This window comes from Modestobacter versicolor (assembly GCF_041028285.1).
Taxonomy (GTDB): domain Bacteria; phylum Actinomycetota; class Actinomycetes; order Mycobacteriales; family Geodermatophilaceae; genus Modestobacter; species Modestobacter versicolor_A.
On the sequence record NZ_JABGDB010000001.1, the window covers coordinates 168009 to 278762 of the forward strand.

At 75.1% G+C, this 110754-nt stretch carries 128 protein-coding genes (2 of these 128 running past the window's edge); 72 read left to right on the forward strand and 56 right to left on the reverse strand.

Annotated elements, in window-relative coordinates; all coding sequences use genetic code 11:
* Positions 1–154, reverse strand: the 5' portion of a protein-coding gene (locus HL054_RS00855; RefSeq protein WP_369136792.1) for a hypothetical protein. It extends 149 nt beyond the left edge of the window; 154 of the gene's 303 nt are visible here — the first part of the coding sequence; it begins with the start codon at positions 152–154; the stop codon falls past the left edge of the window.
* 102 nt (positions 155–256) lie between these two features.
* Between HL054_RS00855 and HL054_RS00860 the strand changes: the two genes are divergently transcribed.
* Complete coding sequence (locus HL054_RS00860; protein ID WP_369136793.1) at positions 257–382, forward strand: hypothetical protein; 126 nt, start codon at positions 257–259, stop codon at positions 380–382.
* On the opposite strand, the gene HL054_RS00865 is transcribed toward HL054_RS00860, so the two are convergent.
* The 3 genes from HL054_RS00865 to HL054_RS00875 form a co-directional block, all read right to left on the reverse strand.
* The gene (locus HL054_RS00865) at positions 379–1719 is read right to left on the reverse strand and encodes a reverse transcriptase family protein (protein WP_369136794.1); all 1341 of its coding nucleotides are present in this window, start codon (positions 1717–1719) and stop codon (positions 379–381) included. The genes HL054_RS00860 and HL054_RS00865 overlap by 4 nt on opposite strands.
* A gap of 225 nt (positions 1720–1944) precedes the next feature.
* A complete protein-coding gene (locus tag HL054_RS00870) occupies positions 1945–2355 on the reverse strand; it encodes a hypothetical protein (protein WP_369136795.1) in 411 nt (136 codons plus the stop codon).
* A gap of 74 nt (positions 2356–2429) precedes the next feature.
* Complete coding sequence (locus tag HL054_RS00875) at positions 2430–2642, reverse strand: hypothetical protein (RefSeq protein ID WP_369136796.1); 213 nt, start codon at positions 2640–2642, stop codon at positions 2430–2432.
* Between the two features lie 119 nt (positions 2643–2761).
* Between HL054_RS00875 and HL054_RS00880 the strand changes: the two genes are divergently transcribed.
* Positions 2762–3751 carry an LLM class flavin-dependent oxidoreductase gene (locus tag HL054_RS00880; protein ID WP_369136797.1) on the forward strand — a complete coding sequence of 330 codons (990 nt, stop codon included), beginning with the start codon at positions 2762–2764 and terminating at the stop codon, positions 3749–3751.
* Positions 3752–3759: 8 nt separating this feature from the next.
* Here HL054_RS00880 and HL054_RS00885 read toward each other — a convergent pair whose 3' ends face one another.
* Positions 3760–5022 carry a C40 family peptidase gene (locus HL054_RS00885; protein WP_369136798.1) on the reverse strand — a complete coding sequence of 421 codons (1263 nt, stop codon included), beginning with the start codon at positions 5020–5022 and terminating at the stop codon, positions 3760–3762.
* Positions 5023–5148: 126 nt separating this feature from the next.
* Positions 5149–5538, reverse strand: coding sequence for an MmcQ/YjbR family DNA-binding protein (locus HL054_RS00890; RefSeq protein ID WP_369136799.1), 390 nt, complete (start codon positions 5536–5538; stop codon positions 5149–5151).
* A 51-nt stretch (positions 5539–5589) separates the two neighbouring features.
* On the opposite strand from HL054_RS00890, the gene HL054_RS00895 reads away from it, so the two are divergent.
* Both HL054_RS00895 and HL054_RS00900 read left to right on the forward strand, forming a co-directional pair.
* Entirely contained in the window at positions 5590–5787 is a 198-nt protein-coding gene (locus HL054_RS00895) for a hypothetical protein (RefSeq protein ID WP_369136800.1), read from the forward strand.
* A 43-nt stretch (positions 5788–5830) separates the two neighbouring features.
* Positions 5831–6439, forward strand: coding sequence for a GDSL-type esterase/lipase family protein (locus HL054_RS00900; protein WP_369136801.1), 609 nt, complete (start codon positions 5831–5833; stop codon positions 6437–6439).
* Position 6440: 1 nt separating this feature from the next.
* Here the strand turns inward: HL054_RS00900 and HL054_RS00905 are convergent, their stop codons facing one another.
* Positions 6441–6821, reverse strand: a complete 381-nt coding sequence (locus tag HL054_RS00905) for a thiol-disulfide oxidoreductase DCC family protein (protein WP_369136802.1) — start codon at positions 6819–6821, stop codon at positions 6441–6443.
* Positions 6822–6837: 16 nt separating this feature from the next.
* Positions 6838–7599, reverse strand: a complete 762-nt coding sequence (locus tag HL054_RS00910) for an endonuclease/exonuclease/phosphatase family protein (protein ID WP_369136803.1) — start codon at positions 7597–7599, stop codon at positions 6838–6840.
* Between the two features lie 64 nt (positions 7600–7663).
* On the opposite strand from HL054_RS00910, the gene HL054_RS00915 reads away from it, so the two are divergent.
* On the forward strand, positions 7664–8215 hold the full coding sequence (locus HL054_RS00915; RefSeq protein ID WP_369136804.1) for a nucleotidyltransferase: 552 nt from the start codon (positions 7664–7666) through the stop codon (positions 8213–8215).
* Positions 8216–8262: 47 nt separating this feature from the next.
* Here HL054_RS00915 and HL054_RS00920 read toward each other — a convergent pair whose 3' ends face one another.
* The 3 genes from HL054_RS00920 to HL054_RS00930 are packed head-to-tail and all read right to left on the reverse strand — an operon-like array spanning position 8263 to position 11683.
* On the reverse strand, positions 8263–9018 hold the full coding sequence (locus HL054_RS00920; protein WP_369136805.1) for a succinate dehydrogenase/fumarate reductase iron-sulfur subunit: 756 nt from the start codon (positions 9016–9018) through the stop codon (positions 8263–8265).
* On the reverse strand, positions 9015–10961 hold the full coding sequence (locus HL054_RS00925) for a fumarate reductase/succinate dehydrogenase flavoprotein subunit (RefSeq protein ID WP_369136806.1): 1947 nt from the start codon (positions 10959–10961) through the stop codon (positions 9015–9017). The genes HL054_RS00920 and HL054_RS00925 overlap by 4 nt, the downstream gene beginning before the upstream one ends.
* A gap of 11 nt (positions 10962–10972) precedes the next feature.
* A complete protein-coding gene (locus HL054_RS00930; protein WP_369136807.1) occupies positions 10973–11683 on the reverse strand; it encodes a succinate dehydrogenase cytochrome b subunit in 711 nt (236 codons plus the stop codon).
* A 207-nt stretch (positions 11684–11890) separates the two neighbouring features.
* Here HL054_RS00930 and HL054_RS00935 point away from each other — a divergent pair, with 207 nt between their 5' ends.
* The 7 genes from HL054_RS00935 (at position 11891) to HL054_RS00965 (ending at position 18008) form a co-directional block, all read left to right on the forward strand.
* On the forward strand, positions 11891–12502 hold the full coding sequence (locus HL054_RS00935; RefSeq protein ID WP_369136808.1) for a sulfite oxidase-like oxidoreductase: 612 nt from the start codon (positions 11891–11893) through the stop codon (positions 12500–12502).
* Between the two features lie 48 nt (positions 12503–12550).
* Positions 12551–13309 (forward strand): FAD-binding oxidoreductase, encoded by a 759-nt coding sequence (locus HL054_RS00940; protein ID WP_369136809.1) that lies wholly within the window; start codon positions 12551–12553, stop codon positions 13307–13309.
* Between the two features lie 100 nt (positions 13310–13409).
* Positions 13410–13832 (forward strand): hypothetical protein, encoded by a 423-nt coding sequence (locus HL054_RS00945; protein ID WP_369136810.1) that lies wholly within the window; start codon positions 13410–13412, stop codon positions 13830–13832.
* Positions 13802–15373: a multicopper oxidase family protein gene (locus HL054_RS00950; protein ID WP_369136811.1), complete on the forward strand. Its 1572-nt coding sequence runs from the start codon at positions 13802–13804 to the stop codon at positions 15371–15373. Before HL054_RS00945 ends, HL054_RS00950 begins: the two co-directional genes overlap by 31 nt.
* A gap of 74 nt (positions 15374–15447) precedes the next feature.
* Positions 15448–16350 (forward strand): ABC transporter ATP-binding protein, encoded by a 903-nt coding sequence (locus HL054_RS00955; RefSeq protein WP_369136812.1) that lies wholly within the window; start codon positions 15448–15450, stop codon positions 16348–16350.
* Complete coding sequence (locus tag HL054_RS00960) at positions 16347–17093, forward strand: hypothetical protein (RefSeq protein ID WP_369136813.1); 747 nt, start codon at positions 16347–16349, stop codon at positions 17091–17093. Before HL054_RS00955 ends, HL054_RS00960 begins: the two co-directional genes overlap by 4 nt.
* A 93-nt stretch (positions 17094–17186) precedes the next feature.
* Positions 17187–18008, forward strand: coding sequence for a formate/nitrite transporter family protein (locus tag HL054_RS00965; RefSeq protein ID WP_369136814.1), 822 nt, complete (start codon positions 17187–17189; stop codon positions 18006–18008).
* Positions 18009–18090: 82 nt separating this feature from the next.
* On the opposite strand, the gene HL054_RS00970 is transcribed toward HL054_RS00965, so the two are convergent.
* Positions 18091–18831 carry an alpha/beta fold hydrolase gene (locus tag HL054_RS00970; RefSeq protein ID WP_369136815.1) on the reverse strand — a complete coding sequence of 247 codons (741 nt, stop codon included), beginning with the start codon at positions 18829–18831 and terminating at the stop codon, positions 18091–18093.
* A 42-nt stretch (positions 18832–18873) separates the two neighbouring features.
* Here HL054_RS00970 and HL054_RS00975 point away from each other — a divergent pair, with 42 nt between their 5' ends.
* Entirely contained in the window at positions 18874–20004 is a 1131-nt protein-coding gene (locus HL054_RS00975) for a helix-turn-helix transcriptional regulator (RefSeq protein WP_369136816.1), read from the forward strand.
* Here the strand turns inward: HL054_RS00975 and HL054_RS00980 are convergent.
* A complete protein-coding gene (locus HL054_RS00980; protein WP_369136817.1) occupies positions 20001–20546 on the reverse strand; it encodes a DUF1990 family protein in 546 nt (181 codons plus the stop codon). The two genes, HL054_RS00975 and HL054_RS00980, sit on opposite strands and share 4 nt — an antisense overlap.
* A gap of 37 nt (positions 20547–20583) precedes the next feature.
* On the opposite strand from HL054_RS00980, the gene HL054_RS00985 reads away from it, so the two are divergent.
* From HL054_RS00985 to HL054_RS01000, 4 genes are read left to right on the forward strand one after another with little or no spacing between them, the layout of a single operon-like run.
* Complete coding sequence (locus HL054_RS00985; protein ID WP_369136818.1) at positions 20584–21237, forward strand: SDR family oxidoreductase; 654 nt, start codon at positions 20584–20586, stop codon at positions 21235–21237.
* Between the two features lie 12 nt (positions 21238–21249).
* Positions 21250–22107 (forward strand): HipA family kinase, encoded by an 858-nt coding sequence (locus HL054_RS00990; RefSeq protein WP_369136819.1) that lies wholly within the window; start codon positions 21250–21252, stop codon positions 22105–22107.
* Positions 22104–22499, forward strand: a complete 396-nt coding sequence (locus tag HL054_RS00995; protein ID WP_369136820.1) for a DUF3037 domain-containing protein — start codon at positions 22104–22106, stop codon at positions 22497–22499. Before HL054_RS00990 ends, HL054_RS00995 begins: the two co-directional genes overlap by 4 nt.
* Positions 22500–22544: 45 nt before the next feature.
* Positions 22545–23069 carry a GNAT family N-acetyltransferase gene (locus HL054_RS01000; protein WP_369136821.1) on the forward strand — a complete coding sequence of 175 codons (525 nt, stop codon included), beginning with the start codon at positions 22545–22547 and terminating at the stop codon, positions 23067–23069.
* On the opposite strand, the gene HL054_RS01005 is transcribed toward HL054_RS01000, so the two are convergent.
* A complete protein-coding gene (locus HL054_RS01005; protein WP_369136822.1) occupies positions 23070–23555 on the reverse strand; it encodes a VOC family protein in 486 nt (161 codons plus the stop codon).
* Positions 23556–23728: 173 nt separating this feature from the next.
* Here HL054_RS01005 and HL054_RS01010 point away from each other — a divergent pair, with 173 nt between their 5' ends.
* Positions 23729–25975: a PhoX family protein gene (locus HL054_RS01010; protein WP_369136823.1), complete on the forward strand. Its 2247-nt coding sequence runs from the start codon at positions 23729–23731 to the stop codon at positions 25973–25975.
* Positions 25976–26032: 57 nt separating this feature from the next.
* Here HL054_RS01010 and HL054_RS01015 read toward each other — a convergent pair whose 3' ends face one another.
* The 7 genes from HL054_RS01015 to HL054_RS01045 all read right to left on the reverse strand — a co-directional run bounded on the left by HL054_RS01015 (position 26033) and on the right by HL054_RS01045 (position 31627).
* Complete coding sequence (locus tag HL054_RS01015) at positions 26033–27457, reverse strand: FAD-dependent oxidoreductase (protein ID WP_369136824.1); 1425 nt, start codon at positions 27455–27457, stop codon at positions 26033–26035.
* Between the two features lie 32 nt (positions 27458–27489).
* The gene (locus HL054_RS01020) at positions 27490–27873 is read right to left on the reverse strand and encodes a nuclear transport factor 2 family protein (protein WP_369136825.1); all 384 of its coding nucleotides are present in this window, start codon (positions 27871–27873) and stop codon (positions 27490–27492) included.
* A gap of 96 nt (positions 27874–27969) precedes the next feature.
* Entirely contained in the window at positions 27970–28263 is a 294-nt protein-coding gene (locus HL054_RS01025; protein ID WP_369136826.1) for a 4a-hydroxytetrahydrobiopterin dehydratase, read from the reverse strand.
* Between the two features lie 76 nt (positions 28264–28339).
* Entirely contained in the window at positions 28340–29053 is a 714-nt protein-coding gene (locus HL054_RS01030) for a phosphoadenylyl-sulfate reductase (RefSeq protein WP_369136827.1), read from the reverse strand.
* 178 nt (positions 29054–29231) lie between these two features.
* The gene (locus HL054_RS01035) at positions 29232–30911 is read right to left on the reverse strand and encodes a nitrite/sulfite reductase (RefSeq protein WP_369136828.1); all 1680 of its coding nucleotides are present in this window, start codon (positions 30909–30911) and stop codon (positions 29232–29234) included.
* Between the two features lie 97 nt (positions 30912–31008).
* Positions 31009–31113: a putative leader peptide gene (locus tag HL054_RS01040; RefSeq protein ID WP_369136829.1), complete on the reverse strand. Its 105-nt coding sequence runs from the start codon at positions 31111–31113 to the stop codon at positions 31009–31011.
* 31 nt (positions 31114–31144) lie between these two features.
* Positions 31145–31627, reverse strand: coding sequence for an RrF2 family transcriptional regulator (locus tag HL054_RS01045; protein WP_369136830.1), 483 nt, complete (start codon positions 31625–31627; stop codon positions 31145–31147).
* A gap of 27 nt (positions 31628–31654) precedes the next feature.
* Between HL054_RS01045 and HL054_RS01050 the strand changes: the two genes are divergently transcribed.
* Together HL054_RS01050 and HL054_RS01055 are read left to right on the forward strand one after the other, a co-directional pair.
* A complete protein-coding gene (locus HL054_RS01050) occupies positions 31655–32419 on the forward strand; it encodes an NUDIX domain-containing protein (protein ID WP_369136831.1) in 765 nt (254 codons plus the stop codon).
* A gap of 182 nt (positions 32420–32601) precedes the next feature.
* On the forward strand, positions 32602–33501 hold the full coding sequence (locus HL054_RS01055; protein WP_369136832.1) for a DUF559 domain-containing protein: 900 nt from the start codon (positions 32602–32604) through the stop codon (positions 33499–33501).
* 156 nt (positions 33502–33657) lie between these two features.
* Here the strand turns inward: HL054_RS01055 and HL054_RS01060 are convergent, their stop codons facing one another.
* Entirely contained in the window at positions 33658–33828 is a 171-nt protein-coding gene (locus tag HL054_RS01060; RefSeq protein ID WP_369136833.1) for a CsbD family protein, read from the reverse strand.
* A gap of 419 nt (positions 33829–34247) precedes the next feature.
* Here HL054_RS01060 and HL054_RS01065 point away from each other — a divergent pair, with 419 nt between their 5' ends.
* The 7 genes from HL054_RS01065 to HL054_RS01095 all read left to right on the forward strand — a co-directional run bounded on the left by HL054_RS01065 (position 34248) and on the right by HL054_RS01095 (position 41937).
* Positions 34248–35981, forward strand: a complete 1734-nt coding sequence (locus HL054_RS01065; protein ID WP_369136834.1) for an ABC transporter family substrate-binding protein — start codon at positions 34248–34250, stop codon at positions 35979–35981.
* A gap of 250 nt (positions 35982–36231) precedes the next feature.
* Complete coding sequence (locus HL054_RS01070) at positions 36232–37221, forward strand: ABC transporter permease (protein ID WP_369136835.1); 990 nt, start codon at positions 36232–36234, stop codon at positions 37219–37221.
* A 34-nt stretch (positions 37222–37255) separates the two neighbouring features.
* Positions 37256–38224 (forward strand): ABC transporter permease, encoded by a 969-nt coding sequence (locus tag HL054_RS01075; RefSeq protein WP_369136836.1) that lies wholly within the window; start codon positions 37256–37258, stop codon positions 38222–38224.
* An 11-nt stretch (positions 38225–38235) separates the two neighbouring features.
* Positions 38236–39516 carry an ABC transporter ATP-binding protein gene (locus HL054_RS01080; protein WP_369136837.1) on the forward strand — a complete coding sequence of 427 codons (1281 nt, stop codon included), beginning with the start codon at positions 38236–38238 and terminating at the stop codon, positions 39514–39516.
* Positions 39513–40574, forward strand: coding sequence for an ABC transporter ATP-binding protein (locus HL054_RS01085; protein WP_369136838.1), 1062 nt, complete (start codon positions 39513–39515; stop codon positions 40572–40574). The genes HL054_RS01080 and HL054_RS01085 overlap by 4 nt, the downstream gene beginning before the upstream one ends.
* Positions 40575–40618: 44 nt before the next feature.
* Positions 40619–41524, forward strand: coding sequence for an N-acetyl-1-D-myo-inositol-2-amino-2-deoxy-alpha-D-glucopyranoside deacetylase (gene mshB / locus HL054_RS01090; RefSeq protein WP_369136839.1), 906 nt, complete (start codon positions 40619–40621; stop codon positions 41522–41524).
* Positions 41521–41937: a hypothetical protein gene (locus tag HL054_RS01095; RefSeq protein WP_369136840.1), complete on the forward strand. Its 417-nt coding sequence runs from the start codon at positions 41521–41523 to the stop codon at positions 41935–41937. Before mshB ends, HL054_RS01095 begins: the two co-directional genes overlap by 4 nt.
* Here the strand turns inward: HL054_RS01095 and HL054_RS01100 are convergent.
* Positions 41894–42640: a GNAT family N-acetyltransferase gene (locus HL054_RS01100; RefSeq protein ID WP_369136841.1), complete on the reverse strand. Its 747-nt coding sequence runs from the start codon at positions 42638–42640 to the stop codon at positions 41894–41896. The two genes, HL054_RS01095 and HL054_RS01100, sit on opposite strands and share 44 nt — an antisense overlap.
* A 149-nt stretch (positions 42641–42789) precedes the next feature.
* Here HL054_RS01100 and fdxA point away from each other — a divergent pair, with 149 nt between their 5' ends.
* Positions 42790–43116, forward strand: a complete 327-nt coding sequence (gene fdxA / locus HL054_RS01105; RefSeq protein ID WP_091988389.1) for a ferredoxin — start codon at positions 42790–42792, stop codon at positions 43114–43116.
* A gap of 11 nt (positions 43117–43127) precedes the next feature.
* Entirely contained in the window at positions 43128–44213 is a 1086-nt protein-coding gene (gene dapC / locus HL054_RS01110; RefSeq protein ID WP_369137960.1) for a succinyldiaminopimelate transaminase, read from the forward strand.
* Positions 44214–44316: 103 nt separating this feature from the next.
* Here dapC and HL054_RS01115 read toward each other — a convergent pair whose 3' ends face one another.
* A complete protein-coding gene (locus tag HL054_RS01115) occupies positions 44317–45246 on the reverse strand; it encodes an AraC family transcriptional regulator (protein ID WP_369136842.1) in 930 nt (309 codons plus the stop codon).
* A gap of 81 nt (positions 45247–45327) precedes the next feature.
* On the opposite strand from HL054_RS01115, the gene HL054_RS01120 reads away from it, so the two are divergent.
* On the forward strand, positions 45328–46158 hold the full coding sequence (locus tag HL054_RS01120) for an NAD-dependent epimerase/dehydratase family protein (RefSeq protein WP_369136843.1): 831 nt from the start codon (positions 45328–45330) through the stop codon (positions 46156–46158).
* Positions 46155–46598, forward strand: a complete 444-nt coding sequence (locus HL054_RS01125; RefSeq protein WP_369136844.1) for an anthrone oxygenase family protein — start codon at positions 46155–46157, stop codon at positions 46596–46598. The genes HL054_RS01120 and HL054_RS01125 overlap by 4 nt, the downstream gene beginning before the upstream one ends.
* Positions 46599–46602: 4 nt before the next feature.
* On the opposite strand, the gene HL054_RS01130 is transcribed toward HL054_RS01125, so the two are convergent.
* A complete protein-coding gene (locus HL054_RS01130; RefSeq protein ID WP_369136845.1) occupies positions 46603–47490 on the reverse strand; it encodes a hypothetical protein in 888 nt (295 codons plus the stop codon).
* 122 nt (positions 47491–47612) lie between these two features.
* Here HL054_RS01130 and HL054_RS01135 point away from each other — a divergent pair, with 122 nt between their 5' ends.
* Positions 47613–48746, forward strand: coding sequence for an alpha/beta hydrolase (locus HL054_RS01135; RefSeq protein ID WP_369136846.1), 1134 nt, complete (start codon positions 47613–47615; stop codon positions 48744–48746).
* A gap of 242 nt (positions 48747–48988) precedes the next feature.
* On the opposite strand, the gene dapD is transcribed toward HL054_RS01135, so the two are convergent.
* The gene (gene dapD / locus HL054_RS01140; RefSeq protein WP_369136847.1) at positions 48989–49975 is read right to left on the reverse strand and encodes a 2,3,4,5-tetrahydropyridine-2,6-dicarboxylate N-succinyltransferase; all 987 of its coding nucleotides are present in this window, start codon (positions 49973–49975) and stop codon (positions 48989–48991) included.
* Between the two features lie 106 nt (positions 49976–50081).
* Between dapD and dapE the strand changes: the two genes are divergently transcribed.
* The 4 genes from dapE to HL054_RS01160 are packed head-to-tail and all read left to right on the forward strand — an operon-like array spanning position 50082 to position 52924.
* Positions 50082–51203, forward strand: a complete 1122-nt coding sequence (gene dapE / locus HL054_RS01145) for a succinyl-diaminopimelate desuccinylase (protein WP_369136848.1) — start codon at positions 50082–50084, stop codon at positions 51201–51203.
* Positions 51200–52027 (forward strand): TIGR00730 family Rossman fold protein, encoded by an 828-nt coding sequence (locus tag HL054_RS01150; protein WP_369136849.1) that lies wholly within the window; start codon positions 51200–51202, stop codon positions 52025–52027. Before dapE ends, HL054_RS01150 begins: the two co-directional genes overlap by 4 nt.
* Before the next feature lie 2 nt (positions 52028–52029).
* The gene (locus HL054_RS01155) at positions 52030–52458 is read left to right on the forward strand and encodes a DivIVA domain-containing protein (protein ID WP_369136850.1); all 429 of its coding nucleotides are present in this window, start codon (positions 52030–52032) and stop codon (positions 52456–52458) included.
* Positions 52451–52924, forward strand: coding sequence for an SRPBCC family protein (locus tag HL054_RS01160; RefSeq protein WP_369136851.1), 474 nt, complete (start codon positions 52451–52453; stop codon positions 52922–52924). The genes HL054_RS01155 and HL054_RS01160 overlap by 8 nt, the downstream gene beginning before the upstream one ends.
* 18 nt (positions 52925–52942) lie before the next feature.
* Here HL054_RS01160 and HL054_RS01165 read toward each other — a convergent pair whose 3' ends face one another.
* From HL054_RS01165 to HL054_RS01195, 7 genes are all read right to left on the reverse strand, one after another.
* Positions 52943–53680, reverse strand: a complete 738-nt coding sequence (locus HL054_RS01165) for a cytochrome c oxidase assembly protein (protein WP_369136852.1) — start codon at positions 53678–53680, stop codon at positions 52943–52945.
* Positions 53677–54129, reverse strand: coding sequence for a DUF2243 domain-containing protein (locus HL054_RS01170; RefSeq protein ID WP_369136853.1), 453 nt, complete (start codon positions 54127–54129; stop codon positions 53677–53679). The genes HL054_RS01165 and HL054_RS01170 overlap by 4 nt, the downstream gene beginning before the upstream one ends.
* 48 nt (positions 54130–54177) lie before the next feature.
* A complete protein-coding gene (locus HL054_RS01175; protein WP_369136854.1) occupies positions 54178–54666 on the reverse strand; it encodes a hypothetical protein in 489 nt (162 codons plus the stop codon).
* Positions 54663–55913, reverse strand: a complete 1251-nt coding sequence (locus HL054_RS01180; RefSeq protein WP_369136855.1) for a molybdopterin-dependent oxidoreductase — start codon at positions 55911–55913, stop codon at positions 54663–54665. The genes HL054_RS01175 and HL054_RS01180 overlap by 4 nt, the downstream gene beginning before the upstream one ends.
* Positions 55910–56566 (reverse strand): TIGR04282 family arsenosugar biosynthesis glycosyltransferase, encoded by a 657-nt coding sequence (locus tag HL054_RS01185; RefSeq protein ID WP_369136856.1) that lies wholly within the window; start codon positions 56564–56566, stop codon positions 55910–55912. Before HL054_RS01185 ends, HL054_RS01180 begins: the two co-directional genes overlap by 4 nt.
* Positions 56563–57216 (reverse strand): glycosyltransferase family 2 protein, encoded by a 654-nt coding sequence (locus HL054_RS01190; protein ID WP_369136857.1) that lies wholly within the window; start codon positions 57214–57216, stop codon positions 56563–56565. The genes HL054_RS01185 and HL054_RS01190 overlap by 4 nt, the downstream gene beginning before the upstream one ends.
* Positions 57217–57287: 71 nt before the next feature.
* On the reverse strand, positions 57288–58238 hold the full coding sequence (locus HL054_RS01195; protein WP_369136858.1) for a DUF808 domain-containing protein: 951 nt from the start codon (positions 58236–58238) through the stop codon (positions 57288–57290).
* 144 nt (positions 58239–58382) lie between these two features.
* Between HL054_RS01195 and HL054_RS01200 the strand changes: the two genes are divergently transcribed.
* Both HL054_RS01200 and HL054_RS01205 read left to right on the forward strand, forming a co-directional pair.
* On the forward strand, positions 58383–59750 hold the full coding sequence (locus tag HL054_RS01200; RefSeq protein WP_369136859.1) for a hypothetical protein: 1368 nt from the start codon (positions 58383–58385) through the stop codon (positions 59748–59750).
* A 63-nt stretch (positions 59751–59813) separates the two neighbouring features.
* Positions 59814–60722, forward strand: coding sequence for a DMT family transporter (locus HL054_RS01205; protein ID WP_369136860.1), 909 nt, complete (start codon positions 59814–59816; stop codon positions 60720–60722).
* Positions 60723–60801: 79 nt separating this feature from the next.
* Here the strand turns inward: HL054_RS01205 and HL054_RS01210 are convergent, their stop codons facing one another.
* Positions 60802–61860: an NAD-dependent epimerase/dehydratase family protein gene (locus HL054_RS01210; RefSeq protein ID WP_369136861.1), complete on the reverse strand. Its 1059-nt coding sequence runs from the start codon at positions 61858–61860 to the stop codon at positions 60802–60804.
* A gap of 26 nt (positions 61861–61886) precedes the next feature.
* On the opposite strand from HL054_RS01210, the gene HL054_RS01215 reads away from it, so the two are divergent.
* The 5 genes from HL054_RS01215 (at position 61887) to HL054_RS01235 (ending at position 66348) form a co-directional block, all read left to right on the forward strand.
* Positions 61887–62477 carry a DNA-3-methyladenine glycosylase I gene (locus HL054_RS01215; protein WP_369136862.1) on the forward strand — a complete coding sequence of 197 codons (591 nt, stop codon included), beginning with the start codon at positions 61887–61889 and terminating at the stop codon, positions 62475–62477.
* A 115-nt stretch (positions 62478–62592) separates the two neighbouring features.
* The gene (locus HL054_RS01220; RefSeq protein ID WP_081807929.1) at positions 62593–62760 is read left to right on the forward strand and encodes a DUF3117 domain-containing protein; all 168 of its coding nucleotides are present in this window, start codon (positions 62593–62595) and stop codon (positions 62758–62760) included.
* 104 nt (positions 62761–62864) lie between these two features.
* Positions 62865–64382, forward strand: coding sequence for a leucyl aminopeptidase family protein (locus HL054_RS01225; protein ID WP_369136863.1), 1518 nt, complete (start codon positions 62865–62867; stop codon positions 64380–64382).
* 254 nt (positions 64383–64636) lie between these two features.
* Positions 64637–64813, forward strand: coding sequence for an antitoxin (locus HL054_RS01230; RefSeq protein WP_369136864.1), 177 nt, complete (start codon positions 64637–64639; stop codon positions 64811–64813).
* Positions 64814–64887: 74 nt separating this feature from the next.
* Positions 64888–66348 (forward strand): hypothetical protein, encoded by a 1461-nt coding sequence (locus tag HL054_RS01235; protein WP_369136865.1) that lies wholly within the window; start codon positions 64888–64890, stop codon positions 66346–66348.
* 35 nt (positions 66349–66383) lie between these two features.
* On the opposite strand, the gene HL054_RS01240 is transcribed toward HL054_RS01235, so the two are convergent.
* From HL054_RS01240 to HL054_RS01250, 3 genes are read right to left on the reverse strand one after another with little or no spacing between them, the layout of a single operon-like run.
* Positions 66384–68765: an ATP-binding cassette domain-containing protein gene (locus tag HL054_RS01240; RefSeq protein ID WP_369136866.1), complete on the reverse strand. Its 2382-nt coding sequence runs from the start codon at positions 68763–68765 to the stop codon at positions 66384–66386.
* Positions 68766–68805: 40 nt separating this feature from the next.
* Positions 68806–69231, reverse strand: coding sequence for a VOC family protein (locus HL054_RS01245; RefSeq protein ID WP_369136867.1), 426 nt, complete (start codon positions 69229–69231; stop codon positions 68806–68808).
* Between the two features lie 5 nt (positions 69232–69236).
* Positions 69237–69686, reverse strand: coding sequence for a helix-turn-helix transcriptional regulator (locus tag HL054_RS01250; protein WP_369136868.1), 450 nt, complete (start codon positions 69684–69686; stop codon positions 69237–69239).
* A gap of 201 nt (positions 69687–69887) precedes the next feature.
* Here HL054_RS01250 and HL054_RS01255 point away from each other — a divergent pair, with 201 nt between their 5' ends.
* Positions 69888–70826: an ABC transporter ATP-binding protein gene (locus HL054_RS01255; RefSeq protein WP_369136869.1), complete on the forward strand. Its 939-nt coding sequence runs from the start codon at positions 69888–69890 to the stop codon at positions 70824–70826.
* Positions 70823–71692, forward strand: coding sequence for an ABC transporter permease (locus HL054_RS01260; protein ID WP_369136870.1), 870 nt, complete (start codon positions 70823–70825; stop codon positions 71690–71692). Before HL054_RS01255 ends, HL054_RS01260 begins: the two co-directional genes overlap by 4 nt.
* 95 nt (positions 71693–71787) lie before the next feature.
* Here the strand turns inward: HL054_RS01260 and HL054_RS01265 are convergent, their stop codons facing one another.
* On the reverse strand, positions 71788–72288 hold the full coding sequence (locus tag HL054_RS01265; protein ID WP_369136871.1) for a DinB family protein: 501 nt from the start codon (positions 72286–72288) through the stop codon (positions 71788–71790).
* 67 nt (positions 72289–72355) lie between these two features.
* Between HL054_RS01265 and HL054_RS01270 the strand changes: the two genes are divergently transcribed.
* Positions 72356–73117 (forward strand): CPBP family intramembrane glutamic endopeptidase, encoded by a 762-nt coding sequence (locus HL054_RS01270; protein WP_369136872.1) that lies wholly within the window; start codon positions 72356–72358, stop codon positions 73115–73117.
* A 16-nt stretch (positions 73118–73133) separates the two neighbouring features.
* Here the strand turns inward: HL054_RS01270 and HL054_RS01275 are convergent, their stop codons facing one another.
* Positions 73134–74627 carry a phytoene desaturase family protein gene (locus tag HL054_RS01275; protein ID WP_369136873.1) on the reverse strand — a complete coding sequence of 498 codons (1494 nt, stop codon included), beginning with the start codon at positions 74625–74627 and terminating at the stop codon, positions 73134–73136.
* Positions 74628–74747: 120 nt separating this feature from the next.
* Between HL054_RS01275 and HL054_RS01280 the strand changes: the two genes are divergently transcribed.
* The gene (locus tag HL054_RS01280; protein ID WP_369136874.1) at positions 74748–75722 is read left to right on the forward strand and encodes an App1 family protein; all 975 of its coding nucleotides are present in this window, start codon (positions 74748–74750) and stop codon (positions 75720–75722) included.
* On the opposite strand, the gene HL054_RS01285 is transcribed toward HL054_RS01280, so the two are convergent.
* The 4 genes from HL054_RS01285 to HL054_RS01300 form a co-directional block, all read right to left on the reverse strand.
* The gene (locus HL054_RS01285; RefSeq protein ID WP_369136875.1) at positions 75668–76729 is read right to left on the reverse strand and encodes an MsnO8 family LLM class oxidoreductase; all 1062 of its coding nucleotides are present in this window, start codon (positions 76727–76729) and stop codon (positions 75668–75670) included. The two genes, HL054_RS01280 and HL054_RS01285, sit on opposite strands and share 55 nt — an antisense overlap.
* The gene (locus HL054_RS01290; RefSeq protein WP_369136876.1) at positions 76723–78381 is read right to left on the reverse strand and encodes a SpoIIE family protein phosphatase; all 1659 of its coding nucleotides are present in this window, start codon (positions 78379–78381) and stop codon (positions 76723–76725) included. Before HL054_RS01290 ends, HL054_RS01285 begins: the two co-directional genes overlap by 7 nt.
* Positions 78382–78490: 109 nt before the next feature.
* Positions 78491–79603, reverse strand: a complete 1113-nt coding sequence (locus HL054_RS01295; RefSeq protein WP_369136877.1) for a spore photoproduct lyase family protein — start codon at positions 79601–79603, stop codon at positions 78491–78493.
* A gap of 57 nt (positions 79604–79660) precedes the next feature.
* Positions 79661–80095 (reverse strand): MarR family winged helix-turn-helix transcriptional regulator, encoded by a 435-nt coding sequence (locus HL054_RS01300; protein WP_369136878.1) that lies wholly within the window; start codon positions 80093–80095, stop codon positions 79661–79663.
* Positions 80096–80170: 75 nt separating this feature from the next.
* Here HL054_RS01300 and HL054_RS01305 point away from each other — a divergent pair, with 75 nt between their 5' ends.
* The 7 genes from HL054_RS01305 (at position 80171) to HL054_RS01335 (ending at position 84323) form a co-directional block, all read left to right on the forward strand.
* The gene (locus tag HL054_RS01305) at positions 80171–80839 is read left to right on the forward strand and encodes a maleylpyruvate isomerase family mycothiol-dependent enzyme (RefSeq protein ID WP_369136879.1); all 669 of its coding nucleotides are present in this window, start codon (positions 80171–80173) and stop codon (positions 80837–80839) included.
* 50 nt (positions 80840–80889) lie between these two features.
* Complete coding sequence (locus HL054_RS01310) at positions 80890–81309, forward strand: DUF350 domain-containing protein (protein WP_369136880.1); 420 nt, start codon at positions 80890–80892, stop codon at positions 81307–81309.
* A 28-nt stretch (positions 81310–81337) separates the two neighbouring features.
* Positions 81338–81889 carry an NUDIX domain-containing protein gene (locus tag HL054_RS01315; RefSeq protein ID WP_369136881.1) on the forward strand — a complete coding sequence of 184 codons (552 nt, stop codon included), beginning with the start codon at positions 81338–81340 and terminating at the stop codon, positions 81887–81889.
* The gene (locus tag HL054_RS01320) at positions 81886–82182 is read left to right on the forward strand and encodes a hypothetical protein (RefSeq protein WP_369136882.1); all 297 of its coding nucleotides are present in this window, start codon (positions 81886–81888) and stop codon (positions 82180–82182) included. Before HL054_RS01315 ends, HL054_RS01320 begins: the two co-directional genes overlap by 4 nt.
* The gene (locus tag HL054_RS01325; RefSeq protein WP_369136883.1) at positions 82166–82453 is read left to right on the forward strand and encodes an SH3-like domain-containing protein; all 288 of its coding nucleotides are present in this window, start codon (positions 82166–82168) and stop codon (positions 82451–82453) included. Before HL054_RS01320 ends, HL054_RS01325 begins: the two co-directional genes overlap by 17 nt.
* On the forward strand, positions 82450–83040 hold the full coding sequence (locus HL054_RS01330) for a nitrile hydratase subunit alpha (RefSeq protein ID WP_369136884.1): 591 nt from the start codon (positions 82450–82452) through the stop codon (positions 83038–83040). The genes HL054_RS01325 and HL054_RS01330 overlap by 4 nt, the downstream gene beginning before the upstream one ends.
* A gap of 95 nt (positions 83041–83135) precedes the next feature.
* On the forward strand, positions 83136–84323 hold the full coding sequence (locus HL054_RS01335) for a zinc-dependent alcohol dehydrogenase (RefSeq protein ID WP_369136885.1): 1188 nt from the start codon (positions 83136–83138) through the stop codon (positions 84321–84323).
* Positions 84324–84414: 91 nt separating this feature from the next.
* On the opposite strand, the gene glgA is transcribed toward HL054_RS01335, so the two are convergent.
* On the reverse strand, positions 84415–85587 hold the full coding sequence (gene glgA / locus HL054_RS01340) for a glycogen synthase (protein ID WP_369136886.1): 1173 nt from the start codon (positions 85585–85587) through the stop codon (positions 84415–84417).
* 70 nt (positions 85588–85657) lie between these two features.
* On the opposite strand from glgA, the gene glgC reads away from it, so the two are divergent.
* The 3 genes from glgC (at position 85658) to HL054_RS01355 (ending at position 88381) form a co-directional block, all read left to right on the forward strand.
* A complete protein-coding gene (gene glgC, locus HL054_RS01345) occupies positions 85658–86878 on the forward strand; it encodes a glucose-1-phosphate adenylyltransferase (protein WP_369136887.1) in 1221 nt (406 codons plus the stop codon).
* 9 nt (positions 86879–86887) lie between these two features.
* Entirely contained in the window at positions 86888–87442 is a 555-nt protein-coding gene (locus HL054_RS01350; protein WP_369136888.1) for a 2'-5' RNA ligase family protein, read from the forward strand.
* Between the two features lie 213 nt (positions 87443–87655).
* On the forward strand, positions 87656–88381 hold the full coding sequence (locus HL054_RS01355) for a hypothetical protein (protein ID WP_369136889.1): 726 nt from the start codon (positions 87656–87658) through the stop codon (positions 88379–88381).
* 73 nt (positions 88382–88454) lie between these two features.
* Here HL054_RS01355 and HL054_RS01360 read toward each other — a convergent pair whose 3' ends face one another.
* Positions 88455–88889, reverse strand: a complete 435-nt coding sequence (locus HL054_RS01360; RefSeq protein ID WP_369136890.1) for a cupin domain-containing protein — start codon at positions 88887–88889, stop codon at positions 88455–88457.
* Between the two features lie 17 nt (positions 88890–88906).
* Positions 88907–89584: an O-methyltransferase gene (locus HL054_RS01365; RefSeq protein ID WP_369136891.1), complete on the reverse strand. Its 678-nt coding sequence runs from the start codon at positions 89582–89584 to the stop codon at positions 88907–88909.
* Positions 89585–89807: 223 nt separating this feature from the next.
* On the opposite strand from HL054_RS01365, the gene sigE reads away from it, so the two are divergent.
* From sigE to HL054_RS01385, 4 genes are all read left to right on the forward strand, one after another.
* Positions 89808–90410: an RNA polymerase sigma factor SigE gene (gene sigE, locus HL054_RS01370; RefSeq protein ID WP_369136892.1), complete on the forward strand. Its 603-nt coding sequence runs from the start codon at positions 89808–89810 to the stop codon at positions 90408–90410.
* Positions 90407–91006: an anti-sigma factor family protein gene (locus HL054_RS01375; protein WP_369136893.1), complete on the forward strand. Its 600-nt coding sequence runs from the start codon at positions 90407–90409 to the stop codon at positions 91004–91006. Before sigE ends, HL054_RS01375 begins: the two co-directional genes overlap by 4 nt.
* A gap of 263 nt (positions 91007–91269) precedes the next feature.
* Positions 91270–92631, forward strand: a complete 1362-nt coding sequence (locus HL054_RS01380) for a S1C family serine protease (protein WP_369136894.1) — start codon at positions 91270–91272, stop codon at positions 92629–92631.
* Between the two features lie 188 nt (positions 92632–92819).
* Positions 92820–93212: a twin-arginine translocase TatA/TatE family subunit gene (locus tag HL054_RS01385; RefSeq protein WP_369136895.1), complete on the forward strand. Its 393-nt coding sequence runs from the start codon at positions 92820–92822 to the stop codon at positions 93210–93212.
* Between the two features lie 138 nt (positions 93213–93350).
* Here HL054_RS01385 and HL054_RS01390 read toward each other — a convergent pair whose 3' ends face one another.
* Positions 93351–94511, reverse strand: coding sequence for an Mrp/NBP35 family ATP-binding protein (locus HL054_RS01390; protein ID WP_369136896.1), 1161 nt, complete (start codon positions 94509–94511; stop codon positions 93351–93353).
* A 184-nt stretch (positions 94512–94695) separates the two neighbouring features.
* Here HL054_RS01390 and HL054_RS01395 point away from each other — a divergent pair, with 184 nt between their 5' ends.
* The 4 genes from HL054_RS01395 (at position 94696) to HL054_RS01410 (ending at position 97020) form a co-directional block, all read left to right on the forward strand.
* A complete protein-coding gene (locus tag HL054_RS01395) occupies positions 94696–95190 on the forward strand; it encodes a MarR family winged helix-turn-helix transcriptional regulator (RefSeq protein WP_369136897.1) in 495 nt (164 codons plus the stop codon).
* The gene (locus HL054_RS01400) at positions 95187–95906 is read left to right on the forward strand and encodes a dienelactone hydrolase family protein (protein ID WP_369136898.1); all 720 of its coding nucleotides are present in this window, start codon (positions 95187–95189) and stop codon (positions 95904–95906) included. The genes HL054_RS01395 and HL054_RS01400 overlap by 4 nt, the downstream gene beginning before the upstream one ends.
* Positions 95907–96010: 104 nt before the next feature.
* A complete protein-coding gene (locus tag HL054_RS01405) occupies positions 96011–96706 on the forward strand; it encodes an AzlC family ABC transporter permease (RefSeq protein WP_369136899.1) in 696 nt (231 codons plus the stop codon).
* On the forward strand, positions 96703–97020 hold the full coding sequence (locus HL054_RS01410) for an AzlD domain-containing protein (RefSeq protein WP_369136900.1): 318 nt from the start codon (positions 96703–96705) through the stop codon (positions 97018–97020). The genes HL054_RS01405 and HL054_RS01410 overlap by 4 nt, the downstream gene beginning before the upstream one ends.
* Before the next feature lie 57 nt (positions 97021–97077).
* Here the strand turns inward: HL054_RS01410 and HL054_RS01415 are convergent, their stop codons facing one another.
* The 4 genes from HL054_RS01415 to HL054_RS01430 form a co-directional block, all read right to left on the reverse strand.
* On the reverse strand, positions 97078–98652 hold the full coding sequence (locus HL054_RS01415; protein ID WP_369136901.1) for an MDR family MFS transporter: 1575 nt from the start codon (positions 98650–98652) through the stop codon (positions 97078–97080).
* Between the two features lie 10 nt (positions 98653–98662).
* Positions 98663–99283, reverse strand: a complete 621-nt coding sequence (locus HL054_RS01420) for a TetR/AcrR family transcriptional regulator (protein ID WP_369136902.1) — start codon at positions 99281–99283, stop codon at positions 98663–98665.
* 92 nt (positions 99284–99375) lie between these two features.
* Complete coding sequence (locus HL054_RS01425; RefSeq protein WP_369136903.1) at positions 99376–99930, reverse strand: DUF1003 domain-containing protein; 555 nt, start codon at positions 99928–99930, stop codon at positions 99376–99378.
* The gene (locus tag HL054_RS01430; protein WP_369136904.1) at positions 99923–101161 is read right to left on the reverse strand and encodes a magnesium transporter MgtE N-terminal domain-containing protein; all 1239 of its coding nucleotides are present in this window, start codon (positions 101159–101161) and stop codon (positions 99923–99925) included. Before HL054_RS01430 ends, HL054_RS01425 begins: the two co-directional genes overlap by 8 nt.
* Positions 101162–101186: 25 nt before the next feature.
* On the opposite strand from HL054_RS01430, the gene HL054_RS01435 reads away from it, so the two are divergent.
* The 3 genes from HL054_RS01435 to HL054_RS01445 all read left to right on the forward strand — a co-directional run bounded on the left by HL054_RS01435 (position 101187) and on the right by HL054_RS01445 (position 104021).
* On the forward strand, positions 101187–102071 hold the full coding sequence (locus HL054_RS01435; protein ID WP_369136905.1) for a PhzF family phenazine biosynthesis protein: 885 nt from the start codon (positions 101187–101189) through the stop codon (positions 102069–102071).
* Positions 102065–102997 (forward strand): EamA family transporter, encoded by a 933-nt coding sequence (locus tag HL054_RS01440; RefSeq protein ID WP_369136906.1) that lies wholly within the window; start codon positions 102065–102067, stop codon positions 102995–102997. Before HL054_RS01435 ends, HL054_RS01440 begins: the two co-directional genes overlap by 7 nt.
* 70 nt (positions 102998–103067) lie before the next feature.
* The gene (locus tag HL054_RS01445; RefSeq protein ID WP_369136907.1) at positions 103068–104021 is read left to right on the forward strand and encodes an HpcH/HpaI aldolase/citrate lyase family protein; all 954 of its coding nucleotides are present in this window, start codon (positions 103068–103070) and stop codon (positions 104019–104021) included.
* Positions 104022–104024: 3 nt separating this feature from the next.
* Here HL054_RS01445 and HL054_RS01450 read toward each other — a convergent pair whose 3' ends face one another.
* Together HL054_RS01450 and HL054_RS01455 are read right to left on the reverse strand one after the other, a co-directional pair.
* Positions 104025–104423 carry a DUF4190 domain-containing protein gene (locus HL054_RS01450; protein WP_369136908.1) on the reverse strand — a complete coding sequence of 133 codons (399 nt, stop codon included), beginning with the start codon at positions 104421–104423 and terminating at the stop codon, positions 104025–104027.
* A 16-nt stretch (positions 104424–104439) separates the two neighbouring features.
* Positions 104440–105177 (reverse strand): hypothetical protein, encoded by a 738-nt coding sequence (locus tag HL054_RS01455; RefSeq protein WP_369136909.1) that lies wholly within the window; start codon positions 105175–105177, stop codon positions 104440–104442.
* 112 nt (positions 105178–105289) lie between these two features.
* Here HL054_RS01455 and HL054_RS01460 point away from each other — a divergent pair, with 112 nt between their 5' ends.
* Positions 105290–105808, forward strand: coding sequence for a hypothetical protein (locus HL054_RS01460; protein ID WP_369136910.1), 519 nt, complete (start codon positions 105290–105292; stop codon positions 105806–105808).
* Positions 105809–105953: 145 nt separating this feature from the next.
* Positions 105954–106892, forward strand: coding sequence for a quinone oxidoreductase family protein (locus HL054_RS01465; RefSeq protein ID WP_369136911.1), 939 nt, complete (start codon positions 105954–105956; stop codon positions 106890–106892).
* Here the strand turns inward: HL054_RS01465 and HL054_RS01470 are convergent.
* Entirely contained in the window at positions 106889–107569 is a 681-nt protein-coding gene (locus tag HL054_RS01470) for a DNA alkylation repair protein (RefSeq protein ID WP_369136912.1), read from the reverse strand. The two genes, HL054_RS01465 and HL054_RS01470, sit on opposite strands and share 4 nt — an antisense overlap.
* 99 nt (positions 107570–107668) lie before the next feature.
* Between HL054_RS01470 and HL054_RS01475 the strand changes: the two genes are divergently transcribed.
* The gene (locus tag HL054_RS01475) at positions 107669–109204 is read left to right on the forward strand and encodes an acetolactate synthase large subunit (RefSeq protein ID WP_369136913.1); all 1536 of its coding nucleotides are present in this window, start codon (positions 107669–107671) and stop codon (positions 109202–109204) included.
* A gap of 4 nt (positions 109205–109208) precedes the next feature.
* Here HL054_RS01475 and HL054_RS01480 read toward each other — a convergent pair whose 3' ends face one another.
* Positions 109209–109910 (reverse strand): Clp protease N-terminal domain-containing protein, encoded by a 702-nt coding sequence (locus HL054_RS01480; RefSeq protein WP_369136914.1) that lies wholly within the window; start codon positions 109908–109910, stop codon positions 109209–109211.
* Positions 109911–110043: 133 nt separating this feature from the next.
* On the opposite strand from HL054_RS01480, the gene HL054_RS01485 reads away from it, so the two are divergent.
* On the forward strand, positions 110044–110526 hold the full coding sequence (locus tag HL054_RS01485; protein ID WP_369136915.1) for a hypothetical protein: 483 nt from the start codon (positions 110044–110046) through the stop codon (positions 110524–110526).
* 69 nt (positions 110527–110595) lie between these two features.
* On the opposite strand, the gene HL054_RS01490 is transcribed toward HL054_RS01485, so the two are convergent.
* Positions 110596–110754, reverse strand: partial view of a response regulator gene (locus HL054_RS01490; RefSeq protein ID WP_369136916.1) — the end only. 504 nt of this gene lie beyond the right edge of the window; 159 of the gene's 663 nt are visible here — the last part of the coding sequence; its start codon lies off the right edge, out of view — the gene reads right to left on this strand; it ends in the stop codon at positions 110596–110598.

A 110754-nucleotide genomic window follows, 5' to 3' on the forward strand; every position in this document is an offset into this window, starting at 1 on the left:
CCCTCGACGTGCACGCCCAGCACGACGTGCACGACGAGCAGGGCATGCCGCTGGGCATGTTCAGCAAGGAGTTCGGCGCCAGCCTGCTGCGCTCGACGTGGAAGCTGTCCGCACCGGGCATCGAGGCGGTCGGCAAGGAGCGGCGGCTGTTCATCGCCGTCCTGCGCCGGGTCTGGAACCTGATCCCGTACCTCGGCGACATCTGGGCCCCTTCGTCTTCCACTTCGACTTCCTCGACACCGCCACCGGGCAGCCGGTGCTGGTCAGCGAGCGGCAGAAGGCCATCCGCGACCGGTACACCGTCACGGTCCCGGACCCGCGGCTGGACTTCCGGGTCGCGGCGGCCATGGCCGTGGCGCTCGACGCGCTGCAGAGCCGCTAGCCCACCGACCAGTCGATCCGGTCGGCCAGCGCGGCCAGCCGGCGACCGGACGCCGGGTCAAGGGAGGCGGCCCAGGCCACCCGGCCCAGCACGACGTCGCGGAAGGTGGCCGGGTCGTGCCCGCGCAACTGGCTGCGCCACCCGGCCGTCGCGCAGTTGTGCAGCAGGGCGCGCAGTGCGTCCCGCTCGCGCCGCGGCAGCGCGGGGTGGACGTTGACCACCGCGCCGAGCACCGACTGCCGGCGCCCGGCGGTGGTGACCGTCGTCTTGCCCGGGTTGAGCCGGAAGCCCTCGTCGGTGACGACCTCGGCCACCTGCTCGGCGAAGCGGGCGCGGCCGATGGCCGGGGGACCGCTGACGGTGAGGTCGTCGACGTACCGGGTGTAGGTGCCGCCGTACCGCGCCGCCAGCCCGGCCAGCCGCCGGTCCAGCCGGAAGCAGACCAGGTTCGCCAGCATCGGCGAGGTCGGCGCCCCCTGCGGGAGGTGCGGGACGGCGAGCCGCTGCCCCAGCCGCCGGTGCCGCTCGCGGTCCTCGACCGGGGTGGGCACCGGCGCCGCCCGCCACACCTGCGCGGGCACCACCGTCGTCGTCAGCGCGGTGAGCAGGTGGGCGACCGGCTCGGGGAGCCCGGCCGGCCCCAGCAGCACCCCGCGCACCCGCCCGGCCGCGATGCCGGGGAAGAAGGCCTCCAGGTCCATCCGCAGGACGACGGCGGACCCGCAGTGCGGCTCGACGGCGGTGCGCACCGAGCGGCCGGGCACGCAGCCGTGGGCGGCGTCGTGCACCGGGACCCGTTCCAGCACGTGCCGCAGCAGCCGCCGCTGTGCCTCCTTCAGCCGGGGCTTCGGCGCGGCGAGCAACCGGACGCCGTGCGGCCGCGGGACGACGTGCCAGCGGTAGTGCCGCAGCGGCTCGCCGGCGGTGCGCTCCAGGCCGCGGACGTCGGCGAACCAGGCCAGCTCTCCGGGGTCGAGGTCCAGCAGCCGGGCCACCGCCGACTGGTCGGGCAGGTCCGCGACCGGGTGGCGTCGGCGGTCGAGCGTGGTGGGCGTCGGCTGCCACCGCACCGGTCGCGGCGGCGGGGTGGCCCCCTGCCCGCGCAGCCAGCCCTGCGTCGTCCGCAGGAACCGGGCCAGCTCCCGGGGCCGGTCGACCGGCGGCTGCGGGTGGGCGGTCTGCACCTCGCCGACCATCGTGCCCACCCAGGTCGCGGCGCGGGCCTGGCCCAGCGTCACCGCCACCCGGCGCACCATCTCCGGCCGGCGCCACGGGCCGGCCAGCAGCGCACCGGCGACCGCCGCGGCCAGCGCCTCGGGTCGCCGTCCCGGGGTCACCGGGGGGTGCCCGCCGGCCGGGGTGCGCGACGGAGAGGCCAGCCCGTCCCTGGACGATGCGCCGGGGCGTGCGCGGAGCGCGCCGTCCGGCTCATGCCGCTGTGCCCTGCTCGCTCACGGTTCCCCGGGGTTGCCCCGGGGGGACCGGCCACTGCCGGTCGTCCTGCCCTCCCCGCCGCGCACCCGGCCACCGTAGTGGCCGGTCGGGGTCCGGCGGCCGGGCGGTCAGAGGTGGGTGGCCTCGAGCTCGGCGAAGAACGCCTTGGCCAGGGCGACGAAGTCGGCCTCGCGGACGGCGATGGTGTCGCCGACCCGGTACCGCAGCACGGTGCGCTCGGGGGCCAGCCGGATGCTCCGGTCGGAGATCAGCACGCTGCCGCGCTGCAGCGACTCGGCGATCAGCCGGACCTCGTCCAGGGCGGTGCCCTCGGTGCCGTCGGCGCCGTGCCGGCGGTGGACGAACCCGTTGTCCAGCGCGACGACCATGTTGTTGAAGAACACCGGCTCGAAGGCGTCCAGCGCGCCGGGGGACGAGCTGGCGGCGGCGGCCAGGTCGCGGTAGGCGGCGACCTGGGCGTCGACGGCCGCGCGACGCTGGTCGACGTAGTCCTGCGCGTACGTGCTGCGACTCAACACGGCTGCTCCCGGGGGAGAGGTGGACCCTCCCAGGGTCCCACGACCGGTCCGGTCCCGGAAGCCGTCGGCCCGGTTCAGGTGCCCGCCGAGCCGGGCAGCCGGACGGCGGCCAGCGGCAGCCAGCTCGACCGCTTCAGCCCGCCCACGACGAACTGCAGCCGCAGCTGGCAGGCGCCCTCGACGGCGTCCCGCCAGCCGAGCAGGACGGCGGGGTGCCAGTCGCCGCCGTGGCTGAACTCGACGGGCAGCGGCTCGCCGAGCAGCGCCGTCATCCCGGGGTCGTGCACGGCCGGGACGATATGCGGTCGGGCAGACACGCAGGGTGAGGCGCGGCGGATCTGCGGCCGCGGGAAGGACGGTCCGCCGCTGTGCGTTGTCCTGGACAACCGACCCGGAAGGCCCCTCCATGCGCATCCCGCTGTCCGTCCTCGACCTCGCCCCGATCGCCCGCGGGGAGACCGTCAGCAGCAGCATCGCGGCCAGTGTCGCCCTCGCCCGGTCGGCGGAGGAGCACGGCTACCGGCGGGTCTGGTACGCCGAGCACCACAACATGCCGACCATCGCGTCCTCGGCGACGAGCGTGCTGATCTCGCACGTCGGCGCGCAGACCTCGACGATCCGGCTGGGCTCCGGCGGCGTCATGCTGCCGAACCACTCGCCGCTGACCATCGCCGAGCAGTTCGGCACCCTCGAGGCGATGTACCCCGGCCGCATCGACCTGGGGCTGGGCCGGGCGCCCGGCTCCGACCAGAACACGATGTACGCGCTGCGCCGCGACCCGGGCTCCGCCGAGAACTTCCCGCAGGACGTGCTGGAGCTGCAGGCCTACCTGGCCGGCCAGACCCGGGTGCCCGGCGTGGACGCCATCCCGGGCAAGGGCTCGCGCGTCCCGCTGTTCGTCCTCGGCTCCTCGCTGTTCGGTGCCCACCTGGCCGCTGCGCTCGGGCTGCCCTACGCCTTCGCCAGCCACTTCGCGCCGCAGGCCCTCGAGGCCGCCGTCGCCACCTACCGGGCCGAGTTCAAGCCGTCCGCCCAGCTGGAGGAGCCCCACGTCATCGCCGGGGTCAACGTCGTCGCGGCCGACACCGAGGGGGCGGCGAAGGAGTCGCTGCAGGCGGTGCGCCGCAACCTCGCGATCGGCCTCTTCGGGCGCGGCCGGTCGTTCACCGACGCGGAGGCCGACCTGCTGCTCGAGCAGGGCGCCGGTCACCACGTCCACTCGATGCTGACCCACACGGCGGTCGGCACGCCGCCCCAGGTCGCCGAGTTCCTGGAGCGCTTCCGGGCGCAGGCCGACGCCGACGAGCTCATCGTCGCCCACCAGTCCCCGACCACGGAGGGCCGGCTGCGCTCGGTCGCCCTCACCGCCGAGGCCATGGAGTCCGTCAGCGTCTGACCCCGTCGTCACGCGCTGGGGCGGGCGCCGCCGATGAACCCGCTCCAGCGCATCGGGCTCACCCGGATCACCGAGCCGCTCTGCGGCGCCTCGAGCACCTGCCCGTCGCCCAGCCAGATGGCGACGTGGTGGATGGTCGAGGCCCGGCTCGTGTCGGTGGCCCAGAAGACCAGGTCACCGCGCTGCAGGTCGGTGCGGGACACCTTCGGCAGCGCCGCGTACTGCGCGCTGCTGTTGCGCGGGATCGAGATCCCGGCCTTGGCGTAGGCGTAGCGGGTCAGGCCGGAGCAGTCGAAGCCGACGATGCCGGCGTCGACGCCCCACCCGACGCTGGGGCCGGTCAGCGAGCCGCCGCCCCAGGCGTAGATGGTGCCCAGGTACCGCCGGGCGGCGGAGACGGCCGTCTCGACCGCCCCGGCCGAGGCCGCGCCCGCGGTGGTGGTGCCGCCGCTGCTGACGGCGTGCTGGGCCGCGGCGGTCCGGGCGGCGGCCTGCTGGGCGGCGTACTGCTGCGCCGCCACCCGGGCCCCTTCGAGGCCGAGCACGGCCTGCTGGGCCTGCTGGAGCTGTGCCTGCAGCGTGGTCTGCCGGGCGGCGAGCGCCGCGGCCTGCGCGCGGGCGCTCACCTCCAGCGCCTCGGCGGCGGCGAGCGCGTCGGCGGCCTGCTGCGCCAGCACGGCGGCCTGGTCCAGCGCCGTCCGGGCAGCCGCGTCCGCGGCGGCGGCGGACTGCTCGGCCGCGGTGACCTGCACGACGACGTCGCCCTGGTGCGCGCCGGCGGCCTCCAGCAGCGCCGCCCGCTCGACCATCTGGGCCGGGCCGTCGGCGGTCATCAGCGCCTCGAGCGTGGGGGACGTGCTGCCCTGCAGGTAGCTCTGCCGGGCGAAGGCCGCCAGCCCGGCGCGGGCGTCGGCCAGGTCGTCGCGCGCCTGCTCGGCGGCGGCAGCGGCGGTCTCGGCGGCGGCCTCGGCGGCCTCCAGCTCGGCCTGCGTGCCCTGGAAGGCGTCCAGCGCGATGGCCGACTCGGCGCGGGCGGCGTCCACCCGCACCTGGGCAGCGGCCAGCTCCGCGGCGATCGCGCCGACCTGCGCGGCGGCGTCCGCCTGGGCCTGCTGGGCCTGGCCGAGCTGGCTGTCCGAGGGGGCCGTCGGCACTGCGACGGCGGTGCCCGGGGCGGCGACGAGGCAGACGGCGACCGTCGCGACGACCCCGGCCAGCCGGCGCGCCGTCCGGACGGCGACCGTCCGTCGGGTGGTGGTCTGCGTGACCATGTCCCGTGTGCCCCTTCCGCTGGACGGTCACCCGTTCGGGTGACCCAGCCACCTGATCGGCGCGGGGCGCGAGGTCCTTGAGCACCTCAGGTCTGCTGAGTTGGGCTCAGCAACGGGACCGGCTGCTCAGTCGGGCGGGCGGTGCTCGGCGACGAGCCGGCGGGGCGCCCGGCAGGCCCAGGCCTCTTCGAGCACCTCGGCGAGCTCGGCCAGGTCGATCTCGTCCAGCCACACCAGCACGGCCGGGTAGCCGGCGAAGTGCCGGGTGGCGAAGTAGACGTCGGGGGAGTCGGCGACCAGCGCGGCCCGGACGCCGATGTCCGCCACCCGGAGGGCGAGCACCGGGCCCGACGGCGCGGCGTCCCCGAGCTCGGCGACGTCCGCGCGGCGCAGCGGCCGCTCCCAGGCGAACGCCTTGTCCCGCACCCGCCAGCTCCGCGCCCCGGAGTGGGACGGGCCCTCGGTGGCCTCCGGGAGGGCCAGGGAGATCCGCGCGACGTCGTCCCAGGTGGCCATGGGCAGACGCTACGTCGGTGCGCCCGGCGGGGCCCGGGCGAGGATGGGCGCATGAACGTCTTCACCGACTACGCCGAGACCCACTGGGTGCCGATCAACGGGGACGTGGTCACCGTGCAGACGGTCGACGCGGCCGGCCGCCGGGAGACCCACGTGCTGTCGGTGGCCGAGGCGCTCGCCCAGTTCAAGGTCAGGTACCCGTTCGTGGACGACGCCCAGGCGGCCGCGCTCTTCGCCCAGGGGGGATGAGGCAGGGGGGATGAGCCGCGGGGGAGGGGGCGTTGACCCTGGCATGCGCTTCCTCGTCCTCGGTGACTCGCTGGCCGCCGGCACCGGTGCCACCAGCACCCAGCACACCCTCGGCGCCCGGCTGACCCGCGTGCTCCGGGACGCCGGCCGCACCGTCGACCTGCAGGTCGTCGCCGTCCCCGGCGCGACCTCGCTCGACCTGGCGGCGCAGGTCGTCCGGGCCGCCGCCACCGCCCCGGCGGACGTCGCCCTGCTGGTCGTCGGCGCCAACGACATCACCCGCCAGGTGCCGCCCGCCCGGGCCGCGGCCTCCCTCGCCGACGCCGTCCGGCAGCTGCGCGCACGCGGCACGGAGGTGCTCGTCGTCCCCACGCCCGACCTGTCCTCGGTCGCCTGGGTGCCGCCGGTGTTCCGGTCGGTCGTCGCGGCGGTCTGCGACGCCCAGCGGGCCCGGCAGACCGCGGCGGCGGAGGCCGCCGGCGCGGTCGTCGCCCCGGTCGGGGCAGCGGTGGCCGGCCGCTTCGCCGCGGACCCGTCGCTGTTCTCCGCCGACCGGTTCCACCCGTCGTCCGCGGGCTACGCGCTGGTGGCCGAGGCGCTCGCGCCGCACCTGCTCGCGCTCGCCGACCGGCGGGCGGCGGACGCCGCCTGACTCAGGCGGCCCCGCCCGGCGGCGTCCGGCAGGCGGGGGTGCCGCCCGGCAGCCGGTACCGGTTGGCGGCGACCAGCCGGTAGACGAACGGGGCGACCCAGCGCACCGGCGGCACCGTCAGCACCCAGCCCGGCACCGACCAGGGCAGCCCGGCCGCCCGCAGCGCCCGCGCGACCGCCGGCGCGCCCCCGGAGACCGCGCCGTCCCGGTCGACCCAGAGCACCTCGGTCTGCGCCCGCGCGGCGGTGGTGCCCAGCGCGGCCAGGTCGGCGAACTGCCAGGCCACCACGTCGACGTCGGGCGGCAGCGCGCGGCGGGCGAGGTCGGCGGACCGCGTGCAGAAGGCGCAGTCGCCGTCGAAGACGAGGGTCCGGGTGGTCACGGGGCCCATCCTCCGCTCACCCGACGTCCACGGTGAGCGCCCGGTGGTCCGACAGCGGGAGGGCCGGGGCGGACGACGCCGTGACCTGCCCGAGGCTGCCGCGGAGCAGCACGTGGTCCAGCTGCCGGTCCGGTTCCTCGAGCGGGAAGGTCAGCCCGGCGGCCAGGGGGCGCCAGCCGGTCACCGCGGCCGGCGTGGGCGGCGTCATGTTGAGGTCGCCCATCAGCACCAGCGGCCCGGGGAACGCCGTCAGGTCCCGCCGCAGCCGGCGCAGCTGGCGCCGGTTCCAGCCCGGCACGAAGGACAGGTGGGTGTTCACCACGGTCAGGTCGCCGTGCGGGGTCTGGACGACGGCGACCAGGGCCGCCCGCGGCTCCTCGTGGACCATGATCACCTTCCGCGGGCCGGGCAGCCACATCGGGAAGGTGAACGGGATCGGGGACAGCCGGATCACCTGCCAGCTGCTCACCGGGTACCGCGACAGCAGCGCGATCCCGTACTCCGCCGTCCCGGGCTGCTCCTGGCCGGTGGCCGCCATCCAGGTCGCCCCTGGCGTGCCGGCGATCGCCGCGACGAACCGGTGCGCGACGGCGCCCATCGCCTCGGCGGCCACCGCGGTGAGGTCGGCGTGGTGCGAGCGGGGCTGCTCGCGGTCCACCTCCTGCAGGGCGAGGACGTCGGCGTCCAGCCCCGCCACCGCGGCGGCGAACCGGTCGACGTCCACCCGGTCGTCGGTGAGGGAGCGTCCGTGCAGGATGTTGAAGGTCGCGAGGCGCACGCGTGACCGCTACCCGTCCGGGTAGTCCCACACCCGGTCCTGGCCCCGATCAGAGGAGCACTGCGTGCCTGCCGACCGCGACGTCCTCAGGGTGGCGCTGAAGCGCACCGCGTCCGCGCTCAAGCACGACGGGGTGCCGTTCGCCCTCGCCGGCGGCTACGCGCTGTGGGCGCACGGGGCCCCCGAGTCGGAGAACGACGTGGACTTCGTCGTCGCCGAGGACGACACCGAACGCGCCGCGAACGTCCTGACCGACGCCGGCTTCGAGGTGGTCCGCCCGCCCGAGGACTGGTTGTTCAAGGCGCGCACGGACGGCGTCGTCGTCGACGTGCTGCACCGCATCGTGGGCGAACCGGTGGGTGCGGAGATGCTGGACCGGTCCGAGGAGATGGACCTGATCGGCATCCGGCTGCCGGTGCTGCCGGCCACCGACCTGCTGTCGAGCAAGCTCCGGTCGATGACCGAGCACTACTGCGACTTCGGCCGGCTGCTGCCGCACGTGCGGGCGGTGCGCGAGCAGGTCGACTGGCCGCGGCTGCGCAAGGAGGTCGCGGAGAACGACTTCGCCGTCGCGTTCCTCTTCCTCACCGACCGGCTGGGGATCAGCGAGGGCTGACCGGACGCAGCACGGGCCGGCACCCCGAGGGGTACCGGCCCGTCCTCTCAGCTGGCGGGGACCGCACCGGCGCGCAGGGCGCCGAGCAGGTCGTGGTTCAGCCGCGAGATCGTCTCCATCGAGATGCCCTTGGGGCAGACCGCGGAGCACTCGCCGATGTTGGTGCAGCCGCCGAAGTCCTCGGCGTCCTGCTGGCCGACCATCCGCAGCACCCGGGTGTCGCGCTCCGGCTGGCCCTGCGGCAGCAGCCCGAGGTGGGCCACCTTGGCGGCCGTGAACAGCATCGCCGAGCCGTTGGGGCAGGCCGCGACGCAGGCACCGCAGCCGATGCAGGTGGCCGCGTCGAACGCGTTGTCGGCGTCCTTCTTCGGCACCGGCACCGCGTGGGCCTCGGGTGCGGTCCCGGTCGGGACGCTGATGTACCCGCCGGCGGAGATGATCCGGTCCAGCGCCGACCGGTCGACGACCAGGTCCTTGACGACCGGGAAGCCACCGGAGCGCCACGGCTCGATGTCGATCGTGTCGCCGTCCTTGAACGACCGCATGTGGAGCTGGCAGACCGTCGCCTGCTCCGGGCCGTGCGCGATGCCGTCGATCATCAGACCGCAGGAGCCGCAGATGCCCTCACGGCAGTCGTGGTCGAACGCGATCGGGTCGTCGCCGTCGAGGATCAGCTTCTCGTTGAGCACGTCCAGCATCTCGAGGAACGACATGTCCGGGGAGACCTCGGTGACCTGGTAGGTCACCATCTTCCCCTTCTTGGTCTTGTCCCGCTGCCGCCAGACCCGCAGGGTCAGATTCACTTGTAGCTCCGCTGTGCGAGGTGGATGTACTCGTACTCGAGGGCCTCGCGGTGCAGCACCGGCGGGGTCCCGTCCGGGGTGTGCTCCCAGGCCGCGACGTAGGCGAACGCGTCGTCGTCGCGGAGGGCCTCGCCCTCGGGGGTCTGGCTCTCGGCGCGGAAGTGGCCACCGCAGCTCTCGTTGCGGTGCAGGGCGTCGACGCACATCAGCTCGGCGAGCTCGATGAAGTCGGCGACCCGGCCCGCGTGCTCCAGGTTCTGGTTGAAGATGCCCTGCTCACCGGAGACCTTGACGTTGGTCCAGAACTCCTGCTTGAGCTCGGGGATCCGGTCCAGCGCCTTGCGCAGGCCCTCCTCGGAGCGCTCCATGCCGCAGAGGTCCCACATCAGCCGGCCCAGCTCGCGGTGGAACGAGGCGACGGTGCGGGTGCCGTTGATCGACAGCAGCTTCTCGGTCTGCACGCGAACCGCGGTCTCGGCCTCCACCACCGCGGGGTGGCTCGCCTCCACCTTGGGGAACGGGCCGTCGGCGAGGTAGTTGGCCAGGGCGTTCGGCAGCACGAAGTAGCCGTCGGCCAGGCCCTGCATCAGCGCGCTGGCACCGAGCCGGTTGGCGCCCTGGTCGGAGAAGTTCGCCTCACCGATCACGAACAGGCCCGGGATGTTGGACTCCAGGTCGTAGTCGACCCACAGCCCGCCCATCGTGTAGTGGACCGCCGGGTAGATCCGCATCCCGGTCTCGTAGGCGTCCTCACCGGTGATCCGGTTGTACATGTCGAAGAGGTTGCCGTACTTGGCCTCGATGGTGCTGCGGCCCAGCCGCTCGACGGCGTCGGAGAAGTCCAGGTAGACGCCCAGCCCGTTCGGGCCCACACCGCGGCCCTCGTCGCAGACGTTCTTGGCCTGGCGCGAGGCGATGTCGCGGGGCACCAGGTTGCCGAACGCCGGGTACTTGCGCTCGAGGAAGTAGTCCCGCTCGTCCTCGGCGATCTGCCGCGGGTCGCGGTCGTCGCCGCGCTCCTTGGGCACCCAGACGCGGCCGTCGTTGCGCAGCGACTCGCTCATCAGCGTCAGCTTCGACTGGTAGTCGCCGCTGACCGGGATGCAGGTGGGGTGGATCTGCGTGTAGCAGGGGTTGGCGAAGTACGCGCCCCGCTTGTGCGCCCGCCAGGCGGCCGTGACGTTGGAGCCCTTGGCGTTCGTGGACAGGTAGAAGACGTTGCTGTACCCGCCGGAGGCGAGCACGACGGCGTCGGCCAGGTGGGTGCTGATCTGCCCGGTGATCAGGTCGCGGACGACGATGCCGCGGGCCCGGCCGTCGACGACGACCAGGTCGAGCATCTCGGTGCGGCCGTGGGTCTCGACGTTGCCGAGGCCGATCTGCCGCTCGAGGGCCTGGTAGGCGCCGTAGAGGAGCTGCTGGCCGGTCTGGCCGCGGGCGTAGAAGGTGCGCGAGACCTGGGCGCCACCGAAGGACCGGTTGTCCAGCAGGCCGCCGTACTCCCGCGCGAACGGCACGCCCTGGGCCACGGCCTGGTCGATGATGTTCGCGCTGACCTCGGCCAGCCGGTAGGAGTTGCTCTCCCGGGAGCGGAAGTCGCCGCCCTTGACCGTGTCGTAGAAGAGCCGGTGGACGCTGTCGCCGTCGTTCCGGTAGTTCTTCGCGGCGTTGATGCCGCCCTGCGCGGCGACGCTGTGCGCGCGCCGGGGGCTGTCCTGGAACCAGAAGTTCTGGACCCGGTAGCCGGCCTCGGCCAGCGTGGCGGCGGCGGAGCCACCGGCCAGGCCGGTGCCGACGACGATGACCGACAGCCGCCGGCGGTTCGCCGGGTTGACCAGCCGGGCCCGGAACTTCCGCTCCTCCCACATCTGCGGGACGGGGACGTCGCGGGGTGCCTTGGTGTCGGCGATCGGCTCGCCGACGGTGAAGAGCTCGAGCGTCATGTCAGATCCCGTCAGTCGATCAGGCCGAAGGCGATGGACAGCGGCACGATGAGGAAGCCCACGGTGATCACACCGGAGACGGCGTAGGCGATCCCGTTCACGGCCCGCTCACGGCGCTTGTTGGTCTGCCCGAGCGTCTGGGTGGCGGCGAAGACGCCGTGCCGCAGGTGCAGGCCCAGCAGGACCAGCGCGAGCACGTAGAAGAGCGTGATCGGGATGTTCTGGAAGCTGGCGACGAGCCGGTCGTACGGGGTGGCGTCTGACCCGGCGGGGTTCACCGCACCGAAGGTGAGGTCGAGGATGTGCCAGATGATGAACAGCGCGATGATCACGCCGCCCCAGCGGACGGTGCGCGAGGCGAAGCTCTGCTGCACCCGCTTCTTGGTCACGTAGGCCACCGGGCGGGCGCGGCGCGCCTGGCGCCACAGCGAGATCGCCGCCCAGAAGTGCGCGACCACGGACACCACGAGCACCAGCCGGATGATCCAGAGGAGCGTCTCCTCCGGCACGGCCGGCTCACCGATCGTGCGGATCCAGTGGGAGTACTCGTTGAACTCCTCGGCGCCCTGGAAGGCGTGCAGGTTGCCGACCATGTGCGCGATCAAGTACAGGATCATGATGATCCCGCTGACCGCCATCACGGCCTTCTTCACGACCGAGTTGCTGAACCTGCCGGTCTTCGGGGTCTTGCGTGGTGCCTGCTGCGTCGTCACTGTCGCCACAGGGCCACGGTAGGCCCACTTCCCACGTGACACCCAGGTGAACCCGCCGTGACACACCTCATGTAAGGCCAGCCTCACCAGCGGCTTCACCCCGGGACGGCGTCCGGAGGAGGGCGGGCACCCCTGCTGACAGCGGGGCCCGCGGTGGAGGAAGATCGCCGGCGACCCAGTCGAGTGCTCCGAGAGCGCCTCCGAGAGGACGACGACGTGCCAGGACCCACCCGCGGCTTCCTCGGACGCCGCCGCACCGCCAGCGACCCACGGCTGCCCCCCGGGCAGTACGACGTGGGTGGCGACTGGCCGGTGCTGACCGCCGAGCCCACGCCCCGGATCACCCCGGAGACGTGGTCGATCACCGTCGACGGCGAGGTGGCGAACCCGACCACCTGGAGCTGGGACGAGGCGCACGCGCTGCCCGGCGCCGAGTACCGCGGCGACATCCACTGCGTCACCACCTGGTCGAAGTTCGACACCACCTTCGGGGGCATCAGCGTCGACTCGCTGCTGGACGTCGCCCAGCCGACGGAGGAGGGCCGGTTCGTGATGGCCACCTCCAAGACCGGCTACACGACCAACCTGCCGATCGAGGACGTCACCGGCGGCAAGGCGTGGATCGTCTGGGAGTTCGACGGCAAGCCGCTGACCGCCGAGCACGGTGGGCCGGTGCGGATGCTCGTGCCGCACCTGTACTTCTGGAAGAGCGCCAAGTGGATCAGCAGGATCACGGTCCTGAAGCGCGACCAGCAGGGCTTCTGGGAGCAGAACGGCTACCACGACCGGGGCGACCCGTGGAAGCAGCAGCGGTACCAGGGTGACTAAGGACCTCACTGCCCCCCACCACTCGCACGCTCGCGGCGGGACCCTGCAGTGACGCCATCAGAGCCTCCGATCGGTGACCCGGGGGTGCAGCCGGGGCGGGCGCCGGCCGGCGGGTGGACGACGGCGACGGTGGCCGGCCTCCGGCGTCCGATCGCGCGCTCGGTGGAGCTGCGCCTCGACGTCCACGACCGGCTCGACCACCTGCCCGGTCAGCACTACGTCGTGCGGCTCACCGCCGACGACGGCTACACCGCGCAGCGGTCCTACTCGGTCGCGTCGGCACCGGGCGACCCGCTGGTCGAGCTGTTCGTCGAGCGGCTGGACGACGGCGAGGTGTCCACCTACCTCGCCGACGTGGTCGAGCCCGGCGACGAGCTGGAGGTGCGCGGCCCGATCGGGGGCTGGTTCGTCTGGGACGGTGAGACCCCGGCGCTGCTGGTCGGCGGCGGCACCGGCGTCGTCCCGCTGGTGGCGATGGTGCGGCACGCCCGTGACCTCGGCCGGCTCGACCTGCTCCGGGTGGCGGTGTCGGCACGCACGCTGGCCGAGCTGCCCTACGCCGACGAGCTCGCCGCGGCCGGTGCGCTGGTCGTGACCACCCGCGAGGCGCACGGCATCCGGCCTGCCGCCCGGCTGACCGCGATGGACCTGCTCCCGCTGTGGGAGCCGGGGCAGACCGCCTTCGTCTGCGGGTCGGCCGGGTTCGCCGAGGCGGCCAGCCAGCTGCTCGTCGGGCTCGGCATCCCGGCGCCCTCGGTGCGGGTCGAGCGCTTCGGGCCCTCGGCCCTGGAGCTGCCGAAGCGCTGACCCGGGCGCGTCGGCGTACGTCCGGACGCGTAGCCGGACGTCGGGGAACCGGGGTGTTCCCCGATGTCCGGGCCGGCTGCCCGCTCCTACGTTCGGCGGCATGGACTCCCTGGCTCTCCGGCCGGCGCCCCCGGTCCGGTCCCGCCGGCCGCGGGTCTCGCTGTGGCTGCTGCGGGTCGTGCTCACGGCGCAGCTGGTCACCGCGGTGACCCTGCCGGTGCTGGCCGGGCTGTTCCTGGGCGGCGACGTCGACGCGGTCGTCTGGCACGGCATCGCCGGTGGCCTGCTCGTGCTGCTCGGGGTGACCACCGCGGTGGTCGCGGGGGCCTACGTGCTCGGCGGACGTGGCCGGTGGTGGGTGCTGCCGGTCGCCGTCCTCGCGGCGGCCGCCGAGGTGGTCCAGCTGACGTTCGGGTACGCCGGCACCCTGTCGGTGCACGTGCCCCTCGGCGTGGGCGTGGTGACCGCCGTGGTGGTGCTCACCGGCTGGGCGTGGAGCCCGGCCGCCCGGCGGCCGCGGTGAGCGGGCTGTCCCGGCGCGGCTTCCTCGGCCTGGCCGGGGCGGCCGGACTGGGGCTGGCCGGCTGCGCCGCGCTGGACCTGGACACCCCTCCCGGGCAGACGGGGGAGCAGCTGGCCAGCGCGGTGCCGCTGCCCCGGTCGTTCCAGGTGCCGCTGCCGGTGCCCCCGGTCGCCCGGGTGGTGGGCACCCGGGACGGCGCCGACCTGGTCGAGCTGACCCAGCGCCAGGGCACCGCAGAGCTGCTGCCGGGGGTGCGGACCACGGTCTGGGGCTACGACGGGGTCTTCCCCGGGCCCACGGTCGAGGGGCGGCGGGGCCGCCCGCTCGTCGTCCGGCACCGCAACGAACTGCCGGTGCCCACCGTCGTCCACCTGCACGGTGGGCACACCCCGCCCGAGCACGACGGCTGGCCGCTGGACCTCGTCGTCCCGATGGGCGACACCACCGGCTGGACGCCGCACCACGGCACCGGCTCGCTGGCCGTCGGTGTCCGCGAGCACCGCTACCCGCACGACCAGCGGGCCGCGACGCTCTGGTACCACGACCACCGGATGGACTTCACCGGTCCGGCCGTCTACCGCGGGCTGGCCGGGTTCCACCTCGTCCGGGACGAGGTCGAGGACGCCCTGCCGCTCCCGCGCGGCGACCGCGAGCTGCCGCTGATGATCTGCGACCGGGCCTTCGGCGCCGACGGCGAGCTCGCCTACCCCGCGCGGGACCCGGCGCTCCGGCACGAGCCGGGGGTCGCCGACGAGTGGATGGAGGGCGTGCTCGGCGACGTCGTCCTGGTCAACGGGGCCGCGTGGCCGGTGCACGAGGTCGACGCCGCCCGCCACCGGCTGCGGCTGCTGAACGCCGCCAACGCCCGCCGCTTCCAGCTGGCGCTCCGCGTCGACGGCGGGGGCGACCTGCCGTTCACCCAGATCGGCTCGGACCTCGGGCTGCTGGCCGCGCCGGTCGGGCACCGGTCGCTCACCCTGGCGCCGGCCGAGCGGTCCGACGTCCTGGTCGACTTCTCGGCGGTGCCGGTCGGGACGGCGGTGACGATGGTGAACGAGCTGGGGGAGGGGCGGACCGGCGAGGTCATGCGCTTCCGCGTGGCGCGCCGGGCCGTGGACGACAGCCGGGTGCCCGACCGGCTTGCGGAGGTGGAGACGCTGGTGCCGGGGCGGGTGCGGCGGGAGTTCGTCTTCGAGCGCGGCAGCGTCGGCCGGCACAGCGGCTGGACGGTCAACGGCCTGCCGTTCGACCCGGACGCCTCCCAGGCCGACGTGCCGCTCGGGCAGACCGAGACCTGGCGCTTCCGCACCGACGTCCACCACCCGGTGCACGTCCACCTGGACGGCTTCCAGGTGCTGAGGCGCGGCCCGGGCGGTCCCGGCCCCTCCGACGCCGGGTGGAAGGACACCGTCGACGTGCGGCCGCGGGAGGTCGTGGAGGTCGCCGTCCGGTTCACCGGCCACCGCGGCCGCTACGTCGTGCACTGCCACAACCTCGAGCACGAGGACATGGCGATGATGGCGACGATCCGCACCGTGTGAACCGCGTGTCCGGCGGTCCCGGGCGTGCGGATCTGCTGGGGTGGCCGCCGACGGCGGACCACAGGAGGCAGCGGGTGATCGAGCTGGTCGGGCTGACCAAGCGCTACCGGTCGCGGACCGCGGTGGACGACCTCACGGTCACCGTCGAGCCCGGCCGGGTCACCGGATTCCTCGGGCCGAACGGGTCGGGCAAGACCACGACGATGCGCTGCGTGCTCGGCCTCACCCGCCCGACCGCCGGGACGGCGCGGGTGCTCGGCGTGCCCTACGCCGAGCTGCCGGTGCCGATGCGCGCGGTCGGCGCGCTCGTCGACCCCCGGGCGCGGCACCCCGGCCGGACCGCGTACGCCCACCTCCTCGCGCTGGCGCAGAGCAACCACCTGCCGCGCAGCCGGGTCGAGGAGGTGGTGGAGCTGGTCGGCCTGGAGTCGGTGGCCGACCAGCGGGTGCGCGGCTTCTCCCTGGGCATGGGGCAGCGGCTGGGCATCGCGGTGGCGCTGCTCGGCGACCCGGAGGTGCTGCTGTTCGACGAGCCGGTCAACGGGCTGGACCCCGACGGTATCCGCTGGGTGCGGGGGCTCCTGCGGGACCTGGCCGCCGAGGGCCGCACCGTGCTGGTGTCCAGCCACCTGATGAGCGAGATGCAGGACACCGCGGACCACCTGGTGGTGCTCGGCCGCGGACGGCTGCTGGCCGACCTGCCGATGGCCGAGCTGCTCGGTGCCGATGCCGTCGTCCGGGTGCGCACGCCCGCGCCCGCTGCCCTGGCCGGCGCCCTGCACCGGGCCGGTGCGCAGGTGGCGGCCGACGCCGACGGCACGCTGCAGGTGCGCGGGCTGGACCTCGCGCAGGTGGGCGACGTCGCCTTCGCCGCCGGCGTCCGGCTGCACGAGCTGACCCGGGTCGCCACCTCGCTGGAGGCCGCGTACCACGCGCTCACCGGCGCCGACGTCGAGTACCGGACGGGGGAGCGGTGAGCGGTGCTGTGCCGGCGCACGCGGTGCTGCGGTCGGAGTGGACCAAGCTCGTCTCGCTCCGCTCCACCTGGGCGTCCGCGGCGGTCTACGTGCTGGTGGCCGGCGCGTTCGGCTGGCTGGCGGCGGCGACCACGCCGGCCGCCGACAGCGCGAGCGATGCGGTGCGGATCGCGCTGATCGGGTTCGGCTTCGCACAGTTCGCGGTGGTCGTGGTGGCCGCGACGGCGTCCGCCGGGGAGTTCGCCGGCGGGCTGGTGCTCGCCTCGCTGACCGCGGTGCCCCGGCGGGTGCGCTGGCTGGCGGCCAAGACCGGCGTGGTCGCCGGCGCGGTCGCCGTCCTGACGGCGGTGCTGGTCGGGGTCTGCTGGCTGGCAGCACGGACGCTGACCGCGGTGCCCGGCGGCATCCCGCCGGCCGGCGGCGGGGTCGGTCGCGCGCTGCTGCTCCAGGTGGCCGGCGCGGCGCTGACCGCGGTGCTGGCGGTCGCGCTGGGCACCCTGCTGCGGTCGACCGCCGGCGCGGTCGGCACCGGCACCGCGCTGGTCTTCCTGCTGCCGCTGCTGCTGCCGCTGTTCGGGCGCACCGGCGAGCGGCTTGCGGAGGCGATGCCGGTGCTGCGGGTCGGCGGCGACCCGTTCCTCGCCGCCGGCACCGGCTGGCAGGCCGGGCTGGCGGTCACCGCCGCCTGGGCCGCCGGGACGTGGCTGCTCGCCGCCGTCCTGCTCGTGCGCCGCGACGTCTGAGAGGACCACCTGCCTCCCCACGCCTCGCAGGCTCGGCGCGGGCCCCTGGAGGGTGGCCGTTCCATCTCCCACCAGACGGGTACGCCGGGCCGCATGGCACAGGAGCAGGACGCGGCGCGCCGGGAGCTCGGGGACAGCGGGGGGCCGACGGAGGACCAGCTGCAGGAGGCCTTCGACACCATCGTCAGCGAGGGGGCCCAGCGGCTGCACCGCACCTGGCGGGAGGTGCTGACCACCGGGCTGGCCGGCGGGCTGGAGATCGGCTTCGGCGTCGTGCTGCTGTTCGCCGTGTACGCCGAGACCGGCAGCCACCTGCTCGCCGGCCTGGCCTTCGGCGTCGGGTTCGTGGCGCTGGTGCTGGCCCGCAGCGAGCTGTTCACCGAGGGTTTCCTGGTGCCGGTGACCGCGGTCGTCGCCGGCCGGGCGAGCACCCGGCAGCTGGCCAAGCTGTGGAGCGGCACGCTGGTGGCCAACCTGGTCGGCGGCTGGGCGCTGATGTGGCTGGTCGTGCACGCGCTGCCGGACCTGCGGGCGACGGCGGTGGAGAGCGCCACGACCTTCGTCACCGCCCCGCTGGACCTGGAGTCGGCCGCCCTGGCGTTCCTCGCCGGCATCGCGATCACCCTGATGACCCGGATGCAGCACGGCACCACCTCGGACGTCGCGAAGATCGTCGCGGCGTTCGCCGGTGCCCTGGTGCTCGCCGGGCTGCAGCTGTTCCACTCGATCCTGGACTCGCTCATCGTCTTCGCAGCGCTGCACGCCGGCGCCCCGTTCGGCTACGGCGACTGGCTGGCCTGGTTCTGGTACGTGACCCTGCTCAACATGGCCGGCGGTCTGCTGGTGGTCACCCTGCTCCGGCTGGTGCGCAGCAAGGACATGATCGAGCGGGAGCGCGCCGCAGCCGGCGCCTAGGGCGTGTCCCCCGAGTCGATGGACGCCGGAGCCGTCGTCCTGGCCGTCGTTCTTGCCTGGACCCGCATCTGGGAGACACGCGCTAGCGGCTGACCGACTCCAGCACCTCGGCGAGTTCCGCCGGTCGGCTCACCATCGGCCAGTGCCACGTCGGGAGCTCGACGTGAGTCCAGTCGCCGTCGACCATGTGCGCGAACACCGGTGCGTGTGGCGCCATCTGGTGCAGTTGCTCGAGGCTGAAGCTGCACAGGACTCCCGTCCGTGGCAGCCGTTCCCAGGCGCCGGTGAGCGCGACCGGCTGGGTGGCGGTGCGCCAGGGCTGCGGCTGCGAGCCTTCGACCAGCGCGGCGACGGCAGCGTCGTCGACCTCGGCCACCTCGGCGGCGAGTGCGGCCCAGGGCGGTGGCGGGAGCTTCCAGCCTTCGCCGTGTGTCAGGACCAGATCGTCGTTGGCCGCGCGCGCGTCGGGTCCCTCGAAGTCGGCCTGTGCCATGCCGTCCGGCAGGGGCCCCGAGTCGACGTAGACCAGGCGCGCCACGCGCTCCGGCACGCGGTCCGCCGCACCGGTCGTCACGAGGGCGCCGTAGCTGTGGCCGACGAGCACGACGTCGTGCAGGTCCTGCTGCTCGAGCAGGTGCACGACGTCGTCGATGTGGGTCGTCAGGTCGGTCTCGGGCGAGGCGAGGTGGGCGCGTTCGCCCATTCCTGGGAGGTCGACGGCGTGCACGACGTGGCCCCGCTCACGCAGCGAGTCTGCGACGGGGCTCCAGACCCAGGCGCCGAGCCAGAAGCCGGGGACGAGGACGTAGGTGGCGGTGTTCATGGCGGCCACGCTAGGCTGGAATGCGGACAGGATCCGCCCGGTATGCAGGGTCTGTGCCTCAGCTCCTTCCCGGCAGCGACGAGGAGGGCCGTGACCCGCCCCACCGCTCGGGTGCTGGCCATGCTGGAGCTGCTCCAGACGGGCGGGCAGCGCACCGTCGGCGACCTCGCTGCCCGGCTCGGGGTCGACGAGCGGACGGTGCGGCGTTATGCCGAGCACCTCGCCGACCTCGGCATCCCCGTCCAGGCGCAGCGGGGCAGGTACGGCGGCTACCGGCTCTCCCCGGGCTACAAACTGCCGCCGCTGATGCTCACCGATGACGAGGCCGTCGCCGTCGTGCTGGGCCTCAGGGCCGCAGAACGCGCGGGGCTCGCCACCACCGACCACGCAGCAGCGGCGAGCGCACTGGCCAAGGTGTCGCGGGTACTGCCGCGGGCCCTGGGCCAGCGGCTGGACAGCTTGCTGTCGACCGCACAGTTCACGAGCCCGGTGCGGTCCACCGCTCCCGCCGGCGCCGACGCGCTGCTCGGTCTCGCCTCGGCTGCGCAGGCGCGGCGCACCGTCGTGATCGCGTACACCGCCTGGGACGGGCGGGAGTCGCAGCGTGAGCTCGACGTCTACGGCTTGGTCTTCCACTCCGGTCGGTGGTACGTCACCGGACGCGACCACGGCCGCAACGACCTGCGGACCTTCCGACTGGACCGCATCGCCTCGGTCGAGCAGGGCGACGGCTCCTACCTCGTGCCGGCTGACTTCGACGCCACGACGCACGTCGTGTCGGGCATCGCCGCGGTCGGGTGGTCGCACGAGGTCTCCGTCGTGCTGCGGACCACCCTCGCGGATGCGGGCGCTCGACTGCCCCGGAGCGCGGGACGGCTGAGCGAGCACGTCGACGGTGTGCTCCTCGAGACGCGCGCCGAGCGCCTCGACGGCATGGCCTGCATGTTGGCCGGGCTCGGCTGGGACTTCGAGGTGATCACCCCGGACGCTCTGCGCGACGAGGTCCTCGCCCTGTCCGACCGCCTCCGGATCAGCGCGGTGCGCCGCGCCGTCGAGGGCACCAGGGCGACGCCGCACAGTCCTCGAGGGCACCACCCGTCCGCACAGCGGGGCCCCGTACGACGCGCCGAGGCCGGGGCCCTGGACCTGACGCCACCGAGGGACACGCCCTAGCCGCGGGCGGCCCGGCGCATGGCGACGACGTAGCGGTCCAGGGCGAGGGTCTGCACCCGGTGGGCGACCGGGCCGCCGAGCCGGGCGAGCCGGGTGGCCAGCCGGGCGAAGGCGCGCAGCTCGTAGACGACGGCGCCGTCCGGGCGCAGCGAGACGACGAAGGACTCCTCGCCGCTCTCCGGGTGCCCGGGCAGCGTGCCGTAGCCGAAGCCGCGGCGGTCGGGTTCGTCGACCACCCAGACCACCCGGCACGGGACGTCGAGCCCCAGCCGGCGCAGCCCCGCGGTCATCAGGACGACGGTGCCCGGGGTGCTGGCCGGCCCGCTCGCCTGGATCCGCAGGCCAGCGCCGCGCTGCGCCGTCCAGCGGAACACCGCGGCCGACGCCCGGTCGAACTCCGCGCGCCCGGAGCCGATGACGTGCTCGCGCTCGACGTGGTCGTAGCCGGCCGGCAGCACGGCGTCCCGGGTCGCGCCCTGCTCGGCGTAGGTGAACGGTGCGCCGGCCAGCTGGGCGAGCGTCGTGCGACGGAGGATCCCCACCGGGTCAGTGTGCGGGCCTCGGGGTACCGGGCGCTGCATGGGCGAGGCGCTGGTGGTCGGGGCGAGCAGCGACATCGGGGCGGCCGTCGTCCGCGCGCTCACCGCGGCGGGGCACGACTGCACCGGCTGGGGGAGGGACGTGGCACGGCTGCCGGCCAGGTCGCGCGTCGTCGACCTGCTCTCCCCGGCCGCGGTGGACGCCGCGCTGGCCGGGCTGCCCGCCCGGCTGTCGGTCGTCGTGTACGCCGCGGGGCTGTTCGACTGGGCACCGGCCGACGAGGGCGACCCGGACGTGTGGGACGAGCTGCTCACGGTGAACCTGGCCGCCGCGATGCGGGTGACCCGCGGGGTGCTGCCGGCCCTGCTGGCCGGTGCGCCGTCGTCCCTGGTGCTGCTCGGGTCGGGTGCGGCGCACGCCGCCTTCGCCGGCAACCCCGCCTACGTCGCCAGCAAGCACGGGCTGGCGGGGTTCGCCCGGTCGGTGTTCCTCGACGTCCGCGACCGGGACGTCGCGGTGACCCTGCTGTCCCCGGGACTGGTCGCGGCCGGTGCGGGGCTGCGCGCGCCGGGCGTCGACCCGGCGCGGCTGCTGCGTCCGGACGACGTCGCCGACGCCGTGGCCTGGGTCGTCGGCACGCCGGCGCACGTCTGCCCGGTGGAGGTGCAGCTCCAGCCGCAGCGGACGGCATAGGGTCGGCGCACTGTGCTCGCCGCCGTCACCGCCACCCGCTACGTCACCCCGCTGCGCGAGGGTGGCTCGCTGCCGGGGCTCATGGAGGCCGACGACCTCGGCACCTACGTGGTCAAGTGGCGGGCCGCCGGCCAGGGCGTGAAGGTGCTCGCCGCCGAGGTGGTCTGCGGCGAGCTGGCCCGCCGGCTGTCCCTGCCGGTGCCCGCGCTGGTGACCGTCGACGTCGCCCCGGAGCTGGCGGTGGGGGAGCCGGACCAGGAGGTCCAGGAGCTGCTGCGCAACTCCGCCGGGGTCAACCTCGGCATGGACTACCTGCCCGGTGCGCTGGACTTCGAGGCCGGTGCGGCCCGGGTCGGCGCGGAGCTGGCCGGCCGGGTGCTGTGGTTCGACGCCCTCGTCGGCAACGTCGACCGGTCCTGGCGCAACCCGAACATGCTGTTCTGGCACGGCCGGCTGCACCTGATCGACCACGGCGCGGCGCTGACCTTCCACCACAACTGGCCCGGCGCGCCCGCCGCCGTGGCCCGCCCCTACGACGCCGCCCAGCACGCGCTGGTCGAGTGCGAGCCCGACGTGCGCGCCGCCGACGCCGCGCTGGCGCCGCTGGTCACCCGGGCGCTGCTCACCGACGTGCTCGGCCAGGTGCCCGACGCCTGGCTGGAGGGCCCCGACCCGGACGACGCCCCGGACGACGTCCGCGAGCGCTACGCCGCCCAGCTGCTGGACCGGCTGGCCGCCCGGGACGCGTGGCTGCCCGGCGTTGTCGCCGCGGCCGCGGCCGGAGGAGCCGGCCGGCGCACCGCGCCGCGCGGGCAGAACCGGCCGACCTGGCTCGGCCCGCCGCCCCCCGAGGGGGTCACCCAGCGATGACCGGCCGGGAGACCTTCGAGTACGCGGTGCTGCGGGTGGTGCCGCGGGTGGAGCGGGGCGAGTCGCTGAACGCCGGGGTGCTCGTCTACTGCCGGCAGCGCGACTACCTCGGCTCGCGGGTGCACCTGGACGTCGACCGGCTGCGCGCGCTGGACCCGACCGCCGACCCGCTGGCGATCACCGCCGCCCTGCAGGCCGCCGCCGACGTCTGCTCGGCCGCCGTCGGTGCCGGTGCCGCCGGGCGGGAGGCGCTGGGGTCGCGGTTCCGCTGGCTCACCGCGCCGCGGAGCACCGTCGTCCAGCCCGGGCCGGTGCACACCGGGCTCACCGCCGACCCGGACGCCGAGGCCGACCGCCTGCTGCGGCTGCTCGTCCTGCCCGTCACCGACTGACAACTCGCGCGACGTGGGACCCGTCGGCTGGCAGTGTGCGGCGTCGTGACCGTCCTGCTGCGCCCCGAGCGACCGAGCGACCGGGTCGAGGTCCACGCGCTGCACCGCGCGGCCTTCGGCGACCACGGCGACGCGGTGGTCGGCCTGCTCGACGGGCTGTCCCCGGGTCTGTCGCTGGTGGCCGAGGACGACGGCCGCGTCGTCGGGCACGTCCGGTTCTCCCCGGCCCTGCTCGACGCGCCGCGGCAGCTGGTGCCGGTGCAGACGCTCAGCCCACTGGCGGTGCTGCCCGAGCGGCAGCGGCAGGGGATCGGCGCGAGCCTGGTCCGGGCCGGCCTCGAGCAGCTGGCCGCGAGCGGGGTGCCGGTCGTCTTCCTGGAAGGCGACCCGGCCTACTACGGCCGGCTCGAGTTCGTCGCCGGTGCGGGTCTCGGCTTCCGCCGGCCGTCGCTGCGGGTCCCCGAGCCGGCGTTCCAGGCCGTGCTGTTGCCGGCTCACGAGCCGTGGATGACCGGGACCCTGGTGTACCCCGACGTCTTCTGGCGCCACGATGCGGTGGGCCTGCGCTGATCAGGCGCAGAACTCGTTGCCCTCCGGGTCGCGCAGCACCGCCCAGTGCGTGCCGAGCTCCGTCCTGGTCTCCACGTGCGTCGCCCCCAGCGCGGTGAGGCGTGCGACCGCTGCGGCCACCCGCTGCTCCTGCTCGGGCAGCGGCACCCGCTGGCCGCCGCCGGCCAGCAGGTCCAGGTGCACCCGGTTCTTCGCGGCCTTGGCCTCCGGGACCCGCTGCACGTAGACCCGCGGCTGGGTCTCGTCGTCGTTGTCCAGCGCGAAGCCGGCGCCCCACTCCTCCTCGGGCACGCCCTGGGCCCGCAGCCAGGTCGGCCAGTCGGGTGCGCCGTCGGGCGGGACGGGCAGGCGGTAGCCGCGGTCGGCCAGCGCGGCGGCCCAGAAGGTGGCCAGCCGCTGGGTGTCCTGGGCGTCGAGGACGATCTGGACGGGGCGCATCCCCCGATCGTGCATCGTGTCCTGGCCGTCGACCAGACCGTCGGTCACGGAGGTCTCCGCGCTCGGGCCCCACCCGGCACGCCCGACGACACGCCCGGCGCGACACGCCGGTCTCGTCCCACGCGCCACACAGGTCACCCCGGCTTCGTCCGCCGTTCACCTGGTGGGTGGGTCGGTCCTCCTACCGTCCGTCGGGACGTCCCCCCGACCAGAGGACCCCCATGACGGACATCGTCCCCGCTCGCCGTCGGCTCCTGCTGCCGCTGCTCAACTCGGTCCGGCACGGCACCCGGAGCCACACGACGTGCTTCTACAAGTGCGGCAACGCCTGCGACGCCCAGGTGCCGAACAAGACGGACAACCCGACGATCGGGGAGGTCATCGAGGGTGCCTTCAGCAGGCGGAGCATGCTCAAGGCCGCCGGCGCCGGTGCGCTGCTCGTGGCGGCGGGCCCGCTGCGGTCCACCCCCGCGCTGGCCAGCGGCGGGGCGGATGCGGGCTGGGCGGACGTCGGCTGGCAGCCGGCTGCGGACGCGCCGCTGACCTTCCAGCCGGTCGAGCAGAACCTGCTGGACGAGCTGGTCACCGCGGCCGGCTACGAGTACGGCGTCGTGATGCGCTGGGGTGACCCGGTCGAGCGCGACGCGCCGGAGTTCGACGTCGACGCCCAGACGCCGGAGGCCCAGGCCAAGCAGTTCGGCTACAACTGCGACTACATCGGGCTGCTGCCGCTGGGCCGCGACGGGCACCGTGCGCTGCTGGTCGTCAACCACGAGTACACCAACGAGCAGCTCATGTTCGCCGGCGTCGCCGACGAGGCCGCACCCACCACCGTGGAGCAGAAGCGCATCGCGATGATGGCCCACGGGATCTCGGTGGTCGAGGTCCGCCGGGACGGCGGCACGGGCAACTGGCGGCCCGAACGCCGGGGCAAGCGCAACCGCCGGGTCACCGCGATGACCACCTTCGAGCTGACCGGTCCGGCCGCCGGCTCCGAGTACGTGCGGACCAGCGCCGACCCCGCGGGCCGGACGGTGCTCGGCACGCTGAACAACTGCGCCGGCGGGATGACACCGTGGGGCACCACCCTGCACGGCGAGGAGAACTTCAACCAGTACTTCGGCACCTCGGCGGCGATCACGGAGGACCCCCGGGAGCCCCGGCTGGGCCGCTACGGCGTCAGCGCCGAGGACGCCGCCGTCCGCGGCTGGGAGCAGGTCGACCCGCGGTTCGACCTGGCGAAGGAGCCCAACGAGGTCAACCGCTTCGGCTGGGTGGTCGAGCTGGACCCCTACGACCCGCAGTCCACCCCGAAGAAGCGCACGGCGCTCGGCCGCTTCAAGCACGAGGGGGCGAACGTCCAGATCGCCGAGGACGGACGGGTGGTCGCCTACTCGGGCGACGACGAGCGCTTCGACTACGTCTACAAGTTCGTGTCGCGGAAGAGCTACCGGCCCGGCGACGACCCGGCCTCGCGGGCGCACAACATGACGCTGCTGGAGGAGGGGGACCTCTACGTCGCACGGTTCACCGGCGACTCGCCGTCCGAGCAGGTCGACGGCCTCGCGACGGTGCCGGCCGACGGCGAGTTCGACGGGACCGGCCAGTGGATCCCACTGGTGGAGGACGGGCAGTCGATGATCCCGGGCAAGTCGGTGCCGTGGGTGCTCACCTTCACCCGGCTGGCCGCCGACCGGCTGGGCAAGCAGCTGGACGCCAACGGCGACTTCCCGGACCCGGCTGCCCCCGTGGTCGTCGACCCGGCCAGGGTGCCGACCCGGATGGACCGGCCCGAGGACATCCAGGTCAACCCGGTCAACGGCCGGGTCTACGCGGCGCTGACCAACAACTCCCAGCGCACGGTCGCCGACGAGGCGAACCCGGTGGCCCGCTCGTTCGCCTTCGACCTCGAGGACGGCACCTACGAGGAGCGCACCGGCAACCGCAACGGCCACGTGCTGGAGTGGCTGGAGACCGACGGCATCGCCGGCGACGACTTCTACTGGCGGGTCTTCATCGTGGCCGGTGACCCGGGCAGCCCCGGGACGTACTTCGCCGGCTTCGACAAGACGCAGGTCAGCGCCATGTCGTGCCCGGACAACCTGGAGTTCGACCCGGCCGGCAACCTGTGGATCTCCACCGACGGCAACGTGCTCTCCACCCGGAACCAGGAGGCGGGCACGTTCGCCGGGACGAACGACGGGCTCTTCGCCGTGCCGACGGCCGGGCCCGAGCGGGGCCACCTGAAGGCGTTCCTCACCGTGCCGGTCGGCGCCGAGTGCAGCGGTCCGCTCATCACCTCCGACGCCCGTTCGGTCTTCGTCTCGGTGCAGCACCCGGGGGAGACGACCGGGGCGACGCGGGACACGCCGTCGAGCACCTGGCCGGACCGGCTCGCCGACCGGCCGTTCCCGCGCCCCAGCGTGGCGGTCGTCTTCCGCACCGACGGGGGCCGGGTCGGCAGCTGACCTGCGGACGGGGTCCGGTCGCTGCCCGCGGCCGGACCCCGTCCCGGGTCGGTCGGCTCAGCCCACCGGTGTGCCGGCCAGCAGCCGCAGCAGACCCTCGCGGTCCGGCCCCGCGGGAGGGGCTGGCGGGTGCTCGCCGGCCGTCCGCACCGCCCGCTCGGCCAAGCCCGGGCGGCTGAACACCTCGGCCGGCAGCACGAGGCAGCCGACGATCTCCAGCATCGCCCGGAACAGCTCCGCGTCGTGGCCGGCCGCCCGCGCCAGCGCCGGCCCCAGCGCTGCCCGGCCCTCCGGCGGGGCGGGCGTCCGGCCCTCGAGCAGCGCGCGGACCTCGGCCAGCCGGGCCCGGTCGACCGCCAGCGTCGCGCGGTACCAGGGCGTCAGCCGGCTCTGCACCGCGTCGTCCCAGCGCTCGGCGAACTCCCGCGGGTCGTCGTCCGTCCCCTCCCGGAGGGCGTCGCGCAGGCACACCGCCTGCATCAGCCCCATGCTGATGCCGCGGCCGAGCGAGGGGTTGGTGCAGGCCCAGGCGTCGCCGACCGCGACCAGCCCGGTGACCACGGGCGAGCCGTCCACCACCGCCCGGGTCCACCGGTCGAGCACGCCGGCCATCGGCAGCACCCCGGTCATCGGCTCGCCGTCCAGCCAGTGGGCGTGCTGCGGGCAGGCGGCCACGACCGCCGTCCAGACGTCGGGGTGCCGCAGTTCGGTCAGCGGCCGGTCGTGCGAGTCGATGACCAGCGTGACCGACCAGGTGCCCCGGTCGGCCGGCAGCGTGAGCAGGGAGAACGTCCCGACGTGGGTCTGCAGGCTCGCCCGCACCTGGGGCAGGCCGCCGTCCGCGGACCGGAAGAAGCGGGTGTAGTAGCCGAACCCCGAGTCCGTCGCCTCCTCCTGCGGGGGCCGGTCACCGGCGGCCCGCAGCCAGCCGGCCAGCGGCGACCGGCGGCCGGTGGCGTCGACGACGAGGTCGGCGACCAGCCGGGAGCCGTCGGTGGTGCGCACGCCGGTCACCTGGACGGCGCCGTCCACCCGCCGGCTGACCAGGCCCTCGACCTCGACGCCCCGGTCGACGCGCAGCCGCGGTGCTCCCGCGGCCCGCTGGGCGACCACCTGCTCGAGCGTGGTCCGGCGGGCGGTCACCGTGCCGAACCGGTCGTCGTCCGGGCGGCGCTCCAGCGGTCCGACGGACGGTGGGGCGCTGCGCAGCGGGTCGTGGCGGAGCGCCCCGGCGTCGAGGAGTGCGTCCCGGACGTCGGGCAGCTCGGCGTCGAGCACCCGCGCGGACCGGGGCTGCAGGTAGTGCGCCTGGTGGAACTGGGCCACCCCGGGGCGGCTCCAGCCCTCCCACGCCGCAGCGGGGGAGTCCGGCACAGGGCCGGGGTCCCGCTCCAGCACCCGGACGTCGTGCCCGTCCCGGGCGAGCACCATGCCGGTGGCCAGGCCGCACACACCGCCGCCGAGCACCACGATCGAAGCCATGCCGTCCTCCTCAGGGGGAGGCGGCGTCGGGGTCAGCTGGTCGGCCCACCCGGGGGGAGCGGGCCGAAGAAGCCGATGATCCGGCGCAGCATCCCGTCGCCGTCCAGTTCCCCGAAGTCCGTGCCCTCCAGCGCCACCGAACCGTCCGGCGCGCGCAGCTGCCAGCCGAAGCGGAGGTGGCCGTCGTGCTCGTCGACGCCGCTGACCACCTCGAGCCGGGCACCCGGCTGCTCGGCCTGGAAGCCGCCGATGTGGTCGGCCAGCCCGTCCCGGCCGGTCGCCCGGCCGATCGGGTCGCAGTAGACCCCGTCCTCGGCCCAGCAGCGCTCCAGGAGCGCCCGGCGGGCGGCGGGATCGGTCTCCAGCCAGGCCCGGGCGTAGTCCTCGACGGCGCTGGCGACGGCGGTCGTGGTCACCGTCGGGAAGCTACTCGCGCCGACCGTGCGTGGCGGTGCATCCGCGGCGGCGGTGCGGTGGGTCAGCGCGCCGTCACGGATCGGAGGTGAGCGGGGTCAGCCCGGGTAGAGCGCGTCCACCCGGCGGGCCAGGTCCAGGTCCAGCTCGGTGAGCCCGCCGGCCGAGTGGGTGACGACCGCGACCCGCAGCTCGGTCCAGCGCAGGTCCATGTCCGGGTGGTGGTCGAGCAGCTCGGCGACGTCGGCGATGGCGCTGACCGCCTCGACGGCCGCTCGGAAGGTGGGCAGCTGCACGGTGCGTTCGATGCCGTCCGGGCCGCCGGACCACAGCGGCAGCGCGCTCAGCGCGGCGGTGACGTCGTCGGGGGACAGGCGCGGGGGTCGGGGCATCGCCCCATCCTGGCCTACGGCCCCGTCCCGAAGCTCGCCCTGAGCTCGCGAAGGGTGAGGAGGACGGGGTCCTTCCTCAGAGGTGCAGCCCGCACTCCACCTTGGCCTTGCCCGCCCAGCGGCCGGCCCGCGGGTCCTCGCCCGGGGCCACCGGCCGGGTGCAGGGCTCGCACCCGATGGAGGCGTAGCCCAGCTCGGCCAGCGGGTTGACCGGCACCTGGTGCTCGGCGACGTACCGGTCCACGTCGTCCTGGGTCCAGGCCGCCAGCGGGTTGACCTTGACCATGCCGCGCTTGGCGTCCCAGTCGACGACCCGGGTGCCGGCCCGGGTGACCGCCTCGTCGCGGCGCACGCCGGACCCCCAGGCGGTGAACCCGGCCAGCGCCTGCGCCAGCGGCTGCACCTTGCGCAGCGAGCAGCACAGGTCCGGGTCGCGCTCGTGCAGCCGCGGCCCGTGCTCGGCGTCCTGCTCGGCGACGGTGCGCAGCGGCTGGACGTCGTGCAGCGTGATCGGCAGGACGGCGGTGATCCAGTCGCGGGTGCCGATCGTCTCGGCGAAGTGGTACCCGGTGTTCAGGAAGACGACGTTGACGCCCGGGAAGGCGCGGCTGGCCAGGTGGGCGAGCAGCCCGTCGGCCATGCTCGAGGTGATCGCGAAGGAGTCCCCGAAGGTCTCCCCCGCCCAGGCGAGCACGGCCAGCGCCTGCTCGACCGGGTCGGCGATGCCCTCGAACCGGGCGTCGGCCTCGGCGGCGAGCTCGGGCGTCGGCTGCACGACGGCGGTCGTCACGGTCGGTCCACCCCTGTTCCGATCAGCTGGACGGCGAAGCTCCGGAGGCACGAGGTGCAGTGCCACCCCTCGCCCTCGGGGAGGAGGTCCTCCTCGCCGCAGTACGGGCAGTGGAACACCGGCAGGGTGCGGCCCCTTCCGGCAGTGGGCCGCGTCACACCGCCGGGGTCCGGGGACGTCACAGCAGCCACTCCTCCTCGGCCCGCGCGACGTACGCGGCGAACCGCTCGCCCTCGGTGCGCCGGTCGAGGTAGCCGCGCAGCACGCGCTCGCAGTAGTCCGCCGTCTCGTCCTTGGTGATCTTGTGACCGCGGAACTTGCGGCCGAAGGACGCCTCGACGCCGAGGTGGCCGCCCAGGTGCACCTGGAAGCCCTCGACGCTCTCGCCTGCGGCGTTGCGGACGATCATGCCCTTGAAGCCGATGTCAGCGGTCTGGAAGCGGGCGCAGCTGTTGGGACAGCCGTTGACGTTGATCCCGACCGGCTCGTCGAAGCCCGGCAGCCGCTTCTCCAGCTCGGCGTAGAGGTCCTGGGCGTGCTGCTTGGTCTCGACGATGGCGAGCTTGCAGAACTCCAGCCCGGTGCAGGCCATCGTGCCGCGGCGGAAGGCGCTGGGCCGCACCAGCAGGTCGTGCTCGGCCAGCGCGGCGACCAGGTCCTCGACCCGCTCGTCCGGGACGTCGAGGATCACCAGCTTCTGCTGGGTCGTCGTCCGGATCCGGCCGCCACGGGTGCCGTACTCGGCGGCCAGGTCGGCGATCCGGGTGAGCAGGGTGCCGCTGATCCGGCCGGTGCGCAGCGCGAACCCGACCGCGTTGGCGCCGTCCTTCTGCCTGCTGACCCCGACGTGGTCGCGCTGGTCGTGCTTCGCCGGAGCGGGGGCGGGGCCGTCGGGAAGCTCGGCGTGCAGGTACTCGTCCTGCAGCACCTGGCGGAACTTCTCCGGGCCCCAGTCGGCCATCAGGAACTTGATGCGGGCGTGGTTGCGCGACCGGCGGTAGCCGTAGTCGCGGAAGATCGAGGTGCAGCCGGCCCAGACCTCGGTGACCTGCTCGGGCCGGACGAAGACGCCGATCCGCTTGGCGAACATCGGGTTGGTCGACAGCCCACCCCCGACCCACAGGTCGAACCCGGCCTCGCCGTCGGCGTTGACCACGCCGACGAAGGAGACGTCGTCGATCTCGGGCTCGGTGCAGTGGTCGACGCAGCCGGACATCGAGGTCTTCCACTTGCGCGGCAGGTTGCTGAACTCCGGGCTGCCGACGTACTTCTCCACCGTCGCGGCGATGACGTCGGTGGCGTCGAGCACCTCGTCCTCGAGGACGCCGGCGAGCGGGCAGCCGAGCATGACGCGCGGCACGTCGCCGCAGGCCTCCATGGTGCTCAGCCCGACCGACTCCAGCCGCCGCCAGATCTCCGGCACGTCCTCGATCCGGATCCAGTGGTACTGGACGTTCTGCCGGTCGGTGACGTCGGCGACGTCCCGGCCGAACTCGGTGCTGATCCCGCCGAGGACCCGGAGCGCCTCGCTGGTCAGCTGCCCGCCGTCGATGCGGGCCCGCATCATGAAGTACGAGTCCTCGAGCTCCTCGGCCTCCAGCACGGCGGTCTTGCCGCCGGGGATGCCCTGGGCGCGCTGGGTGTACAGCCCCATCCAGCGCATCCGGCCCCGCAGGTCGCCGGGGTCGATGCCCTCGAAGCCGGTCTTCGAGTAGATGTCCAGGATCCGCTGCCGCACCTCCAGGCCGTCGGAGTCCTTCTTCATCCGCTCGTTGGGGTTCAGCGGCTCGCGGTAGCCGAGCGCCCACTGGCCCTGGCCGCGCTGGGGCCGGTTGCTGCTGCGGGTGGGGGTGGACACGTCAGTGGTTCTCCATCTGCGCCGGCACGGGTGGCGTGCGCGACGCGGCCGGTTCGGGGTGCAGCGCCAGGTGGCTGCAGCAGAGCGGGGGCCGGGGTCAGCGCGGAGCGCGACACGCGGCGCTGGAGACCCGCGCCAGGTCGACGTGCAGGCGCGCCACGAGGAGTGCGCCGCAGTCAGTCACGAGTCGATGGTCCCACATCCGGCGGGCTGCGCCGTGCGAGGCGTCCGGCTCACTCCGTGTCGGGGAGGCTGAAGGAGCGCCAGGCGCTCTCCAGCTCGATCATCTCCGCCACCTGGGCGGGCATCTTGCCGGCGACGACGTCGGCCAGCGTGACGTTCTCCAGCACCCGGCGGTAGGCCTCGCGGGCGGCGACCCAGACCTGGGCCAGCGGCTCGGCGGCGCCGGGGTAGGCGACGTCCTCGGGCCGCTGGCCGTGCACCTCGGCGAGGAAGCCCTGCTCGACCCGCATCACCCGCGCGATCGAGACCTCCTCCGGCGGGAGGGCCAGCCGGTAGCCGCCCTCGCGGCCGCGCTGGCTGGTGACCAGCCGGGCGTGCTGGAGGTCGCCGAGGATCGCCTGCAGGAAGCGGGCCGGGATGCCCTGGGCCTGCGCGATCTTGTCCGAGGTCAACGAGTCGGGGGCGACGGCGGCCAGCTCGACGGCCGCCCGTACCGCGTAGTCGACCCGGGCTGAGATGCGCACGGGGCCCATCCTGCCGTGTCTGCGAAGCTGGCTCGCGTGTCCGAGCTGCGGTTCACCACGTTGGTGGAGGCGCCGCTGACCGTCGCCTTCGACGTCGCGCGGTCCCTGGGCCGCCCCTGGCCGCACCCGTTGCACGAGGTCGACTCCGACCGGCCGTGGCGCGACGTGTACGCGGGGGTGCCCTCCCGGGGCCGGTGGACGCCGACCCACACGCGGAACTTCACCGCGACCGGGGCCGGCACCCGCGTCGACGAGCAGGTCGACTGGGCGCCCCGGCTGCCCGGTCTGCTGGGCCGGCTCGTGGACCGGGCGGTGCTGCGCCCGAAGGTGGCCCGGGCGATGCGCGCCCACCTGGACGGGTACGCGGCCGCCGCCGCCCAGCGGGCGCTCGAGGTGACCCAGGTCGTGGGCGCGGCGCTGGTCGACGACCGGCGCCGGGTGCTCGTCGCGCAGCGGGGGTCGGGGTCGCTGGCCGGGCTGTGGGAGTTCCCGGGCGGCAAGGTCGAGCCGGGGGAGCCCGACCTGTCGGCCCTGGTGCGCGAGTGCGTCGAGGAGCTCGGCGTCGTGGTGGAGCCGCAGTCCTTCCTCGGGGAGGTGCCGCTGGACGGCGTCGTCGCCGGCGGCCCGCCGGGCGCCTCCACCCTGCGGGTCTGGTCGGGCCGGATCACCGGTGGGGAGCTGGTCGCGCACGAGCACACCGAGCTGCGCTGGGTCGGCGCCGAGGACCTCGACGACCTGGACTGGATCGCGGCCGACCGCCCGCTGCTCCCCGCCGTCCGCACGCTCCTCGCCCGCCCCTGACCCACCCGCACGGTTTCGCGCGTCTTCCCACGCGCGCTTTCGCGCGTCTTCCCACGGCCGGGCTCCCTCCTGTGGTTTCGCGCGCTTTCCCACGGGTGGTTTCGCGCGTCTTCCCACGAGCCGCGTCAGCGGCCTGTGGATGACGGGGACGGGCGCCGGGCCGGATGGGCGAGGCTGCCGCGGTGACGCCGACCCGACACTTCCTCGGCGGGCTCTTCGTCGGCTCCCACGCGGTGGCGGCGGGGGCCCTCACCAGGCGCCAGCTCGAGTCCGGGTGGTACCGCCGGGTGCTGCGCAACGTGTACGCCGATCCGGGCCTGCGGCACGACCACCAGTTGCGGGCGAGGGCCGCCGCCCTGCTGATGCCCGCAGCGGGAGCGATCGGTGGCCGGTCGGCGGCGGCGTGGTTCGGTGCCCCGTTCAGCTCATCGGCCGATCCTGTGCTGGTCGTCGTCCCGCGTGCCTGCCGCTGGCAGGGGCCCTCCGGAGTGCAGGTCCACCGGACCGACGTCCGGCCGGCCGAGGTCTGGACCGACGGGGACGGGGTGCGCGTCACGACGGCGGTCCGGACGGCATGGGACGTCGCGACCCTGGAGTCGACCGCCACGGCGGTGGCCCTGGTGGACGGCATGCTGCGGGACGGCCGTGACCGGCCGGACGGGCTGACCGTCCCTGAGCTGGCGGCCGATGTGCTGCGGCGGGGTGGCCGCTGGGGGAGCAGGCGGGCGGCCGCGCTGCTGCCGCTGCTGGACGACCGCGCGATGAGCCCGCCGGAGTCGCGGGTGCGGGTGGCGTGCCACCTGGCCGGGCTGCCGCACCCCGTTCCGCAGTTCGCGGTGTGGGAGCGCGGCGTCTTCCTGGGGCAGGTGGACCTCGCGTGGCCCGAGGCTCGGCTCGTCGTGGAGTACGAGGGCGCCCACCACTTCGACGACGCCCAGATCGTCAAGGACGACGGACGCTACGAGCGCCTCGCGGCGGCGGGCTGGCGGGTCATCCGGCTGCTGGCAGCCGACCTGCGGGACCTCGATGCCGTCGTCGCGCGGATCGAGGCAGCGCTGCGCGAGGCCGGCGTCATCGGCTGAGGGCCGGCCGTGCGTGGGAAGACGCGCGAAACCGTGGGGCGTGGGAAGACGCGCGAAACAGTGGGGTGGCGACGTCACCGGGCGGGAACGCGAGAGCGCCGCCCCCGGCTGGCGGGGACGGCGCTCTCGGTCGCGGTGCTCACGCACCGCGCGGTGTCACTTGAAGATGTCCTTGACCTTCTCGCCGGCCTGCTTCGCGTTGCCGGCCGCCTGGTCCTTGTGGCCCTCGGCCTGCAGGTCCTGGTCGTCGGTCGCCTTGCCGGCGGCCTCCTTGCCCTTGCCGGCCAGCTCCTGCGCCTTGTTCTGCAGCTTGTCCATGCCGCTCATCTGGGCCTCCTCGGTCCGTCGTCGCCGCAGGGCTGGACCCCGCGACTCCGGTGCACCCGTACCCGCGCGCCGCCGCAGGCACACCCCGCGGCCAGCTCGTGTCGAGCGTCGGGCCTGCGAGGTCGCGCGAGGTTGTCGCGTACCCGCCGGTACACCGCAAAGATTGCGGTCAAGGCACCGTCGTTGCGGCCGTGTTTCGGCGGTCCGAGCCGTCTCCTGAGCACAGGTCACAAAATGATGACGGCCGTGGACTGCCTCTCCGGGGACTGCCTAGGGTTCGCCCGTCGCACCCTGTCCGACAGCGTCGGTCCAGCTGCCTGACAAGCTGCGGTCAAGTGAGTCAGCCCGCCCCCGGCGATCCCGGGGCGGTCGGTCCTGAACTTTCCCCCCGCGCAGGCGGGTCGAGGAGGCATTCGAACGTGAAGTTGAGCAAGCGCGGCGCAGTGTTCATCGCCACCGGGGTCACCGGTGCGATGGCACTGACGGCCTGCGGTGGCGGCAGCGACAGTGGTGACGACGAGGCCTCGAGCGGTGGTTCCGGCCGCGTCGTCTACGGCGAGTCCACCGACTGGCCCGAGAACCTCTTCCCCCTCATCGCGGCGGGCAACGCCACCTCGGTGGCCAACATCGAGGCGCAGCTCTTCCCGCAGGTGTACCTGGTCCAGCCCGACCTGACCCTGGAGTGGAACGAGGAGCTCCTCACCGAGGAGCCCACCTCCGAGGTGAGCGGCGAGACGCAGACCGTCACCTACAAGCTCAACCCGGACGCCGTCTGGAGCGACGGCGAGCCGATCACGGCCGAGGACTTCGAGTTCAGCTGGAACCTGCAGCGGTCCTCCGACCCGGCCGACGGCGGGTGCGCGTCGCTGCTGAGCACCACCGGCTACGAGCAGGTCACCGCGGTCGAGGGCTCCGACGACGGGACCGTCACGGTCACCCTGGGCTCGCCGTTCGCCGACTGGAAGGCCCTGTTCTCCGGGTCCAACAACCCGGTCTTCCCCGCGCACGTCCTGGACAAGGGCGACCCGGCCGCCAACTGCGAGGCCGTCACCACGGGCTGGCCGATCGCCGACGGCATCCCCAGCGACATCTCCGGCGGCCCCTGGCAGCTGAAGAAGGAGAACATCAACAACGGTCAGCAGATCGTCGTCCTCACCCCGAACGAGGCCTACTGGGGCGAGAAGCCGAAGCTGGAGCAGCTGGTCATCCAGGGCATCGGCAACGACCCGACGACCGCCGTCCAGGGTCTGTCCTCCGGCGAGCTGAACATGATCTACCCGCAGCCGCAGCTGGACCTGGTCGACCAGATCGCCGACCTGGAGCCGAACGTCGTCAGCGACGTGAACTTCGGCCTCAGCTTCGAGCACGTCGACTTCAACACCACCGACCCGCTGCTGTCCGACGTCCGCGTGCGCCAGGCGTTCGCGATGGCGCTGGACCGGCAGGAGATCGTCGACCAGACCGTCGGCCAGTTCTCCTCCGACGCGCAGGTCCTCGACAACCGCATCTGGCTCAACACCCAGCCGCAGTACGAGGACACCGCGCCGGAGCAGTACCAGCAGCCCAACGCCGAGGCCGCCAAGGCGCTCCTCACCGAGGCCGGCTGGGCCCAGGGCTCGGACGGCATCTTCGCCAAGGGCGGTCAGCGGCTCTCGCTGCGGATCGACACCACGGCGAACAACCCGCTGCGCGAGCAGACGATCAACGTCATGATCCCGCAGCTGAAGGAGGCCGGGATCGAGGCCAGCTTCAACGCCAACCCGGACATCTTCGCCGGTGCGGACAAGCCGACCTCCCTCGAGGCCGGTGGCTTCCAGGTGGCGCTGTTCGCCTGGGTCGGCAGCCCCTTCATCTCGGGCACCCCGCCGATCTACCTGTCGCCGCAGGGTGACGCGATCGGGCAGAACTACGCCCGCATCGGCACCCCGGAGATCGACGCCCTCTTCGCGGAGTGGACGACGCTGACCGAGGACAGCGAGATCGCCGACACCGGCAACGAGATCGACCGGCTGCTCTGGGAGCAGATGGGCACCATCCCGCTGTACCAGAAGCCGACCTTCATCGCCTACAGCAGCACGATCGAGGGCGCTGAGGACAACCCGACGCAGGCCGGGCCGCTCTGGAACGCCTCCACCTGGTCGCTCCAGCAGTGACCTGACGGGTCTCCCGGCACCAGCACCACCCGCACACCCGCGGCCCCCGGCAGCTCCCGGGGGCCGCGGTGTGTCCGGGCACGACGTGACACCGCTGTGTCGCACCGGTGACCCCTCGGTGTCCACCGGTGCGGCCTCCGGCCGGCCCCTCCGTGGCGGCCGGGACGACGTCCTGCGGCGGCTCGCAGGACGCCTCGCTGCACTGGTCGTTCCAGCCGGACGACTTCCGCTGTCGGCGTAAGGTCACCACATGTTCTTCTTCACGATCCGGCGCGTGTTGGCGTCGGTCCTCGTGTTGGTCGTCAGCTCGTTCCTGGTCTTCGCCCTCTGCGCGGCGAGCTTCGACCCGCTGGCCCAGTACTACAGCCGCAACCCCCGGCCGCCGCAGGAGTTCTTCGACCAGCTGCGCGAGCGGTTCGGGCTCAACGACCCGTTCCTCGTCCGGTACTGGAACTGGCTGACCGGCGTGCTGCACGGCGACTTCGGCCTCACCGTCGACGGCACCCCGGTCGCCGACCAGCTCCCCGGCCGGCTGGCGGTCACCGGGCGGATGATCCTCGCGGCCATCGTCATCGCCGTCGTGCTGGCGGTCATCGTCGGCGTGATCGGTGCGGTCCGGCAGTACAAGCCCTCGGACTACACGTTCACCTTCATCGCCTACGTGCTCATCGCGCTGCCGACCTTCTGGTTCGCCGCGCTGCTCAAGGAGTTCGTGGCCGGCGGGATCAACGACCTGCTGGGCAGCCAGGTGCTCTACACGATCGGTGAGGAGACACCCGGACTGTCGCTGTACGCCGACGGCTGGGAGCTGTGGTCGGACCGGCTGGGCCACCTGGTGCTGCCCACGGTCAGCCTGGCGCTGCTGTCCTTCGCCGCCTGGAGCCGCTTCCAGCGCGCCTCGATGCTCGACGTCCTGGGCTCGGACTACATGCGGCTGGCCCGGGCCAAGGGCCTCACCTACCGTCGCGTCGTCCTCAAGCACGGCCTGCGCAACGCGCTGATCCCGCTGACCACCGTGGTGGCGCTGGGCATCGGCACGCTGTTCGGCGGTGCCGTGATCACTGAGACCGTCTTCGTCTGGCACGGCATGGGCGAGTACCTGCTGGAGAACGGCATCGGTCAGCAGGACGTCAACGTGGTCCTGGGCTGGCTGCTGGTCAGCGCCGTCTTCGTCGTCCTCTTCAACCTCGTCGCCGACATCCTGTACGCGGTCCTCGACCCGCGGATCCGGCTGTCCTGAGCGGCCGCTCCCCGTAGAGAGAAGGACCTCCATCATGGCGACCACCCAGGCGACCTCCGGCACCGCCGGCGGTGTCCAGCCGGCCGTGCCGGGCGCCCCGCAGGCCAGCGGGGGCGTGGAGCGGGAGTTCACCGTCAAGGCGCGCAGCCAGCGCCAGCAGATCGTCCGCCGCTTCGTGCACAACAAGGTCGGCATGACCGGCCTGGTCATCTTCGTGGCGCTGCTGGTCTTCGGCTTCATCGGCCCCCTGCTGGACGGCAAGAGCTACTCCGACCTGGACTCCAGCGCGCAGTCGGTGTCCCCGGGCAACCAGGGGTACCTGCTGGGCAGCGACGCGATCGGCCGCGACCTGCTGGCCGGCCTGATGTCCGGCGTCCAGCGGTCGCTGTTCATCGTGGCGCTGTTCATCGCCATCGCCCTGCCGCTGGGCCTGCTGGTCGGCGCGCTGGCCGGCTACTTCGGCAAGTGGGTCGACAGCCTGCTGATGCGGCTGGTCGACCTGGTCCTCACCGTCCCGCTGCTGGTCGTGCTGATCGTCGTGGCCAGCAACTTCCCCGGCTCCCGCACCCCGCTGGGCGTCGGCATCATCCTGGGCCTGTTCGGCTGGCTGGACCTCGCGCGGATCGTGCGCAGCCAGTTCCTCTCGCTGCGCGAGAAGGAGTACGTCGAGGCGGCGCACTCGCTGGGCGCCTCGAACTCGCGGATCATCTTCAAGCACCTGATCCCGAACGCGCTGGGCTCGCTGATCGTGTGGACGACGCTGGCCGCGGCGAACGCGATCATCCTCGAGGCCTCGCTGACCTACCTGGGCTTCGGCGTCAACGGCACCAACGAGACGTCGCTGGGCCGGCTGGTCTCCGACGGCGTCCAGGCCGCGAGCACCCGCCCCTGGCTCTTCTACTTCCCCGGCATCGTGCTGCTGGTCATCGTGCTGTCGATCAACCTGATCGGCGACGGGATCCGCGATGCGTTCGACCCGAGCAACCGCCGCGTGCGGGCCTGAGAGGCAACCCCATGTCCACGAACGGTGCCACCGCCGTGTCCTCGTCCGGCACGCTCAGCAAGGGGCGCACCCAGAGCCTGCCGGGCTTCGACGCCTCGGCCCCGCTGCTGGAGGTCACCGACCTCAACGTCCGGTTCCCCACGGAGGACGGGCTGGTGCACGCCGTCCGCGGCGTCGACTACACGCTGCGGTCGGGTGAGGTGCTCGGCATCGTCGGCGAGTCCGGCTCCGGCAAGTCGGTCACCTCGCTGGCGGTGATGGGCCTGCTCCCCAGCAACGCCCGGGTCACCGGTTCGGTGAAGTACCGCGGCCAGGAGCTGCTGGGGCAGAACGACCGGAGCATGTCGCGGATCCGCGGCAAGGGCGTCTCGATGATCTTCCAGGACCCGATGACGTCGCTGGACCCGGTGTACAAGGTCGGGGCGCAGATCGAGGAGACGCTGCGCACCCACGACAGGTCGCTGTCGTCCAAGGCCGCCGAGGCCCGCGCGGTGGAGCTGCTCGAGCTGGTCGGCATCCCGAACGCCGTCGAGCGGGTGCACTCCTACCCGCACGAGTTCTCCGGCGGCATGCGCCAGCGCGTCGTCATCGCCATCGCGATGGCCAACCAACCCGAGGTGATCATCGCCGACGAGCCGACGACGGCGCTCGACGTCACCGTGCAGGCGCAGATCCTCGAGGTGCTGCAGACCGCGCTGCAGGAGACCGGCGCGGCGATGGTGATGATCACCCACGACCTCGGGGTGGTCGCCGGGATCGCCGACCGGGTGCTGGTCATGTACGCCGGCCGCCCGGTGGAGATCGGCGGCGTCGAGGACATCTACTACGAGCCCCGGATGCCCTACACGCTCGGCCTGCTCGGCTCGCTGCCCCGGCTGGACGCCCCCACCCGCGAGCGGCTGACGCCCATCACCGGCGCGCCGCCCTCGCTGGTCAACATGCCGCCGGGCTGCCCGTTCGCGCCGCGCTGCCCGCTGCACGTCGACGAGTGCGACGCGGCCGAGCCGCCGCTGTACCAGGTGTCGCCCGGCCACGAGGCGGCGTGCATCCGCACCGAGCAGGTCGAGCGGGCGCACGGCCACGCGGCCGAGGTGTTCAGCGACACCGCGAGCGACGCCGGCCTGGCCGGCGAGGCGCTGCCGGCCGACCTGGCGCTGGCCGAGGGCGCCGGTGACGCCACCGTCGCCGACGCCCCGCCGGCGGACCAGACCGAGCCGGTCACCGGCGCCCAGCGCGACACCGGCAGCATCCTCAGCACCCATCGCGACCCCACGGACGGAGACCGGGCATGAGCGCTCCCACCACCGAGCGCGCCGACGGCGCCGCGCAGCGCGGAGAGCCGATCCTCAAGGTCCGCGGCCTGGAGAAGCACTTCCCGATCAAGGGCGGCGGGCTCATCAAGCGCACCGTCGGCGCCGTCCGCGCCGTCGACGGGGTCGACCTGGACCTCTACCCCGGTGAGGTGCTGGGGCTGGTCGGCGAGTCCGGCTGCGGGAAGTCCACCACCGGCCGGGCGATCCTCAACCTGCAGCCGGCCACCGGTGGCTCGGTCGTGTTCCAGGGCCGGGAGCTCGTCGGCCTGGACCGCAAGCAGATGCGGCCGCTGCGCCGGGACATCCAGCTGGTGTTCCAGGACCCCTACGCCTCGCTCAACCCGCGGCTGCCGGTGTTCGACATCGTGGCCGAGCCGCTGGTGATCCACGGGCTGACCAAGGACGACCAGGAGCTGCGGTCGCGGGTCCGCGAGCTGGTCGAGACCGTGGGGCTCAACCCCGAGCACACCAACCGCTACCCGGCGGAGTTCTCCGGCGGGCAGCGGCAGCGGATCGGCATCGCCCGCGCGCTGGCGCTGCAGCCCAAGGTGCTGGTGCTCGACGAGCCGGTGTCCGCGCTGGACGTCTCCATCCAGGCCGGCGTGATCAACCTGCTCGAGGACCTGAAGAACACCCTGGGCCTGAGCTACCTGTTCATCGCCCACGACCTGTCGGTCGTCCGGCACATCTCCGACCGGGTCGCGGTCATGTACCTGGGCCGGATCATCGAGATCGCCGAGCGCGACGAGCTGTTCGAGCGGCCGGCGCACCCGTACACGCAGGCGCTGCTGTCGGCGATCCCGCTGCCCGACCCCCGTCGCGAGCGGGCCCGGCAGCGGATCATCATCTCCGGCGACGTGCCCAGCCCGGCCAACCCGCCCTCGGGCTGCCGGTTCCGCACCCGCTGCCAGAAGTTCGCCAACGTCCTCACCGACGGGCAGCGGGAGAAGTGCATGACCGACGACCCCGCCCTCGAGGACCGCGGCGCCGGGCACCTCAACGCCTGCCACTTCGCGGAGGCCCGGTCGGTGCTCTGACGCCGTCCGGGGTGCGGACGGCGTCCCGGGGGACCTCTGGTCTGATGTCCCCCGTGACCGCCGACCGCCGCCTCCTGCTCGTGCACGCCCACCCCGACGACGAGACGATCAACTGCGGGGCCACCATGGCCCGCTACGTCGCCGAGGGGGCCGCCGTCACCCTGCTCACCTGCACGCTGGGGGAGGAGGGCGAGGTGCTGGTGCCGGAGCTGGCCCAGCTCGCGGCCGACCAGGCCGACCAGCTGGGCGGCTACCGGATCGGCGAGCTGGCTGCGGCGATGGACGCGCTGGGGGTCACCGACTGGCGCTTCCTCGGCGGCGCCGGTCGGTACCGCGACTCCGGGATGATGGACACCCCCGCCAACGACGCGCCGCGCGCCTTCTGGCGGGCCGACCTGGCCGAGGCGGTGGCGCACGCGGTGGCCGTCGTCCGTGAGGTCCGCCCGCAGGTGGTGGTCACCTACGACGAGGTCGGCGGCTACGGCCACCCCGACCACATCCAGGCGCACCGGGTCGCGATGGGCGCGGTCGAGGCCGCCGCAGACCCGGCGTACCGCCCCGACCTGGGCGCGGCCTGGGACGTCGCGAAGGTCTACTGGTGCGCCATGCCGCGGTCGGTCGTGCAGGCCGGCATCGACGCGATGGCCGCGCTCGGCGAGGCGTCGCCCTTCGAGGGGCTGGGCGACCTGGACGACGTCCCGTTCGCCGTCGCCGACGACGTGGTCACCACCGAGGTGGACGGTCGCCCCTACGCCGCCCGCAAGGACGCCGCCATGCGCGCCCACCCCACCCAGATGACCGTCGACGGCCCGTTCTTCGCGCTGTCGAACAACCTGGGCCAGGAGGTGCTGGGTGCGGAGTACTACCGCCTGGTGCGCGGCGACCGGGGCCCGGCGGGCCCGGGGCCGCAGGGCTGGGAGGACGACCTGTTCGCCGGGCTCCCCGGATGAGGCTGCTGCAGCTGGCCGGCTGGGCCGTGCTGACGGTCCTGGTGTCGGCCTGGCTCGCGCTGGTCGAGGTGTTCTGGATGCCCTGGCGGCTGGGCGGTGTCCCGGTGCCGGTGTCGCTGGTGGCCGCCGTCGCCGGCAACGTCCTCCTGGTCGGGTGGGCGCGCCGGCTGTCCGGCTCGCGGGTGGTCGCCGTCCTGCCCGCCGTGGTGTGGCTGGCGGTCGCGGTGGGCGCGACGATGCGCCGTCCCGAGGGCGACCTGCTGCTGCCCGGCGGGGACGCCGTCACCTCGACGCTGAACCTGGCCTTCCTGCTGCTCGGGGTGGTCGCGGCGGCCTTCGCGGTCGGCCGGACGCTGGGCTCCCCGCCGGTCAGGCCGGTGGCCGCCGGTAGTGGTAGCGGTGGTGCTCGATGAAGCCCGACCGGCGGTAGAGCGCCCGCGCCGCGGCGTTGCCCGCGGTCACCTGCAGGTACACCGAGTGCGCGCCCCGCTCGGCGGCCCACCGCTGCAGGGCCGCCATCACCGCCGTCCCCAGCCCGCGGCGGCGGTGCTCCTCGGCGACGGTCAGCGCGGTGACGCCCAGCCAGCCGTCGGTGAGCACCCCCCGGGCGACCGCCGCCAGCGGGCCGTCGTCCAGCCGGACCGAGGCGAAGACGGCGCCCTCGGCGCTGGTCAGCACCTGCCGGGCGACCGGCGGCAGCGCCGCGCCGCGGTGCCGGTAGCCGGCCAGCCAGGCGTCGTCCGGCTCGGCGGCCAGCTCGACCGGGACGCTGGTCGCCGGGGTGGCCGCGACCGGTGCGGTGAGCACCAGGACGTCCTCGTCCCGCTCCCAGCCGGCGGCGGCGAACGCGGCCGCGGCCGCCCGGGACTGCACGCCGGGCAGCTGCGCGCACGGCCGCAGCCCGCGCTCGGCGTACCAGCGCGTGACGGCCTCGACCGCAGCCGGCAGCGGCATCCCGGGGTCGCCGACCACGAGCACCGAGTTGGCCCGGCCGGTGAACCCGCCGCCCGCGCGGAGCAGCCAGCCGCCGAGGTCGGCCTCCTCCAGCGCCCGCCAGCCGCGGGCAGCCACCCGCTCCAGGTCGCCGACACCCAGCGGTGAGCGCTTCTGTCCCATGCCCGGAATCCTGCGACGGAGGCCCCGGCGACCGGTCACCGGGTCGTGTCCCGCCACCCGTCGCGCTGACCGGGGGGACCTCGGGTGATACTTGGGGAAGATCGAACGCACCCCTGGTCAGCCAGGGAACTCGCTCCCGGAGGAACCCCGTGACCTACGTCATCACCCAGGCCTGCGTCGACGTCCTCGACAAGGCGTGCATCGACGAGTGTCCGGTGGACTGCATCTACGAGGGCGACCGGATGCTCTACATCCACCCCGACGAGTGCGTCGACTGCGGTGCCTGCGAGCCGGTCTGCCCGGTGGAGGCCATCTACTACGAGGACGACGTCCCGGACAAGTGGAAGGACTTCTACAACGCCAACGTGGAGTTCTTCTCCGACCTGGGCAGCCCCGGCGGCGCCGCCAAGACCGGCAAGATCCACAAGGACCACCCGCTGGTCGCCGCCCTCCCGCCGCAGGGCGAGGGGCACTGAGCGCGGTCCGGCTGCCGGACTTCCCCTGGGACTCGCTGACCGCAGCGCGCGCCCGCGCCGCTGAGCACCGCGGCGGCGTCGTCGACCTCTCGATCGGCACCCCGGTCGACCCGACGCCGTCGCTGCTGGGCGAGGCGCTGGCCGCGGCCGGGAACGCCCCGGGGTACCCGACGGCGCTGGGCACCGCCGAGGTGCGCCGGGCGGCCGCGGGCTGGCTGTCCCGGCGGCTCGGCGTGCAGGTGGCCGACCCGTTCGGCGCCGACCCGTCGGTGATCCCGACCGTCGGCTCCAAGGAGCTGGTGGCCCTGCTGCCGACGCTGCTGGGGCTGACCGGCGCAGGCACGGTGCTGCTGCCCGAGGTCGCCTACCCGACCTACGCGGTCGGCGCGGTCGTCGCCGGGCTGCAGGTGCTCCGCACGGACACCCCGCCGGACGACCCGGGTGACGCGGTCCTGGTCTGGCTGAACTCGCCGGGCAACCCGCACGGCCGGGTGCTCACCGACGACGAGCTGCGGGCCTGGGTCACCTGGGGCCGAGCGCACGGCGTGCCGGTCGTGGCCGACGAGTGCTACGTCGAGCTGGGCTGGGACGTCGTCCCGCGCTCGCTGCTGCACCCGGACGTCGCCGGCCCGGACCACACCGGGCTGCTGGCGGTGCACTCGCTGTCCAAGCAGTCCACCGCGGCCGGGTACCGCGGCGGGCTGCTGTCCGGCGACCCCGCGCTGGTGCGGCGGGTCTGGGAGGTCCGGCGGCACCTCGGGCTGCTGGTGCCCACCCCGGTGCAGGCCGCGATGGCCGCCGCGCTCGCCGACGACGGGCACGTCGCCGTCCAGCGCGAGCGCTACCGGCTGCGCCGGGACCGGCTGGCGGCCGCCGTGCGGGCGGCCGGGGCCCGGATCGACCACTCCGAGGCCGGCCTCTACCTGTGGGTCAGCCGCGACGAGGACTGCTGGACGACGATCGACTGGCTGGCCGGCCTGGGCATCGTCGCCGCTCCGGGCAGCTTCTACGGCCCGGCGGGCGAGCGGCACGTGCGGATGGCGCTGACCGCGAGCGACGAGCGCGTCGACGCCGCCGTGGAGCGCCTCGCGGGGTGACGCCGGGATCAGGTGACCTGATCCCGCGTGCTCCTGGCTCAGCGCAGGAGGTGAGCCAGGAGCACCGGCGGTGAGCCCGGACGGCGCCTCAGCCGGCGCCGCGTCAACCGGTGGCGGTGGCGCGGTGGGTGGCCGGGCTGACGCCGGTGACCCGCTTGAAGGCGGTGCTCAGCGCGAAGGGCCCGGCGTAGCCGACCCGGCGGGCGATGCCGGCGATGGTGAGCGCCGGGTCGGCGAGCAGGTCCGAGGCGAGCGCGATCCGCCAGCCGGTCAGGTAGCCCATCGGCGGCTCGCCGACGAGCTCGGTGAACCGCCGGGCGAGGGTGGCCCGGGAGACGCCCACGGCGGCGGCGAGCGAGCCCACGGTCCAGGGGTCGGCGGGCCGCTCGTGCAGCAGTCGCAGCGCCGGCCCGACGACCGGGTCGCCGTCCGCGAGGTACCAGCCGGGGGCGCCGGCGCCCGGCCGGCCGGCCCAGGTGCGCAGCGCGCTGACCAGCGTCACGTCCAGCAGCCGGTCGAGCACCGCCTCCTGGCCCGGCGCCTCCCGGCCCAGCTCGGCGGCGAGCAGGCCGGTGACCGCGCCGGTCCCGGGCTCCGGCGGGACGACGACCAGCTCCGGCAGCGCCCGCACCAGCCGCTGTCCGACCGCGCCCGGGTCGGTGTAGGTGCCGGTGACCAGCACGGTCTCGCCGTCCGGGTCGTTGCCCCAGCTCCGGGTGCCCAGGCCCGCCATCGTCGGCGCGCCCAGCGGCGTGCAGACCTGCCCCGGCCCGATGGCGACCTGGGGTGCGGTGGCCGGGTCGTCCGCGACGACGTAGGGCCGGGGACCGCGGACCAGGGCCACCGCCCCGGCGTCCAGCTGCTCGGCCCGGCCGCCGGCGGGCAGCACCCACGCCGTGCCGCGCAGGACGGCGAGGACGGTCAGCGGCGCCTCGTCGGCGATCCGCATCGACCACGGGGCGCGGAGCACCGAGCGGAGCAGGAAGGCGTCGCTGGCCCGCGGGCCGTTGAGGAGGGCGGAGACGGCGTCCACGCGGGTGAGGTTAGACGCACGCGCATGCCATCGGGAGTCTGGACGATGGCCCGTCTCACGGCGCACCGATGGACTGGGTGCATGACGGACACCCAGTTGGTGACAGGCGGCACCGGGACCACCGGCAGCCGCGTCGTGCAGCGCCTCCGGGCGCGGGGAGCGCGGGTGCGGGTGGCGTCCCGCAGCAGCAGGTGCGTCCTGGACTGGGCCGACCCGGGCACCTGGGACGCCACCCTGCAGGGCGCCGCCGGGGTGTACCTGGCGTACGCCCCCGACCTGGCCGTCCCCGGCGCCGACGCGACGGTGGCGGCGCTCACCCGCCGGGCCGCGGCCGCGGGGGCCCGGCGGGTGGTGCTGCTGTCCGGCCGCGGAGAGCCCGGCGCCCAGCGGGCCGAGCAGGCGGTGCGGTCGGTGGCCGAGGAGACGGGCCTGGCCTGGACGGTGCTCCGCTGCAGCTGGTTCGCGCAGAACTTCAGCGAGGGCCAGTTCGCCGCGGCGGTCGCGGCCGGGGAGCTCGCGCTGCCGGTGGGTGACGTGCCCGAGCCGTTCCTGGACGCCGACGACGTCGCCGACGCCGCCGTGGCCGCGCTCCTGGACGAGGGCCACGCCGGGCGCACCTACGAGCTGACCGGCCCGCGCGCGCTCACCTTCGCCGAGGCGGTGCAGGAGATCGCGGCCGCCCTGGACCGGCCGGTCGGCTACCGCCCCGTGCCGCTGGACGGCTTCCGCGCCGAGCTCGCCGGCCAAGGCGTGCCGGACGACGTCCTGGACCTGCTCGCGCACCTGTTCACCGAGGTGCTGGACGGGCGGAACTCCGCGCCCACCGACGGCGTCCAGCAGGTGCTCGGCCGGCCGGCCGGCGACCTCGCCGACCTCGTCCGGCGCAGCGCCGCAGCGGGGTGCTGGGGGTGAGGGCCCTGGTGCTCGTCACCGGGGTCGCCACCGCGGTGGTGGCCGGGGCCTTCGCCGTCTTCAGCCTGATGGTGATGCCGGCGCTGGCCGCGCTGCCCGGCCCGGCGGGCGTCGCCGCGATGCAGTCGGTCAACCGGGCCGCCGTCCGGCCGCCGTTCCTGGCGCTGTTCCTCGGCACGGCGCTGCTGTGCGCGGCGTTGGCGGTGGGGGAGCTGGCGGGGGAGCGCCGGCCGCTGGTGCTGGCCGGCGCGGCGCTGTTCCTGCTCGGGGTCTTCGGGGTGACGGTGCTGGCCAACGTGCCGCTCAACGACGCGCTGGCCGGGGCCGACGTGGCGTGGACCGACTACCTCCGCCGGTGGACGGCGTGGAACACCGTCCGCGCGCTCGCCGCGCTGGCCTCCGCCGCGGCGCTGACCGTCGTCCTGGCCGACGGCGGCTGACGGCTCAGGCGAGCCGCAGCTGGAGGGGGAGGGCGAAGGCGCTGGGCGTCTGCTCCCAGCCGGTCGACGGCGTCCAGCGCCAGCCGTCCATCACGACCCGGTCCAGCTGCAGGCGCTCGGCGTGGGCGACCGCCCAGGTGGCCTCGGGCCAGCCGGCGCCGGCGACCGAGACGGTGCCGTCCTCGACCGTCGGTGCGCCCGCCTCCCGGCGCACCACCTCGGCCACCGCCCCGGTGCGCTGGGCCGCCGGGCCGCTGGTCGTCGGCGGGGGGAAGCCGCAGCGCAGCGCGTCGGGCGTGGTGGCGAGCAGGGCACCGGCCAGCGCGGTGCCCAGCGGCTCCCACTGCTGGTAGGCCTCGGGGAAGCCGCTGCGCTGGACCGCCTGGGCGACCTCGGTCAGCCGGCCGGTCTCCCAGCCGGGCACCTCCACCAGCCGGTCGAAGAACTTCCCGGCGGCGTAGACCGGGTCGCGGACCTGCTCGGGCGTCCCCCAGTCCTGCGACGGCCGCTGCTGGAACAGGCCGAGGGAGTCGCGGTCGCCGTAGTCCAGGTTGCGGAGCCGGGACTCCTGCTGCGCGGTCGCCAGCGCGACGACGGTGGCCCGGGCGGGCAGCCCGCGGGAGCGGGCGACGGCGGCGATGGTCGCGGCGTTGGCTGCCTGCTCGGTGGTGAGCTCGACGTCGCTGCCGGGGATCGAGCACTGGCTGGCCATCGGGGGGATCAGCTCCTCACGGCGGTCCCACAGGACGGCGACGAGCGCGGCGAGCAGCACCACGACCACGAGGGGGACGAACCGGCGGACGGACGGGCGGCGCCGTCGCCCCTTCGAGCGGACCGCCGGCCGGGTCGGGCGGACCGGTGGCGGGCGGCTGCCGACCCGGGTGCTCGCCATCGCCTCCGATGGTAGGTCGGCAGGCGTGGCAGGGCCGGGAGTCGACGTCGCCGTGGCGTGCCCCACTAGCCTGCCGGGGACGCGCCGGGGGAGCCCCGGCCCTGACCTCCTGGAGCCGCCCCGTGCCCGCTGACCTGCTGCTCCCCGGCGTCACCGCCACCTCGGTGCCCACCGCCCGGCTGACCCAGCAGGTGCTGCACGCCGACGACGTCGACCCGTCCGGGGGCGGCGAGGCGGTGCTGTTCGTGCACGGCAACGTCAGCTCGGCGGCCTTCTGGCAGCCGCAGCTGCTCGCCCTCGACCCGCGGTGGCGGGCGCTCGCCGTCGACCTGCGCGGGTACGGCGGCACCGACCCGCTGCCGGTCGACGCCCGCCGCGGGGTGCGCGACTGGGCCGACGACCTCGGTGCGCTGCTCGACGCGCTCGGCCTGGAGCGGGTGCACCTGGTCGGCTGGAGCATGGGCGCCGGCGTCGTCCTGCAGCACCTGCTCGACGCACCGCAGCGGGTCGCCTCCGTCGTCCTGGTGGCGCCGGTGTCGCCCTACGGCTTCGGCGGCACCGTGGGCCACGACGGGCAGCCGGTGCACGCCGACGGCACCGGCTCGGGCGGCGGCGCGGCCAACCCCGACTTCGTGGCCGCGCTGGCCGCGGGCGACACCTCCGCGGACGCGCCCACCAGCCCGCGGTCGATCCTGCGTGCCTTCTACGTCGCGCCCGGCTCGCTGCCGCTGGACCCGGTGCTGGAGGACGTGTTCGTCGCCTCGATGCTGACCACCCGCACGGGCCCGGACCACTACCCGGGCGACGCGACGGCGGTCGAGGCGTGGCCGGGGACGGCGCCGGGGGAGCGCGGCGTGCTGAACACCATGGCGCCCACGGTGCTCGACGTCTCCTCGATCGTGGACCTGCCGGTGAAGCCACCGGTGCTCTGGGTGCGGGGGGACGCCGACCAGATCGTGTCCGACACCTCGGCGTTCGACCTGGCGTTCCTCGGCTCGGTCGGCGCGGTGCCGGGCTGGCCGGGGGACGCGGAGTTCCCGCCGCAGCCGATGGTCACCCAGACCCGCGCGGTGCTCGACCGGTACGCCGCCAGCGGCGGCCGCTACCGCGAGGTGCTGCTGCCCGGGGTCGGCCACTCACCGCACGTCGAGCGCCCGCAGGAGTTCACCGTGGCGCTGCTGGAGCACCTCACCCACCCGGCGCTGCCGCCGTCCAACACCCCCGAGACCCCCGGCCCCGACGACCTCCTCGCCTGACCCACGCCAACCGCGCGTGGAAAGGCGCGCGAACCCGCGCGTGGGAAGGCGCGCGAAACCGCGTGTGCGTGGGAAGGCGCGCGAAACCGCGCGTGGGAAGGCGCGCGAACCCGCGCGTGCGTGGGAAGGCGCGCGAAACCGCGGGTGGGAAGGCGCGCGAAACCGCGCGTGCGTGGGAAGGCGCGCGAAACCCGCGGGTGCGTGGGAAGGCGCGCGAAACCGCGGGTGGGGGCGGGTATCCGTCAGTTGGCGTGCAGGGCGGCGTTGAGGGCGCCCCAGTCGCCGTTGCGGGGCAGGGCCTCCAGCGCGCCGCTGACGGAGTTGCGGCGGAACAGCAGGCCGTCGCGGCCGGAGAGCTCGCCGGCCTTGATGGTCGTGCCGTCGGGCAGCCGCACCTTCGACCCGGCGGTGACGTAGCAGCCGGCCTCGACGACGCAGCCGTCGCCGAGGGAGATGCCGATGCCTGCGTTGGCGCCGAGCAGGCAGCCCTTGCCGATCGAGATGACCTGCTTCCCGCCGCCGGACAGCGTGCCCATGATCGAGGCGCCGCCGCCGATGTCGGAGTCGGCGTCCACCACGACGCCGGCGCTGATCCGGCCCTCGACCATCGACGGGCCGAGGGTGCCGGCGTTGAAGTTGACGAAGCCCTCGTGCATGACCGTGGTGCCCTCGGCGAGGTGCGCACCCAGCCGCACCCGGTCGGCGTCGGCGACCCGCACGCCCGACGGCAGCACGTAGTCGACCATCCGCGGGAACTTGTCCACGCCGAAGACGGTGAGCTGCCCGCCGGCGGCCACCCGCAGCCGGGCCCGGACGGCGTCCAGCTCGGTGGCGAGCACCGGGCCGGCGCTGGTCCAGGCCACGTTGGCCAGCAACCCGAACTGGCCGTCCAGGTTCACCCCGTGCGGGCGGACGAGGCGGTGCGAGAGCAGGTGCAGGCGCAGGTAGACGTCGTGCGCGTCGACCGGCGGCGCGGCGAGGTCGGCGATGGTGGTGGACACCGCGACCACCTGCACCCCGCGGGCGTCGTCGGTGCGGACCAGGCCGGTGACGTCGGGGCCGAGCAGCCCCTCCAGCTCCAGGACGCCGATCAGCTGGGTGCCGGACTCGCCCTGGTCGGCGCTGCTCAGCGAGGGGGCCGGGTACCAGGTGTCCAGCACCGTGCCGTCGGCGGTCAGGGTGGCCAGCCCGACGGCGTTGGCACCGGTGGTCTGCTCTGCGCTCGTCACGGGCACCGAGGCTACCGATGGGGCCAGACGGCCCGGTCGCAGAGGCTCGCGGGTCGCGGAGCGGCCCGGGAGGGGCGACCGGGTCCTTTGTCTACGCTCGGGAGTCGTGAGCGACCTGCAGCCCGAGCTCGACCTGACCGCCGACGTCCTCACCCTCACCCGCCGGCTCGTCGACGTCCCCTCGGTGTCCGGCTCCGAGCAGTCGATCGCGGACGCCGTGGAGGCCGCCCTGCGCGGGCTCGGCGGCCTGGAGGTCGAGCGGGTCGGCGACGCGGTGCTGGCCCGCACGAACCTCGACCGGGACACCCGCATCGTGCTCGCCGGGCACCTGGACACGGTGCCGATCGCGGACAACCTGCCCAGCCGGCGGGAGACGGTCGACGGCGAGGACCGGCTCTACGGCTGCGGCACCAGCGACATGAAGGCCGGCGACGCGGTGATGCTGCGGCTGGCCGCGCGGTTCGGCGTCCCCGGCGCGGAGCCCGCCCGCGACCTCACGTTCGTCTTCTACGACAACGAGGAGGTCGAGGCGGTCCGCAACGGTCTCGGCCGGGTCGCCCGCGAGCGCCGCGGCTGGCTGTACGGCGACCTGGCGATCCTGCTCGAGCCCACCGACGGCGTGGTCGAGGGCGGTTGCCAGGGCACCCTGCGGGTGGTGCTCACCGTGCCCGGCCGGCGCGCGCACAGCGCCCGGTCCTGGCTGGGGGTCAACGCGGTGCACGGCGCGGCCGGGGTGCTGACCACGCTGGCGCAGTACCGGGCCCGCGAGGTGCAGATCGACGGGCTGACCTACCGCGAGGGCCTCAACGCCGTCCGGGTCGAGGGCGGGGTCGCCGGCAACGTCGTCCCGGACGAGTGCCGGGTGACGGTGAACTTCCGGTTCGCCCCCGACCGGGACGAGGACCAGGCGCTCGCGCACGTCCGCGAGGTGTTCGCCGGCGCGCTGGCCGACGGCGTGACCCTCGAACTCACCGACTCCTCCGGCGGCGCGCTGCCGGGCCTGGCCGAGCCGGCGGCTGCCGCCTTCGTCGCCGCGGTGGGGCAGCCGGCGCGGGCGAAGCTGGGCTGGACCGACGTCGCCCGGTTCGCCGCCTTCGGCATCCCCGCGCTCAACTACGGCCCCGGCGACCCGAACCTGGCCCACACCGTGGACGAGCACGTCCGGGTCGACCGGTTGCAGCCGGCCGAGGACGCCCTGATCGCCTACCTCAGCAGGAGTGACGCATGAGCGAGTCCGACGACCGTCGACGCCGGCCCATCCGGCACCGTGGCGGCATCACCCTGCGCGGCGGCGAGCCCGACCCCGCGATGGACGGCACGACGACCGACCAGCGGCTGCTCGACCGGCGCAACGGCAGCGACTGGGTGCACACCGACCCGTGGCGGGTGCTGCGCATCCAGGCCGAGTTCGTCGAGGGCTTCGGGCTGCTGGCCGAGCTGCCGCGGGCGGTCAGCGTCTTCGGCAGCGCCCGCACCCCGCGCGACTCGCCGTACTACGAGGCCGGCGTCCAGCTGGGTGCCGCGCTCGCCGACGCGGGCTACGCGGTGATCACCGGCGGCGGCCCCGGCGCGATGGAGGCGGCCAACAAGGGCGCCTGCCAGGCCGGCGGCATGTCGGTCGGGCTGGGCATCGAGCTGCCGTTCGAGCAGGAGCTCAACGAGTGGGTCGACGTGGGCATCCTGTTCCGCTACTTCTTCGTGCGGAAGACGATGTTCGTCAAGTACGCGCAGGCCTTCGTGATCCTGCCCGGCGGCTTCGGCACCCTCGACGAGCTGTTCGAGGCGCTGACCCTGGTCCAGACCCGCAAGGTCACCCGGTTCCCGGTGATCCTGTTCGGCAGCGCGTACTGGTCCGGGCTGGTCGACTGGGTGCGGGACACGATGGTCGAGCAGGGCACGGTCAGCCCCGCCGACCTCGACCTGCTGCACGTCACCGACGACATCGCCGAGGCGGTCCGGGTGATCCAGGCCGCGGACGCCGCCCGGGCGCAGAACGCCCCGGAGCCCCCGCGCGGGGAGGCCGTGCCCGCGCCGGCGCCGGTCGACGACTGACCGTGACCGGCGTCGTGTTCGTCGTCGGCCTGGTGGTCGTCGGCGGGCTGCTGTTCCTGGGCGGCTCGTTGCTGCTCGGGCGCGGGGAGACCCAGCCGCCGGCCGAGGTCGGCCGGTCACCGGTCGAGCTGCCCGACGACCGGGCGGTGGTCGGGGACGACGTGCGCGCGCTGCGCATCTCGGTGGCCTTCCGGGGGTACCGGATGACGGAGGTCGACTGGCTGCTGGACCAGTTCGCCCAGGTGCTCGACGAACGGGACGCCGAGATCGCGGAGCTGCGCGCCGCGGTGCCCCCGCGGACCGGAGCGCACGCCGCTCCCAGACACGCCGCCGACCACCAGGCCGGGCGGGACGACACCGAGGACACCGACGACACCGACCCCGACGGGCTCCCGGTGGTCGCGGACCACGAGAAGAGGACCGGTGCCTGAGCTGACCGAACAGGTCGACGTCGACGCACCGCCGGAGCAGGTCTGGGCGGCGCTGGTCGACTGGGACCGGCAGGGCGAGTGGATGCTGCTCACCGACGTGCGCGCGGTGGACGGCGACGGGCAGGGCGTGGGCGGCCGGCTGGCCGCGGTGACCGGGGTCAAGCTGCCCGCCGGGCTGCTGGGCGGACGGCGGATCGGCGTGCTGGACACGATGCTGGTCACCGACTGGCAGTCCCCGCGCCGGGTCGACGTCCGGCACACCGGCCGGGTGGTGCGCGGCACCGGCACCTTCGAGGTGCGGCCGCGCGGCGCCACCGGCTCGACGTTCGTCTGGAGCGAGGGGCTGGACCTGCCGCTGGGCGTGCTGGGGCGGCTGGGCTGGCCGCTGGTGCGCCCGGTGATGGCCGCCGGCGTCCGGTTCTCCCTCCGCCGGTTCGCCACCTTCGCCGAGCAGCACCGCGGCTGAGCCCGGCGGGCGTGGAGCTCAGGCCAGGGCGGCCGCGCGCACCGACGCCCGCGAGCGGTACCACTGCCGCCACAGCAGGCCGGCGACGACCAGGTGCACCACCGTGCCGCCGTCGTACATCAGCCGCGCGCCCGCCTCGGCGCCGGTGACCCCGGCGGGCGGGAAGGCGTAGAGGGTCTTCGCCAGCACGTCGTGCGCCGCCATCCCGCCGGCCAGGGCCACGGCCCGGACGACGACGCCGCGGCGGTGGGCGGTCGGCTCCAGCGCCAGGACGGCGGTCGTCGCCAGCCACCCGGTCAGCAGCACGTGCCCGGACACCAGCAGGTGCAGCGACGGCGAGTGCAGCACCGCGGTCAGCAGCCCGGTGCCGTAGAGCAGCCAGAGCCCCGCGACGTTGACCGCGGTGGCGACGACCGGGTCGGTGAGCACCCGGACCGGTGGCGTCCGCAGCAGCCGGCCGACCCGCCGGGCCGCGGTGACCGGCAGCGCCCGCAGGGTCAGGGTCACCGGGCGGGCCAGGGCCAGGAACACCGGCGCGACCATGCCCAGCAGCAGGTGCGCGGCCATGTGGGCGCGCAGGTCGGGGTGTGCGGAGCCGCCGCTGTGCCCGGCGGCCGGGACGGTGAGGGCGGCGACCGCGCAGCCCACCCCGGCCAGCCAGGACGCCGTCCGGGCGACCGGCCAGGGCCGCTGGCCGGCCGCGACCAGGTACGCCGCCACCGCGGCGACCGCGACCACCCAGACCAGGGACGTCATGCGCGCCGGCCGCGCAGCACCAGCAGCACCCCGGCCAGCCCGACCAGCAGCCCCGCACCGGTCCAGAGCACGTCGTAGCCGGTCAGGTCCACGCCGTAGCGCACCTGGTGCAGCCGGAGCAGCTTGTGGTGCACCAGGCCGTCCCAGGTCTGGAAGGCGCCCGCGCCCAGCAGCACCGCGCCCCACCAGGTCGCCGGCGACCAGGTGCCGCGCCGGCGGACGTCGGCCAGCAGCGCCAGCCCGGCCACCGTCGCCGACCAGGTGGCGGCGTGCAGCAGCCCGTCGGACACCAGCCCGGCGGCGCCGCTGGCCCGGTCGTAGAAGTGGTGCCAGTGCAGCAGCTGGTGGAACACGATCTCGTCGACCGCGCCGGCGGCGCCCGCGCCGAGCAGCAGCCCGGACAGCAGCACCCGGCGGCGGCCGGCCGGGACGTCGCGGGGTGTGCTCACCGCGGCAGGCTGCCCCCGCTGCACCGGGTGAAACCCGGGGCGGCGTCGTCAGCTGCGGCGGCGCTCGCGCAGCACGGCGACCGTCCCCACCACCGCGCTGACGGCCAGCACGACGAGCACCAGCACGAGCAGGGTCTGGCCGTAGTCGCGCGGCAGGAACGACGGGTTGGCCGGGTCGTAGCCCTTCCCCAGCACGAACGGCAGCGCGACCAGGGTCAGCACCCCGCTGACCGCTGCGCCCACCACCGCCGCCGGCCGGGCGGCGCGCGGCAGCAGCCGGGTCGACAGCCAGCCCAGCGCGATCCACACCGGGGTGATCACCAGGTCGCTGAGCAGCGCGCTGCCGACGAACCAGGTCAGCCAGGAGTCCAGCGGCACCCGGCCGCCGGCGGTGAGCAGCCCCCGGACGCCGTAGAGCACGGCCGCGAGCCCGGGCAGCAGGAACAGCCACCGCCACCAGGGGGTCAGCGCGCTGGTCGCCGGGCGGCGCGGGTCGGACAGGTACGGGTCGGCGGCCCGGGGCGCGGCGGTGCTCATCCGCCGATCCCGCCCGCGCCGGGGGTCACCCGGGTGACCCACTTGGTCTGCATCACGCCGGGCCGGTTGGGCGCGATCAGCCGCACCGGGTAGCCGTGGTCGGGCGCCAGCTCCTCGCCGTTGAGCCGCAGCGCCAGCAGCGTCCGCGGACTGCGCGCGTGCGGCGGGGAGACCGTGGAGACCCGGTACAGCCCGCCGGTCTGCAGCGACTCGACGGTGACCTCGGTGTCCCGCGGCAGGCCCGCCGCCTCGAGCAGGTCGGCCAGCCGGACGCCGGTCCAGGTGGCGTTCGCGCTCCACCCCTCGACGCAGCTGATCGGCAGCCGCTCGGTGTGCTGGGGGAACGCCTGCAGGTCGGCCAGCGACAGCTCCAGCCGGTCCGGACCGTCGACCACGAGCCGGTAGTCCGCGCCCACGTCGGTGGTGCCCGCCCGCTCCGCGGTCTGCCGCACGGGCAGCCCCTGCGGCCCGACGCCGGCGATGCGGGGGCCCAGCACCGACACCCGGGCCAGCGGCGTGACCGACTGCCCGACGGTGGTGAGGGTGACCGCGCCGACGGTGAGCCCGGCGGCGAGCACGAACGCCCGGCGCGGGACGCCGCTGACCTCGGCCTCGGTGTCGACCGCGGTGAGCTCGGCGGCCGTCGCGTCGTCCAGCCCGGCGGTGGCGCCCGGGGACCCGCGGCGGGCCAGGCCCCGGCGGATCTCCGGGGCCTTGGCGCCGACGTGGACGAGGACGGCGCCGATGGCGATCCAGCCGGTCCAGTAGTGCGTGGTGGTGAAGAAGAAGCCGAACGGGTACCACTCGGCGATGTTGATCAGGCCGGTCAGCAGCTGCATCACGCTGGCGCCCACGAGCACCAGCACGGCGAGCCGGCTCACCGCGCGGGCCGGGGACCCGGCCGGCGGCCACTCGAAGAGCTTCGGGTAGACCGTCCACAGCTTGACCAGCAGCAACGGGATCGACGCCAGCCCGGTCGCGACGTGGGTGCCCTGGCTGACCCGGTACAGCCAGGACGGCGACGCCGGCCAGCTGAACCAGCCGGGCGGCTGCTGCACCCAGTGGCTGAGCAGGCCGGTCAGGAAGCAGACGGTGAACGCCAGGCCGAGGAAGGCGCCGGTGCGCGCCGCCCGCCGCTCGGAGTGCAGCGGACTGGGGAACGCGCCGGGCCGGAACGGGCCGCGGCGCAGCTGCTCCGGCGGTGCGGGCAGCCGGGCGCCCAGCACCCGGTCCAGGGCGCGGGTCACGGGAGGGTCGCCGCGATCCCGTCGACGACCCGGCGCGTGCGGCTGTCCGGCGGGCACTCGGCGGCCACCGAGAGCGCGTCGGGGAAGTGGTCGACGTCGGTCAGCTGCGGCAGGTCCTGGACGGTCAGCCCGGCCCGCTCCAGCGCGGCGCGGGTGAGCACGGCGGTGTCGTCTCGGGACATCGGGACGTCGGGCAGGACGGCGGCGTCGGCGGGGGAGTGCACGCCGAGGGCCCACCAGCCGCCGTCCGGCGCGACGCCGAGCACCGCGGTCCCGGGGCCGGCCGCCACCAGCTCGGCCAGGCAGCCGGCGAGCAGGTCCGCGGTCACCTGCGGGGTGTCCATGCCGATCAGCAGCGTGGGCAGCGCGCCGTCCGGCCCGGCCATCGCGTCGGCGAAGGCGTGCGCCAGCCGGGTGCCGAGGTCGCCCTCGACCTGCGGGACGACGACGCAGCCGGACAGGTCCAGGTCCAGCGGGGCGCCGTCCAGCGCGACCACCCGGCGCTGCACCGGCGTGGCCCGAACGGCGTCGAGGGTGTCGCCGACGGCGGCGGCGGCGATCGCGGCCGCCTGGTCGGGGGTGCACGGCGGGCTGAGCCGGGTCTTGCTCCGGCCCGGCACCGGCGCCTTGGTGATGACCAGGAGCTGCGTCATCGGGCGAGCACCTTGCGCATGTCGTTGATGGTCTTCACGGTGCCCAGCACTGTGCCCGTGACCTTCGACTTCGTGCCCTCCGCGCGCGGGGCGTAGTCGACGTCCACCTCGACGATCCGCCAGCCGGCGTCCGCCGCGCGGGTCACCATCTCCAGCGGGTAGCCGAAGCGGCGGTCGGTGAGGCCCAGCGCCAGCAGCGCCTCTCGTCGTCCGGCGCGCATCGGGCCCAGGTCGTGCAGCGACAGCCCGGTGCGCCGGCGCAGCATCAGGCCGAGCGCGGTGTTGGCCACCCGGGCGTGCAGCGGCCAGGCGCCGCGGGTGGTCGGCCGGCGGCGGCCCAGCACCAGGTCCGCCTCGCCGGCGAGCACGGGCCCGGCCACCCGGGGCAGCTGGGCGGGGTCCATCGACGCGTCGGCGTCGCAGAAGCAGACGACGTCGGCGGTGGCCGCCTCCAGCCCGGCGTGGGCGGCCGCGCCGAAGCCCCGCTGCGGCACCGTCACGACGGTGGCGCCGTGGTCGGCGGCGACCTGCGCCGACCCGTCGGTGGAGCCGTTGTCGGCCACGATGGCCCGGTAGCCCGCGGGCAGCCGGGGGAGGACCTGGGGCAGGGCCCCGGCCTCGTTGAGGCAGGGGAAGACGACGTCCGGCACGGACGGACGGTAGCTGCGGTCGGGGTTCATCGCCCGGTGTTCGTCCCCCGGGCGGATCCGGATGGGCTGGGCTAGTGCGCGGCCTTCGCGCCCGCGCCCTTGCGGCGGTGCACGGTGAGGGTGACGACCAGCACGACCAGCGCACCGACGACGAGGCCGATGAGCGCGCTGGCGAAGGTGTTCACCAGCCAGCCGACCACCCCGCCGACGGCGCCGGTGGCGTCGTGCGCGCCCTCCTCGAGGTGGTGCACGACGTCGTAGAGCCCGTGCCAGCCCAGGTCGTCGGTGCCCACCAGGAGGATGTGCCCGCCGACCCAGAGCATCGCGGCGGTGCCGACCACGGTGAGCACGCTGAGCAGCTTGGGCATGCCCTTGACCAGCGCGCGGCCGAACCGGGCGGTGCCCTTGCCGTCCTTCTGGGCCAGGTGCAGGCCGACGTCGTCCATCTTCACGATGACGCCGACGACGCCGTAGACGAGCACGGTGATGCCCACCGCGACGACGGCCAGGATGATCGCCCGCGACCAGAAGCCCTGGTCGACCACCTCGTTCAGCGAGATGACCATGATCTCGGCGGACAGGATGAAGTCGGTGCGCACGGCCCCGGTGACGATGGTCTTCTCGTCGGGCAGCGCGTCCTCGACCGCGTCGTGGGTGCGCTCGTCGTGCTTCACCCGGTGCCAGATCTTCTCCGCGCCCTCGTAGCAGAGGTACGTGCCGCCGAGCATGAGGATCGGGGTCAGCAGCCACGGCACGAACTCGCTGAGCAGCAGGATCGCCGGCAGGATGATCAGCAGCTTGTTGCGCAGCGAGCCCAGCGCGATCCGCCGGATGATCGGCAGCTCCCGGTCGGCGTTCAGCCCGTGCACGTACTGCGGCGTGACCGCGGTGTCGTCGACGACCACCCCGGCGGCCTTGACGCTGGCGCGCCCGGCCGCCGCCCCGATGTCGTCGATCGAGGCGGCTGCCGCGCGAGCGAGCACCGCCACGTCGTCCAGCAGCGCCACGAGTCCACCAGCCACGGGACGTCCTTCCGTTCGGTCGACGACGGTTCCTGCAGAGATGATCGGTCATCGGGCTGCCGCGTGCGCGGGGGGCGTGCCGGGACGGGTGCCCGCCGCTGCCCTCGATGGCCGCCCACCGGGGCGTCACTACGCTCGCCTCCCGTGAGCACCGCCGTGTCCGACCCGCTCGGGCAGGTGTCCCCGCGGCGGCGCACGCGGTGGTGGGCGCCGTTCCTCGCGGTGCTCCTGGCCGTCGGGTTCGTGTTGGTCATGGGGCGGATCGGCCGGCACCTGACGCTGGACGGCGTGGTCCTGCACCTGCAGGGCGGGTGGGTGCTGCGCGGCCAGTTCGACGTCGTCTGGACCCCGCGGGTGTGGCTGCCGGTCGTCGTCGGCCTGGCCGGTGTGCTGCTCGGCCCGACGCTGGCCGCCCGGCTGCCCTGGCGGGCGCTGCTGCCCCTGTCGGCGCTGGCCGCGGCCGGCTGGGCCGTGGTGCTGGCCCGGACGTCGGGGGAGGACCGGCTGCGCGAGCCGCTGGACTCGGTCTACGAGTACCCGCACGACGTGCCGCGGGTGGGCTCGATCGGCTCCTTCCTGTCCGGCTTCGTCGACTCGGTGCCGGCCGACTCCGCCGACCCGTGGACGACGCACGTCTCCGGGCACCCGCCGGGCGCCCTGCTGGCGTTCGTGCTGCTCGACCGGGTCGGCCTCCCCGGGCTGGGCTGGGCCGCGGCGCTGTGCATCGCCGGCGGAGCGCTGGCGGTGCCGGCCGTGCTGGTGACCGTGCGGGCGGTGGCGGGGGAGGAGCCGGCCCGGCTGGCCGCGCCCTTCCTGGTGCTGGCCCCGGTGGCGCTGTGGGTGGCGACCAGCGCCGACGCGCTGTTCGCCGGGGTGGCCGCGGTCGGGGTGGCGCTGCTGGCGACGGCCGCCGCCCGGGCGCCGGGCCGGGGCGCCGACGTCCGGGCCGCCGCGGGTGGGCTGGTGCTCGGGCTGACGCTGTTCCTGTCCTTCGGGCTGGCCGTGCTCGGGCTGGTGGCGCTCGCGGTCGTGCTGGTGCACCGCGGCCGGCTGGGCTGGGCCGGGGTCGCCCGGGTGCTCGGGGTCGCCGCGGCGGGGGTGCTCGTGGTGTTCGTGGCCTTCGCGGTCGGTGGCTACTGGTGGGTGGAGGGGTTCACCGCCGCCGGGGCCCGGGTGCGGTCCGGCCCTTCCTACGCGGACCGACCGTTCGGCTTCTTCGTCTTCGCCAACCTCGCCGCCGCCGCCCTCGCGGTCGGGCCGGCCGCCGTCGCGGGGCTCGCGTGCCTGCGCCGCACCCGGCTGGCGCTGCTGCCACTCGCCGCGCTGGCCGGGGTCCTGGTGAGCGACCTGTCCGGGCTGGTGCGGGGCGAGACCGAGCGGATCTGGGTGCCGTTCTACGTCTGGGTGCTGGTGGCCACCGCGTTCCTGCCCCGCCGGCAGCGGCACCTCTGGCTGCTGCTGTCGGTGGTGCTGACGATCGGCATCGAGGTCGTCGTCCGCACCGAGTGGTGAGAGCCGCCGGGCCGTCGTACCGGGCGGCCATGATGTGCCGGTGACGACGCAGGGAGGGCTCCGGTGAGCCGGCGCGGCTGGGCGCTGTTCGTGGCGATGTCGGTCATCTGGGGCGTGCCCTACCTGCTGATCAAGGTCGCCGTGGCGGACTTCCCGCCGGTGGTCGTGGTCTTCCTGCGGTGCGCCGTCGGGGCGGCCCTGCTGCTGCCCTGGACGCTGACCCGCGGCCGGCTCGGCCCCGCGCTGCGCCGGCACTGGCGGGCGCTGCTGGTGTTCACCGTGCTGGAGATGACCGGCCCGTGGCTGCTGCTGTCCTGGGCCGAGCAGGACCTCTCCTCCTCGCTGACCGGCCTGCTGGTGGCCGGGGTGCCGTTCGTCGCCGCGCTGACCGCGCGGCTGGCCGGCGAGGACGACCGGCTGTCCCGGGTGCGGGTCGCCGGCATGCTCGTCGGCGTCGTCGGCATCGCCGTGCTGCTCGGCCTGGACATCGGCGGCGGGCAGTGGACGGCGATCGGCGCGGTCGCCCTGGTGGTCGTCGGCTACGCCACCGCGCCGATGGTGATCAGCCGCAAGCTGCCCGACGTCCCCGGGGTGACCGCGAGCGCCGTCGCGCTGGTGGTGACGGCGGTCGTCTACGCGCCGTTCGCCGTGCCGCAGCTGGGCGAGGCGGCGGACGCACCCGCCGACGCCTGGCTGGCGGTGCTGGCGCTCGGCACGGTCTGCACTGCCCTGGCGATGGCGCTGTTCTTCGCGCTCATCCGTGAGGCCGGCCCGCAGCGGGCGCTGGTGATCACCTTCGTCAACCCGGCGGTCGCCGTCCTGCTCGGTGTCCTGCTGCTGGACGAGCCGTTCACCCTCGGGCTGGCGATCGGGCTGCCGCTGGTGCTCGCCGGCTGCGTGCTCGCCACCCGGCGCAGCCCCGCCGGCACCGCGCGCTCCGAGCTCGCCGACGTCGACTCCGCCGTCCCCTGACCGGCCCACTCTCGCGAACATGGCCATGTTCGCCCCTCGGGGACAGGGCGAAGATGGCCGTCTTCGCCCTCCGGCGGGGTCAGGGGGCGGGGCGCAGGGGGGCGGTGGCGAACTCGCGCATGCCGTCGGCGAACGTCACCCGGGCGCGGAAGCCCAGCTCGGCCCCGGCCCGGAGCGGGGAGGCCACCACGTGCCGGACGTCGCCGATCCGGTAGTCGCCGGTGACCTCGGGCGCAGGCCCGCCGAAGGCCTCGGCCAGCGCGCCGGCCATGTCGCCGACGGTGTGCGGCACACCGGAGGCCACGTTGTAGGCCCGCAGCGCCGAGTCCGGCGGCTCCGCCAGCAGCGACGCCAGGTTGGCCTGCGCGACGTCGGTGACGTGCACGAAGTCGCGCTGCTGCCCGCCGTCCTCGAACACCCGGGGCGCCCGGCCGGACTCCAGGGAGCTGCGGAAGATCGAGGCGACCCCGGCGTACGGGGTGTCGCGCGGCATGTGCGGGCCGTAGACGTTGTGGTACCTCAGCGCGATGGCGCCGCCGCCGGTCGACCGCGCCCAGGCCGCCGCCAGGTGCTCCTGGGCGAGCTTGGTCGCGGCGTAGGTGTTGCGCGGGTCGGCCGGGGTGTCCTCGCCGACCTCGCCCCAGGTCAGCTGCCGCCCGCACACCGGGCACGGCGGCTCGAACCGGCCGGCGTCCAGGTCGGCCCGCCGGCGCGGGGCCGCCGGGACGACGCCGTGCTCGGGGCACTCGTAGCGCCCCTCGCCGTAGACCACCATCGAGCTGGCCAGCACCAGCCGGCCGACGTCCGCCCGGGCCATGGCGGCCAGCAGCACCGCCGTCCCGAGGTCGTTGATGCCGGCGTAGGCGGGCATGTCCTGGACGTCGATGCCCAGGCCGACCATCGCCGCCTGGTGGCAGACGGCGTCCACCCCGTCGAGCGCCCCGTCGACGGTGCCGGCGTCCCGGACGTCGCCGACGACGAGGTCGACCCCGTCGAGCCCGGGCACGCCGTCGGGGTAGGCCGGGTGGACCGCGGGGAGCAGGGCGTCGAGCACCCGCACCTCGTGACCGGCCCCGAGACAGGCGGCGACGACGTGCGAGCCGATGAAGCCCGCCCCTCCGGTGATCAGGATGCGCACGACCGCAGACGCTAGCTTCGGCACCCGTGGAGCGCTGTGGATGGGCGACGAGTGCGCCGGAGGCCTACCGGGAGATGTACACGGAGTACCACGACCAGGAGTGGGGCCGGGTGCTCACCGGCGACGACGCGCTGTTCGAGCGGATGAGCCTGGAGGCGTTCCAGTCCGGGCTGTCCTGGATCACCGTGCTGCGCAAGCGGCCGGCGTTCCGGGCGGCGTTCGCCGGCTTCCGGATCGACGCGGTCGCCGCGTTCACCGACGCCGACGTCGAGCGGCTGATGGGCGATGCGGGGATCGTCCGCAACGGCGCGAAGGTCACCGCCGTCCTCCGCAACGCCCGGGTCGCGCAGCAGGTCGAGGGCGGCCTGTCGGCCCTGCTGTGGTCCTTCGCGCCGACCGGTCCGCGCACCCGGCCGAAGACGCTCGCCGACGTCCCGGCGACCAGCCCGGAGTCGGTGGCGATGGCGAAGGAGCTGAAGCGGCGGGGGTTCGGCTTCGTCGGCCCGACCACCGCGTACGCCCTGATGCAGGCCACCGGGATGGTCGACGACCACGTGGCGACGTGCTTCCGTGCCGCGGGTGCGGAGCCCGATCGGGTGGCCCGGGACCGGAACTGAGGGGTCCCGGTTGGTCGATCGCCGTTGATACGGGATCATGGGTGCAGAGCTGACGCAGCAACAGTCGCCACACCACGGCCAGCAGGTGCGTGGGTGGCCGGTGAAGGAGGCACGCATGGCGGCCATGAAGCCGCGCACGGGTGAAGGTCCCCTCGAGGTCACCAAGGAGGGCCGCGGCCTGGTCATGCGCGTCCCGCTGGAGGGTGGCGGCCGGCTGGTCGTCGAGCTGTCCCCCGACGAGGCGACCGCCCTCTCCGAGGCCCTGAAGGGCGCGACCAGCTGACCCCCGCCGCGAGCCTGCCCCCCGGCAGCCCCGCGCTCGACGACTCGGCCCCGGCCGCCGGCAGCACACCGGCGACCGGGGCCGCGCCGTTCCCGCGGGTCGAGGTGGTCGCCGCGCTGCCGGTGCTCGGCGAGGACGACGTCCTGGCCGTGCCGGTCGGTGCCCAGGGCTCGCTGCCCGGATGGCTGACCGCGGCCGCCCGGCCGCCGGTCGACCCGGACTTCCTGGCCGGGGCGCTGGCCGACACCGGCAACGGCGGCCGGCCCGGCGGGATCACCAACGTGCCGGTGCCCGGCCGCCGGCCGCGCAGCGCCGTCGCTGTCGGGGTGGGCGACGCGACGCTGCCGCACCTGCGCTCCTACGTCTCGGTCGCGGTCCGCCGCAGCCAGACCCTCGCCGAGCACGGGGCCCGCCGGCTGGTGCTGCCGCTGGACACCACCGTCGCCCCGGCCGGTGCCGACGAGGTCCGCGCCGCGGTGGAGACCGTGCTGCTGGCCGGCTACCGCTTCCGGACGACGTCCACCCCGCACCCGACGCGGCTGGCCGAGGTCACCGTGGTGGCCGCCGACGCCGCCGACCCCGCGGTGGTCGCCGCGGCCCGCGCCGGCCGGGTGACCGCGGAGTCGGTGGCCTGGGCCCGCGACCTGGTCAACACCCCCGGGAGCACGGGTGACCCGGGTTGGCTGGCCGGCCAGGTCGTCGAGCGCTTCCGGGGGTCGGCGGGTGTGACGGTCACCGTGCTCGGCCCCGCGGAGCTCGCGGCCGGCGGCTTCGGCGGGGTGCTCGCCGTCGGTGGTGGGTCGGCGTCGGCGCCCTGCGTGGTGCTGGTGGCCTACCGGCCGCCGGGTGCCGGGCCGGCGCACCCGGTGCTGGTCGGCAAGGGCATCACCTTCGACACCGGCGGCCTGTCGATCAAGACCAACGCCGGGATGCGGGACATGAAGACCGACATGGCCGGCGGTGCGGCGGTGCTGGCCGCCGTCGACGCCGCTGCGCGGCTGCAGCTGCCGGTCGCGGTGACCGCGCTGGTGGCGGCCGCGGAGAACGCCGTCTCCGGCGCCGGCTACCGGCCCGGGGACGTCGTCCGGCACGTCGGCGGCCGCACCACCGAGGTGCGCAACACCGACGCCGAGGGCCGGATGGTGCTGGCCGACGGCCTGGCCCACGCCCGCCGCGAGCTCGGGGCGACCGTGCTGGTCGACGTCGCCACGCTGACCGGGGCCGTGCGGACCTCCCTCGGGGCGCGGACGGCCGGCCTCTACGCCACCACCGACGGGCTGGCCGACGCGCTGCTCACCGCTGCGGGCCACGCCGGCGAGCCGTTCTGGCGGATGCCGCTGGCCGAGGAGCACGTCGGGCACCTGCGCGCGCTGCTCGACTCCCCGGTCGCCGACGCGCACAACGCCCCGGGCAACCCGGGCGCGACCACCGCGGCGCTGTTCCTGCAGCCCTTCGCCGGCGACCTGCCCTGGGCGCACCTGGACATCGCGGGCCCGGCCCGGGCCGGCAGCGACGACGCCGAGCTGGTCAAGGGCGGCACCGGCTTCGCCGCCCGCACCCTGCTGCGCTGGCTCGAGGCCGGCGCCCCGGCGGGTGGGCCGGGCTTCGATCAGGTGACCTGATCACAGGCCGTCCTCCCGCACCAATGCTGCTGCGGGAGGACGGCCTTTGGTGCAGGGGGACGGCGTCCGGTGCAGGGGGACGGCGTCCGGTGCGGGGCGACGGCGGCGCGGCGGGACGGCGGCGCGGCGGGACGGCGGCGCGGCGGGACGGCGGGCGGACGCGGGCAGCGGCCGGCCGGTTGGGCACGGCGTGTCGCGGGCACGTCCCCCGGGGAGCCGCGTCACCGGACGCGACCGCACGGAGGGTGGACGACATGGCTGGACTGGGCGACAAGGCCGGCGAGTTCCTGAACAGCGACAAGGGCGAGCAGGCCAGCGACAAGGGCCTGGACAAGGCCGGCCAGGTGGCCGACCAGAAGACCGGTGGGAACCACGACGCGCAGATCGACAAGGGCCGCGACCTCGCCGACGGCAAGCTCGGCAACGAGTAACCGACCCCGTGGCGGCTGAGGGTCCGGGGGGACCTCGGCCGCCGGCGTCGGCCCGGTCGGGCAGGATCGACCGGGTGAGCGACCAGGACGTGGACGAGCAGCGCGGCGTCGTCTTCCCGGTGGGGCCCGACGGCCGGCGCAGCACCGCGGCCGTGGGCCGGGCGGTGGTGGCCGACGCGCTGCGGCCGGTCGACCGGCCCGGTGCCCTGGCCGCCGAGCAGGAGACCAACTGGCGCACCGGTTACCTGGCCCACGTCCGGCGCACGGTCGAGGCCGGGCTGGCCTCCCGCGCCGCCGCGCTGCAGATCGCCGCCGCCGGCCTGGACGCGGTGCACGCGCGCATGCGGCTCGCCGGACCGGACGGCGACGCCGACCTCAGCACGCTGCAGGCCCGGCCGCCGGCCCGCCCGCTGCGCACCGTCGAGCTGACCGGGGACGCCGAGCCCGAGCGCGAGCTGTCGGTGCCCTACCGCGGCCAGCGGCTGCGCGGCGACGACCTGCACCGCCGGCTGGTCGCCTGGGTCGACGCCGGGGTGGTCGAGCACAGCTGCGCCGAGGCGGTGCGCACCGTCGCCGACCACCCCGAGTGGCTGGCGCTCCCGGACCGCACGGTCGCCGTGCTCGGAGCCGGCGCGGAGATGGGACCGCTGACCGCGCTGCTCCGCTGGGGCGCCCGGGTCGCGGCCGTCGACCTGCCCCGGCCGCCGCTCTGGCAGCGGGTCCGGGACACCGCCCGGCGCGGCGCGGGCACGCTGCTGCTGCCGGTGGGTGCCGACGAGGCCGCCGGTGCCGACCTGATCGCCGAGGTGCCCGAGGTCGCCGACTGGCTGACCGGGCTGCCGGGCGCCCCGGTGCTCGGCAACTACGTCTACGCCGACGGTGCGACCAACGTGCGGGTCTCGGTCGCCGTCGACGCGCTCACCCTGCGGCTGGCCGCGGCCCGCCCGGAGCTGGCGCTGGCCTTCCTGGCCACCCCGACCGACGTGTTCGTCGTGCCCCGGGAGGCCGTGGACGCCTCGGTGGCCGCCTACGCCCACCGGTCCGCGGCCGGCAAGCTGCTCGGCCGGCCGCTGCGTACGGTCTCCGGCGGGGGGCTGCTGCGCCGCAACTACCTGCCCGGCTCCGACCCGGGCGTCAACGACAGCCTGGTGCCGCAGCAGGGCCCGAACTACGCGCTGGCCAAGCGGCTGCAGCGCTGGCGGGCCACGGTCGCCCGGGACGCCGGCGCCACGGTGTCGATGAACGTCGCACCGCCCACCCGCACCCGCTCGGTGGTGAAGAACCGTGCGCTGGCCGCTGCCTACGCCGGCGCGCACCGGTTCGGGGTCGAGGTGTTCGAGCCGGCGACGTCCAACGTGCTGATGGCCGCCCTGCTGGTGCACGACCTGAACACCGGCGGCGGCCCGGCGCACCCGCACCCGTGGCAGGACGAGGCGTACGCGGCGGCGCACGGCGGGCTGTGGCGCTCGCCGTACGCACCCCGCAGCGCGCTGGGCCTCGCCGCCGTCCTCGGGCTGGGCGCCGCGCGCGGCTGACCGGCTGGCCAGCCGCGCGGCTGAGGAGTCGGGCTTCAGGCGCCGACGTAGGCCGCGAGGTGCCGGCCGGTCAGCGTCGACCGGTCGGCGACCAGGTCGGCCGGGGTGCCCTCGAAGACCACCCGGCCGCCGTCGTGCCCGGCGCCCGGCCCCAGGTCGACGATCCAGTCGGCGTGCGCCATCACCGCCTGGTGGTGCTCGATGACGAGCACCGACTTGCCGGAGTCGACGAGCCGGTCGAGCAGGCCGAGCAGGTTCTCGACGTCGGCGAGGTGCAGGCCGGTGGTCGGCTCGTCGAGCACGTAGACGGTGCCCTTCTCCGCCATCTGGGTCGCCAGCTTGAGCCGCTGCCGCTCGCCGCCGGAGAGGGTGGTCAGCGGCTGGCCGAGGGTCAGGTAGCCGAGCCCGACGTCGGCCAGCCGGTCCAGCACCGTGTGCGCGGCCGGCGTGCGGGCCTCCCCGGCGCCGAAGAACTCCTCCGCCTCGGTCACCGGCATCGCCAGCACCTCGGCGATGTTGCGGCCGCCCAGGGTGTACTCCAGCACCGAGGCCTGGAACCGCCGCCCCTCGCACTCCTCGCAGGGCGACTCCACCGTGGCCATCACGCCGAGCTCGGTGTAGATGACCCCGGCGCCGTTGCAACTGGGGCAGGCGCCCTCGGAGTTCGAGCTGAACAGCGACGGCTTCACGCCGTTGGCCTTCGCGAACGCCTTGCGGATCGGGTCCAGCAGCCCGGTGTAGGTGGCCGGGTTGCTCCGCCGCGAGCCGCGGATCGCCCCCTGGTCGACCGTGACCACGCCCTCGCGGGCCGCGACCGAGCCGTGCACCAGCGAGCTCTTCCCCGACCCGGCCACGCCGGTGAGCACCACCAGCACGCCGAGCGGGACGTCGACGTCGACGTCCCTGAGGTTGTGGGTGTTCGCCCCGCGGACCTCGAGGACGCCGGTGGGCGTGCGCACCGCGGGCTTGAGCGCCACCCGGTGGTCGAGGTGCCGCCCGGTCAGCGTGCTGCTGCCGCGCAGCCCGTCGACGGTGCCCTCGAACACCACCTCGCCACCGCCGGTGCCCGCGCCCGGACCGAGGTCGACGACGTGGTCGGCGATGGCGATCGTCTCGGGCTTGTGCTCGACGACGAGCACGGTGTTGCCCTTGTCGCGCAGCTGCAGCAGCAGGTCGTTCATCCGCTCGATGTCGTGCGGGTGCAGGCCGATGGTGGGCTCGTCGAAGACGTACGTGACGTCGGTGAGCGAGGACCCCAGGTGGCGGATCATCTTGGTGCGCTGCGCCTCGCCGCCGGACAGCGTGCCGGCCGGCCGGTCGAGGGAGAGGTAGCCCAGCCCGATCCCGGTGAACGAGTCGAGGAGGTGCTGCAGGCCGGTGAGCAGCGGGGCCACCGACGGCTCGTGGAGCTCGCGGACCCACCCGGCGAGGTCGCTGATCTGCATCGCGCAGAGGTCGGCGATGTTCTTCCCGCCGATCTCCGACGACCGGGCCTCCGGGGTGAGCCGGGTCCCGTCGCACTCCGGGCAGGTCTGGAAGGTGATGGCGCGCTCGACGAACGCGCGGATGTGCGGCTGCATGGCGTCGACGTCCTTGGAGAGCATCGACTTCTGGATCTTCGGGATCACGCCCTCGTAGGTGAGGTTGATGCCCTCGACCTTGATCTTCGTCGGCTCCTTGTAGAGCAGGTCGTGCAGCTCCTTCTTCGTGTACCGGCCGATCGGCTTGTCCATGTCGAAGCCCGCGCCGCTGAAGATCCGGCCGTACCAGCCGTCCATGCTGTAGCCGGGCACGGTCAGCGCGCCCTCGGCCAGGGACTTCGACTCGTCGTACAGCGCCGTCAGGTCGAAGTCGGAGACCGAGCCCATGCCCTCGCAGCGCGGGCACATGCCGCCGAGGTAGACGACGTCCTTCACCACGGCCTTCTCGACCCGGCCGCCGGACTTCTCCGTGCTCATCACCCCGCTGGCCCTGCGGGTCGGCACGTTGAAGGAGAACGCCGTGGGCGGGCCGATGTGCGGGCGGCCCAGCCGGCTGAAGAGGATCCGCAGCATCGCGTTGGCGTCGGTCGCGGTGCCGACGGTGGAGCGGGGGTTGGCGCCCATCCGCTCCTGGTCGACGATGATCGCCGTCGTCAGCCCCTCGAGCAGGTCGACCTCGGGCCGGGCCAGCGTGGGCATGAAGCCCTGCACGAACGCGCTGTAGGTCTCGTTGATCAGCCGCTGGGACTCCGCGGCGATCGTGTCGAACACCAGCGAGCTCTTGCCCGAGCCGGAGACCCCGGTGAACACCGTCAGCCGCCGCTTCGGGATCTCGACGCTGACGTCCTTGAGGTTGTTCACCCGTGCGCCGAGCACCCGGATCAGGTCGTGGCTGTCGGCGCCGTGCCGCTGGGGCGACGGGGTCTCCGTGCTCATCTGGTCTCCCTCGGTCGGTGGTGCGTCGCGGCCGGACGGGTCAGCGCAGTTCCTGGATCCGGAGCATGTTGCCCGCCGGGTCGCGGAAGGCGCAGTCCCGGACGCCGTAGGGCTGCTCGGTCGGCTCCTGGACGACCTCGGCGCCGCTGCGCTCGAGCGCGGCGAACACCCCGTCGAGGTCCTTGCTGGCCAGGTTGACGCCGAAGAAGCTGCCCTTGGCGATCAGCTCCAGGATGGTGCGCTGCTCGTCGTCGGTGAGGCCGGGGCTGGCCGTCGGCGGGTGCAGCACGATGGCGGTGTCCGGCTGTCCGGGCGGGCCGACGGTGATCCACCGCATGCCGTCGTACCCGACGTCGAGGCGGACCTCGAAGCCGAGCACGTCCCGGTAGAAGGCCAGCGAGGCCTCCGGGTCGGTGTGCGGCAGGAAGCTCGAGTGGATGGAGACGTCCAGCTGGTCGGTGGTCATGGCGATCACGCTAGGGACGGCGCCGGGGCCGACGCTTCTCGATTCCTGACCGGTCGGGTCACCTGCTTGGCCACGCACGAGGGCATCCCCACCGTCGCCCGGGCCTGCTCGCGGCGGTACACGCTCGGCGGCATCCCGACCAGCTCGGTGAACCGGGTGCTGAACGTGCCCAGCGACGAGCAGCCGACCGCGAAGCAGACCTCGGTGACGCTCAGGTCGCCCCGCCGCAGCAGCGCCATCGCCCGCTCGATCCGCCGGGTCATCAGGTAGGAGTACGGCGACTCGCCGTAGGCCGCCCGGAACGCGCGGCTGAGGTGCCCCGAGGACATGTGCGCCCCGCGGGCCAGCGCCTCGACGTCCAGCGGCTGGGCGTGCTCGCGGTCGATCCGGTCGCGGACCCGGCGCAGCCGCGCGAGGTCGCGCAGCCGCTGCTCGTCGAGGGGTCGGCTGGTCACGCGCAGGATCGTGCCACGGCCGGACCCGCGCGGGAGCCGATCCGGCCCCGCTCTCGGGGTCGGCTCAGGGGTCGGGGTCAGGGGTGGCTCAGGGGGCGCTCAGGGTCCGGTTCAGGGCGGTCCCCGATGTGCCGGGCACCGGTCCGCCGACAGGCTCCTCGGCATGGACACCACACCTCACCGACCGGCCCGGTGGTCGCGATGATCATCGCCTCCGGGCTCACTAAGACCTACGGACCCAAGGTCGCCGTCGACGGGCTCAGCTTCACCGTCGAGCCGGGCCGGGTCACCGGCTTCCTCGGCCCCAACGGCGCGGGCAAGTCCACGACGATGCGGATGGTGCTCGGCCTGGACCGCCCGACCGCGGGCACGGCCACGGTGCACGGCCGCTCCTACGCAGACTCGCCGGCGCCGCTGCGCGCGGTCGGCGCCCTGCTCGAGGCGCGCGCCCTGCACCCCGGCCGCACCGCCCGCGACCACCTGCGCTGGCTGGCCGCCAGCAACGGCATCCCGCGGACCCGGATCGACCAGGTGCTCGACCTCGTCGGCCTGGAGGCGGTCGCCGACCAGCGGGTGGGCCGGTTCTCCCTCGGCATGGGGCAGCGGCTGGGCATCGCGGTCGCCCTGCTCGGCGACCCGCCGGTCGTCGTCCTGGACGAGCCGGTGAACGGCCTGGACCCCGAGGGCATCCGCTGGGTCCGCAACCTGGCCCGCGAGCTGGCCGGCCAGGGCCGCACCGTGCTGGTGTCCAGCCACCTGATGTCGGAGATGGCGCTCACCGCCGACCACCTGGTCGTCGTCGGCCGCGGCCGGATGCTCGCCGACTGCTCGATGGCGCAGTTCATCGCCGACCACGCCGCCTCCTACGTCCGGGTCCGGGCGCCCCGCACCGCGGACGTCGAGGCGCTGCTGCGCAACCGCGGCCTGGACGTCGATGCGCACGGCACCGAGCTCCGCGTCCAGGGCCTGGACGCCGCCGGCATCGGCGAGCTGGTCGGCTCCGCCGGCCTGCACCTGCACGAGCTGGCGCTGGTCCAGTCCTCCCTCGAGGACGCCTTCATGACGCTCACCGCCGACAGCGTCGAGTACGCCACCCACCCCGCAGCGACCGCCGCCGAGCCCGCAGGAGCACTCCGATGACCGAGGTGCAGACCCCCGACCGCAGCACGGCGACCCCGCGGCACAGCGCGGTGGACGTCGTCTCCCTCGACCCCGACCGGCACGTGCCCGGCGTCCGGCCGCCCGGCTTCGGTGCGGTGCTGCACGCCGAGTGGATCAAGCTGTGGAGCGTCCGGTCCACCCGCTGGTCGCTGGCCATGCTCTTCGTGCTCGGTGCCGGGCTCACCACGCTGATCTGCTGGGCGGCCGCCGACGCGATCGCCTCCGGCGAGACCGGGGAGGCGGCGGGCTCGTTCCTCACCTGGGGCCTGATCTTCTCCCAGCTCACCGCCCTGGCGCTGGGCACGCTGGTGGTCACCAGCGAGTACGGCACCGGGATGGTGCGGGCCAGCGTCACCGCCGTCCCGCGGCGCGGCCGGATCGTCGCCGCCAAGGCGCTGGTGGTCAGCGGCGTGCTCTTCGTCGCCGGCCTGGTCACCGCCGTCGCCGGCTACCTCGGCGGCAACTGGTTCCTCGACCGGGAGGGTGCCGGCGTGGCGCTGTCCGACGACGGCGTGCTGCGGGCCCTGCTGGGCAACGGGCTCTTCCTCGCCGGCCTCGGCCTGTTCGCCCTGGCCACCGGGCTGCTGATCCGCAACACCGGGGCGGCGCTGACCGTCGGCATGGGGCTGGTGCTGGTGGTCGGCCAGCTGGCCTACGCGCTGCCCGGCACCTGGGGCGAGTGGGTGGCCAAGCTGCTGCCCGGCAACGCCGGCGGGTCGGTCGCGATGATCGAGCCCTTCACCGGGGTGGCCCTCGCCCCGTGGACCGGGTTCGCGGTGTTCGCCGCCGAGATCGCGGTCCTGCTCGTCGCCGCGACCCTGGTGTTCCGCCGCCGCGACGCCTGATGGAGGACCCCCGTGCCCCCCACCGCTCGCACGCTCGCGGCGGGCCCCTGCACGGGGGCCGTTCCACCAGCTCACCAGCTCACCGGCTCGGCGGCTCAGCCGCCGAGCTGGTCCGCTGTCGCGCCGTCGATCGACTCGCGGACCACGTCGGCGTGGCCGGCGTGCCGGGCGTGCTCCTCGATGAGGTGCAGCAGCACCCAGCGGACGGAGAACTCCGCGCTGTCCGGCTGCGCGCAGGGGGCGGCCAGGTCCGGGACCCCGGCGACGACGGTGGCGGTCTCCTCCGCCGCCGCGGCGAAGGCGGCCAGCAGGTGCTCCACGGTGTCCTCCGGGAGCAGCCGCCACTCGGCGTCCCAGTCCTCGACCGGCCAGAGGCCCTCCGGGCGGTCCGCGACCGCGGCGACGACCCACCGGCGCTCGACCGCCGTGGCGTGCTCGAGCAGCGAGGACAGCGACATGCTGCTGGCCGTGGGCGTGCTGCGCGCCTGCTCCTCGGTCAGCCCCGAGACGGCGGCCCGCAGGCCCTGCCGCTGGGCGTCGAGGAAGCGGAGCAGCTGGGTCGCCTCGTCGGGCGTGGACTCGGGGAACACCGGCATGACCGGATCCTGCCGGGTGCAGTGCCGCAGGTGGACGTCCCCGCACCTGGCACGAGAGGCTGCGCCCGTGCGGCGACGCGTTCTCGAGCTGGCCGACCGACGTCCGCTGACCCTCGCCGCCGCGGCCACGGTCACCTGGCACCTGGTGCTCTTCGCCGTCGAGGACCTGCTGCCACCGCTGCGGCCGGGGTGGTTCCCCGACCTGGGTGCGGCGGTGGTCAACGTCGTCCTCGCGGCGCTCACGCTGGCCGTGATCGGCTGGCTCGGCTGGTGGCGGGAGACCGGTGTCGTCTGGCGGTGGCCGGACCGGTCGTGGTGGCTGCTGCTGCCCCTGCTGGCCGAGGGTCTGCTGCACCTCGTCGACGGGCTGACCGGGTCCGCGACGGCGCTCGTCAGCTCTGCGGTGACCATGCTGGCGGTCGGGCTGGCCGAGGAGTCGCTCAGCCGAGGGCTGGTGCAGCGGTTCTTGAGCCCGCTGGGGCGGGCGCGGGCGGCGGTCCTGGTGGGCGTCCTGTTCGGCCTCGGGCACGCGCTGAGCGGCCTGTGGTTCGGGCGGGCTCCGGAGGAGATCGCCTTCCAGGTGGTGAACACCGCGGCCTTCGGGTTCTGCCTGGCTGCCGTCCGCTGGCACGTCCGCACGATCTGGCCGCTGGTCCTGCTGCACGCCCTGGTGGACTTCACCAGCATCAACAGCCCCGGGGCGCTGCCCGACGTCGTCCAGGTCCTGGTCATCGTGGTGCTCATCGGCTACGGCTGGTGGTTGCTGCGGCTCAGCCCGGTGGTGGGGTCCCGGCCCGAGCTCGCCCGTGGTGGGGCGACAGGGCAGTGATCAGCGGGGCCGGAGATCAGGCGGGGCCGACCAGGCCGGCCACGATCTCGGCCGACAGCGTCACCAGCGGCAGCCCGCCGCCGGGGTGCGCCGAGCCGCCGACCAGGAACAGGCCGGGCAGCGGCGAGGCGTTGGCCGGGCGCAGGAAGGCCGCGCGGGCGCCGTTGCTGGAGGTGCCGTAGATGGAGCCGCCCGGGCTGCTGGTCTCCCGCTCCAGGTCGGCCGGGGTGCGCACCACCCGCCACTTCACCCGGTCGCGGACGTCCAGCCCGCGGTCGGCCAGCGTCGCCAGCACCCGGTCGGCGGTGGCGTCGGCCAGGCCGGGCGCGGTCCAGTCGACGCCGCCGTCCGGCTCGTGCCGCGGTGCGTTGACCAGCACGAACCACGACTCGCTGTCCGCGTCGGGCCGGGTGGCCGGGTCGTCGGGAGCGCTGACGTAGACCGTGGGGTCGGCGACCGGGCGCGCCGGGCCCTTCCGGCCGAACAGCGCGTCGAACTCCGCGTCGTAGTCGGCGGGGAACAGCACGGTGTGGTGCGCCAGGCCCGGCGTGCGGCCGCGCAGCGCCAGCAGCAGCACCAGCCCGGACGACGACGGCGTGACCCGGCGCAGCGCCGCCCGGACCCGGCGCACCGGCGCGGAGGCGGGCAGCAGCCGGCGGTAGAGGGTCGTCGCGTCGGCGTTGCAGACGACGACGTCGGCCGGCAGCGTCCCGCCGTCCGCCAGCTGCACGCCGGCCGCCCGGCCGCCCTCGACCAGCACCCCGGTCACCGCGGTGCCGCAGCGGACCACCGCGCCGCGCTCGACCGCCCGGTCGGCCACCGCCTCCGGCAGCCGGCGCAGCCCGCCGCGGACGTACCAGGAGCCGAACGCCTGCTCGACCCACGGCACGGTGAGCAGTGCGGCCGGGGCCCGGCGCGGGTCGGAGCCGGAGTAGGTGGCGTAGCGGTCCAGCAGCATCCGCAGCCGCGGGTCGGTGAGGTGGCTGCGGCCCATCCCGCGCAGCGTGCGGCCCGGGGCGATGGTGCGCAGGTCGCCGAGGTCGCGGGCCAGCCGGACCAGCGTGCCGGCGCCGGCCAGCGGCGAGCGCAGGAACGGCTGCTCGGTCGCCCGCCACATCGCCTCGGCCCGCGCCAGCAGCGCCGACCACTGGGCACCGGCGCCGGGCCCGAGGTCGTCGTCCAGCCGGCCCGGCACCTCGGCGAGCCGGCCGGGCACCGCGGTCGTCGTCCCGTCGGCGAACCGGTACGTGACGGCGGGGTCCAGCCGCTGCAGGTCGAGCACCCGGTGCAGCGGGTCGCCGGTGGCGGCGAAGAGGTCCTCGAACACCTGGGGGAGGGTGACCAGGCTGGGGCCGGTGTCGAAGCCGTGCCCGTCGCGGGCGCACCAGCCGAGCTTGCCGCCGACCTGCGGGGCCTGCTCCACGACCGTCACGGCGTGCCCGCCGGCGGCCAGCCGGGCAGCGGCCGCCAGCCCGCCGAGGCCGGCGCCGACGACGACGACCCGGGCCACGCCGTCCACGGTAGCCACCGCCCGCCACCGGTCCGCCGGTGTGCGGTCATCGCGGTGTCCCGGGCGGGGAGGCCGCGATCGGCGCACACCGGCAGACCGGCCGGGTGGCAGGCTGCCCGGGTGCCCTCGTTCCCCGCCCTCGCCCGCCGCGCCGACGGCGCGTTCCGCGACGTGGCCTCCCGGCTCGCCCGCCGCTCCGGCTGGACCCCGGCCGTGCTCGCCCACCCCGGCTACGGCAGCGGCGGCCGGGTGCGCGTGCTGGGCCGCGTGCTGCTGGCGCCGCCGGGCGCCCACCCCGAGGACCGACGCGCGGCGGTGCCCGGCTGGCAGCGGTTCCTGACCCTGGAGAGCCCGGGCACCGAGGTGGCGGTCGAGGTGGCCGGGCAGCGCACCGTCGTCCGCAGCGACGACGACGGCCTGGTCGACGCCACCCTGGCGGTCGACCTGCCCGACGCCGGCGCGCTGCCGGTGCGGCTGACCGCAGGGGACCGGACGGCGACCGGGACGGTGCACCTGTCCTCGCCGGACGCCGCCCTCGGGGTGGTCTGCGACATCGACGACACGGTGCTGGTCACCGGCATCGCCACCCCGCTGCGGGCGGCCTGGCGCACCTTCGTCCAGCCGATGAGCCGGCGGCAGGCGGTGCCCGGGATGGTCGAGCTGCTGCGCCGGCTGACCGACGAGGCGCCGCACGTGCCGGTCGTCTACCTGAGCAACGGGCCGTGGAACCTCGCCGGCCCGCTCGGCCGGTTCCTCGAGCGCAGCGGCTACCCGCCGGGCGCGCTGCTGCTCACCGACTGGGGCCCGACGCCGACCCGCTGGTTCCGGGACGGCCGCTCGCACAAGCGCACGTCCCTGGAGCGGCTGGCCACCGACCTGCCCGGGGTGCGCTGGACGCTGGTCGGCGACACCGGTGAGCACGACCCGGCCCTCTACGAGCAGTTCGCGCTGGACCGGCCCGACCGGGTGCGCGCCGTGCTGCTGCGCGACACCAGCGGGGGAGCGGCCCGGGTGGAGCGGTTCGGGACGGTGCCGGTGGTCTACGGCACCGACGGCGACGCCATCGCCGGAGCCCTGCCGACGCTCGACGGCTGACCGACCGCCCCGCCCCCCGCCGGCAGGCCGAAGACCCCCGCCAGGGCCGCGTCGGAGGCGGCCAGCGCCGAGCGGTCGAACGTGCTGCTGGAGGCGACGAGCTCGGCGGCGCCGGTGCGCTCGAGCAGCTCGGCCAGCCGGCTCGTCACCTGGGCCGGGGTGCCGGCGACGGCGGCGGCTGCGGTCTGCTCGACGTACTGCCGCTGCCGCGGGGTCCAGGACGCCGCCCGCACGGCAGCGACCGGCTCCAGCGGCGGGAAGACGCCGGTGGTGCGGGCCTGCGCCATCGCCCACGCCTCGGGGAGCAGCAGGTCGGCGGCCTCGGCGGCGGTGTCGGCGACCAGCACGTCGAGGCTGATCGCCACCCGCGGCTCCGGTTGCTGGGGCGAGGGCCGGAACGCCCGCCGGTACTCCGCCAGCGCGGCCAGGCCCGGTCCGGGGTCGCCGGCCACGCCGAGCAGCGGTCCGCCGACGACGACCGGCAGCCCCAGCGAGGCGGCCACGGCGAGCCCGGAGCCGGTGGCCAGCACGTGCAGCGGCACCGGGCCGGCCGGCTGCGGGTGCAGGGTCACCTCGGCGGTGCCGGTGAGGTAGGCCCGCAACTCGGCCAGGTCGGCGGCGAAGTCGCGCTCGGTCTCCCGCAGCGCCCGGCGCACCGGTGGGGTGAAGCCGGGCGACCGGCCCAGCCCGAGGTCGACCCGGCCGGGCGCGAGGGCGGACACGGTCGCGAACTGCTCGGCGACCACGAGCGGCTGGTGGTGCGGCAGCATCACGCCGGCCGAGCCGAGCCGGATCGTCGTCGTCCGGGCCGCGACGGCCGCCAGCAGCACCGCCGGGGCGGCGCCGGCGATGCCCGGGACGCCGTGGTGCTCGGCCACCCAGGAGCGTGCGAAGCCGAGCGCCTCGGCGGCGACGGCGCGCTCGACCGTGCCGGTCAGGGCGGCGGCGTCCGGCTCACCGGCGCGGGTGCGCGCGCGGTCGAGCAGGGAGAGCTGGGGCGTCAGCACCGGAGGGCGAGCACGGCCAGGTCGTCCCGCTCGTGCGGTGACCCCTGCCGGTGCCGGTCGACGGCGGACTGCACCGCCTCCACCGTCTGCTCGGCGGAGTGCTCCGGGCCGGTCCCCAGCACCGTGAGCAGCCCGGCCTCGTCGAACTGGGCACCGGTGGCGTCGCGCGCCTCGGTCACGCCGTCGGTGTACAGCACCAGGGTCCCGCCAGGGGTCAGCTCGAGGTCGATCTCCTGGTAGCGGGTGTCGGCCGCCACCCCGAGCGGGCGTCCGGGGTCCCCCACCTCGGTGCACGCACCGGTGGCCGTGCGCAGCACCGGTCGGGGGTGGCCGGCGATGCTCAGCCGGGCGCTCACCCCCCGCTCGTGGGGGCGGAGGACCAGGCAGCACGCGGTGACGAACCGCAACGGGCCGGGGGCGGCCTCGTGGATGAGCGCCGAGTTCACCGCGCGGAGCACGTCCGCCGGGCCCGACCCGGGCGTCGCCGCGGCGCGTGCGGTGTGCCGCGCGAGGGCCGCCGTGCCCGCGGCCTCGGCACCCTTGCCGCAGACGTCGGCGATCAGGACCAGCCACCGGCCGTCGGGCAGCGGCAGCACGTCGTAGGTGTCGCCACCGACCAGGAGCCCCCGGCCGCCGGGCACGTACCGGGCCGCCAGCTCGACGCCGGGCACCACCGGGAGGGACGGGGGCAGCAGGCTGCGCTGCAGGGTCTCGGCCAGGGAACGGACCTGCGACTCGGCGCGCAGGCGGCTCAGGAACTGCCCGATCTGCCGGCCGGCCGTGGCGAGCACGTCCAGCAGCTCCTCGGGCACCGGGCGGGCCTGCCGGGAGAGCAGCTCGCAGACCCCGAGCAGCGTGTCGCCGTGGAGCACCGGGAAGGCCAGGCCGGTGCGTATCCCGTCGGCCTCGGCGCTCACCCGGCGCGTGAAGCGCGGGTCGGACCACAGGTCCTCGATGACGACCGGCTCGCGCCGCTGCCAGGTGATCCCGGGCAGCCCTTCGCCGCGCCGCAGCGACAGCGTGAGCGCCTCCGCGTGCAGCGCCGGGATGTCCGCCCCCGGCGCGGTCCAGACGCCGGCGTAGCGCAGGTGGCCCGCGACGTCGTCGGGCTGCCAGATCGTCGCCGCGTCCCAGTCCAGCTCGGTGCAGAGGGTCGGCAGCAGCTGCTGGAAGGCCGTGTCGGCGTCCGGCGCCTCGGTCAGCGCGGCGGTGACCCGCTGGATGGCCGCCAGGTAGCGGCTCACCTGGAACTGCCGCTCGAGCAGGATCGTCGTGCTGGCGTCGCGGAGGACGGCGACGACCAGCGCCCCCTCGACGTCCTCCCCGTCCGCGGCCAGCCGGGCCAGCGTCAGGTCGATCGGCACCTCGTGGCCGTCGGTGTGCAGTGCCGGGACCCGCGTGGTGGCACCCACCAGCTCACCGCGGCCGGTGGCGCGGTAGCGGGCGAAGCCGGCCCCGTGGCCGCGCCGCAGCCGCTCGGGCATCAGCACGGTGAGCGGCCGTCCCACGAGGTCCGCCGGACGGTGGCCCAGCAGGGTGGTGACCGCGGGGTTCACGTAGGCGATGTGCCCGTCCCGGTCGGCCACGACCACCGTGTCCGGCAGGGCCTCCAGCAGTGCCGGCGCAGCCAGCGTCGCGCTCGGTGCGGGCACCACTGCCCCTCCTCCCGGGATCAGCCCGGTCGGGCCGGCCTCTGGCTGCCCACGATCCCACACCGGGAGCCCGGTCACGGGTCGCCCGACCGGTCCGGCGGGCGCCGCGTCAGAACGCGTACCGGACCCGCAGCCAGGGCGCGTGCTCGGCGATCAGCTGCTGCAGCCGGTCGACCCCGGCGCGCTTGACGTCGTTGCGGTAGCGCACGTTGCGCATGCCGTTCTGGCTGACCTTGGGCTGCTGCAGCTCCGGGCGCCACAGCAGCTCCTCGGCCTGCGGGTGCCAGCCCAGGTTGACCTCGTGCAGCTGCTCGTTGTGGGTCAGCATGATCACCTCGGTGGCCGCCTGGGCCTTCGCGGCGTCGGACAGCTGGTCGTCGAGCTGCCGGAGCAGCGTCGTCCAGTCCGCCTCCCAGCCCTCGCGCAGCACGACGGGGGAGAAGTTGAGGTGCACCTCGTACCCGGCCGCGACGAAGTCGTCGATCGCCTCGATCCGCTCGTCGACCCGGCTGGTGCGGACGTCGAGCAGCTTCGCGTCGGCGTCGGGCATCAGCGAGAAGCGGATCCGGGTGCGGCCCTGCGGGTCGAGGTCGAGCAGCTGCCGGTTGACGTACTTGGTGGCGAAGGAGGCCTTGGCCGTGGGCAGCGTCCGGAAGGTGGCGACCAGGTCGGCCACGTTGTCGCTGACCAGCGCGTCGACCGAGCAGTCGCTGTTCTCGCCGAGGTCGTAGACCCAGCTGACCGGGTCGCACTCGTTCGGCTCGGGCTTCTCGCCCTGACGCCCGACGTGCCGCTGCACCGCCCGGGAGATCTGGTCGATGTTGGTGAAGACGGTGATCGGGTTCGCGTAGCCCTTGCGCCGCGGCACGTAGCAGTAGGCGCAGGCCATCGCGCAGCCGTTCGCGGTGGACGGCGCGATGAAGTCCGCCGACCGGCCGTTCGGGCGCACCGACACCGCCTTCTTCACCCCGAGCACCAGCGTCTCGGTCTTCACCCGCACCCAGCGCTCGACGTTGCCCTCGTTGCCGTGCAGGTCGGGGATCTGCCAGTGCGAGGGCACCTCGACCAGCTCGGCGTCGGGAAAGCGGGCCAGCACCTGGCGGCCGCGCGGGGAGGCCGCGGCGGCGGGTTCGGCGTAGACGGTGCGCACCTGCAGCAGGCGGCTCCGGACAGGGGTCTCGGCGGGGAGGACGTCGTCGAAGAGGGTGAGTGCGTCCGTCACACCAGGTGCAGCGCGGCACGGCCCGCTGCTGTTCCACGCCGGGGCGTGGTCCGGGACTCAGGCCCAGGGGTCGGTGATCTCGCGCAGCCGGGTCAGCGCCGCGCGCAGCGCGGCCATCGCCTCGGGGCCGAGGTGGGCGGCCCACTCCGCCTCGACGGCGGTGACGACCGGCGCCGCCAGCGCGGCGGCCGCCTGGCCGCGGGCGGCCAGCCGCACCAGCCGGGCCCGGCCGTCGGAGGGGTCCGGCACCCGCTCGACGAGGCCCTGCCGCTCCAGCTGGTCGACCAGTCCGCCGGCGGCCTGCTTGGTCACCTGGGCCTGCGCTGCCAGGTCGGTGAGCCGGCTGCCCCCCTCGGCGACCCGCTGCAGCAGCCGTGCCTGGGCGAGGGTGACCGCGAAGCCGGCGTCGGCCAGCGCGGCCAGCACCCGGCTCTCCAGCGCCCGGTACGGGTAGAAGAGCAGCAGCCCGGTGTTCGGCTCGGCGTCGGTCATCCCACCCCTTGCGTGGTCGCGGTCCGGCGAGGATGGTCAAGATACCTGACCAGTTCTGTCGTGCAGGAGGCCACGATGGACCGAGACGCGCTGTGGACGACGATCGACGACGAACGGTCGAGCCTGGCCGACCTGCTGGCGGAGCTGACCCCCGCCGAGTGGGAGCAGCCCTCGCTCTGCGCCGACTGGCGGGTGCGGGAGGTCGCCGCGCACCTCACCCTCGCGCACATGGGCGCTGCCGCGGCCCTGCCCGCCCTGGTCCGGGCGCGCGGGAGCTTCGACCGGATGGTGCGGGACACCGCCTACGCCGCGGCGGCCGCGCCGCCCGAGCAGCTGGTGGCCGGTCTCCGGGGCCTCGTCGGCTCGCGTCGGCACGCCGTGGGGACGACGGAGCTCGAGCCGCTGATCGACGTCCTGGTGCACGGCCAGGACGTGGCGCTGCCGCTGGGCCGCGAGCGACCGGTGCCGCCGGGGGCCGCGGCGGTGGCGGCCACCCGGGTGTGGTCGATGGGCTGGCCGTTCTGGGCCCGGCGCCGGCTGCGGGGCGTCGCCCTGGCCGGCACCGACTCCGGCTGGCGGGCGGGCTCGGGGCCGGAGGTCCGCGGCGCCACCGGCGACCTGCTGCTCCTGGTGACCGGCCGCCGGCAGGTGCTGCCGCGGCTCGCCGGGCCCGGGGTGGCGCGGCTGACCGCGGGGGTCCCGGGCGCGTCGGCGGGGCGGGGTGGCGACGACGGCCGGGGGTGACCCCTAGGCTCCCGGGGCGCGCCCCGCCGTCCCCACCCCGGAGGTCCCCTGTGCTGGCCAGCATCGGATACGCCGTCGCCTACACCGGCGTCGGCATCCTGCTCCTGATCGTGGGCGCCGTCGTCCTCGACCTGCTCACCCCGGGCCACCTGGCCAAGCACATCTACGAGGAGCGGTCGGTCAACGCCGGCATCGCCCTGGCGGCCGTCTTCCTCGGCCAGGGCGCCATCGCCTTCACCACGATCTGGACCAACGGCACCAGCGGGTTCGGCGACGCGCTGGCCGACACCGTCGTCTTCGGCCTGGTCGGCATCGCGCTGCAGGTCGTCGCCTTCCTGGTGCTCGACCTGCTCACCCCGGGCAAGCTCGGCCACCTGCTGGTGGGGGTGCCCTTCCACCCGGCGAGCCTGGTGAGCGCGGCCTCCACGCTGGCGGTCTCGGCGATCATCATCGCCTCGATCTGGCCCTGACCGCGCTGCCGTACGGCATGCTGCGGGGGTGCGCCAGCTCTCCAGCAGGACGGTCTACAGCAACGCCTGGATGACCCTCCGCGAGGACGAGGTCGAACAGGCCGACGGTCGGCCCGGCATCTACGCCGTGGTCGACAAGCCCGACTTCGCCGTGGTGGTCCCGCGGGACGGCGGCGGGTTCTGGATGGTCGAGCAGCACCGCTACCCGGTGGGCCGACGCACCCTGGAGTTCCCGATGGGCGGCTGGCCGGCCGGTCGCAGCGGACCGCTGGCCGACCTGGCGCGCGCCGAGCTGCGCGAGGAGACCGGGCTGCAGGCGGGGCGGCTGACCCTGCTGGGCCACCTGTCCACCGCGAACGGCTTCTCCAGCCAGGGCTTCGACGTCTACCTGGCCGAGGAGCTGACCGGCGGGCCGACCGACCGGGAGCCCACGGAGGCGGACATGGTGCACCGGCTCGTGCCGCGCACCGAGCTCGCCGAGCTCGTGCGCACCGGCGCGGTGGACGACGCCACCACGGTGGCGGCCTACGCGCTGCTGCTGGTGGCCGAGGCGGCGGGACGACCCGAGGAGGGGCGATGAGCCGGATCAACGACGTGGGCGGCATGGCCGGGTTCCCGGCGGTGGTCGAGGAGCCCGACGAGCCGCCGTTCCACGCCGACTGGGAGGCGCACGTCTTCGCGCTCAACGGGGCGCTGATCAAGCGGGGCGTCTACAACCTGGACGAGTTCCGCGACGCGCAGGAGCGGCTGCCGGTCGAGCGGTACCTGGCCGCGTCCTACTACGAGCGCTGGTTCGCCGCGATCACCACCCTGCTGGCCGAGAAGGGCGTGGCGACGGCGGAGGAGCTGGCGGTCGATGACCACGGGCACTGACCGGTTCGCCCCCGGCGACCGGGTGCGCACCCGGGCCACCGACCCGGCCGGGCACACCCGGCTGCCGCGCTACGCCCGCGGCGCCGTCGGCGTGGTGGTCGAGCGCGCCGGTACCCACCCGCTGGCCGACGACCGGGCGCGGGGGCTGACCCGGGACGCCCAGCCGGTCTGGCACGTGCGGTTCGCCGCCGCGGACCTGTTCGGCGGCGGCGACCACACGGTCACCGTCGAGCTGTGGGACGACTACCTGACCCCGGTGGAGGACACGTGAGCGGCGACCACGGCAGCACGCTGATCTCGGCGCAGGTCCGGCACGTCGAGACGCTGCTGGAGGCCCGCGGCCTGCTCGACGCCGGGGAGGTCGACACCCGGATCGACGAGGTCCTGGCCGGCGGCACCCCGGCGAACGGCGCCCGCATCGTCGCCCGGGCGTGGGTCGACCCCGGCTTCGCGGAGCGGCTGCTGGCCGACGCGAACGCCACCATCCGCGAGGTGGGGCTGTCGATGGCCGGCGGGCTGCAGGAGCAGCGGCTCAAGGTCGTGGCGAACACCGAGGACGAGCACAACGTCGTCGTCTGCACGCTGTGCTCGTGCTACCCGATCGCGCTGCTGGGCCCCTCGCCGGGCTGGTACAAGAGCGAGGCCTACCGCTCCCGGGTGGTCCGCGACCCGCGCGGGGTGCTGGCCGAGTTCGGCGTGCAGCTGCCGGCGACCACCTCGGTCGCGGTGTGGGACGCCAGCGCCGAGTCGCGGTACATGGTGCTGCCGCGCCGGCCGGACGGGACCGCGGACCTGGCCGAGGACGAGCTGGCCGCCCTGGTGACGCGCAAGGGCCTGATCGGCACCGCGGCCGTCTGACCTCGCGGTCGCCGTGGGGATCCGTTTGCCCAGGTCCGGCGGGGGCACCCCGAGCAGGACGACGTCCCGTGCGTCGTCCCGACGAACGGAGCCCCATGAAGGCAGTGACCTGGCACGGCACGCAGGACGTCCGGGTGGACACCGTGGACGACCCCTTCGTCCAGCAGCCCACCGACGCCGTCATCCGGGTGACGACGACGAACATCTGCGGCTCCGACCTGCACCTCTACGACCCGCTGTCGCCGTTCATGGGCGTGGGCGACGTGCTCGGCCACGAGGCGATGGGGCAGGTCGTCGAGGTCGGCTCCGAGGTCGGCGACCTCCGGGTCGGCGACCGCGTCTCCATCCCGTTCCAGATCTCCTGCGGGCACTGCTGGATGTGCCGGCAGCACCTGTACACCCAGTGCGAGACCACCCAGGTGCGGGACCAGGGCATGGGCGCGGCGCTGTTCGGCTTCTCCAAGCTCTACGGCGAGGTGCCCGGTGGCCAGGCCGAGTACCTGCGCGTGCCCCAGGCGCAGTTCACCCACGTCAAGCTGCCCGAGGGGCCGGCCGACGACCGCTTCGCCTACCTCTCCGACATCCTGCCCACCGCCTGGCAGGGCGTGGAGTACGCCGGCGTGCCCGACGGCGGCACCCTGGTCGTGCTCGGGCTGGGCCCGATCGGGGACTTCGCCTGCCGGATCGGCCAGCACCGCGGCTACCGGGTCATCGGCGTCGACCTCGTGCCCGAGCGGCTGGCCCGGGTCGCGGCCCGGGGAGTCGAGGTCGTCGACCTGCGCGACCACGAGGACGACCTGGGCGACGCGATCCGCGACATGACGGACGGGCGCGGCCCGGACTCGGTGCTCGACGCGGTCGGCATGGAGGCGCACGGCTCCCCGGCCACCGGGTTCGTGCAGAAGGCGGCGGGGTTGCTGCCGCGCGCGATCGCCGCCCCGGTGATGAAGGAGGCCGGCGTCGACCGGCTCAACGCGCTGTACTCCGCCATCGACATCGTCCGCCGCGGCGGCACGATCTCGGTCTCCGGCGTCTACGGCGGCGCGGCCGACCCGATGCCGCTGGTCACGCTGTTCGACAAGCAGATCCAGCTGCGCATGGGCCAGGCCAACATCAAGCGCTGGATCCCGGAGATCATGCCGCTGCTCACCGACGCCGACCCGCTGGGCGTCGACACCTTCGCCACCCACCGGCTGCCGCTGTCCGAGGCGCCGGCTGCCTACAAGGCCTTCCAGGAGAAGTCCGACGGCTACGTGAAGGTGCAGCTCAAGCCGGAGCTCTGAGCGGCGTCCTGGCTCACCGCACGTGCTCCTGGCTCACGGTGTGCGGTGAGCCAGGAGCACGCACGATCAGGTCACCTGATCGTGCGGCGACTCAGCCGCGGGTGGCGAGCACCGTCGCGTAGGTCTGCACGGTCTGCTGGGCGATGGCCGGCCAGCCGAACTCGGCCAGCACCCGCTCGCGCCCCGCAGCGCCCATCGCCGCCGCCCGGGCCGGGTCGGCGAGCAGCTCGCCCATCCGCGCGGCGAGGCCGGCGGCGAACTCCGCCGGCCGGTCGGCGTCGTAGGGCACCAGCAGCCCGGTGCGGCCGTCGTCGACGACCTCGGGGATGCCGCCGACCGCGCTGGCCACCACCGCGGTGCCGCAGGCGGCCGCCTCGAGGTTGACGATGCCCAGCGGCTCGTACACCGACGGGACGACGAAGACCGTAGCGCCGGTGATCAGCGGCACCAGCTGGTCGCGGGGCACCATCTGCTCGATCCAGACGACCCCCGAGCGGCGGGTCTGCAGCTCGGCGACGGCGTCGGCCACCTGCTGGCGCTCGGCCGGGGTGTCCGGGGCCCCGGCGCACAGCACCAGCCCGGCCTCGGGCGGCAGCTGCTCGGCGGCGGCCAGCAGGTGCATCAGGCCCTTCTGCCGGGTGATCCGGCCGACGAACAGCGCGTAGGGCCGGTCGGGGTCCACACCCAGCCCCCGGACGACGTCCGGCGCCTCGATCGGCCGGTACGCCTGCGCGTCGACCCCGTTGCCGACCACGTGCACCTTCGCCGGGTCCAGGTCGGGGTAGACGTCGAGCACGTCGGCGCGCATCCCGCGGCTGACCGCGATCACCGCGTCGGCGGACAGGTAGGCGGTGCGCTCCACCCAGGAGGAGAGCCGGTACCCGCCGCCGAGCTGGTCGGCCTTCCACGGCCGGCGCGGCTCGAGGGAGTGAGCGGTGACCACGTGCGCGGCGCCGTGCACGAGCGCGGCCAGGTGACCGGCGTGGTTGGCGTACCAGGTGTGCGAGTGGACCAGGTCGACGCCGCCGAGCGCCGCGGCGATCTCCACGTCGACGCCGAGGGCCTGCAGGGCGCCGTTGGCCTCGCGCAGCCCGGCGGGCACGCCGTACCCCGCGGCGTCCTCCCGCGGACCGCCGAAGGCGTGGACCTCGAGCTGCGGTCCGTCCTCCAGCCCCCGCATCGCGGCGACGAGGTGCTCGACGTGCACCCCGGCCCCTCCGTAGACGTCCGGCGGCCATTCTCGGGTCACGATGCCTACGCGCACCAGGTCACCCTAGGTGGTGAAGGCGGGGGCGGAGGGAGCGAACGGGCAGCGCAGCCGATACGTTGCCCCCATGCGTGGCGGCCCCCGAGTACTCGGCATCGTGCTGGCTGGTGGAGCGGGGAAGCGGCTCGCCCCGTTGACCCAGGACCGGGCCAAGCCCGCGGTCCCCTTCGGTGGCAACTACCGGCTCATCGACTTCGTGCTCTCCAACCTGGTGAACGCCGACATCCGCCGGATCGCGGTGCTCACCCAGTACAAGAGCCACTCGCTGGACCGGCACATCACCACGGTGTGGCGGATGTCGACCCTGCTGGGCAGCTACATCACCCCGGTCCCGGCCCAGCAGCGGCTCGGCCCGCGGTGGTACACCGGCAGCGCCGACGCGATCTACCAGAGCCTGAACCTGATCTACGACGACCGGCCCGAGATCGTCGTCGTCTTCGGCGCCGACCACGTGTACCGGATGGACCCGGCGCAGATGATCGACCAGCACCTGGCCAGCGGTGCCGGCGTCACGGTCGCCGGCCTGCGGGTGCCGCGCAAGGACGCCTCCGAGTTCGGGGTCATCGACGCCGACGAGAACGGCAAGGTCCTGCAGTTCCTGGAGAAGCCGTCCGACCCGCCCGGCCTGCCGGACAACCCCGACGAGACCTTCGCGTCGATGGGCAACTACGTCTTCAGCACCGACGCGCTGCTCGAGGCGCTGCGGGTCGACGCCGCCGACGAGAGCTCCGTGCACGACATGGGCGGCTCGATCATGCCGATGATGGCCGCCGCCGGCGACGCCCACGTCTACGACTTCTCCAGCAACGTGGTGCCGGGGGAGACCGAGCGCGACCACGGCTACTGGCGCGACGTGGGGACGCTCGACGCCTACTACGACTCGCACATGGACCTGGTCTCGGTCAGCCCGATCTTCAACATGTACAACGACCGCTGGCCGATCTACACCCTCCCGCCCATGCTGCCGCCGGCGAAGTTCGTGCTCGGCGGCCGGGCCGAGGAGTCGATGGTGAGCGCCGGGGTGATCATCGACGGCGGTTCGGTGCACGGCTCGGTCGTCTCGCCCGGCGTGCGGCTGGAGCGCGGCTCCCGGGTCGAGGGCAGCATCCTGATGGACGGCGTGCACATCGGCGAGGGCGCCATCGTGCGGCGGGCGATCCTGGACAAGAACGTCGTCGTCCCCCCGGGCGCGCAGATCGGCGTCGACCTGGACCGCGACCGGGAGCGCTACCAGGTCAGCGCGGGTGGCGTGGTGGTCCTCGGCAAGGGCTCCCGCGCCATCAGCTGAAGGACCCTCGTGCCCCCCACGGCTCGCTCCGCTCGCAGCGGGCCCCTGCACGAGGGCCGTTCCAGCAGCGATCCGCTGGTCCTGACGCTGCTGCTGGACGAGGACGCCCAGCAGCGGTTCGACCGGTTGCGGGCGGCGCACTTCCCGGCGGAGCGGAACCACCTGCGGGCGCACGTCACGCTGTTCCACGCGCTGCCGGGTGAGCACCTCGGCGAGGTGACCGGGGAGCTGCGGGCGGCCGCCGCGCGGTCGCCGTTCGACGTCGCGGTCACCGGCGTCCGGTCCCTGGGCCGCGGCGTCGCGCTGGACCTGGCCTCGCCGGAGCTCACCGCACTGCGCCGGGCACTGGCCGCGGCCTTCGACCCGTGGCTCACCCGGCAGGACCGGCAGTGGTCGCGCCCGCACGTCACCGTGCAGAACAAGGTCGAACCCGACGTCGCCCGCGCACTGCACGCGGACCTGTCGGCGGCGTTCGTACCGGAGACGGTGACCGGGCGCGGACTGGGCCTGTGGCACTACCGCGGCGGGCCGTGGGACCTCGAGGCGGAGTTCCCCTTCCGCTGACCCGCGTCGGCCGACGTCGGCGTCGGCGCGAGCGGGCCGTCGGCTCGGGGTGGCCACGCGGAGGAGGCGAGGTGGTGGTCTGAGTCACGCCGCGCTGGGGCGGGCGGATCGGGTGCAGGAAAGTGCGTCCGCACGGCATCCGGACGGCGCGCAGCGCCGAACCACGGGTGCACGGCCGGCACACCGGCACCCACTCAACGGAGAGAGAACCCGATGTCCACCAAGCTCCGCGCATTCGCACTGCTCACCCCCGTCCTGGGGTTGGCCCTGGTCGCCTCGCCCGCCAGCGCAGGCGACGAGGACTACTCCGGCGGCCCGCCCGACCAGGTGGTCGCACACCTGACGCCCGTCCCCGGCAACGGCGTCGAGGGCGGCGGCACCGCCACGGTCGAGTTCGAGGACGGCGGCATGATCGACGCCTTCCGGCTGACCGCCTACGGGCTGCTCGAGAACGCCCCGCACGCCGCGCACATCCACTTCGGCGAGCAGGCGCGCAACGAGTGCCCCGGCCTGGCCGACGACGTGAACGGCGACGGCCGGCTGAACACCACCGAGGGGGCCCCGGCCTACGGCGGCATCGTCGCCTCGCTCACCACCGAGGGGGACACCAGCCCGGCGAGCGCCCTGGCCATCGACCGCTTCGACACCGCGACCGGCGGCACGATCGACTACCAGCGCGAGACGGCGATCTCCACGAGCCAGGAGGTCGCCCAGGCGATCGCCGAGGGTCGCGGCGTCGTGGTCGTGCACGGCGTCGACTACGACGGTGACGGCGTCTACGGCGGCCCGGTGCCGTCCGACCTGGACCCGTCGCTGCCCACCGAGGCGACGGACCCGGCGCTGTGCGGTGTCCTCGAGGACGACCGCGGCCAGGGTGGGGACCACGCGGACGGCGACGACCACGGCGACGACCACGAGCACGGGGACCACGAGCACTGACCTGACCGGTGCCGGTGCGGGGGGACGGTCGTCCTCCCGCACCGGCACCACCGGGACGGCGCAGCCCGGTGGGTCAGCGGCTCTCGGTGTCGTACCGGCTGCGGAGCTCGGCCAGCAGCGCCGGGGTGACCTCGGCGCCGTCGGCAGCCGCGGCGTGCACGTCCCGGAAGTACTGCTCGTAGCCGGGCGGCGTGTAGAGGCACAGCGCCGTGGCCGGGGTGTCCGGCGAGGCGTTCCGGTAGCCGTGCAGCGCCCCGCGCGGGGCCGCGGCCAGGTCGCCGGTGGACAGCTCGACCTCGCCGTCGTCCGTGGTGACGGTCAGCGTCCCGCCGAGGACGTAGAAGTACTCGTCGTGCGAGCCGTGCACGTGCGGCCCGGCGCCCACGGTGAGCGGCGGGACGTCGAACCGCTCCAGGCCCAGCCGGCCGCCGGTCAGCTTGAACAGGTGGGCCACGCCCGCCGCGTCGACCCGCTCACCCTCCGCGGCCCGGACGACCGTGGCGCGCACCGGGGAGCCCACCGGGGTCAGCCGTGCCGGGTGGCGACCAGCAGGCCGGTGCCGATCGGCAGCACCGCGCAGACCAGCGTCTCGTCCTCGCGCAGGGTGCGGGCGATCTCCCGCCAGGCCACGCTCTGCGGGTCGCGGGCGGACCGGTCGGCGATCCTGCCCTCGGCCAGCAGCCCGTGGCAGACCAGCGACCCGCCGTGCCGGATCAGCCCCAGCAGCCCGGCCAGGTGCGCGGCGAACTCCACCGGCGGGCCGTCGCAGACCACCAGGTCGTAGGCGCCGGGGGAGAGCCGGGGCAGCACCTCGCCGGGCGTGCCGAAGATCAGCCGGGTGCGGCCCGAGGGCATGCCGGCCTCGGTGAAGGCCCGGCGGGCGGCCCGCAGCTCGGCGGGGTCGCCGTCCAGCGCGGTCAGGACGCCGTCCGGGCGCATCCCCTGCAGCAGCCACAGCCCGGCGACACCGCCACCGCTGCCGATGGACACGACCGAGCGGGCGTCCGAGCTGGCCGCCAGCATCGCCAGCGTCGCGCCGACGGCCGGCTCGACGGGCAGTGGGGTGCCGAACGCGGCGGCCGACGTCAGGGCGCGGTTGCGGGCGGCGAGCTGCGCGGCGGTCTCGGTGGCGAAGCTGTCGGCGTAGGCCGCGGCGCCGGTCGGGGACCCACCCGGCGGAGGGGGTCCGGCAACGCTGGTCACCGGGCGAGGGTAGTGGCGCGGGCCCGGTGCGCGCCCCGCCGGGTGCGCCGCCGGCGGCGCTGCCTGGGAACTCCCTGTGGGTCCGGGGTGAGCGGGAACACCGGGAACGGCCCCGCCCGTTGGACCGGACGTGCGTCTCTCGCGTGCCACCAGTCAGCGCCCCGACCAGGGCACCACCCCCGCTGGGGAGGTGCCGTCGACGGCCGTCTGCGATCCTGGGGCCGTGACCGCACCCGATGCGGCCGGACCCGCGGGTCCGGCGCAGCCCGAGCCGGCCGCCGACGCGGCCGAGGGCTGGGTCGCCCCCACCTGGGAGCAGGTCGTCCGCGACCACTCCGCCCGGGTCTACCGCCTCGCCTACCGGCTCTCCGGCAACCAGCAGGACGCCGAGGACCTCACCCAGGAGACGTTCGTCCGGGTGTTCCGCTCGCTCGCGGACTTCTCGCCGGGCACCTTCGAGGGCTGGCTGCACCGGATCACCACGAACCTGTTCCTCGACATGGTGCGGCGCCGCCAGCGGATCCGGTTCGACGCCCTGCCCGAGGACACCGAGCGGCTGCCCGGCACCGCCCCCTCGCCGGAGCAGGTCTACGCCGACACCCACCTCGACCCGCAGGTGCAGGCCGCGCTCGACGCGCTGTCGCCGGAGTTCCGCGTCGCCGTGGTGCTCTGCGACATCGAGGGCCTCACCTACGAGGAGATCTCCGCGACGCTCGGCATCAAGCTGGGCACCGTGCGCAGCCGCATCCACCGCGGCCGCGTCCAGCTCCGCGAGGCGCTGGCCCACCTGGCCCCCGGCCGGGCTCCGATGGCGGAGGCGCAGTGAACACCCCGCAGGGGCACCTCGCCCAGGAGGCCGTGGCGGCGCTCGTCGACGGCGAGCTCTCCTGCGGTGCGGCCGAGCGGGCGGCCCGCCACCTCGCCGGCTGCGGGCAGTGCCGGATGGCGGTCGCGGCGCAGCGGGAGGCCAAGGCCGCCCTGCAGCGCGACGCCGACGTCGCCGTCCCCTGCGACCTGCTCTCCCGGCTGAAGGCCATCCCGTTCACCGCCGACGTGCCCGGCGGCGGAGGGCTGGGCACGCTGAGCGCCGGAGCCGACGGCCTGACCATCAGCGGTGCCGGCGGGTCGTGGGCCATCCCGCTCACGCCGGCCGAGCGCCCGGCGCGCGCCGCCGACACCGGTGGCAGCTCCCGCTGGCTGCGCGGCGGCATGACCGGCGCGCTGGCCGGCATCGGGCTGGGCGTCGCGGTGCTCGCGGTCGCCGTCCCGGTCGCCGCGGGCGTCGGTGACGAGCTCACCGGGCCGTCCGCCGGCGCCGTCCGCAGCGTCGACACCGGCGAGCGCACCGACGTCGTCCCGCCCGTCGTCCGCACCGTCACGGTCGGGTCCACCAGCTCCCTGCCCCCCGGCGGGACGCCCTGACCACGACGCCCGGCACCGAGCCCGACCAGGCGCCACCCGGCCCGGCCGACCCCCGCGCCACCGACCCCGCCGCCCCTGACGGCGCGGCGGACGCGTCGTCGGCGGCGTTCGCCCGCCCGGCCGGGACGACGGGCGCCTTCGCGCCCACCGCGGACCGGCTGCGGCCGGCCCCGACGCAGGCGCCACCGCCGCAGCCCGCCCAGCAGGCCGCGTTCGGCCGCCCGGCGGAGGTCGCCGGCTCCTTCGGCGGTGACCGGCCGACCATGGCGCCGCGGCCGGCACCGCCGCCCCCGCCCGAGGCCGTGCTGCGCGCCTTCGCGCCGCGCGACGGGGCCGGCGGCCTCGGTGAGCCGCCCGGCGGCCGGCGCGGCGCCCGGCGCACCGCCGCGGCCCCGTTCTGGAAGCCGGACGCGACCGCCGACCCCTGGCGCGACCCGTACTCGCCCGCCGGCCTGGGCGCGCCCGCCGAGTACCCGGTGGAGGTCGACGACCAGGAGGGCCCGGTCGTCGTCGACGCCGCGGGACGGCGGAAGCTCCGGCTGCGCGACGTCTCCGTCCGGCTCAGCGTGCTCGCCCTGCTCTGCCTGCTGTTCGTCGGCGTCATCGGCGGCACCACCGCCTGGTTCCTCGGCCGCAACGCCACCGAGCAGCCGCTGCTGTCCCCGGGCACCGAGCTGTCCTCGGTCTCCCCGGGCGTCAGCCGGGAGCCGGGCTCGGTGGCCGACATCGCCGGCCGGGTCACGCCGGCCGTGGTCTCGATCGAGGTGCAGCTGACCAACGCGGGCGCCACCGGGTCCGGGGTCGTGGTCGACGCCGAGAACGGCTACATCGTCACCAACAACCACGTCGTGTCCGGTGCTGCCGACGCCGACGACGCCACCATCCGCGCGGTCTTCAGCGACGGCAGCGGGTCGGAGGCGCGCATCGTCGGGCGCGACCCGGCCAGCGACCTCGCCGTCCTCAAGGTCGAGAAGCCGGGGCTGGCCGCGGCCAGCCTCGGGACGTCCGACGACCTCGTCGTCGGCGACCCGGTGGTGGCCATCGGCTCCCCGCTCGGGCTGGCCGGCACCGTGACCAGCGGCATCGTCAGCGCGCTGGACCGGCCGGTGCGGCTGTCCGGCGAGGGCAGCGACACCAACGCGGTCATCTCCGCGGTGCAGACCGACGCCCCGATCAACCCGGGCAACTCCGGTGGCGCGCTGGTCGACGGCACCGGTGCGGTGATCGGCATCAACACCGCCATCGCCTCGGTCGGCGGCAACGGCACCACCGGCGGCTCGATCGGCCTGGGCTTCGCCATCCCGATCGACACGGTGCGCGACATCGCCGAGCAGCTGATCTCCACCGGCAGCGCGGTGCACGCCTCGCTGGGCGTCAACGCCCGCACGGTCACCGACGGCACCCGGGACGGCGCCCTGGTGGTCAACGTCGAGCCGGGCAGCCCTGCGGCCGACGCCGGCGTGCAGGAGCAGGACGTCGTGATCGCCGTCGACGGCGAGCCGGTGGCCAGCTCCGAGGAACTGGTGGTCGCGGTGGACTCCCACGACCCGGGGGACACGATCACGCTGGAGCTCGTCCGCGGCGGCGGCTCGCGCGAGGTGCAGGCCACGCTCATCGAGGCCTAGCGAGAGGACCACCTCGCCCCCCACCACTCGCGAGCTCGCGGTGGGCCCCTGCGAGGCGGCCGGACCTGAGCGGAACGGGGTCCGTCCACCGGCTGTTGGGCCGCTGCTCAGCTGTCGGACAGACGCCCCACCTACGCTGGACACGACCGCGGCGCGCGGTCCGGCGCGACGGCGGGTGAGGAGGCACGGTGTTCGACTCGATCGGCTGGGGCGAGATCGTGGTCCTGGCGCTGGCGGCGCTGTTCATCTTCGGCCCCGAGCGCCTGCCGTCGCTGGCCAAGGACGCCGCGAGCGGGCTGAAGAAGGCCCGGGAGGCGATCACCGGGGTCCGCGGTCAGCTGCACGACTCGCTCGGTGACGACTTCGACCACCTGCGCGACGTCGACCTGCGCCAGTACCACCCGAAGACCTTCATCCGCAGCCAGCTGCTCGCCGACGACGACGCCCCGGTGCGCCGCGGCAGCGCCACCGGCACGGCGGGGGCCACGGCGGCCACCGCGGCCGGGCGGGTGCGCCCGTCGCAGCGGACCCGGTCCCGCGACTCCGCGACCCCGCCGCCCTTCGACGCCGACGCGACGTGAGGAAGGACCTCGGTGCCCCCCCACCCCTCGCTGACGCTCGGCGCGGGCCCCTGCACCGAGGCCGCCCGGGCTGTCGCCCGGGACTAGAGCAGGACGGCCGGCCCCCTGAGGGGACCGGCCGTCCGTGTGTCCGAGCGGTTACCGGCGGACCGGGGTGAGCCCCAGGGACATCCCGGACAGGCCGCGGGACCGGACGGCGAGGCCGTCGGCGATCTTCTCCAGCGCCTGGGCCGCGGGGGCGTCGGGCTGGGCCAGCACGATCGGGGCGCCGGCGTCGCCGGCCTCGCGCAGCCGGGTGTCCAGCGGGATCTGGCCGAGCAGCGGCACCCGGGCGCCGAGGGTCTTGGTCAGCGCGTCGGAGACCGCCTCGCCACCGCCGGAGCCGAAGACCTCCATCCGGCTGCCGTCGGGCAGCTCCAGCCACGACATGTTCTCGATGACGCCGACCACCTGCTGGTGGGTCTGGGTGGCGATGGCGCCGGCCCGCTCCGCGACCTCGGCGGCGGCGAGCTGCGGCGTCGTCACGACCAGGATCTCGGCGTTGGGCACCAGCTGGGCCACCGAGATCGCCACGTCACCGGTGCCCGGGGGCAGGTCGAGCAGCAGCACGTCCAGGTCGCCCCACCACACGTCGGCGAGGAACTGCTGCAGCGCGCGGTGCAGCATCGGGCCACGCCACACGACCGGGGTGTTGCCCGGGGTGAACATGCCGATGGAGATGACCTTCACGCCGTAGGACTGCGGCGGCATGATCATGTTCTCGACCTGGGTCGGCTTGTCGTCGACGCCGAGCATCCGGGGCACCGAGTGGCCGTAGATGTCGGCGTCCACGACACCCACCGACAGCCCCTTGCGCGCCATCGATGCGGCGAGGTTGACCGTGACGCTGGACTTGCCCACCCCGCCCTTGCCGGAGGCGACGGCGTAGACGCGGGTCAGCGACCCCGGCTGGGCGAACGGGATGACCGGGTCGGCCGCGTCCGTGCCGCGCACGGTCTTGCGCAGCTCGGTGCGCTGCTCGTCGCTCATCACGTCCAGGCCGACCTGCACGGAGGTGACCCCGGGGACGGCGCCGACGGCCTGGGTGACCCGGTTGGTGATCGTCTCGCGCATCGGGCAGCCGGCGACGGTCAGGTAGACCTCGATGCGGACGGCACCCGGGTCGCCCCCGATGCCGATCTGCACGTCCTTGACCATGCCCAGCTCGGGCAGCGGACGGTTGATCTCCGGGTCCTGGACGGTCGCCAGTGCCGCGTTCACGGCATCGAGCGCCGGTGACCCGGTCAGCGTGTCGGTCATGCGGGATGTGTCTCCTTCGACGGGGAGCCTGCGCTGCCGGGACCGTGGCTCGAGGTCCTGCGCGCGGACTCCTGCCACTGTACGGCGGACGGGCGTCCCACCTGCCCGGACCGGGGTGTGAGGCAGCGCAACCCGGCTCGGCGGCTGTTGACAGTCCACCTGTCGACATGACAGGCTGGCTGTCATGACGTCGACCTCCGGGACACCCGACGACGGGGGGAGCCGCACCGGGGTCTCCGCGTACCGGGTGCTGGCGCAGGTGCGGCCGATCTACCAGGCCTCCGGACGCGCTGTCGAGCAGGCGCTGCAGGGCACCGGCCTGACGGTGCCGCTGCGTGCCGTGCTGGAGCTCGTGCTCGACCGGGGTCCGATGACCGTCCCGCAGGTGGCGGGCGAGTTCGGGGTCACCCGGCAGAGCGTCCAGGCCCTGGTGGACGCCGGTGCGGCCCGCGGGCTCGTCGAACTCGCGGACAACCCCCGGCACCGGCGCTCGCGGCTGGTCGCGGCGACCGAGCACGGCCGGCAGACCTTCGCCGACGTGCACGCACGCGAGCTGGCCGCGCTCGACCGCGTCACCGCCGACCTCGACGTCGAGGAGCTCGCCCGGTGCGCCCGCGTGCTGGCGACCCTCACCGACCGCATCCGCCAGCTCCCCGACCACGGACAGGAACCGACGTGAACCACGGCCCCGACCTCGTGCTCCCCACCCGCCCCGCCGACGCCGTGGACCGCGGCGACCTCGACCTCTTCCTGCCCGAGCAGGCCGGGCGCCCGCCCGTCGTCCTGCTGGTGCACGGCCTCTTCCCGGAGCCCCCGCCGGTGCTCCCGCGCCGGACCCCGTTCTTCCGCGCGTACGCCTCGCAGCTCGCGCACCGGGGCGTGGCCGCCGTCGTGTTCGACCACGAGCTGACCGGCGGCATGCGCTACCCCGAGGCGGCGGCGACGCTGGACCGGGTGCTGTCCGCGGTGCGCAGCAGCAGCGAGGTCGACGGCGACGCGGTGGCCGTCTGGTTCTTCTCCGGCGGTGGTCCGCTGGCCTACCCGCTGCTGGCCGCCGGTCACGACTGGCTGCGGTGCGTGGCGCTGACCTACCCGCTGCTGCCGACCGAGGACATCCCGGGCTGGCCGTCCCTGGCCGATGCCCTGCACGGGCTCGGCGGCACCCCCGCGGTGCTCACCCTCGTCGAGCACGAGCTGCCGGCCTTCGTGGCCGGGCAGCAGGCGCTGCTCGCGGCGCGGCCCGCCGGCCTGACGACCATCGAGGTCCCGGCGGCCGAGCACGGGTTCGACACCGGCCCGGACACGGAGCGCGGTCGGGCGGCGGTCGAGCAGGCCCTGGACGCCGTCGTCGGCCACCTGGCCGCGCTGCGCCGCACGGACGCCCCGGGTCGGTAGCGCGACGGTGCCGGCGGCGGACCTGCCCCTCGTGGCAGCTCTCCGCCGGTGCCCGGCCGGGACGGCGGTGTCGGTGCCGGGACCGCTGTGCCTAGGGTCGTGCGGTGACCACCTCGGCCCGCACGGCCACCCTCCGGGACGCCGTCGGGCTGGGCGTGGCCGTCGGGCTCTACGGGGTCGCGTTCGGCGCGGCCGCGGTGCGTGCCGGCCTGGACGCCTGGCAGGCGCTGGCGATGTCGGCGCTGATGTTCACCGGCGCCTCGCAGTTCGCGCTCGTCGGGGTGGTCGGTGCCGGCGGGGGAGCGCTTGCCGCCGTCGGCAGCGCGCTGCTGCTGGGCACCCGCAACACCGTCTACGGCGTCCGGCTGGCCCCGATGCTGGCGCCGCGCGGCTGGCTGCGCCGGGCGGGCGCGGCGCACCTGGTCATCGACGAGACGACGGCGATGGCGGTCGCCGCCCCCGACCGGGAGCTGGGCAAGCTCGCCTTCTGGGTCACCGGCGCCACCATCTACCTCGGCTGGAACGCCACCACGCTGCTCGGGGCGCTGGGCGCCGGCGCGCTGGGGGAGACCGCGCAGGCGGCGCTGGACTCCGTGGTCCCGGCCGCGTTCCTCGCCCTGCTGTGGCCCCGGCTCACCCGCGGCGCCGCGGAGGCCGCCGTCCAGCGCCGGGTCGCGCTCGGCGGGGCGGTCGTCGCGCTGGCGCTCACCCCGTTCGTGCCGGCCGGGGTGCAGGTCGTGCTGGCCGTCGTCGCGGTCGCCCTGGCCGGCCGGCCCCGTCGTCCGGAGGAGGCCCGGTGAGCTCGTCGACGCTGTGGACCGTGGTGCTCGCCGGCGCCCTCGGCTGCTACCTGCTCAAGCTCGCCGGGCTGTCGGTGCCGGCGGCGTGGGTGCAGCGGCCGACCGTGACCCGGGTCGTGGAGTTCGTCCCGGCGGCCCTGCTGGCGGCGCTCGTCGCGGTCCAGGCGGCGACCTCGGACGGCGCGCTGGTGGCCGACGGCCGGCTGGTGGGGCTGGCGGTGGCCGCCCTCGCGCTGGCCCTGCGGGCGCCGTTCATCGTCGTCCTGGTGCTGGCCGGCGCCGCCGGTGCGCTGGTGCACGTCGTCACCGGCTGACCCCGGACAGCCGGCTGCCGCGGCCCCCGGCAAGGGGACCACGGCAGCCGGTGGGGGTCAGTGCACGGGCAGCTGGGCCTGCTCCTCGGCCAGCCGCTCGGCCCCGCTGGTGGTCTTCAGCGGCTTCTCCTTGAGGAAGAGCACGACCACCAGGGCCAGGGCGGCCAGCGGGGTGGCGATCAGGAAGAGCTCCGCGGTCGCGTCGCCGTAGGCGTCCTGCACCAGGGTGCGGACCTCGGCGGGCAGGGTCGTGACGTCCGGCACGGTGGTGCCGCCGTCGGAGGAGCCGCCGAGCACCGACAGGTCCCGGGTGACCGACGCGGCCAGCACCGCGCCGAGCGCGCTGACGCCGATCGTGCCGCCCAGGCTGCGGAAGAAGCTCAGCACCGAGGTGGCCGAACCGAGCTCCCGCGCCGGGACGTCGTTCTGCGCGGCCAGCACCAGGTTCTGCATCAGCATGCCGACGCCCACGCCCAGCACGGCCATGTACGTGCCGATCAGCCACATCGACGTGCCGGCCGAGATCGTGGCGAGCAGGCCGAAGCCGACGGTCATCAGCGCGGCCCCGGCGACCAGGTACCGCTTCCACAGCCCGGTCTTGGTGATCAGCGCGCCGGCCACGGTGGAGGAGACCAGCAGCCCGCCGATCAGCGGCAGGGACAGCAGCCCGGCCGCGGTCGGGGAGTAGCCGCGGGAGATCTGGAAGTACTGGGAGAGGAAGACCGTCCCGCCGAACAGCGCGACGCCGACGAGCGCGCTGGCGGCGACGGTCAGGGTGATCGTGCGGTTGCGGAAGATGTCCAGCGGGATGATCGGCTCGGCGACCCGGGACTCCACCAGCACGGCGAGCGCCAGCAGCACCAGCGAGCCGCCGACCATCAGCGCCGTCTCGGCGGACAGCCAGTCGTAGCGGTCCCCGGCGAGGGTGACCCACACCAGCAGCAGGCTGACGCCGGCGGTGATCAGCAGCGCGCCGAGCCAGTCGATGCGCACGTCGCGGCGGCGGACCGTCGTCAGCTTCAGCGTCTTCTGCAGCAGCACGATCGCGGCCAGCGCGAAGGGCACGCCGATGAAGAAGCACCAGCGCCAGCCCAGCCACGAGGTGTCGACGATGACGCCGCCGATCAGCGGCCCGGCGACGGTCGCGACGGCGAAGACGGCGCCGAAGATGCCGGCGTACCGGCCCAGCTCGCGCGGCGGGATGATCGAGGCCATCACGATCTGCACCAGGGCGGTGAGGCCGCCGGCGCCGATGCCCTGGACGACCCGGGCGACGATCAGCATGGTGGTGTCCTGGGAGAACCCGGCCAGCAGCGAGCCGGCCACGAACAGCCCCAGGGACAGCTGGACCAGCAGCTTCTGGCTGACCAGGTCGGCCAGCTTGCCCCACAGCGGCACCGTCACCGTCATCGCCAGCAGCTCGGCGGTGACCACCCAGGTGTAGATCGACTGGCTGCCGTCCAGCTCGGCGATGATCACCGGCAGGGCGTTGGAGACGATGGTCGCCGCCAGGATGGAGACGAAGATCCCCATCATCAGGCCGGACAGCGCCTGGAGGACCTCCCGCCGGCTCATGGCGGCGGCCGGGGCGCTCGCCGCAGCGGCTCCCTCGACGTCGGTCGTGCTGGTCATGGTGCTCCTGTCAGGTACGGGTGGTGGGGTGGTGGTGCGCGGCCGGCAGACCGGCGGCGAGGGCGTCGAGCGCCTCGTCCGCCAGCGCGGTCAACGAGGTGGTGCCGCCGCGGGCCTGCCAGCGCAGCAGGCTGACCCGGAGGGCGGCGGAGACGACGGCGGCCAGCAGGGCCGGCAGCAGGTCGGTGTCGGCGTCGAGGCCGGTGCGGTCGGCCAGCGCCAGGGCGAGCTCGCGCTCGTCGGTCGCGCTGGTCTGCACCAGCCGGGGGAGGAGGGACGGGGTGCACATCAGCACGGCCATCCGCTCGCGCAGCGCCAGCGGGTCGGCCTCCAGGTCGGCCAGCTCCCGGTGCACCGCCCAGCGGACGGCGGCCAGCGCGGGCAGCTCGGCCGGCGCCGCGCGCAGCCGGGTGGACAGCCGCTCCTGCTCCGGCCCGCCCGGCTGCAGCAGCGCCTCCTCCTTGCTGGAGAAGTGGTTGAAGAACGTGCGGTAGGAGACGTCGGCCGCGGAGGCGATCGCCTCGACGGTGACCGCGTCCCAGCCCCGGTCGGTGGCCAGCCGCAGCGTCGCTGCGGCGAGCGCGGCGCGGGTGTCGGCCTTCTTGCGCTCGCGCAGGCCCTTCTCGGTCACCCGACGAGGATGCGCCGTTCGCTGCACAGTGTGCAAGCTTGCTCGATGTGCAGCGTGTCACTACGGCGCAGGCGACCCCGACGCCGGCCGGGTCAGCTCGCCGGGCTGGTCGCGGGCGCTGCGTCCCCCGGCTCCCGGCGCTTCTTCTTCTTCTTGCGCTCCACGCCGTCCTCCGAGCCGTCCTCGGGCACCAGCCGGTTCAGCTCGCCGCGGATGAAGTCGCGGGTCGCGAGCTCGCCGACCGCGACCCGCAGCGAGGCGAGCTCGCGGGCCAGGTACTCGGTGTCGGCGCGCGTCGCGGCGGCCCGGCTGCGGTCCTCCTCGGACTGCACCCGGTCGCGGTCGGCCTGCCGGTTCTGCGCCAGCAGGATCAGCGGCGCGGCGTAGGCGGCCTGGGTGGAGAACGCCAGGTTCAGCAGGATGAAGGGGTAGGGGTCCCAGCGCAGCCGCACCGCGACCACGTTCAGCACGATCCAGACGATCACGATGATGGTCTGGACGGCGAGGAACCGGCCGGTGCCCAGGAAGCGGGCGATGCCCTCGGCGAACCGGCCGACCGCGTCGGGGTCCAGCCGCAGCCACTGGCCGAGGTTCCGGGTGCCGCGCGGCTGGTCCAGCCGCTGCTCGGGCCGGCGGTCGTCAGCCACGCCGGGCCCGCTCGCGCCAGTCCTCGGGCAGCAGGTGGTCGAGCACGTCGTCGACGCTCACCGCGCCGACCAGCCGACCCTGGACGTCGACGACCGGGGCGGCGACCAGGTTGTAGGTGGCGAAGTACCGGGTCACCTCGGCCAGCGGTGCCTCCGGCCGCAGCGGGTCGAGGTCGTCGAGCACCCCGCTGACCAGCGTCGACGGGGGTTCGCGCAGCAGCCGCTGGATGTGTGCCAGGCCGAGGTAGCGGCCGGTGGGCGTCGCCGACGGCGGCCGGCAGACGTAGACCTGGCTGGCCAGCGCCGGGGTCAGCTCGGGGGAGCGCACCCGGGCCAGCGCCTCGGCGATCGTCGCGTCCGGCGCCAGGATCACCGGCTCGCTGGTCATGATCCCGCCGGCGGTGTCCTCGGAGTACTTGAGCAGCTGCCGCACCGGCTCGGCCTCGTCGGGCTCCATCAGCTCCAGCAGCCGGTCCCGGTCGACGTGCGAGAGCTCGGCCAGCAGGTCCGCGGCGTCGTCGGGGTCCATCGCCTCCAGCACGTCGGCGGCCCGCCGCTCTTGAAGCGTGCCCAGGATGACGATCTGCTCGGCCTCGGGCAGCTCGCCGAGGACGTCGGCCAGCCGCTCGTCGTCCAGCGCCTCGGCCACCTCGTGCCGCCGCTTGATCGGCAGCTCCTGCAGCGCGTGCGCCACGTCGGCGGCGTTGAGCTCACGGTAGGTGGCGATGAGCGTCTCGGCGCTCTGCCCGGACTGCGGCAGCGTCAGCCCGCTGACCTCGTCCCACGCCAGCTGGTGCAGCTGGCCGCGGCGGCCCAGCCGACCGGGCTCGGACACCGCGAGCCGGGACAGCACCCAGTCGCCGGTGCGGGTCTGCTCGATCGCGGCGTCGACCACCGCGGCGGGGCGGCCGGTGTCGTTGACCGTCACCGACCGGTCCAGCAGCTCGCCCAGCACCAGCGTCTCGCCGGCCCGCTGCTCGAACCGCTTCAGGTTCAGCGTGCCCGACGACAGCATCACCGAGGTGGCGTCCAGCCCGGTCACCCGGCCCATCGGCACGAAGATCCGGCGGCGGGCGACCACCTCGACGATCAGCCCCAGCGCCCGGGGTGCGGCGGTGTCGACCCGCAGCGCGACGAGCACGTCGCGCACCTTCCCCACCCGGTCGCCGTTGGGGTCGAAGACGGTCAAGCCGGCCACCCGGCTCACGTACGCCCTCGTCACCGTGGTCACGGTCGCTGAGGCTACCGTCGCCGACGTGAGCGCCCCGGGACCTGACCTGCTGGCCTACGAGGTCGTGGACGTGTTCGCCCCCCGTCCGTTCAGCGGCAACCAGCTCGCGGTGGTGCTGGACGCCGGTGACCTGACCACCGCGCAGTGCCAGGCGCTGGCCGCCGAGTTCGGGTTCTCCGAGTCCACCTTCGTCAGCGCCCCCGGCACCGAGGACGCCGACTACCGGGTCCGGATCTTCACCCCGCAGCACGAGCTGCCCTTCGCCGGGCACCCCAGCGTGGGGACGGCGCACACCCTGGTCCGGCTCGGCCACCTGCCTCCCGGGGTGCTGCGGCAGGAGTGCGGCGCCGGCGTCGTCGCCGTCGCGGTGGACGACGAGGGCGCCCGGCTCACCGGCGGCTCGGTGTCGCTGCGCCCCGGCCCCGACGCCGCCGTGCTCGCCGCCGCCGTGGGCCTCGACGCCGGCGACGTCACCGGCCGGCCGGTGCACCTGGTCGGCTGCGGCATCGACTTCGCCCAGCTCGAGGTGCACGCCGCCGCCCTGGCGCGTGCCGAGCCCGACCCCGCGGCCCTCGGCGCGCTGCTGCCCGGCGTCCAGGGCGGGGTCTCCGTGCTGGCCTGGGACGCGGCCACCGCGACCGGCACCGTGCGGGTCTTCGCCGCCGGCCTGGGCTGGCACGAGGACTCGGCCACCGGCTCGGCCGCGCTGGGCACCGGCATCTGGCTGGCCGCCACCGGCCTCGCGGCGGACGGCACAACCGACTACGAGCTGGCCCAGGGCGCGGCCGTCGGGCGGCCCTCGGTGCTCAGCGGCCGGGTCACCGTCGCCGGGGGAGCCGTCACCGAGGTCAGCGTCGCCGGCGCGGTGCGCCCGATCGCCAGCGGCATCGTCCGCGTCCCGGCATGCTGAGGGACGCCCCGGCTGCACCCGCACCGGCGTGGGCCGTCCACCGGCCGGGCGGCCGCGACGTCGGCCTGATGGCGGTCGCCGTCGTCGGTGTCGCCTTCTCCGGGCCGCTGACCGCGATGGTCGCCGCCTCGTTCCTGGCCATCGCCTTCTGGCGGACCGCCGCCGGGGCGCTGCTGCTGGTGCCCGTGCTGCTGCTGCGCGAGCGGGCGACGCTGCACGGCCTGCGCGTCCGGCAGCTGGGCAGCTCGCTGGTGGCCGGGCTGTTCCTGGCCGCCCACTTCGCCGCCTGGCTGCCCAGCCTGTCGATGACCACGGTCGCCGCCTCCACCGCGCTGGTGACGACCACCCCGATCTGGACGGCGCTGGCCGCCCGCGCCGTCGGGGTGCACCTGCCCGGCCAGGTCTGGTGGGGGCTGGCGCTCGCCGTCCTCGGGGCGGCGCTGATCGCCGGGGTCGACGTCACCGTCTCGTGGGAGGCGCTGGCCGGTGACGCGCTCGCGCTGCTCGGCGCCGTCTGCGCCGGCGGCTACATGCTGGCCGGTGCCCGGGCCCGGGAGCGGCTGACCACCTCGGCGTACGCGGTGGTCTGCTACTCCACCTGCGCGGTGGTGCTCGCCGTCGCCGCGCTGGTCACCGACGTCCCGCTGGCCGGGTTCAGCGCCCGCGACTGGTGGCTGATCGCGGCCATCACCTCCTGCGCGCAGCTGCTCGGGCACACCCTGCTGAACCTGGTGCTCTCCTCGGTCGGGCCGACGGTGGTGGGGCTGGCGATCCTGCTCGAGGTGCCCGGCGCCCTGCTGGTCGCGCTGGTGCTGCTGGACCAGGTGCCGCCGCTGCTGGCGGTGCCCGGCATGGTCGCCGTCGTCGTCGGGGTGGCCCTGGTGGTGCGCGGCGGGCGGCCGGCCCCGGAGGTCGACCCCCTCTAGCCGCCGGCCCCGGTGCGCCGACGGCCACCGCTAGCCTCCGGTGACCAACGTCGTCGACAGCGGAGGCACCGTGGCCGAGCTCCGATCCCGCCGTTCCAACCTCGCGGTCCCGGGCAGCAACACCCGGTTCCTCGAGAAGGCCAAGGGGCTCCCCGCCGACCAGGTGTTCCTCGACCTGGAGGACGCCTGCGCGCCGCTGGCCAAGCCCGGCGCCCGGAAGAACGTCGTGGCGGCGCTGAACGAGGGCGGCTGGGGCTCGACGGTCCGCACCGTCCGGGTCAACGACTGGACGACGGCGTGGACCCACACCGACGTGATCGAGGTCGTCGGCGGCGCGGGGGCGGAGCTGGACTGCCTCGTGCTGCCCAAGGTCGCCGACGCCGCCCAGGTGCAGGCGCTGGACCTGCTGCTCACCCAGGTCGAGAAGGCCCACGGCCTGGAGGTCGGCCGGATCGGCATCGAGGCGCAGATCGAGACCGCGCAGGGCCTGCTCAACGCGGGTGCCATCGCGTCCGCGAGCCCGCGGGTCGAGACGCTCGTCTTCGGCCCGGCCGACTTCATGGCCAGCACCGGCATGCGGTCGCTGGCGGTCGGCGCCCTGCACCCGGACTACCCGGGCGACCCGTTCCACCACGTCCTCGTGCAGATCCTGGTGGCCGCCCGCGCCCACGGCGTGCAGGCCATCGACGGGCCGTTCCTGCAGGTGCGCGACGTGCCGGCGTTCACCGAGGCCGCGCGGCGCTCGGCCGTGCTGGGCTTCGACGGCAAGTGGGTGCTGCACCCGGGTCAGATCGACGCCGCCAACGAGGTCTACGCGCCGTCGCAGGAGGACTACGACCACGCCGAGCTGATCCTGGACGCCTACGACTGGGCGACCTCGGCGGCCGGCGGCGCGAAGGGCTCGGCGATGCTGGGCGACGAGATGATCGACGAGGCCAGCCGCAAGATGGCGCTGGTGATCGCCGGCAAGGGCCGTGCCGCCGGGCTGTCCCGCACCTCGTCGTACACGCCCCCGGAGGGCTGACCGCTACGGCGTCAGCGAGCCGCCCAGCGAGGACAGCACCACGATCCAGAAGACCAGCACGACCACCAGGAACGTGGTGACGACGCCGCCGATGACCACCGCGGCGAGCGCCAGCCCCTCGCCCTCCTCGCCGGTGCGCCGGATCTGGCCGCGGGCCACCACGCCGAGCGCCAGGCCGGCCACCGCCAGCGGCCCGAGGAAGGACAGCACCAGCGCGACCACCGCGAGCTGGTTGGTCGGCCGCCGCCACCCGTACCCCGGCGGCGGGCCGTACCCAGGAGGTGGGCCGTAGCCAGGAGGTGGGCCGTATCCGGGCGGCGGGGGGCCGTACGTCGGTGCTGCGGACGCCGGCGGCTGGTACGCCGGCGGCGGGTCGCCGCGGTACAGGTCGTCCTCGCTCACCGGGTGAGTGTGCGGGTCAGCCGCCGACGGCCGCGGCAGGCAGGGCCGCCACCCGGACGGCGATCGACCGGGCGGCGGCCGAGGTGGTCGCCGGGTCCTCCCCGATGACCACGGACAGCACCTGCCCGCGGGCCTGGGCGACGACGACCTGCGTGCTCCCGCCGGCGAGCCGGTACTGGAACACGACGCTGTTGGCGGCCAGGCCGTCGGCGGCCGGGCCCGGCTCGAAGGTGTACTGGTCGGCCGGGCAGCCGCTGAAGGCCCGCACCAGCTCCTGCACGGCGGTGGCGGCGGCCGTCGGGGAGTCGTAGGCGATCGCCTCGGCCGTCACCTGCGGGGTGCGGCTGCCGTCCAGCCCGACCACCGGGTGCTTCGTCGTCCGGTGGGCCTCGGAGGTGAACTCGGCGCCGCAGATGCCGGCCAGGCTCGGGTTGTCGGCCAGCGCGGCGCCCGACGGCAGCGGGTTGGCCTGCACCGACCAGCCGGCGGGCAGGTCGCCGGCGCGCAGCGCCAGCGCGAGCGCGGCGTCGGCGGGGGAGGTGGCGAGCGCCGGGTCGGCGGCCGCCTCCGCCGCCGCGGCGGCCGACGCGGCCGGCGGTTCGGCCGAGCCGGTCGCGGCCGGGGCCGGGGAGCTGCCCGACGCGGAGCTGGCAGACGCGGAGCTGCCCGCCGTCGAGGGCGCCGGCGAGGTGCAGCCGGCCACCGCGAGCACGGCGGCGGTCACCGTGCCGAGGACGACGCTGCGGGACCACACCCCGGCGACGGTAACCGCCCGCGCTGTGCGCCCGGGGCGTGCGGCAGGCCGCCGCGGCGGCGTCGGCCATACTCGCCGGTGACCGAGACGCCGGCGTCCCGAGGAGCGAGCGATGCCCCGCCGGGGATGGGCCACGGCCCGGGATGCAGCGGACACCTGGCAGCTGGTGTCGGTCTACGACGACGGCTGGATCGTGGCGCCCGTCGCCGTCCCCACCGCCGAGGACACCCGCCGGCGGGTGCGGGCGCTGATCGGCTGGATGGTCCTGGTCGTCGGGTTGTTCGTCGCCTCCGCCGCCGCGGCGGTGTGGGCGGGGAGCCTGCCGTGGCTGACCTGGGTGCTGCTGGCGGCGAGCCTCGGCGCGCTGACGGTGGCCGCCGCGCGGGCCGCCCGCCGCCGGTCGCGGCAGCGGCCACCGGTCTACGGCTCGGCGGCCGAGCACCGCGCGGCCGCGGACGACGTCACCCGGGTCGCCCTGGACGCGGTCCGCACCGTGACCCTGCAGCGCCAGGGCCACGAGGACGTCGTCACCGTCACCCTCCGGAAGGGCCGCCCGCTGGTCTACCGGTCCCCGGACCGGACGCTCGGCCGGCTCTTCGACCGCTGGTCCCCGGCCCCGCCGGCGGGCTGACCGAGGAGGTCCGCCACCGCTCGAGCCCTGCCCACCACCGTGGGCAGGGCTCGAGCGCCGGCAGGGGCACCTCCCGGGGGCGGCCCGTCTTCCGCCCCCGGGACGACGGGTGTGCGGAGCGACGGCGCAGGGGTAGGCCGGGAGCATGAGAGCAGTCGGAGTGACGGAGTTCGGTGGGCCCGAGGCCCTGCAGCTGGTCGACGTCCCGGCCGAGCCGCTCGGGCCCGGTCAGGTGCGGCTGCGGGTGACCGCCGCGACGGTCAACCCGACCGACACCTACTCGCGCAACGGCACCTACGCCCAGCGTGACCCGGTCAAGCAGTTCCCCTACGTGCCCGGCATGGACGTCGCCGGCGAGCTGGTTGAACTCGGCGAGGGCGTCGACCTGGACATCACGGTCGGCGAGCGGGTGATGGGCGTCGTCGTGCCCACCGGGGCGCACGGCGGCTACCGCGAGGACATCGTGCTGCCGGCCGGTTCGATCGCCCGGGTGCCGGACGGCGTCGACGACGCGGCCGCCTCGACGCTGCCGATGAACGGGCTCACCGCGCGGCTGGCGCTGGACCGGATGGCGCTGCAGCCCGGCCAGGTGCTCGCGGTGACCGGCGCGGCGGGCGCCTTCGGTGGCTACGTCGTCCAGCTGGCCAAGGTAGAGGGGCTCACGGTCGTCGCCGACGCCAGCGAGGCCGACGAGGAGCTGGTGCGCGGGCTCGGCGCCGACGTGGTGGTGCGGCGCGGGGACGACGTGGCTGCCCGGATCCGCGAGCAGTTCCCCGACGGCGTCGACGGGCTGGCCGACGGGTCGGTGCAGGACGCCGCGGTGCTGCCGGCGGTCCGGGACGGCGGCACGGTGACCACCGTGCGCGGCTACCGCGGCGACGGGCAGCGCGACCTGCGGGTGCACGCGGTGATGGTCCGGCAGTACGCCGAGGAGGGCGCGGCGCTGGACCGGCTGCGCGAGCAGGTCGAGAAGGGCGAGCTGACGCTGCGGGTGGCGCAGACGTACCCGGCCGCCGAGGCCGCCGAGGCGCACCGCCGGCTGGAGGCCGGCGGCGTCCGCGGCCGCCTCGTCCTCGTGTTCTAGGAGAGGTGCTTGGCGGCTTCCCGCCGGGACAGCGGGCTGAGCTCGTGCCCGGCGAGGAAGTCGCGCACCCACCCGGGGTCGGTCTTGGCCAGGTCGCGCAGTGCCCAGCCGATGGCCTTCCGGACGAAGAACTCGCCGTCCGCGGCGTTGACCTCCACCACCTCGGTAAGCAGCGCCCGGTCGGTGCGCTCCCGCGCGCCGAGCTGGGCGATCACGGCGCTGCGCCGCAGCCACCGGTCGTCCGAGCGTGCCCAGTCGCGCAGCACCGGCACGAGCCGGCCCGGGTCGGCGAGCAGCAGGTCCCGGACGCGCGGCTGGACCCCGTCGACCAGGTCCCACCACGCCCCGGTGGTGATCATCTCCTCGTACAGCGGCAGCAGCTCGAGCGCGCCGCGGGCGACCGGCAGCCCGGTGAGCGCGACCGCCGCGTAGCGCTCCTCCCGGCACGCCGCCTCGCGCCACAGCGTGCGCGCGGCGGTCCCGACGTCGCCGGCGGTGCGCGGCGGGTCGGCTGCGGCGGCGTCCCGGGTGAGCCGGCGCACCTCGGGCAGCCGGACGCCGAGGCAGGGCTCCGCCGTCTTCAGGTAGGCCTGCATCCCGCGGCCGCGGTCCGGGTCGGCGGCCGCCCGCAGCGCGGTGCGGACGGCGGGCACGAGCGCAGGCACCGGCGCGGTCACCCGGGCATCGTGCCGCAGCCGGATCGCCGCGGGCGAGGCCGCGTGCGAGGCTCCCCGCGGGGACGCCCACCGGTGCGCGGCCCGCGAGCGGAGGTCCCGGTGAACGGCGCGCAGGCAGTGATCCGCACCCTGGTCGGCGGCGGCGTGGACGTCTGCTTCGCCAACCCCGGCACCTCGGAGATGCACTTCGTCGCGGCGCTGGACGACGTCCGCTCGATGCGCGCGGTGCTGACCCTCTTCGAGGGCGTCGCCACCGGGGCGGCCGACGGGTACGCGCGGATGGCCGGGCGACCGGCGGCCACGCTGCTGCACCTGGGGCCGGGGCTGGGCAACGGCATCGCCAACCTGCACAACGCCCGGCGGGCCCGCAGTCCGCTGGTCAACGTGGTCGGCGACCACGCGCTCACCCACAAGCGGCTGGACGCCCCGCTGGAGTCCGACGTCGACGCGCTGGCCGGGGCGGTGTCGGGCTGGGTGCGCCGGTCGCTGACCACCGGCGAGGTCGGGGCCGACGTCGCCGACGCGATCGCGGCCGCCGCCCGCGGGCAGGTGGCCACGCTGGTGCTGCCGGCCGACGTCTCCTGGGGCGACGGTGCGTCGGTGGCCGCCGTCCCGGCCCGGCGGCCGGCGCCGCACCCCGCTCCGGAGGTCGTCGACGACGTCGCCCGGGTGCTCGGCAGCTCGACGGTGCTCTTCCTCGGCGGCGGCGCGGTGGGCGAGGCGGGCCTGCGGGCGGCGGCGCAGGTCGCGGCGGGCACCGGCAGCCGGCTGCTCGCCGAGACGTTCCCGGCCCGGATGGCCCGCGGCGCCGGGGTGCCCGACGTGCTGAAGCTGCCCTACCCGCCCGACGCCGCGCGCGAGCAGCTGGCCGGCGTGCAGCACCTGGTGCTGGTCGGCGCGGTCGAGCCGGTGGCCTTCTTCGGCTACCCCGGCACCGACGGCCGGCTGGTGCCGTCGGGCTGCACCGTGCACGTGCTGGCCACCCCGGCGGAGGACGCGGTCGCGGCGCTGCAGCAGCTGGCCGAGCTGGCCGCGCCCGGTGCCACCCCGGCGGTCGCCGACGCGCGCCGTCCCGGTCTGCCCACCGGCGCGCTGGAGCTCCGGACCCTCGCCGAGGTGGTCGGCGCGCTGCTGCCCGAGCACGCGATCGTGGTGGACGAGGCCCTGACCAGCGGCCGGTTCCTGCCCGGCGCCACGGTCGGTGCGCCGCCGCACGACTGGCTCACCCTCACCGGCGGCGCGATCGGCCAGGGGCTGCCCGCGGCGACCGGTGCGGCGGTGGCCTGCCCGGACCGGCCGGTCGTGTCGCTGCAGGCCGACGGCAGCGCGATGTACACCGTCCAGGCGCTGTGGACCCAGGCCCGCGAGGGGCTCGACGTCACCACCGTGGTCTGCGACAACGGCGCCTACGCGATCCTCGCCGCGGAGCTGGAGAACGTGGGCGCCACCAGCGGCGGGGAGCGGGCCGGGCAGCTGCTCGACCTCGGCGGCCCGTCCCTGGACTTCGTCGCGCTGGCCACCGGGATGGGCGTCCCCGCCACCCGGGCGACCACCGCCGAGGAGCTCGCGACCCAGTTCCGCACCGCACTGGCCGAGCCCGGCCCGCACTTGATCGACGCGGTCCTGCCGCGCTGACCGGTCAGCCGAGCTCGGCGAGGGCCGCGGCGACGAACTCCTCGGCCCGGGTCTTGCCGACGCCCAGCCCGGTCAGCACGCCCTCGCCGTCCTCGACCTCGAGCAGCGCGAGGAGCAGGTGCTCGGTGCCCACGTAGTTGTGGCCCAGGCGGAGCGCCTCGCGGAAGGTCAGCTCCAGGGTCTTCCTGGCGCCGTTGTCGAAGGGGATGAGCGCCGGCACCTCGCCGACGGCAGCGGGCAGGGTCGGGGCGACCGCCTGCCGGACGGCGTCCAGGGGCACGCCCTGGGAGACGATCGCCCGGCCGGCCAGCGCCTCGGGCTCGGCGAGCAGGCCGAGCGCCAGGTGGGCGGTGCCGACCGCGGTGTTGCCGGCGGCCCGGGCCTCCTCCTGGGCGGCGGCCACCACCCGCCGGGCCCGGGGGGTGAACCGGGTGAAGCCCTGCTCGGCGTCGAGGGGCAGGTCCTTGGGCACGAACCGCTTCTGCGCGGCCTGCTTGGTCACGCCCATGCTGCGGCCGATGTCGGTCCAGGAGGCGCCGGAGCGGCGGGCCTGGTCGACGAAGTGACCGATGAGGTGGTCGGCGACCTCGCCGAGGGCCTCGGCGGCCAGCACGGCGTCGGTCAGCTGCTCGAGCGGCTGGTCGTGCACCTCCTGGATGGCAGAGATCAGGTGGTCGAGGCGGACGGTGGGCGGCATCTGCGTCATGTCGTCAACGCTAGGTTGACGGACCCGAGATCGTCAATCTCGGGTTGACGCGGCTGGGCGGACGACCGGAACTCCAGGTTTCCGGAAGATCATCTCTGGGCACTGAGGGGCAACCGACTGAGGAGGATCCACCGTGGACACCTGGCTGATCGTGGTCATCGTCATCGCCGTGCTGATCGTCCTGGCGCTCATCGCCCTGGCGGTCGCCAAGCGTGGCAAGGCGGGCAAGGTCCGCAAGCAGGAGCAGGCGCGCGAGCACCTGCAGGAGGCGCAGCTGCGGGGCGCGCGCGCCGACAAGGAGCAGGCCCTGGCCGACGAGCAGGCCGCCCGCGCCCGCCGCGAGCGGGCCGAGGTCGAGGAGCGCGCGGCGCAGGCCGAGCGCGAGGCGCAGGAGCGCGCCGCGCACGCCCAGGGCGAGCGCTCGGCGGCCGCGGAGCTGAAGGCCAAGGCCGAGAAGCTGGCGCCGGGGCTGGCCCAGCACGACGGCGGCCGGCACGACGGTGGCCGCCACGTGGCAGGTGCGCAGAACGCCGACGTCACCCAGCAGATCAGCCGCGAGGACATCCAGCGGGGCGACGTCCACCGGGGCGACACCGGTGGGGCCACCCGCGCCTGACCCGCACGGCACCCGACGGGCCGTCTCCCCACCGGGGAGGCGGCCCGTGGTGCGTCCCCGCGGTGTGCCTCATCGGCGGGGGAGCAGACCGGTGCGCCAGGCGAGCGCCGCGAGCTGGGCGCGGTCGCGGGCGCCGAGCTTGCCGAGCACCCGGCCCACGTGGGTGCGCGCCGTCGCCGGGCTCATCACCAGCGCCTGGGCGATCTCGTCGTTCGACAGGCCCTCGCC

Coding starts and splice junctions, on each gene's coding strand:
- HL054_RS01230 (WP_369136864.1), top strand. CDS start 64,637: ATGGCTGGACTGGGCGACAAGGCCGGCGAGTTCCTGAACAGCGACAAG.
- HL054_RS01300 (WP_369136878.1), bottom strand. CDS start 80,095: ATGACCGACGCCGAGCCGAACACCGGGCTGCTGCTCTTCTACCCGTAC.
- HL054_RS00890 (WP_369136799.1), bottom strand. CDS start 5,538: ATGGCCACCTGGGACGACGTCGCGCGGATCTCCCTGGCCCTCCCGGAG.
- HL054_RS01390 (WP_369136896.1), bottom strand. CDS start 94,511: ATGACCGACACGCTGACCGGGTCACCGGCGCTCGATGCCGTGAACGCG.
- HL054_RS01015 (WP_369136824.1), bottom strand. CDS start 27,457: ATGGCTTCGATCGTGGTGCTCGGCGGCGGTGTGTGCGGCCTGGCCACC.
- HL054_RS01185 (WP_369136856.1), bottom strand. CDS start 56,566: ATGACGCAGCTCCTGGTCATCACCAAGGCGCCGGTGCCGGGCCGGAGC.
- HL054_RS00885 (WP_369136798.1), bottom strand. CDS start 5,022: ATGGTCACGCAGACCACCACCCGACGGACGGTCGCCGTCCGGACGGCG.
- HL054_RS00970 (WP_369136815.1), bottom strand. CDS start 18,831: ATGAACACCGCCACCTACGTCCTCGTCCCCGGCTTCTGGCTCGGCGCC.
- HL054_RS00985 (WP_369136818.1), top strand. CDS start 20,584: ATGGGCGAGGCGCTGGTGGTCGGGGCGAGCAGCGACATCGGGGCGGCC.
- HL054_RS00965 (WP_369136814.1), top strand. CDS start 17,187: ATGGCACAGGAGCAGGACGCGGCGCGCCGGGAGCTCGGGGACAGCGGG.
- HL054_RS01335 (WP_369136885.1), top strand. CDS start 83,136: ATGAAGGCAGTGACCTGGCACGGCACGCAGGACGTCCGGGTGGACACC.
- HL054_RS01465 (WP_369136911.1), top strand. CDS start 105,954: ATGAGAGCAGTCGGAGTGACGGAGTTCGGTGGGCCCGAGGCCCTGCAG.
- mshB (WP_369136839.1), top strand. CDS start 40,619: ATGTCCCCCGTGACCGCCGACCGCCGCCTCCTGCTCGTGCACGCCCAC.
- HL054_RS00975 (WP_369136816.1), top strand. CDS start 18,874: ATGCAGGGTCTGTGCCTCAGCTCCTTCCCGGCAGCGACGAGGAGGGCC.
- HL054_RS01395 (WP_369136897.1), top strand. CDS start 94,696: ATGACGTCGACCTCCGGGACACCCGACGACGGGGGGAGCCGCACCGGG.
- HL054_RS01040 (WP_369136829.1), bottom strand. CDS start 31,113: ATGTGGGACCATCGACTCGTGACTGACTGCGGCGCACTCCTCGTGGCG.
- glgC (WP_369136887.1), top strand. CDS start 85,658: ATGCGTGGCGGCCCCCGAGTACTCGGCATCGTGCTGGCTGGTGGAGCG.
- HL054_RS01060 (WP_369136833.1), bottom strand. CDS start 33,828: ATGAGCGGCATGGACAAGCTGCAGAACAAGGCGCAGGAGCTGGCCGGC.
- HL054_RS01240 (WP_369136866.1), bottom strand. CDS start 68,765: ATGAGCACGGAGACCCCGTCGCCCCAGCGGCACGGCGCCGACAGCCAC.
- HL054_RS00925 (WP_369136806.1), bottom strand. CDS start 10,961: ATGACGCTCGAGCTCTTCACCGTCGGCGAGCCGATCGCCGACACCAAG.
- HL054_RS01220 (WP_081807929.1), top strand. CDS start 62,593: ATGGCGGCCATGAAGCCGCGCACGGGTGAAGGTCCCCTCGAGGTCACC.
- HL054_RS01325 (WP_369136883.1), top strand. CDS start 82,166: ATGACCACGGGCACTGACCGGTTCGCCCCCGGCGACCGGGTGCGCACC.
- HL054_RS00945 (WP_369136810.1), top strand. CDS start 13,410: ATGGACTCCCTGGCTCTCCGGCCGGCGCCCCCGGTCCGGTCCCGCCGG.
- HL054_RS01460 (WP_369136910.1), top strand. CDS start 105,290: ATGCCCCGCCGGGGATGGGCCACGGCCCGGGATGCAGCGGACACCTGG.
- HL054_RS01480 (WP_369136914.1), bottom strand. CDS start 109,910: ATGACGCAGATGCCGCCCACCGTCCGCCTCGACCACCTGATCTCTGCC.
- HL054_RS01175 (WP_369136854.1), bottom strand. CDS start 54,666: ATGAGCACCGCCGCGCCCCGGGCCGCCGACCCGTACCTGTCCGACCCG.
- HL054_RS00880 (WP_369136797.1), top strand. CDS start 2,762: ATGCGCATCCCGCTGTCCGTCCTCGACCTCGCCCCGATCGCCCGCGGG.
- HL054_RS01120 (WP_369136843.1), top strand. CDS start 45,328: ATGACGGACACCCAGTTGGTGACAGGCGGCACCGGGACCACCGGCAGC.
- HL054_RS00900 (WP_369136801.1), top strand. CDS start 5,831: ATGCGCTTCCTCGTCCTCGGTGACTCGCTGGCCGCCGGCACCGGTGCC.
- HL054_RS01260 (WP_369136870.1), top strand. CDS start 70,823: ATGACCGAGGTGCAGACCCCCGACCGCAGCACGGCGACCCCGCGGCAC.
- HL054_RS01440 (WP_369136906.1), top strand. CDS start 102,065: ATGCTGAGGGACGCCCCGGCTGCACCCGCACCGGCGTGGGCCGTCCAC.
- HL054_RS01265 (WP_369136871.1), bottom strand. CDS start 72,288: ATGCCGGTGTTCCCCGAGTCCACGCCCGACGAGGCGACCCAGCTGCTC.
- HL054_RS01085 (WP_369136838.1), top strand. CDS start 39,513: ATGAGCGCTCCCACCACCGAGCGCGCCGACGGCGCCGCGCAGCGCGGA.
- HL054_RS01255 (WP_369136869.1), top strand. CDS start 69,888: ATGATCATCGCCTCCGGGCTCACTAAGACCTACGGACCCAAGGTCGCC.
- HL054_RS01075 (WP_369136836.1), top strand. CDS start 37,256: ATGGCGACCACCCAGGCGACCTCCGGCACCGCCGGCGGTGTCCAGCCG.
- HL054_RS01010 (WP_369136823.1), top strand. CDS start 23,729: ATGACGGACATCGTCCCCGCTCGCCGTCGGCTCCTGCTGCCGCTGCTC.
- HL054_RS01070 (WP_369136835.1), top strand. CDS start 36,232: ATGTTCTTCTTCACGATCCGGCGCGTGTTGGCGTCGGTCCTCGTGTTG.
- HL054_RS01305 (WP_369136879.1), top strand. CDS start 80,171: ATGGACCGAGACGCGCTGTGGACGACGATCGACGACGAACGGTCGAGC.
- HL054_RS01320 (WP_369136882.1), top strand. CDS start 81,886: ATGAGCCGGATCAACGACGTGGGCGGCATGGCCGGGTTCCCGGCGGTG.
- HL054_RS01045 (WP_369136830.1), bottom strand. CDS start 31,627: ATGGGCCCCGTGCGCATCTCAGCCCGGGTCGACTACGCGGTACGGGCG.
- HL054_RS01165 (WP_369136852.1), bottom strand. CDS start 53,680: ATGACGTCCCTGGTCTGGGTGGTCGCGGTCGCCGCGGTGGCGGCGTAC.
- HL054_RS01415 (WP_369136901.1), bottom strand. CDS start 98,652: ATGACCAGCACGACCGACGTCGAGGGAGCCGCTGCGGCGAGCGCCCCG.
- HL054_RS00895 (WP_369136800.1), top strand. CDS start 5,590: ATGAACGTCTTCACCGACTACGCCGAGACCCACTGGGTGCCGATCAAC.
- HL054_RS01095 (WP_369136840.1), top strand. CDS start 41,521: ATGAGGCTGCTGCAGCTGGCCGGCTGGGCCGTGCTGACGGTCCTGGTG.
- HL054_RS01245 (WP_369136867.1), bottom strand. CDS start 69,231: ATGACCACCGACCAGCTGGACGTCTCCATCCACTCGAGCTTCCTGCCG.
- HL054_RS01380 (WP_369136894.1), top strand. CDS start 91,270: ATGGCGCCGCGGCCGGCACCGCCGCCCCCGCCCGAGGCCGTGCTGCGC.
- HL054_RS01130 (WP_369136845.1), bottom strand. CDS start 47,490: ATGGCGAGCACCCGGGTCGGCAGCCGCCCGCCACCGGTCCGCCCGACC.
- HL054_RS00995 (WP_369136820.1), top strand. CDS start 22,104: ATGACCGGCCGGGAGACCTTCGAGTACGCGGTGCTGCGGGTGGTGCCG.
- HL054_RS01355 (WP_369136889.1), top strand. CDS start 87,656: ATGTCCACCAAGCTCCGCGCATTCGCACTGCTCACCCCCGTCCTGGGG.
- HL054_RS01150 (WP_369136849.1), top strand. CDS start 51,200: ATGAGCGAGTCCGACGACCGTCGACGCCGGCCCATCCGGCACCGTGGC.
- HL054_RS01080 (WP_369136837.1), top strand. CDS start 38,236: ATGTCCACGAACGGTGCCACCGCCGTGTCCTCGTCCGGCACGCTCAGC.
- HL054_RS01025 (WP_369136826.1), bottom strand. CDS start 28,263: ATGCCCCGACCCCCGCGCCTGTCCCCCGACGACGTCACCGCCGCGCTG.
- HL054_RS01100 (WP_369136841.1), bottom strand. CDS start 42,640: ATGGGACAGAAGCGCTCACCGCTGGGTGTCGGCGACCTGGAGCGGGTG.